Here is a 112,443-nt window from a genome sequence, read left to right as displayed (position 1 = left end):
ACACGAAGGGCACGTGCTGCTCGAACACGATCTCGCGCCGCGAGGAAAAGGGCCCCATCACCCGGGACGATGGTAGCTCAGCAGGCGATCGTACTCCTTCTTGACGACCGCATAGCACTCACAGACCCGCACCTCCAGGCCAGGCCTGTCCAGGATGCTGATGTGCCCGCGATGGTAGGAAATCAGCCCGGCCCTCTGCAGCTTGCCGGCCGACTCGGTGACGCCCTCTCGGCGGACACCCAGCATGTTGGCGATCAGCTCCTGGGTCATGACCAGCTCGTTGGTCGGCAAGCGATCCAGGCTCAGCAAGAGCCACCGACACAGCTGCTGATCCAGGCTGTGGTGCCGGTTGCATACCGCCGTCTGCGCCATCTGGGTGATCAGGGCCTGGGTGTAACGCAGCAAAAGGTACTGGAGCGTCGACGCGCGATCGAATTCATCCTTGATGAGTTGCCCCTTGAGGCGATAGGCGCTGCCGGCGCTCTGCACGATGGCACGGCTCGGCGTAGTTTCGCCGCCCATGAACAGCGAGATGCCGACGATACCCTCGGCACCGACGACGGCAATTTCCGTCGAATCCCCATCTTCCATCACGCAGAGGAGCGATACGATGCAGTCCACCGGGAAGTAGACATGGCGCATCACCTTTCCCGACTCGACCAGCGACTCCCCCAGGATCAACTCGACTCGCTCGAGGTGGGGTGCCAGGCGCTGGTATTCATCCCTCGGCAGGGCCGCCAGCAGGTGATTCTGACGAGGGTCATGTTGCTGGGCCATGACGAACACTCCCGTATCGGGCAAGCCGCCCTGGCAACAGGGGGAGAAGAGCGGGCTTGTCCGATGGTGGTTGACGAACCGAGGCAGCCGCTGGAACGCCTTGCCGGCCTCACCCCGGGTCACATCAAGAGACAGGCGACCGGCGGCCCAAGGGTACCAGCCATCCGCTAACAAATTGAAATATTTAGAAAAAAGACGAATCAAACAAGACTCACTGCACTCCCCCCAGCCGCCGAAACACGCTCAGGAAGTGAAGTCCATGCCATGTACGCTAACGCACGGAAGCGACGCCGTCACGCCACTACGCTCGCTGGATATCGGCCAGGCGCTCCAGGGCTCGGGCCAGGCAACGCCACCCCGGCGGAAATCGGACATCGGCAGAACAGGAAACCGGCTCATGGTAATGCACGCCCTTCTGATGACCAGGTCCCTTGTCTCACGCCATCGAGCGCACCAGCGGACCACGCCATCCTTGCCCACCGCATGGGCATCTGCGCCATGGGCCAGGCGCGTTCCCAGGCCGAGTCCATGAGGGACGATTCGATGCTTGAGGGCACCGCCTGGACACCACTCGGTTCCGCCGCCTTCCCTGCCGAGCAGCCGCTGCGGCAAGGTCACCCTCCGCGCACGGAGGTCCTCCCCGAGCGAACAGCGACCAGAACCTCGAGACGGTGCCTCGCAGCGGCCCTGGAGGCCGAGAAGCGATGGGCCCGGGCGGCCCTCGGCGCCATCGGCGATGCCGTCCTGACCATCGACCTCCGCGGGACGGTCACCTACATGAACCGGGTGGCGGAGACCCTGACAGGCTGGTCACAACGGGAGGCCATCGGAGCGCCACTCTCGCGTGTGTTTCCTCTCGTCGATGGCAAGACACACCGCACGGCCATCACCCCCGGGCGGCGCGCCATCGAGGAGAACAGAGCGGTGGGCCTCGCCCTGGATGGCGTGCTGGTCCGCCAGGATGGCAGCAAGCTTGCGATCGAGGATTCCGCGGCGCCCATCCATGACCGGGAGGGTCGCGTCACCGGCGCCGTGATCGTGTTCCACGACGCCTCCCAGTCGCAGGTCATGCTGGAGCGGATGGCCCACCTCGCGCAGCATGATGCACTCACCGGCCTGCCCAACCGTGCCCTGCTGACCGAACGGCTCTCCCGCGCCCTAGGCCTGGCCCGACGTCACCGCCACCTGGTCGCCCTGCTCTATCTCGACCTTGACGCCTTCAAGCCCATCAATGATTCGTTCGGCCATGCCGTGGGGGACAGCCTGCTCCAGGCGGTGGCGAGTCGTGTTCAGGAGTGCATGCGCGACATCGACACCGTCTGCCGCCAGGGTGGCGACGAATTCGTGATCCTGCTCGCCGAGATCAGGCGACCCGAGGATGCCACCCGAGTCGCGGAAAAGCTGCTCGCCGTCCTCGGCAGGCCCTACTGCATCCATGGCAATCAACTCCTTGTCACGCTCAGCATCGGCATCAGCCTCTACCCGGATGATGCCGACGATGCCGATGCCCTCATGCACAACGCCGACACGGCCATGTACCACGCCAAGCGAAATGGTCGAAATGGGCATCACTGCTTCACGGCCGAGATGAATACCCGCTTCCTGCAACGCAGGCGGACTGAACCAGGCCTGCACCACCCCCTCCAGCCCTCGCAACTCGTTCTCGACTTCTAGTGGAGGACAGGGCGTTTTGCCAAGCTTCGGATGCGAAGCGCACTGTACGCCAACGAACAGATGGCGGGGGGCCAGTCGCCTATCATCAAGGTGGGTGAGGCAAGGGAACTGCTTGTACAGGGAGTTGCACCACGCGTCGCACGGACGGCGACGCCATCATGACACGAGCCATCCCGCAGCATCCTGGCACAGGATCATGCGCCAAACAGGAATACTTCTTAATGAACAACATCGTCTATATCGTCGGTGCCGTCGTGATCGTTCTGGTGGTCCTTTCCGTTCTCGGGCTTCGTTGAGGCAAGCGACGAGCGAGTGGATCGGCAAGGCATCGGAAGCCGAGGGGCTGCCGGCCGGAGACATACCATCCCGCTGGAAACGCGCTCGTAACCATCCTCGAGGAATTCGTGTTCCTGCGCTTCCTGTTCGGTCACATCGCGCTGACCAGTGCCAATGACACCTACACCGACACTCTGGGGAACCATGAGCGGCAGGAGTACCGCCAGGCCTTGCCGATAGTCGTCCGCCTTGCCACCACCGGCGACGCTGACGCCCAGTCCATGTTGGGGCAAATGCACGGCCGGCCAAGGGCCGCTCCGGGTCTTCGTGGAGGCGCATAACATAAGGGGTACAACCTGGCCGCGGCTCTTGGCCAGCGAGATGCCGCCGCTGCGCGCGATGCCCGTCGACTTCACCGAGAAGCTGGTCAATGCCCAGATCGACGCGACCAAGGCCAAGAAATCTTTGAGCACGCGGGCCAGTTTACGCGAGATACCCAGGTCGCCGATCCCTGATCGGTGGCCTCTTGGTGTGAGCCAATCGACGACCGGGGCATCACCCCCGTTCGCTGCGCAAGAGCCTGCCGGCGTGCTTGGGCACCGAGTGAGTTCGTCGACACCCGTTCCGCATGGACCTGCCCATCTATGCTGTAGCCAGGCACTTGGCCTGAATCACTTTTTCGCTTTACTCCCATGGAGTTTGCACTGTGGCCGACGAGAACAGCGTGATTGTCTTCTACGACGAGCGAATGCTGGCCCATGAGCCGGATATCGAGGTGCCTTTCCTGCCGGGTCGCATGGACGATCGTATCCGTTCACTGTTGGTGGGACTGGGCGCTCCCTGGAAATATCCGGAACACCCCGCCAGGCTCACCGCTATCCGGCACCTTCTGGAACTCGAGCCGGTTCCCGGCGTGACCTTCGAATCGGGCATGGCGGCGACGCGGGAGCAGCTGGGGCGCGTGCACACCAGCTCCTACCTGGACCATATCTTCGCGCTTCGCGGCCAGAGTGCCTGGCTGGATGTGGACACCACGGCCGTGTCACCCGGCAGCGTCGACGCGGCCGAGGTGGCCGCCGGCACGGCGATCGCCGCCGTCGAGGCCGTCGTCGAGGGAAGAGCCGAGAGCAGTTTCGCACTGGTGAGACCACCCGGTCACCACGCCGAGCCGGTGCGCGCCCGCGGCTTCTGCCTGTTCAACAATGTGGCGGTGGCCGCCGCTCATGCCCGCATGGCACTGGGCTGTACGCGTGTGATGATCGTTGACTGGGATGCCCACCACGGCAATGGCACTCAGGATATCTTCTGGGCCGACCCTGATGTGCTGTTCTTCGACCTGCATCGCGCCGCCCCCTTCTATCCTGGTACGGGGAGTCTCGAGGAGGTCGGCATGGGCCGCGGGGACGGCACCAACGTCAATGTTCCCCTCCCCGCCGACGCCGGCGACGCCGCCTACCTCAAGGCCTTTCGCGAGATCCTGGTACCGGCGGTCGAGTGGTTCCAACCCGAGCTGATCCTGGTCTCGACCGGTTTCGATCCGCACACCCATGACCTGGCCCTGGAGGTCTCCTATGACGGCTTCGCCGCCATGACCGACATCCTCAAGGCCTTGGCACGCCAGCATTGCAAGGGACGCCTGGTCTTCGTGCTGGAGGGTGGCTACAACCTGATCTCGCTGTCACGCGGTGTCAGGACGGTGCTGCAGGTGCTGGCCGGCGATGTGCCGGCGGAACCCGGCCAGCGTGGCATCGCCGAAGTCGGGGCCGCGGCGGACTTTCACCGCGGTGCCTTCGCCGGGCCCCCCCCGGATTGACCAAGGGCCATCAGGGACGGGCACCAATGAGCGAAATCTTCTTATTTGCGCAAGCGCATCGAAGAACAGTTGATGGTTCGGGTAGTCCATCGTAAAGACGAGTGCCTTCGGTTTGCCAAGCGCCAGGCTTTGTCCGAAAAGTCGAATCTGCTAATTCTAATTATCACCACCAGCGAGTATTTTTAAAACCCAACCTGGGTTTATCGTTATCCCGCGAATTCGATAACAGCGAAACCTCTCCTGCCGATGGAATTTTACGGCGTTTTTTGATTGCTTTTGTGTCGTCATGCTGTGTGAAACGTCGGACAACACAGGCCCACCTCCTCACCGTCATACGCTACCCGCACATTGGCCGGCAAGGCGCATGCTCCCTCACATAGCTCCCTGTCAAGCTCGTGACCGATATGGGTCAGGTAGGCCATCGGCACCGACAGCCGCTCGATGATCTGCACGGCAAGCGTCGGTGTATTGTGATTGCGAGGCTCACTCACACGACTCGGGTAGCCACAGTCCAGCACCACCACGTCCGGCTGCCACTCGCGCAGGAAACGCTCGGTTGCCCCCGGCAGGCCGCAGGTATCGGTCAGGTAGGCCAGCCGCCCTCCCCCATCGTCCAGGCAATACCCCAGCGTCGGCTTGCTGTGGTTGAGCGGCACCGGCGTCACCGTCAGCGACGGAAGTGACAGGGGTCGGAACGGCTTTAGGGGTACCTGGAAGTCGAGCACGCCGGGGTGGCGAAAGAGGTCGGCACACCCTTGCGGATCCTTGGGGCCGTAGACCGGGATCGACTCGCCGCACCCCCAGCGCAGGTGCAGGAGCCCCTGCACATGGTCGGGATGGTAGTGCGTCAGCAGGATGGCACTGGGGCGATGTCGCTCACAGCGTTCGACCAAGTCCATCTGCCCGGCATCGAGCAGATAGCGATGTCCGTCGACCTCGACCTCGGCGCTGCAGGGCCCACGCCGGGCGCTGGCGATCACCCGCGCCCGGGCACAGACAAGGCAGTCACAGCCGAAACACGGCACCTGGGCACTATCGCCGGTGCCCGTGAAGCGAAACTTCACGCCATGACCTCCCCGTCGACCAGCCGTTCCAGGGCCGCCAGGGTAAGATCCAGTGGACCGCCGTTATCCAGGCGCGGCACCTCGGGCAGCGCATCACGCAGCTCACGATGACGCGCCAGGCGGGCCTCGATCTCTGCCTCATCTTCGCGCCCGCGACGCCTGAGCCGGGCGCGGAGCACCTCGTCCGAGGCGGTCATGACCACCGGCGTCAACGCAGCGCCGAAACGCGCTCTGGCCGAGGGCAGCGCTCGACGGCTGCCGTTGACCAACACCACGCGATCACGAGCCAGCCAGGCGTCGAGCTCGATCCCCAGGCCATAGTGGAGACCATGCGCCTCCCAGCTCAGGGCGAACAGGCCCGCGCGTCGGCGGGCCATGAACTCCTCGGTTGACAGGGCGACGCTGTTCTCCGAGGCACCACTGTCTCGGGTCACATAGCGGTGGGCGACGAGCCACTCCGGATAGTGCTGGCGCGCGGCAGCCAGCAGCGTGTCCTTGCCCACCCCGCTGGCCCCGACCAGATAGATCAGGCACCCCATCAGTGCACCTGCCGTCCGGCGCACCACACCCGCTGGACCAGCGGATGGTCGTCCACCACCCGCACGCGCAGCAGGTCGGCCCGCAAGCCTGTAACCAGGCGTCCGCGGTCCTCCAGGCCGACGGCCTGCGCCGGAGTATGGGTGGCCGTGGCCACGGCCTGGGGCAGCGAATAGCCTGCTTCCATGTCGGCGATGCGGAACACGGCATCGAGAAGCGCCGCCGGGTAGTAGTCCGATGAGAGCACATCGAGCACGCCCAGCGATACCAGCTCCGCCGCGGCGATATTGCCCGAGTGGGAGCCGCCGCGGACCACGTTGGGCGCGCCCATCATCACCGCCAGCCCGTGACGGTGGGAGGCCTCGGCCGCCTCGCGCGTGGTGGGGAACTCCGCCACGCGAGTGCCGTACTCCAGGCTCTCGGCCACATGCTCGATGGTGGCGTCATCGTGGCTGGCCAGGGCCAGGCCACGCCGGTGGCACGCCGCGGCGATGGCCTGACGGTTAGGACTGCTGTAGCGCGCGCTGTTGGCCAGTTGCTTCTCGATAAAGGCCTCCAGCGCCTCATCGCTCATGCGGTGCTTGCCCTGGTAGTAGGTCCGGTAGGCGTCGAGGCTCACGAACTGACGCTGCCCCGGGGCATGATCCATCAGCGACACCAGGCCGAGCAGCGGCGAACCGGCCAGGGACTCGAAGCGCTCCAGGGTCGCCGGCTGACAGACCTCGCAGCGCAGGTGGAGGCGATGGTCGATGCGGGCCATGCCGTCGTCCATGATCGCCTGCAGCGAGGCAACCATCTGCTTGAGCGCGCCTTCACGCATGCTCTGCTCATCGATATCGCCGATGGAGAGCGCGTCGAACACCGTGGTGATGCCGCTGGCGGCCATCTGGGCGTCGTGAGCCAGCGCCGCGGGACGGCCTGGCCAGGCCACCTTGGGGCGGGGCTGGAAGTACTTCTCCATATTGTCGGTGTGCAGCTCGACCATGCCCGGCATCAGGTAGTCGCCGTCGCAGTCCACGGCGGACGGCACGGAGGTTACGCCACCATCCACGGCCGCGATGCGTCCGTCGCGAATCACCAGGGAGCCTCGGCGTACCTCGTCGTCGAGGATCAGCCGGGCGTTGGTCAGCACCTGTTCGTCAAGAGACATCAGCCTCGCTCCTCTGAAATGGCTTCTACCGCATCAAGGAAAGCCAGGGCATCACCTTGAAAATCCTTGAGATGTTCTTGAAGCAACTCATGTGGCCAGTGCCACCAGCCCACCGCTTCCAGGCGCTCCGGAATGTCGGAATTCTCGAAGCGCGGCCGCAAGACGCGGGCGGGGTTGCCCACCACGATCATGTAAGGCGGCACATGTCGCGTGACCACGCTCCCGGCGCCGACGATGGCACCATTGCCGATGTGCACGCCCGGCAAGACTGTCACTCCGTGGCCAATCCAGACATCGTGACCCACAACGACACGGTCATTTTCGCGCCACGCGAACACATCCTGATCCAGCGCCTGACTATCTGATGTGAAACCGAATTTGCCGGGCCGATAGGTAAAGTGGTGCAGCGTGGGTCGCCACCACGGATGGTTGCTGGGATTGAGCCTCACGCTGGACGCGATGGAGGTAAAACGGCCCACCTGCGTAAACATCAGGTCGCCATCACGCTCGATATAGCTGTAGTCCCCGAGCTCAACGTGATTGAGCACACAGCGCTCACCCACCTCCGACCAGCTCCCCAGGCGGGTCGCATTCAGGGAGGCCGTGGGATGCACGCGGGGCTCGGGAGCGAGCGTTGTCATAGTCGGCTGATGATCCGACGCGGGTTGGCTCGCGCCTGGTTGCCGACCTACCTGCTGTTGGTTGGCGTGCATCAGCGCACCTCCTCAGCAGCAGGTGGTGTGGAAGCCATTGCGGCGCCCATGTGCGGCGTCAGGGGCAACAGGCGATCGGCAACGCGATCGCGCACGTCCTCGTCGTGGAAGATGCCCAGCAGTGCCGCGCCGCGCGTCTTGGCCTCCTGGATCAGTTCCACCACCACCTCGCGGTTGGCGGCATCCAGCGAGGCGGTGGGCTCATCCAGCAGCAGTAGAGGATGCTCGGCGATGAAGCCGCGGGCGATATTGACCCGCTGCTGCTCGCCGCCGGAGAAGGTGCCCGGGGGGAGGCTCCAAAGGCGCTCGGGCAGGTTGAGCCGTGCCAGCATCGCCTCAGCCCTCTGGCGAGCCTCGGCCTCGTCCACGCCACGGGCCAGCAGCGGTTCCATCACTACTTCCACCGCCGGCACCCGCGGCACCACGCGCAGGAACTGGCTGACGTAGCCGATCACGTCGCGACGCAGGGCATGCCAGGCGTGGGCGGGCAGCGTGTCGAGCGACAGGTCACCGTCTTCGAAGTGCAGGCGCAGCGTGCCGCCGGTGACGCGGTAGCTGCCGTGGAGCATCTTGAGCAGCGTGCTCTTGCCGATGCCACTGGGTCCGGATAGAACCAGGCACTCGCCGGGCGACAGGGTCAGCGTCAGGTCACGCATCACCTCAAGGGTCATGCCGCCCTGGCCGTGCAGCACGAAGGCCTTGTGCAGGGCGTCGACGCTGAGAAAGGGGTGCGTCAAGGATGTCATGGCAGGCCTCTTCACGGGGTCAGGACCGACGACACCAGCAGCTGTGTATAGGCGTGCTGGGGATCGTCGAGGATTTGGTCGGTCAGGCCGGTCTCCACCACCTGGCCACGGCGCATCACCATCAGGCGATGGGCCAGCAGGCGGGCCACCGCCAGGTCATGGGTGACCAGGATCACCGAAAGGCCGAGCTCGCGTACCAGGGTGCGCAGCATGTCGAGCAGCCGGGCCTGCACGGAGACATCCAGCCCCCCGGTGGGCTCGTCCATGAACACCAGGTTGGGGCGGGTGACCAGGGTGCGGGCGATCTGCAGGCGCTGTTGCATGCCGCCGGAGAAGGTCTTCGGGGCGTCATCGATGCGCCGCGGGTCGAGCTCGACACGCCCCATCCAGTCCTGGCCGGCGGCACGCAGCTGTCCATAGTGGCGCTCGCCCAGGGCCATCAGGCGCTCGCCGATGTTGGCCCCGGCCGAGACGCCCAGGCGCAGGCCATCGCGGGGGTTCTGGTGCACCAGGCCCCACTCCATGCGCAGCAGCGCGCGACGGCGGGCCTCGCCGATGGCGTAGAGGTCGAGCTCGCCCTCGTGGCCGGCTCCGTCGCGGCCCTGGGCGGCGACTGAGTGATAGACCACCTGGCCGGCATCGGGGCGCTCCATCCCGGCGAGCAGACGCAGCAGTGTCGACTTGCCGGAGCCGGACTCGCCGACGATCCCGAGCACCTCACCGCGGTGCAGGCGGATATCGATGGCCTCGCAGCCCTTGCCGGGGCCGTAGAGACGTGAGACGCCACGCGCTTCGAGCAGCGTGGCGCGATCAAGGTCGGGACGCTTCATGCCACCTCCTCAACACGTGACTGGCAGTAGTCGGTATCAGAGCAGACGAACATGCGCCCGCCCTGGTCGTCGGTGATCACCTCGTCGAGGAAGGTGTCGCGCGCCCCGCAGATGGCGCAGGGGGCATCCCACTGCTGGACCTCGAACGGGTGGTCCTCGAAGTCCAGGCTCTCCACCCGCGTGTAGGGCGGGATGGCGTAGAGGCGCTTCTCGCGCCCGGCCCCGAACAGCATCAGCGCCTCATTCATGTGCAGCTTGGGGTTGTCGAACTTGGGGATCGGCGAGGGGTCGGTGACGTAGCGCCCGTCCACCTTGACCGGGTAGGCGTAGGTGGTGGCGATATGGCCGTGGCGGGCGATGTCCTCGTAGAGCTTGACGTGCATGACCCCGTACTCCTCCAGGGCATGCATCAGCCGGGTCTCCTCTTCGCTGGGTTCGATGAAGCGCAGCGGCTCGGGGATCGGCACCTGGAAGATCAGCAGCTGCCCCTGGCGAAGGGGCTGTTCGGGGACGCGGTGGCGGGTCTGGATCACGTCGGCCTCACCGGTGGCGGTGGTGGTGGTGACACCGGCCACGCGCTCGAAGAAGGCGCGGATGCTCACCGCATTGGTGGTGTCGTCGGCGCCCTGGTCGATCACCTTGAGCACGTCGTCCTGGCCCAGCACGCTGGCGGTCAGCTGCATGCCGCCGGTGCCCCAGCCATAGGGCATCGGCATCTCGCGCCCGCCAAAGGGCACCTGGTAGCCGGGGATCGCCACCGCCTTGAGCAGGCCGCGACGGATCATGCGCTTGGTCTGTTCGTCCAGGTAGGCGAAGTTGTAGCCGCTGGCGGTGCATTCGCTCGCCGTCATGCTTGCTGCTCCTTGACCGGGTCGCTGTGGGTGGCATTCGAGGTGGCGGTATTGGTCTCCGTGTCGACACCGGAGCCGATATCGGCACGCGTGGCGTGCTCGCAGCGCAGCCGTCGCAGCAATTCAAGCTCCGACTGGAAGTCGACGTAGTGCGGCAGCTTGAGGTGGGAGACGAAGCCCGCGGCCTCGACGCTGTCGGCATGGGCCAGCACGAACTCCGCCTGCTGGGCGGGGCCGGCGGCCGTCTCGCCCAGCTCCTCGGCACGCAGGGCACGGTCGACCAGCGCCATGGCCATGGTCTTGCGCTCGTTGTGGCCGAAGGCCAGGCCGTAGCCGCGGGTGAACTGGGGCGCGGTCTCCCGCGAGCCGCCGAACTGGTTGATCATCTGGCACTCGCTGATCTCGATCTCGCCGATGCACAGCGGCTCGTCGCCCTCCTCGACCGCGATCTCCACCTCCACGGTGCCGAGGCGAATCTCGCCGGCGAAGGGGTGTTTGCGGCCGTAGCCGCGCTGGGTGGAGTAGCCCAGTGCCAGCAGGTAGCCTTCGTCGCCCCGGGCCAGCATCTGCAGGCGGGTGGCGCGGTCCACCGGGAAGTCGGGGGGATCGCGGGTGATGTCGTAGGGCTCGGCGCCGTCATCCTCCTCGCGCTCGATCAGCCCCTCGGCGTCGAGCAGTTCAAGCACCTGGGGGCAGTCGGCCAGAGTCTCCTCGGCCGCGGCCGGCGCCGCCACTTCGGCGTTGGCCAGCTGCAGGAAGTCCAGCAGACGGTGGGTGTAGTCGTAGGTCGGGCCCAGCACCTGGCCACCTGGAATGTCCTTGTAGGTGGCGCTGATTCGACGTTCGATGCGCATCGCGGACGTGTCCAGCGGCAACGTCTCGGCCAGGCGCGGCAGCGTGGTGCGGTAAGCGCGCAGCAGGAAGACCGCCTCGACCATGTCGCCACTGGCCTGCTTGATGGCCAGGGCGGCAAGCTCGGGGTCGTAGAGCGAGGCCTCGGCCATCACCCGGGAGACGGCCAGGCGCAGCTGTCCCTCGACCTGGGAGACAGCAAGCTCCGGCGTCTCGCGCGGGCCACGGCGGCGGTCGGCCAGCCAGCGGTGGGCATTGGCGATGGCCTGCTCGCCCCCCTTCACGGCGACATACATGTGTCGACCTCCTCGGAAGCAGAACGGGTGATACGGGTGCTGCGGGGCACGGCGGCGAGCCGGGTGCCGCAGGTGAGGATGGCGTCAAGCCCGCGGGGAAAGCGGGCACGATTGGCGGCGAGCCGCGTCATCAGCGCCTCTCCGCCCTGCCCCACGACCAGGTGCCGCTGGCCGGGAATGCCAGGGCCGCTCAGAGCCCAGGGACCAGCGGTATCCAGGCGGTCGAGCATCACCACCAGGGTGGTGCTGCGGTCGGGGTAAGTGTCACTGCCTTCCTGGAAGGCGGGTGCCTCAGCCTCGCCCTTTGCGGCCAGGGTGGCAGGCGTGACGAGGGCGAGGTCGGCCTCGTCAGGACGCTCGGCCTGACGAGCCCCGGTGTGGAAGGCCAGGGCCTCGCCGAGGCCGACGGCATCGAGCTCGGGGGCCAGCCAGACGCGGGTGTCGAGGTCGCACAGGGTCAGCAGTGTCGCCCAGCAGGCGGTGCCGATAGCGGCCCCGGGTGGCGGCAGCGGGGCCCCGCCCACCTCGGCGAAGGTGCCGGGCTCGGCCATCGCCGAGAGCAGCTGGCGATAGACCCGCTGGCTGTCGTGCACGGGGTTGTCGAAGGCGTTCCAGCGCATGGTTACTCTCCCCTGACCAGGGTGAAGAAATCGACCCGGGTCGCCGCGGCGCGCCGGGCATTCTCGTCGCGCTTGGCGTCGAGCGCTTGCTCCAGCGGAGCCACCAGTCCTTCCTCGATGGCGGCTTGCCAGTGGTGGCGCCTCGCACAGGCGTCCACCAGGGCGATCAGCTCGGCATGGCGAGGGTCGCGTCCCTTCACCCAGCCATGGCCCAGCGGCGATCTGGCATCGGCAGCCGCGCCGTCATCGTCGGTCAGCTGGACGCTGGCCCGGGTGAGAGTCATCTCGCCCAGGTTGAAGGCGTTGCCGGTGCCGCCCATGCGGCCGCGCACCATGGCCATGCCCACCTCGGGGCCGCGCACGCAGCGGTAGTCGGGGGTGATCCCCAGTCGAGCCCAGTGCTCGGCCAGGCGGTCACGGGGAGTCAGCGCGAGGATGCGCTGACGTCGTACAGAGGTCATGAAGACACCTCGTCAGTCGGTGAGTCGGGGAAATCGATGTGGTAGGCGAGCCGGTCGGCCCGGGCACGGCTGATCGAGACCTCGACCAGGGCGCCGTCGGCATCCACGTTGTCGCTGGTCAGCTGGAGCAGCGGTGCCTGGTCGGCACAGCACAGCAGGCGCTGGTCGTCGCGATCGGCGCCGGCGGCCTCGATGCGCACGCGCAGGCGGTGCAGGCGCAGGCCGTAGTGCTGATCCAGCAGCGCCCGGGTCGAGCCGCCGCGATAGCGCTCCAGCCAGCCGGGAAGGCGCTCGGGGTCGAACCAGTGACGCAGGCGCATCAGCGGGGCCTCGTCCACCCAGCGCAGGGTGTCCACGGCGATCAGGGGGGTCTCGGCGGCAACACCGAAGCGCATGGCCACGCCCTCCGGGGCGGGCGTCATGGCCTGGTGCAGGCACTCCGTGCGCGAGGCGATGCCGCGCTCGGCCAGGTGATGGGTGACCTTGCTGGCGGCACTCACCGCGTAGTCCAGGCGGCGGTCGACGACCAGGGTACCGAGGCCCTGGTGGCGCGTGACCAGACCGGCGCGAACCAGCTCGTCGAGCGCCCGGCGCACGGTGTGGCGGTTGACGCCGAAACGCCTGGCCAGGTGGGTCTCACCCGGCAGCCATTCGCCGGGCTGGAAGTGCGTACGCACCTCCTGGGCCAGGGTGTCGGCCAGTGCCTGGTAGCGGGGTTCGCGAAGCGCTTGTCTAGACATGTCGGCTCCTGAAAAAGAGCGCTTCAGATGAAGCGCTTGCGAACCTGTTGCGAGACCATGTCGAGCAGCGTCACGGCGACAATGATCACCAGCAGAATGGTGGCGGTCTCGGTGTACTGGAATCCGCGCATGGTTTCCCACAACGCGACGCCGATGCCGCCACCGCCGACCATGCCCAGCACGGTGGCCGAGCGAATATTGGACTCGAAGCGGTAGAGGCTGACCGAGATCCATAGCGGCAGCACCTGGGGAATCAGCCCGAAGACGATCTCCTCGATACGCCCGGCCCCGGTGACCCGCACGCCCTCCATGGGGCCGGCGTCGCTGGCCTCCACGGCCTCGGAGAAGAGCTTGGCGAGCACCCCGGTGGTATGGACAAAGAGCGCCAGGGTGCCGGCGAAGGGCCCCAAGCCCACGGCGACCACGAAGAGCATGGCGAAGACCAGCTCGTTGATGGCGCGACAGGCATCCATCAGGCGACGCATGGGCTGGTGGATCCACCAGGGGGCGAGGTTCTCGGAGGAGAGCAGGCTGCAGGGCACCGCACAGATCACCGCGAGCAGCGTGCCCCAGATGGCGATCTGGATGGTGACCAGCATCTGATCGATGTAGTGACCCAGGTTGCCCAGGCTCGGCGGCATGAAGTCGCCGGCAAGCTCGGCCATGTTGTCGGCATTGGCGACCAGTTGGCCCGGCTGCATCTCGGCGCCCTGCCAGGCCCAGCCGAGGACCGCCAGGGTGACGCCCCAGCCGATCAACGTGCTCCAGCGGCGCCGCGGCAGCTGGGCATTCAGGGTGGCGTGTTGCATGTTCATGGAGACTCCCGAAGAGGGGCCATCACGGCCCCTCGTGATGACGCTAGGCGGTCAGGGTTACTGGCTGGCCATGGCGGTGGTCGGCGCGTCGCCGGCACTGGCCTGCAGCTCGTCCATGCGCTGGTTGAGGGCGTCGAGCTTCTCATCGAGCTCGGCCAGCTGGGCCTCGCGCTCCTCGGCGGAGAGGCTGTCGTCCTTGGCGACCTGGGCACGCTCCTTGAAGAGTTCGAGCTGGCGGATCGGCAGCAGCTGGTCGTTGTCCGATTCGTCGAAGCCCGACCACTGCAGCGGTTCAAGGATCTCGCGCTGGGCGTCGGTCTCGCCGTAGGAGTAGAAGAACTCACTCAAGTCGGCCTTGAGCTCCTCGGGCAGGTTCTTGCGCCATACCAGCGGGTCGGACGGGATCAGCGGCGACTTCCAGATCACCTTGAGCTGCTCGGCCTTCTCCGGGTGGTTGATCTCCAGGCGCTCCATGCTCTCGGTGTTGAAGGTGGCCACGTCGACCTGGCCGTTGGCCACGGTCAGCGCGTTGGTCTCGTGGTTGGCGTTAAGGGTGCGCTTGAAGGCGGTGGAAGCATCGACGCCGTTCTTGGCGAAGACGTAGTAGCCCGGCACCAGGTAGCCGGAGGTGGAGTTGGGATCGCCGTTGCCGAACACCAGCTCGTCGGCGCGCTCCAGCACCTCCTCGACGTTGTCGAGGTCGCTGTCACGGTGGGTGATCATCAGGCTCCAGTAGCCCGGGGCCCCGTTGTAGGCGACGGTCTGGGCGAAGATCTCGCCGCCGGCGCGGTCGACGGCCTCCATGGCGGACTTGTTGCCGTACCAGGCCAGGTCGACCTTGTCGAAGCGCATGGCCTGGATGACGGCGGCATAGTCAGTGGCGAAGAAGGGCTTCACCTCACGGCCCAGCTCGCGGGACATGTCGTCCAGGAAGGGCTGCCACTGGTCCGCCTGGTTCTGGCTGGATTCGGTGGAGATGATGCCGAAGTTGAGGGCCTCGGCGGCCAGGGTCAGCTGGCTGGCGAAGAGGCCGGCACCGGCGATCAGGGGCAGTGCGAAACGACGAAGCGTGAAGCGGGACATGGAGAGGTCTCCTTGAGGGTGTCGTGTGAGCGTTCAGTGGTTGGGATGGGGCGGGTGTCGCATTTCGGGTCTGCTGGTGCGCGGGGTGTTACCCCAGCGCTCCGACGGCGCTGCCGATGTCGTTGGCCGCCGGTCGGGCATGCAGCTCATCCAGGCCGGCGTTGGCATAGAGCGCTTCGAGGCGGGCATCGGTGAGATCGCTGGTGGGGCCATCGAAGTAGAGCCGGCCCTCCTTCAGCGCGATGGTGCGCGGGCAGAAGCGGCGCGCCACCTCCACCTGATGCAGGGTGACCAGCACCGTGCGGCCGTCCTCGGCGTTGATGCGGGCCAGGATCTCCATCACCTCGCGGGAACTGCGCGGGTCCAGCGAGGCAATCGGTTCATCGGCGAGAATGATGTCGGCGTCCTGCATGAGGACCCGGGCGATGGCCACGCGCTGCATCTGGCCGCCGGAGAGGGTGTTCGCGCGCTGGTGGGCCAGGGAGTCGATGCCGACCCGGGCCAGGGCACGCAGCGCCTGCTGGGTTTCCTCGGCCGTGAAGCGGCCCAGCAGGGAACGGCCGCGAGGCATGCTGCCCAGCCGGCCGATCAGCACGTTGGTGAGCACGCTCAGGCGGCCGACGAGGTTGAACTGCTGGAAGATGTAGCCGGTGCGGCAGCGTTCGGTGCGGGTGCGGCGAGACAGGCGGCCGGCGCTCTGGATGTCGCGGCCCAGCACCTCGATGCGGCTGTGGCTGTCGCGGTTGGCGCGGGTGAGACCGGCCATATGGCGCATCAGAGTGGACTTGCCGGAACCGGAGGGTCCCACCAGGGCGACCATCTCGCCGGGGGAGACGGAAAAGCCAACCTCGCGAAGGACCGGATGCTGACCGAAGGTCTTGCTGACCCGATCGACCAGGATGCTATGAATCGACATGACGCCTCTCCTCTTGGGAATGGCATCAGTGTCGTGGCATCAGGTTAACGGCAGTTGTCTAGACAATGATGATCTCGTGACACGAGAACCGAATTGGCACTAGGGGAGATTGGCCAAGCAGGAATACTCCCATTAAGAATCAGAGACATGAGGAGCACCTGACATTTCATCGTCATCAGAATGACCGTGAAATGTCATATATGAACCACCCGGGTATTCTAGACAGCCGTCAGGCTATGGGGATAACGCCGTTCGTACTCGATGGGTGACAGGTCATCGCTCGTGCCGTGACGACGCCTCAGGCTATAGAACATCTCGGTATAATCGAGCACACCGCTCCTGGCGGCTTCCCGGTTCGAATAGGTTCGGCGCGTGATACGTTCTTGCTGTCGGAGGACACCATGACAACCCCCTGGGCTTGCGGCGCCAGACGGCTGTCAGCAAGGCATCCAAGGCCAGGTCGGTAGCCATGCGCGGCTTCATCGACAAGTCCATGACTTGGCACGAGGATAAGTCGGTGACACCGACAAATAGGGCCAGCCCTCGTGGGTGCAGATATGGGTGATGCCGGTGACCCAGGCGACATTGGGTGCCGGCACGTCAAGTCGGCGACCCAGACGATTGGGCGACACCATCGCCGGCTTGCCTCCATAGGCGCCGGGACCCTACCCCACTGTAAGCCCTATACTCGAAGTGGTCAGAGACCGGCTGCGATAATGTAAGCGACACGACGAGTACCGAGCCGGATTCGATGACGACCTCCTGCTTGCTGCAGGAGGTCGACGCGGAGGAGCACGAGGATGCATGACGCCCTGAAGGCCCTCTCCGAGAATGCCCGCGCGAAGATGAAGAAGGCTTCGCAGCCCGGTTTCGTCGAGCCGATGAAGGCGACGCTGGTGGACGAGCCCTTTTCCGACCCCGACTGGATCTACGAGCGCAAGCTCGACGGCGAGCGCTGCCTGCTGCACAAGAAGGGGCGCACGGTGGCGCTCTACTCGCGGAACGAGAAGCGGAAAAACCACACCTACCCCGAGATCGCGGAAGCGGTAAGCAAGCTCGACGGGGACTTTATCCTCGATTCGGAGATCGTGACCTTCGACGGGAAGGTGACCAGTTTCAAACGACTGCAGAAGCGCATCCACCGTAAGGCGCCCGATGCAGACATCCTCAGGGAATTTCCGGTCTACGCCTACGCCTTCGACATCCTCTACCTCGAGGGTTACGACCTGACCGACCTCCCCCTACGGGAGCGAAAGAAGGTCCTGCGAAGGGCGTTCGAGTGGGCGTCGCCCCTGCGCCTTCTGCCGCACCGCAACGAGCAGGGAGAGGCCTATCTCAAGGAGGCGTCGAAGAAGGGCTGGGAAGGCCTGATCGCGAAGGATGCCCGGTCCCCTTACGTGCACGGGCGCTCCAGGAGCTGGTTGAAGTTCAAGTGCGGCCACCGCCAGGAAATGGTGATCGCCGGCTATACGGAGCCGAAAGGCGAGCGGGTCGGCTTCGGCGCGCTGCTGCTCGGTTACTACGAGGACGGCGCGCTTCGCTATGCGGGCCGCGTGGGTACCGGCTTCGACGAGGCATTCCTGACATCCTTCCACAAGACCATGCAGCGCGAGGAGCGCGATACGTCGCCCTACGCCGATGACATGGAGGAGGACGCGGACATCCACTGGATCGAACCAAGGTTCGTCGGCGAGGTGGGATTCACGGAATGGACGCAGGATGGCCGTCTGCGACATCCGCGCTTCCTTGGCCTGCGCAACGACAAGGATCCCCAGGAGGTCAGGAGGGAGACCGCCCAATGAAACCCAACCAGGTCGAGATTTCACACCCCGACAAGGTGCTGTTCCCGGATACGGGCATCACCAAGGGTGAGCTCGCCGATTACTACGCGCGAATCGCCGAGCGCTTGCTGCCTTACGCGGAGGGCCGCCCGCTGACCCTTCGCGCCTTTCCGGAAGGCATCGGCGAGGCGGGGTTCTTCAACAAGCATGCGCCCGACCATTTTCCCGACTTCATCAGGCGTATCGAGGTGCCCACCCGCGACGCCGGCAGAAAGGCCGCTCTCATGTCCAGCGCCGACGAGGCGGCCGACCTGGTGTACTTCGCCGGGCAAAACGTGATCGAGATCCACGCGGCACTCTCCACGGAGGCGGACCTCGAGAAGCCGGACCAGCTCATTGTCGATTTCGATCCCTCCGACGACGATTTCGACAAGGTGCGAAGGGTGGCCCTGGGGTTGTGCGATTTGCTTGATTCCTTGGCACTTAACGCCTTCTGGAAGACGACGGGCTCGAGGGGGCTGCACGCCCACATTCCGATTCGCCCCGAACGGGATTTCAGCACGGTCAAGGAGTGGGCGAAGGCGCTCGCCCGCAAGCTGCACGAGGAGATGCCCGCGGAAACCACGCTGGAGCAGCGCAAGGAGAAGCGAGGCGACAAGGTCTACATCGACGTGCTGCGTAACGACTATGGGCAGACGGCGGTCCTGCCCTACTCGGTGCGCGCCAGGGAAGGCGCCCCGGTCGCGATGCCGATCCGCGCGGACGAACTGGAAGACAGCGATCTCCTGCCGGACCGTTATACCCTGAAGAACGTCTTCCAGCGCCTCGGCCAGGTCGAGGATCCCTGGCACCACTTCAAGCGTCGACGCATCGGGGCGAAGCGCCTGGCGGAGGCCGTCAGCTGAGGAGCATCACGCCTCCCCGCTGCCCAGGCACGCCCGCCAGCCACGTCACCCTGTCGAGCTAGAAGGTATAGTCGACGCCCACCCAGAGGCTGCGGCCCGGCTCGTTCAGGGGCAGGGCCAGGCTCTCCGGATCTTCGGCAAGGAAGGGGTCGCTGGCGCTGCGGTTGCGGTTGAGGAAGTCGCTGTAGGTCTTGTCGAGCAGGTTGCTGACCCCGGCACGCAGGGTCATGGCCTGCCAGCGCCAGGCCGCCTCGGCATCCAGCACCACATAGCCCGACGTGGCCACCTCGTCCGGCCCCAGGCGGTCCTGGGCGTCGGAGAAGCGGGCCGTGATGCCGGCTTCCCAGGCCTCGCGAACATGGAACTGAGAGAGCTGGCCACGCAGCGGGGCGATATCCGCCAGGGCCCCGCCGTCATCCAGGTTGTCACCGCGCACCCAGCTCAGCTGGCCGCGGGTCTCCCAATGATGCGCCCAGCGCAGATCGCCGGAGAGCTCCACGCCGTAGAGGGTGGCGTCGATATTGCGGTAGACGCTGACGCCATCCCGCGTGTCGCGGAAGATATAGTCGTCGACGCGGTCGGCGAAGGCCGCCACCTCGACGCCGCCCCTGGCCAGTCGCCGCTCCAGCCCCACGTCCAGCTGGTGGTGCACCTCGGGGTCGAGGCCGGGGTTGCCCACCCAGTCCTCCTTGGCGAAGTAGCGCTCGGTGGCGTCGGCGTCGCGCTCGGCACGGCTCAGGCTGGCGTAGAGGGTGTCGGTGTCGCTCAGGCGCTGCTCGCCGCGCAGGAAGGCCCCCACCAGCCAGGCGTCGTGGTCCAGGTCGCCCGCCGCGCCATACTCGCGGCGGTAGAGATCGGCCGCCACCACGCCGGTGTCGCTGGCCTGGTCGGCGGCATCGGCGCTGGCCTCGGAGTAGTCCAGTCGCAGGCCGCCGCTAACGGTGGTGCGCTCGCCCAGGTAATGGTCCAGTTCGGCGAACACGCCGGACTGGCGGGTGGTCACGTCGGGCCAGGAGAGGAAGGCCACCTTGTCCGCGGTGTCGTTGATGATCCGCGCGTCGCGCACGTTCTGCAGCACGTTGACCCCGAAGCGAAGGTCGCTGTCAGCCAGCTGCCGCACAACCATGCTCTTCCAGGTGAGGGTGTCGGACTCGGTGGGCGAGCGCATCTTCATCATCGGCGCTTCACGCAGAGAATAATTGTCCATCACGTGGTCGATGGTGGTGAACTGCAGGCGATTTTCCATCCGCAGGGTGTCGGAGAAGGCGTGGTCGAGGCGTACCCGCAGGGTGTCGTTGTCGCTCTCCGGGGAGTCCATGCCGGCGCCGGCGAACTTGACGTCGCGTTCCCGCACGCCCTCGTAGCCGAACGCCACCTCAGTGTCGGCTGTAGGCGTGAACCCGAGGGTCAGGCCACCGCTGGTGGTCTCGAAGCCACTGTGGATGCGCCGGCCATCGCCATCCTCGTAGTCGTTGGCCTCCTGGTGCTCGCCGAACAGCCGCCAGTAGCCGTTCTCGTTGCCGGCGACCAGGTTGGCATAGAGGCCGGCGCGCTCGCCGTTGTCGTCGTAGCTCGCCCCCACGCTGCCCTGCTGCTGGACGTCGCCACCGTCGAAGTCCGGCGTGGTGCGCTCGAAGAGCACGGTGCCCCCGCTGCCGCCGGCACCGTGCTGCAGGGTAGTCACGCCCTTGCTCACCGTCACCCGGTCGAAGCTGTGCAGCGGCGCATAGGCGGTGGGCGGGTCCATGCGGTTGGGACAACCGCCGAAGACGTAGCCCCCATCCATCAGGATATTCAGCGCATTGCCCTGCTGGCCACGGATCACCGGGTCGAGGCCGTGCCCGCCCATGCGCACCGCCTCGATGCCATTGATCCGGCGCAGCCATTCGCCGGCATCCGCCGCCGGCGCGGGGGACTGGCGGGGCGCGATCGAGAGCTCACCGGGCACGCCGGCGCTCCCCTCGATGATCATGGTGGCGAGGGTCTCGGTCTCGGCCTGGGCAACACCGGCCCAGCCAGCGGCGATGCAGGCCACCAACGGCAGGCGGCGAAGGATTGGCGTAGTCATGGTCCCGTGCTCTTTCGAATCAGTTTATAAGGCACGGGAATATTAAGTCGGGATGAAATGACCCGAAATGGGTCAGGATGCCGCATGGGCATATCGCGGACGTAGCGTGCGACCCAGCGGGGATACACCTCGGGTTCGGGATGGGTCACGAATGTCCCCGAGGCGTTCACCCTCGTTCAGCGGCGGTTCTCGGCCTCCTCGGCCAGGGCCTCCAGGGCCGTCAGGTCCAACAGGGTCACCTCTCGTCCCCTCAGCTCGAGCAGGCCATGCCGCTGGAAGCGGCTCATCAGGCGGCTGACGGTCTCCAGCGCCAGCCCCAGGAAGCTGCCGATGTCGGCCCGCGACATGGCCAACTGGAAGCCATAGGGCGAGTAGCCCCGCGCGGCATGACGCTCTGACATATCCATCAGGAAGCTTGCCAGGCGTCGCTCTGCGGTGGCGAAGGCAAGCAGGCAATGCAGGCGCTGGTCGCGGTGGAGTTCCTGGCTCATGCAGCGGTAGAACGCCCCGCGCAGCGCCGGCAGCCGGTTACCCAGCGCCTCCAGTGAGGCGAACGGCAGTTCGCAGACGAAGCTGCTCTCCAGCGCCACCACGCTGGTCGGGTGGATCGCCTCGCCGACCGCGTCCAGCCCTGCCATTTCACTGGGAAGCAGGAAATGGGTCACATTCTCGCGATACCCGACGTCGCCCACCACCTGCTTGAAGCTTCCCGAGCGCACCACGTAGAGGCTGGTGAAGGGCTGCCCCTGGCGCATCAGCAGCGCCCCACGTTTGAGTGGCCGAGGACGGCGGATGATGGCATCAAACTGCTCCAGGTCCTCAGCGGCCAGCCCCAGCGGCAGGCAATGCGTACAGAGGCTGCAGCCCTGACAGCGCGACACCTGGCCCGACGGCATCGCCGCCTGGCCGGTGGGAAGATGGGTCATGGTGAACTCCCTGTTCCTTGACGACCGGATCGTTCAAGGCCCGGCCCGACTCCACGGCACCGAAGTTGCCTTGACAGTCATCAAGCGTAGTTCAGGAAGCAGCGATACAAAATGACAGTGCCACGTTACCGCCTGCCTTCAGGAGCGCGATGGCAAGAGCAGCGTCGCCTGTGTGCCGGAGAACATGCCCCTCACAGCCTTACAGAAAGGTTCCTCATCCTTTTGTCGTAAAAATGACATGTCCGATTGTCAGTCCGATTCTAGGTCGATATGTTGAGTTCTGACGCCGAACGTATCTTCGCTATGCGCACAAGTTACGTTGACGTCAAGGTCAATACAATAAACGATCTGCCTCCTGCAGGGGCAGCCACGCATCGAAAGGAACCGCAAGTGACAATTCAAAAACGCGTCAAGCACGCCGCCATCTTCTCCGCCAGCGCCCTGGCCCTCGCCGTGGCCAGCGCTTCCCATGCCGTCGATTTCGAGGTGGGCGACACCACCGCCAGCGTCTATGGCTACGCCAAGCTGGATATCATCTACGACGTGGATGCCGACCTGGGCAACTCCATCGGCCACAGCAATATTGCCCTGGACGACGAGCCCAGCCAGGATGGCCACTTCAATATGCATGCCTACCAGAGCCGCATCGGCTTCCAGACCAGCACGCCGGTCTCGGGCAGCGACCTGGTGACCCGCATCGAGGGTGACTTCTATGGCAGCGGCGGCGGCTCCTTCCGCCTGCGTCACGCATACGGCTCATGGGACGGCATCCTGGCCGGCCAGACCTGGACCAACTTCTACGGCTTTGTGGCCGGCACCCCGACCGTCGACTTCACCGGCCCTCCCGGCGTAGCCAATCAGGCCCGCCAGCCTCAGCTGCGCTACACAGCCGGCAACTTCTCCATGGCCATCGAGGACCCGGACACTCTGGGTGGCTCCGAAACAGCCTTGGTCGACACGGTTGAAGGTGAAGAAGATGTTGCCAAGAGCAGCATGCCTGACCTGACCGCGCGCTATACCGACACCTCCGGCCCCTTCAAGTACTCCGCCTCCGCCGTACTGCGCCGACTCGAATACGATGCCGAAGCCTATCCGGCTGCTGACGTAGACGATGACTCGGCCTTTGGCTGGGGCATGGCCCTGGAAGCCGCTATGGACGTCTCCGAGGCGCTGACCCTGCGTGCTGGCGTGACCCATGGCGACGGCATGGGCGGCTACCTGAACGTCAGCCCACAGTCTTCCCCGGCCTACCTGGCCAGCAATGGCGAACTCGAAACCCTCGAGAGCACCGGCGGTACCATCGGCGTCAGCCTCAAGGCCGGTCCCGGTGCCATCAACGCCTCCTATAACGTCGCCACCGTCGATCTGGACGACGAGGAAATCTCTGGCACTGACACACACGAGACAGCCTATCTGAACTACATCTGGTCGCCGGCCGAGCGCATCAGCTACGGCATCGAGACCAGCTGGGCCAGCCGCGAGACCAAGGATGATCGCGACGGCGATGCCACTCGCATCCAGGGCATGGTGATGTACAGCTTCTAAGCCGAGCCGATGGCGGGGCCCGCCCCGCCATCATTGCGATAGCGCTTTACGACACAAGCAGCCGCATATTCGATCCTTTCACCCCGGCCAGCTGGCCGGGGTTTTTTGTGCGCATGTGCCAATCAGCTGATATAGAACAAGGCATTAATGGCTGCTTAATCGCATTAATCCAGTGATTGTCCTGCAATACAGGCTCTATAAAACAGATCATGCTGTTTTTTGATCGATATCAAGCTTTTCCTTCCATTCCCCCATGGGCCGGGAGTGCCGAGATGGTTAGCATGGCATCCATTGGCGGCACCGGGATCATCAGGGGAACCAGGGACGCCGCCGCACCTCCTCCGCCACGGAGGCGAACCCGCAGAAGGAAGATGCCTGATGAAACACCACTCCGACCTCAAGTCCGCCGCGCTGCTTGCTACCGGCACCCTGGCGCTCGTCTTCGCCTCGGCCTCCCATGCCATCGATTTCGAGGCGGGAGACACCACCGCCAGCCTTTATGGCTACGCCAAGCTGGACATGATCCATGACATCGACAATGAACTCGGCGACCTGGTAGCCCGGCCGCGGATCCTGATCGATGGCCAGTCCGGCAGCGATGGCCACACCACCCTGCACGCCTACCAGAGCCGCATCGGCTTCATGACCACCACCCCCATGGGTGGAAGCCAGCTCAAGACCCAGGTGGAGGTGGACTGGTTCGACAATGCCCCTGAGGGCGGCGACCTGCGCCTGCGCCATGCCTACGGCAGTTGGAACGGCGTGCTGGCGGGCAAGACCTGGACCAACTTCGGCAGCCTGCTGGGCAAGACCCCCACCATCGACTTCGCCCCCCAGCCGGGCCAGAGCAAGGCGGGTCGAAAGGCGCAGCTGCGTTTCTCCCGGGCCAACTGGCACATCGCCCTGGAGAATCCTGACCCCGAGGACTACAAGGACGGCGTCGCCACGAGCTTCAACCCCAAGCGGGGCATCTACAACGAACATGACGACGCCAAGAGCGGCCTGCCCGACCTGACCCTGCGCTACCAGAACCAGGCCGGCGGCCTGCACTACTCCGCCTCGGCCATGGCGCGCCAGCTGGAGGTCGAAGGGCAAGGCGTGGACGACAGCGCCACCGGCTGGGGGCTCAACCTGGCCGCCCGCTATCCAGCCACGGAGCGCCTGACCCTGCGTGGCGCCGTGACCTGGGGTGACGGCATCGGTGAATACCTGCAGAACAACCCCTCGGCACCCGGCTACCTGGAGGATGGCAGCATCGAGATCCTCGAGGCCTGGGGCGCCAACGTCGGCATGAGCCTGGCCGCCGGCCCGGGGGCCATCAACCTGGGCTACGGCATCTCCAGGACCGACCTGGACGACGCCCGGGAGGCCGGCATCGCTGGCGTGGAGGGCGCCAACGAGCAGTTTGAGGCGGTGCACCTGAACTATATCTGGTCACCCATCGAGCGCGTCAGCTACGGCGTGGAAGCGGGCTACCACACTCGTGAGGTGGTCGACGGCCGCGACGGCGATGCCCTGCGCCTGCAGGGCATGGTGATGTATCGCTTCTAGCGGTGAGAACACCGATGCCATGCAGCGATACCCTTACCCCGGCCGGGCGGCCGGGGCTTCCTCATGACAACGGCTCAATGGCAAACACGCATCGCCATGTAAGCCTGGCCAAGGCGGTGACACCAAGCAGCAAGACCTGACGACAGGTCTCTTCCTCTCACCGCAAGACCATGAGGTGTCACCATGAAGATGAAGCTGCTGTTTGCCGGCCTGCTTACCAGCCTGATGATGGCCGGTTCCGCCCTGGCCATGGACTCCGAAACCATCGAGGAGCATATGGCCAAGATCAACGACCAATACATCCAGACAAGCGAAGAGGAGGGCAAGGTCGAGGCACTCGAGGAAAAAGTCGAGGCGCTCGAGGAGATGCTCCAGATGATCATAGACGACCAGGATGCCTGACGACCTCAGAACCCTGAGGCATTACAACGAGGCCCCCGACGCAAAATGCGCCGGGGGCCCGTCATGTCGTGGCGCTGGAAAGGGTTACCGGCGATCCAGCTGCTGCACCTTGAGCTCGTAGTTATTCACCCCGGTCATGGATGATCCGAACTTCTGGCCCTGCACGCGAATGCGATAGCGACCGGGTGCCAGGTCGGTGGTCATGTCGACATCACCATCGAAGCCCTGACCGGCGCCTTCGGCTACCACGCGACCGGCCTCGTCGAGCACCTCCAGCTCGATGCGGTAGGTGTCCTCGTAGCCGCTGGGGTAGGTCGAGGTGGTGATCGCGACGGTGCCGCGCTCGGCCACCTCGAAAGTCAACACTTCGCCACTCGCCCGGATCTTGACGTCGGTGACAATGGTCTCGAAGCTGCGTGCCGACGCTTCGGCTTCTTGCCTCGCTGGCTCTTGCGCTGTCTGGGCAGCGGCTTCCGCTACTTCGGGTGCATCAGCGGTAGCGGCCGCTGTCCCAGCCGCCGCGCCGGCAGCTGCCTCCTGGCTCGGCGCAGCAATGGTCGCCACGTCGTCCCGGTTACGCACGAAGACGCTGCGACTGCCCTCACGGCCGTTTCCGGTAAAGGCGAACCCCTGGCCATCGCTGACGCCATCCTCCAGTCGACGGCCCTGGCTATCCAGTCCCGAGACGGTGATATAGAAACTGTTACCCGCCTTGCTGCGAGTGCCGAACTTTCGGCCTTCCACGCGTAGTGTGTAGTCACCGGGCTGCAGGCGCTGCCTCATGGCCAGGCCGCCGTTCTGGCCCAGCGCCTCGCCGCGCGCGATCTCCTGCCCTTGATCGTCCAGCAGTACGGCCGCCACACGATAGTCCTCGGAGAACCCGCCTGGAACTCGGCTCTCGAAAAGATACTGGCCGGCCTCGTTGACCGTGAAGTCATGCTCGTGCGGGCTGCCGTAAAGGAAGCTTCGACTACGGGCGTCGTTGTCGGCCTGCAGGAAGCCGGTAAGATCGAGCTGCCGGCCCTCCTCGCGGAAACGCTCTTCCATCTCGCTGGCCAGCGCCGCAGCACTCCCGAGGGACAGACCCAGTGTCAGCAGGCTGGCGGTGATAATCGGCTGTTTCATGGGACCTCGCATCAGGCAATGAAAAAAGCCGATCCATTGAGGATCGGCTTTCGATGTTCCACTCATCAAGCAGGGTTAACCTGCCAGAGGATTTAGAACAGGTAGGTCACGCCGACACCGAGGGCGTCTTTCTCGTCGAATTCACGATCGTACATCGCGTACTCAGACCAGACATACATGGCGTCGGAAATGTTGTAGTTGGCACCGAGGATGACCTCGTTATAGGTCTCGTCACGATCCTGCTCATCCTGGAGTGACTCATCCAGTTCGGAGAGGAAGGTACCGGCGCCCACGTCGACGTACTGGTAGGCAGCGTAGATATCGCCGTTACCGTAGCCGTAACGCGCGCCCAGCGCATAGAAGTTGGTGTCGTCACCGTCTTCAATGTCTGAATCGAAGCGCTCAACCTTGGCAGACAGGCGCAGGGTATCAACGGTGTACTGGGCGGTGATACCGTACTGGTTACCTACGCTGTCGACTTCGCCGGTGTCGGTATCAGTGTACTGGAGATTTTCCAGGTTATCGTACACAGCGGCGATGGAGAAGGCTCCAGCGGTATACTTCACGCCGCCAAAGGCAGAGGCGCTGCTGGAGTCGTCGATGTTTTCTTGCTCAGCGTCGCCCTTGTACTGGGTACCCACGGCAAACTGGAAGCCGCTGAAGGAGGGCGAGGTGTAGGTAACTTTGTCGGTTTCCTGATTGGCGCCGCCACCGTGGGCGGTGGTGGAATCAGAAACGTCAAAACCTTCGTTGTTGGTGATCGGGTCCTGGATCCAGTCGTCGATCAGCTGGTCGTAGGAACCGAGACGAACGTCACCGAAGTTGCCCTTCAGGCCGACATAGGCCTGGTCGCCGGAATCGTTGGCATCAGTAGCCGTCTTCATTTCGTCGGCCTTGATGTCGTCGAACTCGAGCTTCAGGTAGCCGGTGAGGCCCTCGCTGATGACGTGCTCGGCGGCGAAACCGAAGGTAGTGCCGTTGTCGGCGATCTGGTCCCTGGACTCGGCGCCAACCACTTCACCGGCATCATTTTCAACAGCGGTTTCGATGTCGAAGTAGGCAATCTGGATGTTGCCGTAGATGTCGAGCTTGGTGCCGTCTTGGTTGTAGACGGTGGCGGCCTGGGCGCCGGAAGCGGCCAGGGCACCGGCGATAGCAGTCGCTAACAGTGTCTTTTTCATTGCGATAGTTCCTTATTGACTAGCTTGCTGTTTCGATCGTGGCTGCCCGTTCTTGGTGAGCGGGTCAGCGGGCTTGGCCGGTCTTGGTGCCGGTTCTCGTGCCTGCGGGCTCCCTCCCGGGAGGTGGCAGGTCGCGAGCCAGACCTCGGCAAAGCCTTAGTTATAGTCCAATGCTCGCAAGAGGAACTCTATACCGGGATATACGGGAACGCAACAAGAAAAAAACACTGTTTTCCTTCGCTGCGAACACCGTTCTCCGATGTCTCCTCCAGCCTTGCGGTTCGGGCGCCATCCCGGCGAGCCCGGTACCCCTTCCGCCAGCCACGGCGATCCGGCAAGCGAATCAGGTACCTGGCGCGATGAGCAGGTTTATCATGCCCCGCGAATATGACGAGAGCAAGTCAGCGCATCAACGCTGGTTGTGCTTGGCGAGCAGCGCGGAGAGCTTCTCTTCCAGGGTGGCGGGCTCCTGGCGCGGCGTGGCGCCATGCCCGGCACCCTCGGCCGCGGCGGGAGCCCGGTTCGAGGAGGGAGCGGCGGTCCTGGCCGCGTCAGGCCGGGGTGCCTCGGCGGAGGGCTTGCCGCCCTTGGCGGTATCCGCCTTCCTGCCGCGCTGCCGGGCCGGGCGGCCCTTCTGGCGGCGGTCGGCCTGCAGCCGCTCGAGTTTCTTGTGGGCATGTTCGGCGGCCGCGGCATCCACCCGCCCCGCCGGCTCGCCGGCCAGGTCGAGGCGCTCGGCGCCCTCGCGCACGGACTTGAGGTAGCGCGGCAGGTTGACATAGCAGGCCAGCGCCCGGCGCACCAGCTTCTCGGGCCAGGGCTCGCGCGCGGTCAGCTCCTCGTGGATGCCGACCTTGAGCGGTCGGGTGTGGCCCTTGAAGAAGGTCGAGGAGTAGCGCTGGTACCACTGGTCGAGCAGCGCCTGGGGGGAAGGCGCCTCATCGGAGGACGCCTCGCCCGCGGGCTTCGCTTCAACGGCGGGCTCGGGGTCAGCCTGTGGCGGCTCCGGCGCCGGCGGAGCGGTCTTCTCGGGAGTGGCCGGGGGTTCGCCAGCGGCCTCGCCGATATCGGGCTGCCGGGGGCGATGGCCGATCAGCGCGGAGAGCCCCTGGGCGCGGCGCGCCTGGCGATGGAAGAGCGACGCCGGGGCCTCGGCGGGCTCGCGTTCCAGCAACCGTCGGTTGTGCGCCTCGAGTTCGCGATTCTGCTCGTCGAGCTCGCGGTTCTCCTCGGCGAGCTCCAGGCGGGTGGCCTCCAGCTCGGCAAGACGCGCTTCCAGCTCGCCGCAACGTGTCGCCAGGGCCTCCCGACCGGCCTGCTCCTCGCGGACCTCGGCGGCCAGTTCGGCATTGCTCGCCTCCAGCTCGACGCGACGGCGTTCCAGCTCGGCCAGCCGAGACTGCAGGGCATCCTGCTGGACGCGGGATTCCCGCAATACGCCCAGCAAGGCCGCAGCGCGGCTCTCCAGCTGTTCCAGCAGGCGGGTTGAGCGTTCCTCGATCAAGTCCTGGCCCTCCAGTGCGCCTTCCCGGTGATTATTCGGGCCACGGCCGAAGGCTATGGCACCTGCTGCTCAGTCTGTGCCAGGCGTGGCGCGGTGACAAATGTCGCCGGCCGGCGACGGCGTCAACGTCGCTACCCTTCACACCGACGGTACTGCACGAAGTGGTAGGCCGGCTGGCCCTCGGCGGGCTCGCCGGGCACGCGCTGCACCTCCTCCCATTCGGTCGTGTCGAGCTCGGGGAAACGGGCATCGCCCTCCACCTCGATATCAACCTCGGTGAGATAGAGCCGGCTGGCGAAGGGCAGCGCCTGGGCGTAGATCTGCGCGCCGCCCATCACCATGATCTCCTCGACGCCATCGATGGTGGCCTGCTGGTCGGCGAGGCGCAACGCGGAGGCGAGGTCATGGCAGACCCGCACGCCCTCGGGCTGGAAGTCGGGGTCGCGGGTCACCACGATGTTGAGCCGCCCGGGCAGCGGCCGGCCGATGGACTCATACGTCTTGCGCCCCATCACCAGCGGCTTGGCCTGGGTCATGCGCTTGAAGAACCGGAGGTCCTCCGGCAGGTACCAGGGCAGCGCGTTGTCCACCCCGATCACCCGGTTGCGGGAGAGCGCGGCGATCATCGCCACGGGGATGAGGGTCTCGTCGGTCATGCCAGGGGTCTCGCTCATACGGCCACCTCGGCCTTGATATGGGGATGGGGGTCGTAGCCCTCGATGGCGATATGCTCGAAGCGGAAATCGAAGAGGTCGGTGACGCCCGGGTCAAGCACCAGCCGCGGTGCCTCGCGCGGCGTGCGCGAGAGCTGGTCCTCGGCCTGCTCGAGGTGATTCAGGTAGAGGTGGGCATCACCCAGGGTGTGCACGAAGTCGCCGGGCTCGAGCCCCGAGACCCGGGCGATCATCTGGGTGAGCAGCGCGTAGCTGGCGATATTGAAGGGCACGCCCAGGAAGATGTCCGCGCTGCGCTGGTAGAGCTGGCAGGAGAGCCGCCCCTCGGCCACGTAGAACTGGAACAGGCAGTGGCACGGCGGCAGGGCCATCTCGTCCACCAGCGCCGGGTTCCAGGCCGAGACGATCAGCCGCCTTGAGCGCGGGTTCTCGCGGATCTGCTCGAGAAGCTTCGCGATCTGGTCGACATGGCCGCCGCGGGGGTCGGGCCAGCTGCGCCACTGGTAGCCGTAGACCGGGCCGAGGTCGCCGTTCTCGTCGGCCCACTCGTCCCAGATGCGCACCCCGTTCGCCTTGAGGTAGGCGATGTTGGTGTCGCCGGCCAGGAACCACAGCAGCTCGTGGATGATCGAGCGCAGGTGCAGCTTCTTGGTAGTGACCAGCGGGAAGCCGCGCGCGAGGTCGAAACGCATCTGGTGGCCGAACAGCGAGCGGGTGCCGACGCCGGTGCGGTCGTCGCGCTCCACGCCGCGGTCGAGCACCTGGCGCATCAGGTCGAGATAGGGCTGTTCGAGAGCGGGGAGCTTCTGGTCGGTCACGGCGTTCATCTGGGTAGGGTGTGTAGGAGCAAGGATTCTACACACCCGGCGACACTCCCTGAAGGCATAGAGGGCCAACCCTCCAGATTATCACGAAAGCACTCCGTCGCTCGTTCTTGCTCCTTGCTCCTTGCTCCTTGCTCCTTGCTCCTTGCTCCTTGCTCCTTGCTCCTTGCTCCTTGCTCCTTGCTCCTTGCTCCTTGCTCCTTGCTCCTTGCTCCTTGCTCCTTGCTCCTTGCTCTTTGCTCCCTTGTCCCTGCCCCTCATTCTTTCACATCCACCGGCTGCCGGCGCGACCAGGCGATCAGCGCCAGTCCGGCGGCGATCATCGGCAGCGTCAGCAGCATGCCCATGGTCACCCAGCCGAAGGCCAGGTAGCCGATATGGGCATCCGGCAGGCGCACGAACTCCACCAGGAAGCGGAAGGCGCCGTAGAGCACGAGGAAGAGCCCGGAAACCAGCCCGCGGCGCTGCGGCCGGGCCGAGACCCACCACAGCACCACGAAGAGCACGGCCCCCTCCAGCAGCGCCTCGTAGAGGGACGAGGGGTGGCGCGGCTCGGGCCCCATGCCGGGAAAGGGCATGCCCCAGGGCAGCCCGGTCACGCGGCCGGGAAGCTCGTGGTTGATGAAGTTGCCGATGCGCCCCGCCCCCAGGCCGATGGGCACCAGGGGGGCAACGAAATCGGTCAGGGTGAAGAAGGCCAGTCGCTTCTTCCTGGCGAACCACAGGGCGGCGAGCAGCACCCCCACCAGGCCGCCGTGGAAGCTCATACCACCATCCCAGACGCGGAAGATCCACAGCGGGTCGGCGAGCCACTGGGCGAGGCCATAGAAGAGCGCGTAGCCGAGCCGGCCGCCGACCACCACGCCGATAGCGGCATAGAACAGCAGGTCGCCCACGTCGTCGCGGGTCAGGCCGATGCGCTCGGCCCGCCGGCGCCCCAGGAACCAGGCGGCGACGAAGCCGACGACGTACATCAGGCCATACCAGTGGACCTGAAAGGGACCGAGGGAGATGGCCACGGGGTCGATATCGGGATAGTTCAGCATGCAAGGCCCTTGGGTAACGGAAGTGTCAGAGGAGGAACTTGAGGCCCACCGCCGTCAACAGGGCGGCGAAGGAGAGGCGCAGCGTGCGGGGCGAGAGGCGGTGGGCCAGCAGGACGCCGAGGCGCGCGAAGGGCACGCTGGCGAGCACGATGCCCAGCAAGGCCGGCAGCATCACGAAGCCGGCGGCCCCGGCGGGCAGCAGCGGGTTGCCCCACCCCACGGCCACGAAGGTGGTCGCGCCGAACAGCGCAATGGGCAGCCCGCACGCCGAGGAGGTGCCCACAGCCTGGGTCATGGTGGCCCCGCAGCGCGACAGCCAGGGCACGCTGAGGGTGCCGCCGCCGATGCCGAAGAGCGCCGAGACGCCACCGATCACTGCACCCGCCACGCCCATCACGGCACGCCCCGGGGCCACGCTGCCGGGCCGGGGGCCGCGCCCCAGCGCCATCTTCAGGGCGACCAGGATCACGAACAGCCCGAACAGGGTCCCCAGCCGCCCGCCGGAAAGGCTGCCGGCGACGAAGACCCCGGCGATCGCACCGAGCATCAGCCCCGGCAGCAGGGCCAGGAACCAGTCGCGGCGGATGCTGCCGCGACGGAAGTGTCCCCAGGCCGAGGAGGCCCCGGTGACCACGATGGTGGCCAGCGAGGTGCCTACCGCCAGGTGCATGGTCACGTCCGGGGCCACGCCCTGGAGCCCGAAGGCCAGCGTCAGGGCCGGCACGATGATCAGACCACCGCCCACGCCATAGAGGCCAGCCATGGTGCCGGCCAGCATGCCCAGGACCAGGTAGCCGGCCAGGCTTGCCAGCAGGCTCATGCTGGACCGGGCGCCATCGCGCCGGGCAGCCAGCGCCGCACCAGGTCGACCAGCGACTGGGGACGATAGGGCTTGGCAAGGAAGTCGTCCATGCCGGCCTGGCGAAAGCGCCGGCGATCCTCGTCGCTGGCGTTGGCGGTCAGCGCCACCAGGATGCTTCTCTGGCGGGCAGCCCCTTCGGCCTCACGGTCGCGCCAGTGCCGGCTGGTCTCCACGCCGTCCATGCCGGGCATGAAGATATCCATCAGCACCAGGTCGAAGGGGGCCCCTTCCAGCCGGGACAGGGCCTCCTCGCCGCTGGTGGCCGTCTCGACGTCGAGCCCCTGACGCTCCAGCACCTGGCGTGCCAGGGTCAGGTTCACCGGGCCATCATCGACGATCAGCACCCGCCCCTTGCCGTAGGGGAGCGGTCGGGAAGGCGCCGCAGACGTGCCGGCGGTCTCGCCGAGGTTCTCCAGCAACACCACGGCATCGGCCAGCCGCTCGCGCAGAGCCAGCAGCGCGGCATGGTCCCGGTCGCCGCCGCACTGGCGCAGGGCATCGCTCTCGAGCACCTCCGAGAGCGAGCCCATCAGCGGGGCCAGCGACTGCTGCAGGTGGGAGAGATAGCCGGACTTGAGGCGCGACTCCTCGCGGGCCCGCACCCGGCCGGCCTCCAGCCGCTCGAGCTGGCCATTGCGGGCCTGGAGATCACCAGCCAGGCGCCGCTCGGCGGCCCGGCTCTCCTCGAGGTCGCGCTGCCAGCCCTCGACCAGCGCCTGGCAGGCCTCCGCCAGGGCCGACAGGCGCCTGGGGAGGGGCAGCTTGTCGCCGGGCTGAGGTCGCTGGTGGCGGGCCAGCCAGGCCTCGATGCCGGCCAGGGCGTCGTTGACATCGCGCTGGATGCCGCGCAGGCGTTGTCGCAGCAGCGTCAGGAAGACCGCCACGTTGAGGCTGCTGCCCAGCAGCAGCGCCAGCAGCAACCAGAAGGTGGCGCCCCAGGAGGCGTGGGCGGGCATCATCGACCACAGCATGCCCCCGACTACCAGGCAGAGCACCACCAGAATGGCCTGGGCGAACAGCACCGGCCAGAGGATCGGCCAGACCAGGCGCGACCAGAGGCGGTCCAGGCGAATGTCGTCCTGCATTGTCATCCCTGTGCAAGCACGATGGAGGAAAAGAGTGTACGCGGCCGGGGGAAGACTGTCATGACGGCGCCTTCCCCCCGGCCGGCCGGCCGGATAAGCTGGCGCCATGTGCCTGATCGCCTTCGACCATCGCCCCGGCAGCGCCTGCCCGCTGCGCCTGGTGGCCAACCGTGACGAGTTCCATGCCCGCCCGGCCGCCCCACTGGGCGCCTGGGAGGATGCCCCAAGGATCCTCGGCGGTCGCGACCTGGAGGCCGGCGGCACCTGGCTGGCGGTGCACCGCCGCGGCCGCTTCGCCGCCGTCACCAATGTGCGCGACCCGCGCCTCAAGGTACCGCCGGGAGCCCCCAGCCGCGGCGCCCTGGTGCGCGAGGCCCTGGAACACGACGACCTGACGGCCTGGCTGGATCGGCTATCCGACGGGGCCGCTCGCCACTATGCGGGCTTCAACCTGCTGGTCGGTGACGGCGAGACGCTCTGGCACCTCCACCGGGGCCTCGACGGCATCCGGCTGAGGCGCGTCCCGCCGGGACTGCACGGGCTTTCCAACGCCAGCCTGGACACTCCCTGGCCCAAGCTGATCGCCGCCCGCCAGGGGCTGGCCGCCAGCCTGCGCCGTGGCCGCTGGCCCGAGGACGCCCTGGCCGTGCTCGGCGACCCCCACCCCGCCGATGACGACCAGCTGCCGGAAACCGGCGTGGGGCTCGAGATGGAACGCCGACTCTCGCCTCCCTTCATCATCGGCCGGGACTACGGCACCCGCGCCTCCACCTGGCTGGCCTGGCACGGCGACGGGCGGGTAGAGATCGGCGAGCGGCGCTTCGGGCCGGAAGGGGTCAGGCTGGGAGAGACCCAGCTTCGCTTGGAGCTGAAAGCTGAAAGTAGCCTGACCTTACCGCCCAAGGCATAAGGCCATTTCTTTCACCTTCGGGCTTCCAGGCGCGAAGCGCCGCTCTTTCCGCTCCCGGCGAAGCCGGGTCAGTCGCGAGGTGGCAGCAGGTGGGCGAGGTCCCAGCCGCCGAGGCGCTCGGCGAGGTGATGGCGCACGTCACCGGGCGAATCGAGCCTGAGGGTCTCGGCGACCAGCTCGCGGGCGCTGTCGAGGGGCACCCGACGGATCGCCGCCCTCACCCGCGGCAGGCTGGGGGCGTTCATCGACAGGGCATCGAAGCCCATGCCCATCAGCAGCAGGGCCCCGGCGGGATCGCCGGCCATCTCGCCGCACACCGAGGTAGGCATCTTCAGGCGCCGGGCATCCTCGGCGAGCCGGGCCATGGCCGAGAGCACGGCGGGATGGCAGGCGTCGTAGAGGTCAGCGACCCGCGGGTTATTGCGATCCACCGCCAGCAGGTACTGGGTCAGGTCGTTGCTGCCCACCGAGAAGAAGTCGACCCGCCGGGCCAGGGCATCGAGCTGGTAGAGGGTCGCCGGCACCTCCAGCATCACCCCCACCGGAGGCCGGCTCACCGCCACCCCCTCCTCGCCGAGCTCGAGGATCGCGCGGTCGAGCAGGCGCAGCGCATCGTCGACCTCGTCGACGTTGGTGATCATCGGCAGCAGCACCTGCAGGTTATCGAGCCCCTGGGAGGCGCGCAGCATGGCGCGCAGCTGCACCATCAGCACCTCGGGATGGTCGAGGGTGACCCGGATGCCGCGCCAGCCGAGGAAGGGGTTGGCCTCCTCGATGGGAAAGTAGGGAAGGTCCTTGTCGCCGCCGATGTCCAGGGTGCGCATCACCACCGGCAGAGGTGCGAAGCTCTCGAGCTGCTCACGATAGAGGCGGGTCTGCTCCTGCTCGCCGGGGAAGCGCTCGGTGATCATGAAGGGCACTTCGGTGCGGTAGAGCCCCACCCCGCCGATCCGCGACTTGAGCGAGGCCACGGCATCCACCGCCAGGCCGGTGTTGACCATCAGCGGCATGTCGTGGCCGTCCGGGGTGCGGCTGGGCAGGTCCTGCTCATGCTCCAGCACCGCCATCAGCGCCCGCTCCTCGTCGATCAGGCTCTGGTAGTGGCTCTCGAGCTCCGGCGTGGGTCGCACGAAGAGGCGCCCGCGGTGGCCATCCAGCACCACCCGGTTGCCGCCGAGGCGCGGCAGCGGCAGGTCGACCATCCCCGAGACCGTGGGAATCCCCATGGCCCGGGCGACGATGGCCACGTGGGACGTACTGGAGCCGCGCACCGAGACCAGCCCGGCGAGCTTCTCGCGGGGCACCTCGCCGAGCATCGCCACGCTGATTTCGTCGCCCACCAGGATGGTACTGTCGGGGTAGACGTCCGGGGTCTGGGGGGTCTCCTCCTGCAGGTGGGCCAGCACCCGCCGCCCCAGGTCGCGGACGTCGGCGGCGCGCTCGCGCAGGTAGTTGTCGTCGACCCGTTCCAGGTACTGGACGTGGCGGCGCACCACGTCGGCCAGGGCACCGGGCGCCCACTGGCCTTCGCGGATACGCTTCTCGACCTCCTGGGAGAGCGCCGCCTCGCTGAGCATCTGCTGGTAGACATCGAACAGCGCCAGCTCCTGGGCGGAGATGCGGCTGGCCAGGCGTTCGCCGGCGGCGCGGATCTCGTCGCGCACCCGGCCGATGGCCTCCTTGAGCCGGGCGATCTCGTACTCCACGTCGGTGGGGATCAGGTCCGGCACGCTGTTGAGGTCCGCCGGGGCGGCGATCACCACCGCCTCGCCGATGGCCATGCCCGGCGAGGCCGCCACCCCGGTGAAGCGCGCCTGCCCGCCCGGGATGCTCGGCCGGTTGAGGCCGCCCGTCGCCAGGGCATGGGCCAGCACGCCCGCCAGCTGGGCGGCCATGGTGACCAGGAAGGCCTCGTCCTCCTCGTCGAAGCGGCGCTTCTCGGACTGCTGCACCACCAGTACCCCCAGCATGCGGCGCTGGTGGATGATCGGCACGCCGAGAAAGCTCGAGTAGCGCTCCTCGCCGGTGGCCTCGAAGTAGAGGAACTGGGGGTGGGCCTGGGCGTCTTCCAGGTTCAGCGGTTCTTCGCGCTTGGCCACCAGGCCCACCAGCCCCTCGCCCACCTGCAGGCTGACCCGACCCACGGCCTGGGCGCGCAGGCCGATGGTCTCCATCAGCACCAGCCGGTCGATGGTCCTGTCGAAGAGGTAGAAGGAGCACACGTCGGTGCGCATCGCCTTGCGGATGCGCCGCACCATGGTGGCCAGGGCCGCTTCCAGGTTGCGGGCCCCGTTGACCTCCTGGATGATGCGTCGCAACACCTCGAGCATCGGCGTCTTCTTTTCCATTGTGGTTGTCTCTCGCCTCGCTGAGGAATGGCGCGGCCGTCAGGCCTTCGGCTTATCCATGGCCAAGGGCCAGCCGCTGGGCCCGGGGGGAGAGCTCGCGCAGGGCGCGGCGGTAGACCTCCCGCTTGAAGGGCACGACCTGTCCCAGGGGATACCAGTAACTGACCCATCGCCAGCCGTCGAATTCCGGCTTGCCGGACATGTCCATGCAGATCCGGCTCTCCTGGCAGCGAATCCTCAGCAGGAACCACTTCTGTTTCTGGCCGATACACACCGGCCTCGAGTGGGTACGAACCATGCGTCGCGGCAGGCGGTAGCGCAGCCAGCCCCGGGTGCAGGCAAGGATCTCGACGTCGTCGGCGGTCAGGCCGATCTCCTCGTGCAGCTCACGAAAAAGTGCCTGTTGCGGAGTCTCGTTAGCCTTGATGCCTCCCTGGGGAAACTGCCACGCATTCTGTCCTACCCGACGCGCCCAAAGCAGCTGCCCCTGCTCGTTGGCGATGATGATGCCAACATTGGGGCGAAAGCCGTCAGCGTCGATCACGGACTTCACCTTATGAATCCAGTATTGACGCCATTCTTCCACAAGGCCGCAAAGGGCATCAATACGACCAAGCTGTAAGCCGTGAATGCGTCCTCATCCGCGCCGGCCCGGCGCTCGAAGCGCGACGGCGCTTCTGCCATAATCGCCGACCTTGTCACGACCTAGAAACGCTTTCGAGACCACCAGAGGGGAATGCAGTGAGCCTGGCCATCTTCGACCTGGACAACACCCTGCTGTCGACCGACAGCGACCATGCCTGGGGCGAGTTCCTGCTGGAGCAGGGCGCCGTGGACCCGGTGGCCTACCGCGAGGCCAACGACCGCTTCCTGGCCGACTACGAGGCCGGCACCCTGGACATCCAGGCCTTCCTGGCGGTGGCGCTGCGCCCGCTCGCCGAGCACAGCCCCGAGCAACTCGCCGCCTGGCACCAGCAGTTCATGGCCAGCAAGATCGAGCCGCATATCCTGCCCCGGGGCGAGGAGCTGGTGGCCCGCCACCGCGCCCGCGGCGACACCCTGCTGATCGTCACCGCCACCAACCGCTTCATCACCGGCCCCATTGCCGAGCGCCTGGGCATCGACGAGCTGATCGCCGTGGAGCCCGAGGTGGTCGACGGCCGCTACACCGGACGCTCCACCGGCATCCCCAGCTACCGGGAGGGCAAGGTCAAGCGCCTCGAGGCGTGGCTCGCCGACAGGGACCTGACCCTGGACGGCAGCTGGTTCTACAGCGACTCCCACAACGACCTGGCACTGCTGGAGCGGGTCGACCACCCGGTGGCGGTGGACCCCGACCCCAGCCTGCGCGAGGTCGCCGAGGCGCGGGGCTGGAAGATCATCAGCCTGAGGGACTGACAGCGCCAAGCAGCCAAGCAGCCAAGCGGCCAAGCAATGGGATGGACTCCTCCTCACCCTACTCCCGGCGTCAATGCGCCACACTGGAGGGGTTAGCTACTTCCACCAGCCTGTGGATGAGGAGGAGCCCAAATGAACATTAGTCGGGTAGGTGTCGATCTCGCAAAATCCGTCTTCCATGTGCATGGCGTGGACCGCCATGGCCAAGTGCAATGGCGTGGCCAGTATCCCCGTCACCGGTGGCTGAAGGCCCTGCTCACGCGAGTCCCCAAGGGAACCCCGATCGGCATGGAGGCCTGTGCCTCCGCCCATTACTGGGCCCGAGCCCTTCAGCAATACGGCTATCCTGTCAGACTGATCGCTGCCCAGTTCGTCAAACCCTACGTGAAGAGCCACAAGAACGATCGTGTCGATGCCGAAGCGATCTGTGAAGCCATGAGCCGACCACAAATGCGCTTCGTGCCGGTCAAGACGGTCGCCCAACAGGATACCCAAGCCAGCCACCGTATCCGCGAGGAACTGGTCGGCCAGCGCACGGCCAAGGCCAATCAGATCCGTGGATTGGTCGGTGAGTACGGCCTGGTCGCGCCCACCGGCCTGGCCCAGCTACGCGCCGCCCTGCCACAGTGGCTGGAAGACGCCGACAACGGTCTGACCGAGGCCTTCCGGGGACTGCTCGCCGGTCTGGCTGAGGACCTGCGCCATCTCGATGCACGGATTGCCGCGCTCGATGCCCACATCACCCAGCACCTTCAGCACGATCCGGTCGCGCGACGCCTGCTGGCGGTGTGCGGTATCGGGCCGCTCACCGCCAGTGCCCTGGCCAGTGCCCTCGGCGATGGCCAAGCCTTCTCGCGGGGGCGCGACTTTGCCGCCTCCCTGGGGCTGGTCCCCCGGCAGCACAGCACCGGGGGCCGTCAGCGATTGCTAGGGATCACCAAGCGCGGGGATGGGTACCTGCGCAAGCTGTTGGTACATGGTGCCCGCGCGGTACTGCAGCATGCCGCCAAGAAGAGCGACCCGCTCAGCCAGTGGCTCAATACGCTGGCGTTACGCAAGCATCCCAACGTGGTCATCGTGGCCTTGGCGAACAAGATGGCACGATTGGCCTGGGCCATGACGCGCCACCAGACGCCCTATAATCCGGCTCTGGCGGCTGGCTAACGCCGCCTGCTCCTGGCCAGCGGACCGTCACACCGCCGTGGCCACTCGTCCCACCTGCCACGATTGCAAGACACGCTGAGAGATGGCGAACAGGTCGAACCGACGTGGGGTCATTCCGTGCTTGGCCCAGAGCCAGCAAAGCTCGTCCAAGCGTCATGGAACCCAACGTGCGCATAGCCCATCAAGGTCCGGTGCCGGACGGCACCATCAACGAGACCGGATATACGCTGGCAGTCGTACCTTCTCGCCACCGACCATCGTGTTTGCAAACGAGGAGGAGTCCATATACGGCCAAGCGGCCAAGCGGCCAAGCGGCCAAGCGGCCAAGCGGCCATCAGTGTGTGTTGCTCCCGAACAAAAACGAACCCCGAGGCGATGGCCTCGGGGTTCGCTTGTAGCTCGGCGCTTCGCCCGAAGGGCGATCAGCCCAGCAGGTGCTCGACGGCGGCGCGCTCCTCGCGCAGCTCGTCCTCGGTGGCCTTCATGCGGCCACGGCTGAACTCGTTGACCTCGAGGCCCTGGACGATCTCGTACTTGCCGTTCTTGCAGACGACCGGGTAGGAATACATGATGCCGGGCTCGACGCCGTAGCTGCCGTCGGCGGGAATGCCCATGCTGACCACCTCGTCGGTGCCCAGTGCCCAGTCGCGCATGTGGTCGATGGCCGCGGAGGCCGCGGAGGCCGCGGAGGAGGCACCGCGCGCCTTGATGATCGCGGCACCGCGCTGCTGCACGGTGGGAATGAAGTCGTTCTCGTACCAGTCACGCTCGACCAGATCGAAGGCCGAGGTGCCGTCCACCTTGCAGTGCGCCAGGTCGGGATACTGGGTCGCGCTGTGGTTGCCCCAGACGATCATCTGCTCGACGTCGGTGACGTGCTTGCCGGTCTTCTGGGCCAGCTGGGTCTTGGCGCGGTTGTGGTCCAGACGCATCATCGCGGTGAACTGGCCCGCGTCCAGGTCCGGCGCGTTGCAGGAGGCGATCAGGGCGTTGGTGTTGGCCGGGTTGCCCACCACCAGCACGCGCACGTCACGGCTGGCGTTGTCGTTGAGCGCCTTGCCCTGCACGGAGAAGATCGCCGCATTGGCTTCCAGCAGGTCCTTGCGCTCCATGCCCGGGCCGCGCGGACGGGCACCGACCAGCAGGGCGAAGTCGGCATCCTTGAAGGCGACATTGGCATCGTCGGTGGCGACGATGTCCTGGAGCAGCGGGAAGGCGCAGTCGTTGAGCTCCATCACCACGCCGTTGAGGGCGTCCATGGCCGGCGGGATCTCCAGCAGCTGCAGGATGACCGGCTGGTCCTTGCCCAGCATGTCGCCGGAGGCGATACGGAAGGCGAGCGAGTAGCTGATCTGGCCGGCAGCACCGGTGATGGCAATACGGACGGGGTCTTTCATGGTGGCTCCTTGGGTTTTCAACGCGCGGTTGTCGCCGTGAGGATAAGCCGGGCCGGCATGCCGCCTGCCCTGGCCGGAATTCGAACCGCAAAGATGGTATGCCTGCACTGCACAAAACTCAATTCGACCTGCGGCTAGGTCCGGCACCCCCGGCGACACCCCGCCATCCGCTGCGCTATGCTGGCGGCCTGCCGACCCGGGCCGAAAGGCCCCGCTCTTGAACGTCGCGCCGCACCAGGGAAGGTCCGAATGCCTCGTCGTCTCCCCCCGCTCTCCGTCCTGCTCGCCATCGGGCTGGCCTGCCTGCTGCTGGTCTGGCTGGCACTCGGTGACATCGAGGGCTTCCGCGATACCCCGCCCGAGGGGGACGAGGCCGCCCCCCCCGCGCTGACCCGCGTCGAGGTGACGGAGCGCCAGGCGCAGGCCCACTCGCCTAGACTGGTGCTGCAGGGCCAGCTCGAGGCCCACCGCGAGGTGGCGCTGCGCGCCCGCCAGGCGGGCCGGGTGGAGGCGCTGCCCGCGCCCCTCGGGGAACGGGTGAGCCAGGGCGAGACGCTGCTGGCCCTGGCCCGCGAGGAACTCCCCGCCCGGCTCGCACAGGCCGAGGCCGAACTGGCCCTGGCACGGGCCGAACTGGCCGGCGCCGATTCCCTGCGCCGCCGCGAGCTGATCTCCAACCCCGACTACCTGCGCCTGCAGAGCGGCGTCAGTCAGGCCCTGGCGGAGGTCGCCACCCTGCGTCGCCAGCTCGACGACACCCGACCCGAGGCGCCCTTCGACGGGGTGCTCGACCGCCTCGACGTGGAGCTCGGCGACCTGGTGCAGGTCGGCGAGGCCTGGGGCCGGCTGGTCGATGACTCGCGGCTCAAGGCCCTCGCCGCGGCCCCCCAGCGGGATGCCCTGTCGCTTTCCCCCGGGCTGCCCGTCGAGATCCAGCTGCTCGACGGCACGCACCTCCCCGGCGAGCTGAGCCACGTCGCCAGCCGCGCCGAGGAGAGCACCCGCAGCTTCCCCGTCGAGGCGACACTGGCCAATCCCGACGGACGCCGCCTGGCCGGTGCCAGCGCCACCCTGGTCATCCGCCTGCCCGAGCGCCGGGTGCATCGCCTCTCCCCTGCCCTGCTCGAGCTCGATGGCGACGGCCGGCTGGCGGTGAAGCACCTGGACGACAATGACCGGGTGCGCCTCACCCCGGTCGAGCTGGTCAGCGCCGATGCCGAGACCGCCCGGGTGGCCGGGCTGCCCGAGCGGGTCCGCCTGATCACCCTGGGGGGCGGCTTCGTCGAGGCCGGCGAGCGGGTAGAGGCCGTCCCCGCCGAGACGGTCAGCCCGCAGGCCGGCACGGACGCGTCCGGGGACGTGCCCTGACATGCGCTCCCTGATCGAGGCGGCGCTGGATCGCTCGCGCACTACCCTGCTGCTGCTGGTCGCACTGCTGCTGGCGGGGCTCGCCGCCTGGCAGGCGATCCCCAAGGAGGCCAACCCCGACGTCACCATCCCCATCATCTATGTCTCGATGTCGCTGGAGGGCGTCAGCCCGGAGGACGGCGAGCGGCTGCTGGTGCGTCCCATGGAGCAGGAGCTGCGCAGCATCGAGGGGCTGCGCAAGATGACCGCCCAGGCAAGTGAAGGCCACGCCGCGGTCACCCTGGAGTTCGATGCCGGTTTCGACCCCGACCAGGCGCTGACCGACGTGCGCGAGAAGGTCGACATCGCCCGCGCCGAGCTGCCCGCCGAGGCCGACGAGCCGAGGGTCACGGAGGTCAACGTGGCGCTCTTCCCGGTGCTCTCCATCGGCCTGGCCGGCCCGCTGGAGGAGCGCCAGCGGCTGGCCGTGGCACGCCGCCTCCAGGAGGAGATCGAGGGTATCCCCGAGGTGCTCGAGGTGGAGATCGGTGGCGACCGCGAGGACCTGCTGGAGATCGTCGTCGACCCCCTGGTACTCGACAGCTACGGGGTCGACTTCGGCACCCTGTTCGACCTGGTCAGCCGCAACAATCGCCTGGTGGCGGCGGGCAGCCTGGACACCGGCACCGGACGCCAGGCGCTCAAGGTGCCGGGGATCATCGAGCGCCTCGAGGATGTCATGGCGATGCCGGTGAAGATCGACGGCAACCGGGTGGTGACCTTCGGTGACGTGGCCTGGATCCGTCCCACCTTCAAGGACCCCGAGGGCTTCGCCCGCATCGACGACCAGCCGGCCCTGGTGCTGGAGATCTCCAAGCGGGCCGGCGCCAACATCATCGCCACCGTTGCCCAGGTGCAGGGGCTGCTCGACGAGGCGGCCGGTCTGATCCCCGACGAACTGGAGATCACCACCATCCTCGACCAGTCCGAGACCGTGCGCGACATCCTCTCGGAACTGCTCAACAACGTGGTCACCGCGGTGGTGCTGGTGTTGGTGCTGATCCTGGCCGCCATGGGCCTGCGCTCGGCGCTGATGGTGGGCCTGACCATTCCCGGGGCCTTCCTCACCGGCATCCTGCTGATCTGGGCCCTCGGCTATACCCTCAACATCGTGGTGATGTTCGCGCTGATCCTGGTCGCCGGGATGCTGGTGGACGGCGCCATCGTGGTCAGCGAGCTGGCCGACCGCCACCTTCGCCAGGGGCAGCCGCCGCGGGAGGCCTGGATCCGGGCCGCCACGCGCATGAGCTGGCCGGTGATCGCCTCCACCGCCACCACCCTGGCGGTCTTCGTGCCGCTGCTCTTCTGGCCCGGCGTGGTGGGCCAGTTCATGAAGTACCTGCCGATCACGGTGATCCTCTGCCTGCTGGCGTCGCTGGCCATGGCGCTGGTGTTCCTGCCCACCCTGGGCGGCGTGTTCGGCGTGCGCAGCGCCGGCGCCAGCCGCGATGCCGAACTGGTCACCGCCGGCGGGCGGCTCTACCGGAGCCTGCTGGCCCGCCTGCTCGCCTGGCCGGGCCTCACCCTGCTGGTTGCCCTGCTGCTGATGGCGCTGATCTACACCGGCTACGCCCGCTTCAACCACGGTGTCGAGTTCTTCCCCAGCGTCGAGCCCGATACCGCCCAGGTGCTGGTGCGCTCGCGAGGCGACTTCTCCGCCGCGGAGACCGATGCTGTGGTGCGGCGGGTCGAGGCGCGGCTCGCCGGCATGAGCGAGGTCCAGGCGCTCTATGCGCGCTCCTTCGCCGTGCCCGACCAGCAGCTCGGCGGCGATGTCGTGGGGGTGCTGCAGTTCCAGCTGATCGACTGGCAGCGGCGCCGCCCGGCCAGCGCGATCCTGGCCGAGATGGCCGAGCGCACCCGCGACCTGCCGGGCATCCAGCTGGAGTTCCGCGAACAGGAGATGGGGCCGGCCGGCGGCAAGCCCATCGTGCTGGAGATCAGCGCCGAGGAGCCGGCCCTGGCCGACCGGGCCGTTGCCGAACTGCGCCGGACCATGGGCGAGCTGGGCGGCTTCCGCGACATCGAGGACAACCGCAGCCTGCCGGGCGTGGAGTGGCGGGTGAAGGTGGACCGCGAGGCCGCCGCCCGCTTCGGCACCGACGTGGCAAGCGTCGGCAGTGCCGTGCAGCTGATCACCACCGGGCTGCAGGTGGCGAGCTACCGCCCCGCCGGCGTCAACGACGAGGTGGATATCCGGGTGCGCCTGCCGCAGGGGGCCCGCTCGCTGGACCAGCTGGGTCGCCTGAGCATCAATACCCGCCGCGGCCAGGTACCGATATCGCACTTCGTCTCGCTGGAACCCGCGCCCAAGGTAGGCACCCTGCACCGCATCGACGGGCGCCGGGCCATTACGCTGGAGGCCGACGTGCAACCGGACCGGAGCGCCGACGAACGATTGCGAGCGCTGCTCGAGGCAGCCAAGGCGCCTCCCGAGGGGGTGATGGTGAACGTGGCCGGCGAGCAGGAGGACCAGCAGCAGGCGATGCGCTTCCTGGCCACCGCCTTCCTGGTGGCGATCTGCCTGATGGCGCTGATCCTGGTCACGCAGTTCAACAGCCTCTACCAGGCGGCGCTGGTGCTCTCCGCCATCGTCTTCTCCACCGCCGGCGTGCTGCTCGGCCTGCTCGCCAATGCCCAGCCCTTCGGCATCGTCATGGTGGGCATGGGCATCATCGCCCTGGCGGGCATCGTGGTGAACAACAACATCGTGCTGATCGACACCTACAACCAGCTGCGCGGCGAGGGGCTGGCCCCCGGGGAGGCGGCCCTCGAGGCCGGTGGCCTGCGCCTGCGCCCGGTGCTGCTCACCGCCGTGACCACGGTGCTGGGCCTCGCGCCCATGGTGCTGGGTGTCAACGTCGACCTGATCACGCCGAGCCTGGGGCTGGGCGCCCCCTCGACCCAGTGGTGGACCCAGCTCTCCAGCGCCATCGCCGGCGGCCTGACTTTCGCCACCGGCCTGACCCTGCTGCTCACCCCTTGCATGCTGGTGCTCGGGTCACGGCTGGACCGCCGGCTCTAGGCAGCGCCGTCATCCGTGCGGATGGCGGATACGACCCCCGACACGACAACGCCCCATCGCCCTCGGGAGGCGATGGGGCGTTGCCTTGCGGGAGGGCGTTGCGCTCAGGCGCGGGTATCGGCCTCGGCGCGAGCGGCATCCGGCGCATGGGCCGCATGCAGGCGGGCGATCAGCTGGTCCTCGAGGGTGAAGCGCTCGCTGAGCCCTCGGCTCAGGCGGTCGAGCCAGGCGGGGAGGCGACGCATGTGGTGCTGGGCGCGGGCGGGACTGTCGTAGTCGCGATCGAAGGAGAGCACCAGCTCGGTGGACATCTCCAGGCGCTCGAGCAGGCGGTCGGCGAGTTCCAGGGCCTGGTGGTCGTCGAAGGCCTTGGCCTCCTCCCGCAGCTGTGGGTAGACCTCGAAGTGGCCGGCGCTGATGTAGTCCATCAGCAGCTCGCCGAAGGTATCGACGCGCTGCGCACTCACCGCCTCGAGCTCGGCGTCACAGGCCTGCTTCAGCGCGGCGAAATGGATCAGCAGCTCACGGCGCTCGTGGAGCCAGCGATCGATCAGCTCGTGCACGCCGCCCCAGCGCTCCAGGGCATTCTTGCAGTCTTCCAGCATGGGTGCCTCCCTTGCCCGATGCGGCCAGCCACTCGGGGCATTCGACCCGCGAGTTGACAGACTCGCGCCTGCCGGGCCCGCTGTCAATCCCGTTGCCGCCTCGGCGCGACGCGTCGCTTGAGTCGTCGTGGCTTGCCCGCGAGGATGGGCAGGAGGAACGGGCGTCGGGTAGCGCGAGGGGAGCGTGGAGAGGCCATCCCGGCATTCGTAGTACCGTATGCGATACCTTGTAGCGCAGCCAGCCGCCGCGCTGCCGCCATCACACCGCCACGACACCAGGACTCTGGAGGGATTCCCATGAACACGCTGACCCGCGCCGGCCTCGGCCTGCTGATGACGACCGCCGTGGCCACGGCCCAGGCCGAGGAGGTCAGGATCGGCATGATCACCACCCTCTCGGGCGGTGGCTCCCATCTGGGCGTCGATGTCCGCGACGGCTTCATGCTCGCCATCGACCAGGCAGACCGCGACGACATCGAGGTCCTGATCCAGGACGACGCCCGCCGCCCCGACCTCGCCAAGACGCTCTCCAACGAGTTCATGCAGCGCGACGAGGTCGACATCATGACCGGCATCATCTGGTCCAACCTGGCCATGGCCGTGGTGCCCTCCGTGGTCCGCCAGGGGACCTTCTACCTCTCGCCCAATGCCGGACCCTCGGCGCTGGCCGGGAAGATGTGCCACGAGAATTACTTCAACGTGGCCTACCAGAATGACAATCTGCACGGCGCGATGGGTGCCTGGATGCGCGAGCAGGGCTATGAGGCCCCCATCCTGATGGCACCCAACTACCCCGCCGGCACCGATGCCCTGGCCGGCTTCAAGCACCTCTTCGAGGACGAGGTCGTCGACGAGATCTACACCCAGCTGGGCCAGACCGACTACGCCGCCGAGATCGCCAGGATCCGCGCCAGCGACGCCGACAGCCTGTTCTTCTTCCTGCCCGGCGGCATGGGCATCTCCTTCATGAAGCAGTGGGAGAACTCGGGGGTGGAGATGCCGGTGTTCGGGGCGGCCTTCTCGTTCGACGAGACGATCATCAAGGCGGTGGGCAGCGCCGCGATCGGCGCCATGAACACCTCGCAGTGGGCCTACGACCTGGAGAACGCGGCCAACCAGGCCTTCGTCGAGGGCTTCCGCGAGGCCTACGAGCGGACCCCGACCCTCTATGCCGCCCAGGGCTATGACACGGCCCGCCTGATCCTCTCCGCCCTGGAAAAGGCCCACCCCGACGACCAGGACGCCTTCCGTGAGGCCCTGCGCGAGGCCGACTTCGACTCGGTACGCGGCAAGTTCCGCTTCGGCCCGAACCACCACCCGATCCAGGACATCCATGTCCGCGAGGTGGTCGAGGGCGAGGACGGTGAGCCGACCAACCGCCTGGTCGGCCTGGCCGTCGAGGACATCCAGGACGTCTATGCCGAGCAGTGCCGGATGTGATCGTCGCGGCGCCGGGCCGGGCGTGGTCCCGGCGTCGCCTCCCCCCTCGTTTCCCCAAGGATGCCCGACGTGTCCGTCACCCTGCTGATCGAGCAACTGATCAACGGCCTGCAGCTCGGCACCATGCTCTTCCTGATGGCCAGCGGCCTGACCCTGGTGTTCGGGGTCATGGGGCTGATCAACCTGGCCCATGGCTCCTTCTACATGGTCGGGGCCTATGTCACCGCCCTGGCCACCGCCTCGACCGGCTCCTTCCTGGTGGGGCTGGTGGCCGGCGTGCTGGCGGCCGCTGCGGCGGGCGCCATCGTCGAGCTGCTGGTGATACGCCGCCTCTACCGGCGCCAGCACCTCGACCAGGTGCTCGCCACCTTCGCGCTGATCCTGATCTTCTCCGAGGGCACCCGCTGGCTCTTCGGCTCCTCGCCGCTGTGGCTCAGCCCGCCAGAGGCGCTGGCCGGGTCGGTGGCCCTGCCCGGCGGTTCCCGCTACCCCGTCTACCGGCTGGTGATCATCGCCGTAGGCGTGGTCGTGGCCGCCGGCCTCTACCTGCTGATCGCGCATACCCGGCTGGGCATGCGCATCCGCGCCGGCGAGAGCGACCGGGAGATGATCGGCGCCCTGGGGGTCAACATCCGCCGGCTCTATACCCTGGTGTTCGCCCTGGGTGCCGCCCTGGCGGGCCTGGCCGGCTCACTGGTGGGCGCCCTGCAGTCGGTACAGGTGGGCATGGGCGAGCCGGTGCTGATCCTCGCCTTCGTGGTGATCGTGATCGGCGGCATCGGCTCGATCAAGGGCGCCCTGCTCGGTGCCCTGCTGGTCGGCCTGGTGGATACCCTGGGCCGGGTCTTCCTTCCCGCCCTGTTCGGGCAGTTCATGGCGCCGTCGGACGCCGCCGGCGCGGGGACCGCCCTAGCCGCCATGCTGATCTACATCCTCATGGCGGTGATACTGGCCTTCAAGCCGAAGGGACTCTTTGCCGCCCATGACTAGGCTCCATCCCACGACCACCTCCGCAGCCCAGCGCCCGTCCGGCACGGGCCGCTGGCTGGACCGCCAAAGCCTGGTGCACGGCACGCTGCTGGCGCTGATGCTGCTGGCCCCGGTCGCCGCCCACCTGCTGGGCGAGGTCTACTATGTCAACCTCGCCTCGCGCATCGCCCTGGTGGCCATGGCCGCCGTGGGGCTGAACCTGGCCATCGGCTTCGGCGGCATGGTCAGCTTCGGCCATGCCGCCTACTTCGGCCTGGGCGGCTACGTGAGCGGCATCAGCGCCTACCACGCCTTCGACGGCAGCCTGGTGATGGGGCTGCCCGGCAGCGACGACATGCTGGTGATCTGGCTGTCGGCCGTGCTGCTCTGCGGCCTTCTCGCCCTGGTGATCGGCGCCATCTCGCTGCGCACCACCGGGGTCTACTTCATCATGATCACCCTGGCCTTCGCCCAGATGGCCTACTACTTCGCCAACTCCTGGCCCGACTATGGCGGCGAGGATGGCCTGCCGATCTACCTGCGCAATACCCTGCCCGGGCTCGACACCAACCACGCCCTGACTTTCTTCCTGGTCTGCTTCACGGGCCTGGTGCTCTCCCTGGCGCTGACCTCGCGACTGATGAAGTCCCGCTTCGGGGCCGCCCTGACCATGGCGCGGCTCAACGAGACCCGCCTGGCCACCGCCGGTATCTCGCCCTTCCCCATCCGCCTGGTGGCCTTCGTCATCTCGGCGATGATCACCGGCCTGGCCGGTGCCCTCTATGCGGACCTCAACGGCTTCGTCAGCCCCTCCATGCTGAGCTGGCACCTCTCCGGCGAACTGATGGTGATCGTCATCCTGGGTGGGGTCGGCCGCCTCTACGGGCCGCTCGCCGGGGCCATCCTCTTCGTGATGATGGAGACCCTGCTGGGGGGGCTGACCGAATACTGGCAGTTCTTCCTCGGCCTGGTGCTGCTGGGTGTGGTGCTGTTCGCCCGGCAGGGCGTGATCGGCTGGCTGGCCGGGAGCGAGCGCCATGTGTGAGCCCGTGCTGTCGATGACCAGCCTGCACAAGCGCTTCGGTGCCCTGCAGGCCACCCAGGACGTATCGCTGGACCTCAGGGCCGGCGAGATCCATGCCCTGATCGGGCCCAACGGCGCCGGCAAGTCGACGCTGATCGCCCAGATCGCCGGCAGCCTGAGGCCCGATGCCGGGCAGATCCGCCTGGGGGAGCGCGACATCACCGCCCTGGGGGTCGCCCGCCGGGCCCGCCTCGGCCTGGGGCGCAGCTTCCAGGTCTCGTGCCTGGCCGAACCCCTCAGCGTGCTGCGCAACGTGATGATTGGCGCCCAGGCGCTGCAGGGGCACAGTTTCCGCTTCTGGCGACCGGTGGCCAGCGACCCGAGCCTGCTGGCCCCCGCCCACGCGGCCCTTGAGCGCATGCACCTCACCCACCACGCCGATACGCCGGTGGCGGCACTCTCCCACGGCGAGCGCCGCCAAGTGGAGATGGCCTGTGCGCTGGCCCTCGAGCCCCGGGTCCTGCTGCTGGACGAGCCCATGGCCGGGCTCGGCCCCGAGGGGTCGGCACGGCTCACCGAACTGCTCGAGACCCTGAAGGAGGAGGTCCCCATCCTGCTGATCGAACATGACATGGACGCGGTGTTCCGGCTGGCGGATCGCATCTCCGTGCTGGTGGCGGGCAGCATCATCGCCCATGGCGACGGCGAGGCCATCCGCCGGGACCCGCGGGTCCGCGACGCCTACCTGGGAGATTGAGATGCTCGAGATCACCGACATCGAGACCTTCTACGGGCCGTCCCAGGCGCTGTTCGGCGTCAGCCTGCAGGTCGAGGCAGGCGAGATGGTGGCGCTCATGGGACGCAACGGCATGGGCAAGACCACCACCATCCGCTCGCTGTTCGGGCTGACGCCGGCGCGGCGCGGACGCATCACCTTCGAGTCCCGGGACCTGCGGCGCCTGCCGGCCTACCGCATCGCCCAATGCGGCCTGGGGCTGGTACCGGAGGGCCGGCGCTGCTTTCCCAACCTCTCGGTGCGCGAGAACCTGGTGGTCACCGCCCGCCCCGGCCCCTGGAACCGGGCGCGGGTCGAGACCCTCTTTCCCCGGCTCGCCGAGCGGCGCCGCCAGATGGCGGCCACCCTCTCCGGCGGCGAGCAGCAGATGCTCGCCATCGGCCGTGCCCTGATGACCAACCCGCGCCTGCTGGTGCTCGACGAGGCGACCGAGGGGCTGGCACCGGTGATCCGCCAGGAGATCTGGTCGGCGCTGAGGGTGATCAAGTCGCAGGGGCAGTCGACCCTGATCGTCGACAAGTCGCTGGGCGAGTTGCTGCCGGTCGTCGACCGCTGCACCATCCTCGAGAAGGGACGCACGGCCTGGACGGGACCGCCCGAGGCGCTGGACGCCAGCGTCCGCGACCGCTATCTGGGGGTATAGGCCCGTGCGCCGGAGGCTCAGGGATGGAAGGCGGTGATCCCCTCGACGAAGCGCCCGCCGGGGCGATAGTGCTCGAGAAGTGAGAAGTGGTCATCGCCGTCCAGCATGGCCGACGCAACGCCGATGCCCTGCCCGCGCAAGTGCTCGGCGTAGGCCTGCATCTGGCGCGCGAACTCGCTGGACTCCTCGCCGCCGGCGACCAGCTGCACCCCCACCGGTACGCGGCAGGGCAGCCGCACCGGGCTGTAGTCGCTCACGTCGCGGCCGCTGAGCTGCAGCTTGGGCTGCAGCCATGACCAGGGAAAGGGCCCGAGGTCATAGAGGCCACTGACGCACAGCGCCCCCTTGATCAGGTCGTCAGGCAGGCCATAGTCGCCTTCCCAGTCGGTGGCCAGCAGCATGGCGCAGAGGTGCCCGCCGGCGGAGTGGCCCGAGACGCTGATCTGGCGCGGGTTGACACCCAGTGCCCCCGCGTGGCGATAGACCCACGCCAGCGCCGCCCGGGCCTGGCGCACCACCTCGCCGAACGCCACCGCGGGGCAGAGGGCGTAGTTGACCACCGCCACGGTGATGCCCGACGCCACCAGGCCGTCGACGACGAAGCCGAATTCCTTGTGGCCGAGCGAGCGCCAGTAGCCGCCATGGAAGAAGAGGTGGCAGGGGACAGGCTTGCCCTCCTCTCCCCCCGCCGCTCTCTCCTCCCCCCTGCCCTCGGCGTGGTAGACGTCCAGGCACTCGGCAAGCGTCGGTCCATAGGGCAGATCGAGCGTCACCCGGTGGCGCTGGCGGGACGCCGCACTCCGATCATGCCAGTCGGCGAGCAGTACGGCGGGGTCCCGACCCCGCATGGGATCGTAGGCGCGGTCGATCGCCTCCTGGGTAGCCAGGTCGCGATAGAGCATGGTGCCCTAGCCCTGCCAGCGATAGCCGCGGCGCGGACGATTGGCCGCCAGCAGCAGGCCCAGCGGGGCCAGGGCGAGCACCAGGAAGCCGGCCAGGGTCCAGCCGGGCAGCGAGATGCCGAGCAGCAGGAAGTCGATCTCGGCGCACTCTCCCGAGCCCGAGAGCACCTGGGCCAGCACCTGCTGCAGGGGCAGGATCTCCATCATGTAGTCGAGCCCCGGGCCGCAGCTCGGCACCTGGTCGGCCGGCAGCGACTGCAGCCACAGGTGGCGCCCCGCCACGGCGATGCCGCCGCCCACGGCGGCCAGCGACAGCAGGCCGTAGGTCACCGCCCCCGCGCGGCCCACGGGGTCGTGGATCGCGGCGACGAGGAAGACCGCGGCGGCGGCCAGTACGGCCACCCGCTGGAAGATGCACAGCGGGCAGGGCTCCAGCCCGACGATATGCTCGAGCCCCAGGGCCACGGCCATCATCAGCACGCAGAAGGCGAGGCCCGCGAGGCTCCACTCGCGGACCGAGAGGCGCCTAAGGTCGTCGATCATGACGTCTCTCCCGTCTGCAGTGGCGTGACGGCCCGCACCTCGCGGGCACGCTCGAAGTAGCGGGCCAGGAAGGCGTCGAAGCCCTCGGTCTCAGCCGCCTCGAGGTCATGCTGCTGCGCCAGGGAGGTCGCCACCAGCTCGTCGAACAGCGCCTCCCGAGACGGGTCCATGGGGGTGTCACGGAAGGCGTTCGCCTGTTCCCGGGCGAGGCCCAGCATGGCCTCGACGAAGGACTCCCCGCTCGACTCGAGGCGCGCCAGCAGGCGCGCGGAGGGCGTCAGGGCGGGGTCGTCGAGGCGCGGCGACAGGGCCGCCAGCGCCTCGCCATGGGGCTCGCCCTCTTCCAGGCGATCGAGCAGCTCGGCCACCGCCACCATCTCGGTGAAGATCTCGCCGCCCCAGTCGGCGATGGAGCGATGCCTGCCATCCTGCAGCAGGCGCAGCTCGGGGTCCCGGCCACGCTCGACCACCAGGCGCCGGTTGTCATCCAGCCGGTCGCACTCGTCGTCGGGGATCCAGGGGCTCTCGCTGAGCAGGCACCACATCAGGAAGGTGTCGATGAAGCGGATCTGGGACTCGTCCACCCCCAGCGGCAGGAAGGGGTTGAGGTCCAGGCAGCGCACCTCGATGTACTCCACGCCGCGGGCCTCCAGCGCCTGGCTGGGGGTCTCGTCATGGCGTGCCACCCGCTTGGGGCGGATGTCGCTGTAGTACTCGTTCTCGATCTGCAGGATGTTGGCGTTGAGCTGGCGCCACTCGTCGCCCTCCTTCACGCCCAGCTTCTGGTAGTCCTGCCAGGGCGTGGCGATGGCGTGGCGCAGGGTGTTGACGTAGTTGGAGAGCGAGTTGAAGCAGATCTTCAGCTGCTCCTGGACCTTGTTCTGGTAGCCCAGGTCCGACATGCGCAGGCTGGTGGCGTGGCGCGACACGAGGGTCTCCTCGCCATGCCGCTGGAGCTTCTCGGGCAGCTCGCCGCTCGGCAGGAAGCTGCGGTCCAGCGCCGGCGAGGCGCCGAACAGGTAGAGCAGCAGCCAGCTGTGGCGGCGGAAGTTGCGGATCAGGCCGAAGTAGCGCGACGAGCGGTAGTCGCGCAGGGGGGTGTCGAGGTCACCCTCGAGCTCGCGCAGCAGCTGCCAGAGGTCATCGGGCAGCGAGACGTTGTAGTGCACCCCGGCGATGGACTGCATGATCCGCCCGTAGCGCAGGTCCAGGCCCTTGCGGTAGACCTGCTTCATGGTGCCCACGTTGGAACGGCCGTAGTCGGCGATGGGCACGCTGTCGTTGCCGTCCAGGCGCGCCGGCATGCTCGCCGGCCAGATCAGCTCGTCGCCCAGGTGCCGATAGCTGAAGCGGTGCAGGTCGGCGAGGAACTCCATGGCATCGACCGGCCGACAATAGACCGGGGTGATGTACTCCAGCAGCGCCTCGGAATAGTCGGTGGTGATATGCGGGTGGGTCAGCTTGGAGCCCAGCGCGGCGGGATGGGGGGTGGCGGCGATGCGCCCCTCGCCGTCGACTCGCAGCCCCTCCTTCTCGATGCCGCGGCGCAGGCGCCCGACCCGCCCCTCGTCGGCCAGGGACTTGAGTCGATCGACGCGGCTGGTGAACGATTCGGACAAGATGGTCACCCCATGTGTGAAAAGGCGGGCGCCATCGCGCCCGGCAAACATCAGATTATGGTGCCGTCAGGCGACGCTTCAAGGTCAGCGCCCCTTCTTGGCCTGCAGCAGGGCCGCCCCCAGGGCGCCCATCTGGCTGGCCGGCTCGGCCGCCTTGCCGCCGCGACCGGCCTTGCCGGCGCCCTGGCCCCGGGCGTTGCCACGTCCGCGGCGCGGCGGGTCGGAGGCCTTGTCGTCACCCCGGTCGTCCGGCTGGTCATCGAGGCGCATGGTGAGGCCAATGCGCGAGCGCGCGAGGTCCACGCTCATCACCTTGACCCGCACGATGTCGCCGGCCTTGACGACGGTGCGCGGGTCCTCGATGAACTTCTCGGAGAGCGCCGAGATGTGCACCAGGCCATCCTGGTGGACGCCGATGTCGACGAAGGCCCCGAAGTGGGTGACGTTGGTCACGCTGCCCTCGAGGATCATGCCGGGCTCGAGGTCCCTCAGGGTCTCGACCCCCTCGCGGAACTCGGCTGCCTTGAACTCGGGGCGTGGGTCACGCCCCGGCTTGTCGAGCTCGGCGAGGATGTCGGTGACGGTGGGCACGCCGAAGCGCTCGTCGGCGAACTCGGTGGGCTTCAGCGACTTGAGGGTGGCACTGTCGCCGATCAGCCCGGCCAGCGGGCGCCCGCTGCGCTGGGCGATGCGCTCCACCAGCGGATAGGCCTCGGGGTGCACGGCGCTGGCATCCAGTGGGTTGTCGCCGTTCATGATGCGCAAAAAGCCGGCGCACTGCTCGAAGGTCTTGGGCCCGAGGCGGCTGACGTCGAGCAGCGCGCGACGGCTGGTGAAGGCGCCCTCGGCGTTGCGACGCGCGACGATATTGTCGGCCAGGGCCGCATTGAGGCCGGCGACCCGCGACAGCAGCGCGCTCGACGCCGTGTTGAGGTCCACCCCCACGGCGTTGACGCAGTCCTCGATCACCGCCTCCAGGCTCCGGGAGAGCTGCAGCTGCGAGACGTCATGCTGGTACTGGCCCACGCCGATGGACTTGGGCTCGATCTTGACCAGCTCGGCCAGCGGGTCCTGCAGCCGCCGGGCGATGGAGACCGCGCCGCGGATGGTGACGTCGAGGTCCGGCAGCTCCCTGGACGCATACTCCGAGGCGGAGTAGACCGAGGCGCCCGCCTCGCTGACCATCACCTTGGAGAGCGCGCGCTTCCCCGCGAACCGTTTCACCAGCTCGCCGGCGAGCCTGTCGGTCTCGCGGCTGGCGGTGCCGTTGCCCACGGCGACCAGCGCCACGTCGTGCGCCTCCACCAGCCTGGCCAGCTCGGACAGCGACGCGTCCCAGGCATTGCGGGGCGCGTGGGGGTAGATGGTGGCGTGCTCGAGAAACTGGCCGGTGGCATCCACCACCGCCACCTTGCAGCCGGTACGCAGGCCCGGGTCGATGGCCAGGGTCGCCTTCTGGCCCGCCGGCGCGGCCAGCAGCAGGTCCTTGAGGTTGGCGGCGAACACCTCGATGGCCTCGAGCTCCGCGCGCTCGCGCAGCCGACCCATCAGCTCGGTCTCCAGGTGGGTGTAGAGCTTGACCCGCCAGGTCCAGCGCACCACCTCGGCGAGCCAACGGTCGGCGGGCCGGCCCTGGTCGCCGCTCCCGTGGAAGATATCGAAGTGCCGGGCGATGGCCACCTGGGCCGGATGGAGCGGGGCCTCCTCCTCGCCGGGCAGTCGCAGGGCCAGCGCCAGCGCGCCCTCGTTGCGCCCACGGAACATCGCCAGCGCGCGGTGCGAAGGCACCTTCGCGAGCCGCTCGTCGTGCTCGAAGTAGTCGGAGAACTTGGCGCCCTCCTGCTCCTTGCCGGCAATCACCCGGGAGGAGAGCTCGCCCTCGCGCCACAGCCGTTCGCGCAACTGGCCGACCAGCTCCGGGTCCTCGGCGAAACGCTCCATGAGGATCTGCTTGGCGCCGTCCAGGGCCGCCTTGGCGTCCTCGACGGCGGGGATGTCGCCCTCGGCGGCGCGAAGGTACTCGGCCGCCTCGGCCTCGGGGACCAGGGTCGGGTCGGCCAGCAGGGCATCGGCCAGCGGCTCGAGCCCCGCCTCCCGGGCGATCTGCGCCTTGGTGCGCCGCTTCTTCTTGTAGGGCAGGTAGAGGTCTTCCAGGCGCTGCTTGGTCTCCGCCGCGCGGATGCTGGCGGCGAGGTCGTCCGTGAGCTTGCCCTGCTCGTCGATGGCGGCCAGCACCGCCTCGCGCCGCTCCTCCAGCTCGCGCAGGTAGGACAGGCGCTCGTGGAGCGCTCGCAGCTGGATGTCATCGAGCCCGCCGGTGACTTCCTTGCGATAGCGGGCGATGAAGGGCACGGTGGCCCCGCCGTCAAGCAGCTCCACCGTGGCCTTGACCTGCGGCGGGCGAACGGCGAGTTCCTCGGCGAGGCGGCTGATGATCTTGTCGTGTGCGTCCATGAAATCCTTGGCAATCAAACGTCCAGACGATCGCGACAAGGTACCACAATCGGGATTCAGGCGGGGACGAATCGCAGCGCCAGGCCGTTGTTGCACCAGCGCAGGCCGGTGGGCTCGGGGCCGTCGTCGAAGACGTGGCCCTGGTGGCCGCCGCACCGCGCGCAGTGGTATTCGGTGCGCGGGAAGACCAGGAAGTAGTCGACGCTGGTCAGCAGGTGCCCCTCGACGTGCTCGAAGAAGCTCGGCCAGCCGGTCCCCGAGTCGTACTTCATGGCACTGGTGAACAGCCGCAGGTCACAGCCGGCACAGCGGTACTCGCCCTCGCGGGTCTCCTTGTCCAGCGGGCTCGAGAAAGCCGGCTCGGTGCCCTCCTCGCGCAGGATCTCGAACTGCTCGTCGCTGAGCCGCTCCCGCCACTCGGCCTCGGAGAGCTCCAGCACCTCGAGCCCCTCGGCACGCGTCAGGTCCGGCTTGGGTCGGGCCGCGGCGAGCCCCGGCAGCAGGCCGGCGAGGCTGCCGGCCCCCAGCACGCCAAGAAAATGCCGTCGTTTCATGGTCGTTCTCCCATCAACGGGGTGTGATCTGTGTCGTGCTCTCCCCGATTTCCTTACACCAAAAAAAGAGGGGGAAGCCTCGGCTTCCCCCTCTCGGACAGGTCTAGGGCGTTCGGGTTCTCTCCGACCGCCTCAGGTCAGGCTGGGGCCCGCCTTGACGATTGCCTCGTTGACGCCCTCGAACTTCTTGAAGTTGTCGACGAACTTGGCGGCGAGCTCCTGGCGCTTGCGGTCGTAGGCGGTCGTGTCCTCCCAGGTCTCGCGCGGGTCGAGCAGGCGGGAGTCGACACCCGGCACGGCGGTGGGCACCGCCAGGTTCAGGCCCTCGACCTGGCGCGTCTCGACGTCGCGCAGCACGCCGGACTGGATGGCGCTGATGATGGCGCGGGTGGTAGGGATCGAGAAGCGTGCGCCCCCCTCCCCGTAGGCGCCACCGGTCCAGCCGGTATTGACCAGGTAGACCTGGGCATCCTTCTCGGCCACGCGCTTGACCAGCAGCTCGGCATACTCGCGTGCCGGGCGCGGGAAGAAGGGCGCGCCGAAGCAGGTGGAGAAGGTCGCCTCGAGCCCGGCGGTGGAGCCCACCTCGGTAGAGCCAACCTTGGCCGTGTAGCCGGAGAGGAAGTGGTAGGCGGCCGCTTCCTTGGAGAGCAGGGAGACCGGGGGCAGCACACCGGACATGTCGCAGGTGAGGAAGACGATGGCATTGGGCTCGCCGGCGCGGTTCTCAGGCACGCGCTTCTCGACGTGCTCCAGCGGGTAGGCGGCACGGGAGTTCTGGGTCAGGCTGTCATCGGCGTAGTCCGGCTCGCGGCGGTCGTCGAGGACCACGTTCTCCAGCACGGTGCCGAACTTGATGGCCTGCCAGATGATCGGCTCGTTCTTCTCGGAGAGGTCGATGCACTTGGCGTAGCAGCCACCCTCGATGTTGAAGACGGTGCCCAGCCCCCAGCCATGCTCGTCGTCACCGATCAGGTAGCGGGCCGGGTCGGCGGAGAGGGTGGTCTTGCCGGTGCCGGAGAGGCCAAAGAAGAGCGTGGTCTCGCCATCCTCGCCGACGTTCGCGGAACAGTGCATGGGCAGCACGTCGGCGGCCGGCAGCAGGAAGTTCTGCACCGAGAACATCGCCTTCTTCATCTCGCCGGCATAGCGCATGCCGGCGATCAGCACCTTCTTCTGGGCGAAGTTGAGGATCACGCAGCCGTCGGAGTTGGTGCCATCGCGGGCCGGGTCGCACTCGAAGAAGGGGGCGTTGAGGATGGTCCACTCGTCCTTCACGGACGGGTTGTAGGCCTCGGGGCGCACGAACATGGTGCGGCCGAAGAGGTTGTGCCAGGCGGTCTCGGTGGTGACGCGCACCGGCAGGTAGTGGACCGGGTCACTGCCCACGTGGAGCTCGGACACATAGTGCTCGCCGCCGGCCAGATAGGCATCGACGCGGGCCCAGAGGGCATCGAACTTCTCGGCGTCGAACGGGCGGTTGACGCTGCCCCAGTCGATCTGGCCGCTGGTGCTCGCCTCGTCGACGATGAAGCGATCCTTGGGGGAACGGCCGGTGCGCTCGCCGGTGTTCACCACCAGGGCGCCATTGGCGGCCAGGCGCCCTTCCCCGTTGGCCACTGCCCGCTCGATCAGCTCGGCGCTGCAGAGGTTGACGTGGGAAATGGCGGCTTGCTGGGGGGCGGCTTGAGTCGTGGTCATGTCGTGTCCTGGGCCTTGCGGCCGCTTCTCTCTCGTGTGCCGGGCGTCGGTGACGCAACGTGGGTCATGCCATGATCGCCGTGCGCGGGTCATTGCCGTCTTGTGCTGGGCGATCGACCGGAAAAAACGGCGCCATTATGGCAAAAACCCGGCCGCCGGGAAACGCCGTTCTTGGGCGAAGTTCATGTAGTTTTACTACTACATCGACGCCGTTCACTACCGCTCACCCGAAGACGCATGCTGCAATGCAGCGCCTGGGCATCACACGTCTCAGTGCAGGGTCGGCGGCTCCCCCTCGGGGCCCTCGAGCATCGCCTCGACCTCGGACGCCGGGAAGTGGTAGCGGGAATGGCAGAAGTGACACTGGGTGTCGATGCCCCCCTGCTCGGCCAGCACCTCGCGAAGCTCCTGGGCGCCCAGGGTCATCAGCGCGGAGGCGATGCGCTCGCGCGAGCAGGTGCAGCCGAAGCGCAGTGCCTTGGGGTCGAAGACCCGCACCGTCTCCTCGTGGTAGAGCCGGCGCAGCACCTCGAGCGGCTCGAGGCCGAGCAGCTCCTCCTCCTTGACGGTGTCGGCCAGGTGCACGGTGCGCTCCCAGGCGTCCACGTCCTGGTTCTGCGACTCGTCCGGCATGCGCTGCAGCAGCAGGCCGCCGGCCCGGCGGCCATCGGCGGCCAGCCACAGCCGCGTCGGCAGCTGCTCGGACTGGGCGAAGTAGGCGGCGAGGCAGCCGGCCAGGCTGTCGTGCTCGAGGGCCACGACACCCTGATAGCGGTGGCCGTCGGTGGGGTCCAGGGTGATCATGATCTGCCCCTCCCCCACCAGCTCACGGAAGTCGGCGTTCTCACCGGGAATCGCCGCGTCCTCGGCCAGGCGGGCAATGGCGCGCAGCTCGCCGCCGGGGTTGGATTCGGCCATCAGCAGGGCGAGCGCGCCCTGGCCACGCACCTCGATGCTCAGGGTGCCGTCGAGCTTGACGGTGTCGGTGAGCAGCGCCACCGCGGCGAGCAGCTCGCCGAGCAGGTGGTTCACCGCCGGCGGGTAGTCGTGGCGCTCGAGCACCTCGCCGTAGGCGCGCTCGAGGGTGACGATCTCGCCACGCACGTTGGTCTTGTCGAAGAGGAAACGCTGGATCTGGTCGGTCATGAGGCTCTCTGTCTAGTCATCCTGCTGGCGCTGGAAGCGTTGGATCTCCCGGCGCTGCTTCTTGTCGGGGCGCTTGAGCGGGTGCTGCATGACCTGGTTGGTGAGGCGCCGGGCCTCGGCCTCGCGCTCGCGGCGCGCGATGCTCTCCTCGGTCTCGCGGTAGAGCGCGCGGGCCTCGGGGGCACCACGGCGCTGGTCGGAGAGCGCCAGCACCTCCACCTCCAGGATATCCCAGCCCTGGGGCACACGGATCAGGGCGCCGACCTCGACGGCCTTGCTGGTCTTGGCGCGCCCGCCCTCGTAGTGGACCTTGCCGCCCTCGATGGCCTTCTTGGCCAGGGCACGGGTCTTGAAGAAGCGCGCCGCCCACAGCCACTTGTCGAGCCTGACGCTATCCATGGACACCTCCCTCGCCCGCCGCAGGCGGCAGGTTGTCGGGCAGGATGCTGGCGAAGCGGTCCAGGGCGATGAACTCCTCGAGCTCCCGCTCCGGCCGGCGACTGTCGGGCTGCTTGATGCCCAGCAGGTGGCGGATGCCGAACTCCCGTGCGCTCTCCAGCACCGAGGCGTTGTCGTCGATGAACAGGGTACGCTGCGGGTCGAAGGGCTCGACCTCCTGCAGGGCAAACCAGAAGGCCTGCTCCTCCTTGGGGACCCCGAAGTCCGCCGAGGAGACGATGGCATCCAGGTAATCCTCTAGCCCGGTCAGCGGAAGCTTGAGCTCCAGGCTAGCCCGGTCGGCATTGGTGGCCAGCACCACCCGGGGATGGGCCGCCTTCAGCCAGCGGAGGAAGTCCAGGGCGTCGCTGCGCAGGCCGATCAGGTGCTGCACCTCCCGCTTGAGCGCCACCACGTCGACCCCCAGCTCGCGGCTCCAGTAGGCCAGGCTGTACCAGTTGAGGGTGCCCTGCTCACGGATGATCCGTGCGCGCAGCTCCTCCTGGGTCGCCTCGTCGAGGCGGTGCAGCTCCACGTAGCGCCGCGGCAGGTGCTCGAGCCAGAAGTGGCTGTCGAAATGCAGGTCCAGCAGGGTGCCGTCCATGTCCAGCAGGACGGTGTCGATGGCGCGCCAGTCGATCATCGCTACTCCGGGGGTGAGTCGGGGGCCGTTGGGACGTAGTATTGTATCGAATCGCCATCCGGGGCGCACAGCGCCTGCCTGGCATCCACCACATGCCCCTTTCGCCCGCCCCTGTCGCTCTCCAACAAGGAAGTCCGCCCATGTCCGACCCGCACGACGCCTCCCGGCCCTGGCCCGTCAAGCCGCACATCCTCGACCGGCGCAGCGTGGCACGCAGTCGCCTGTTCCACGTCGAGGAGCTGGACCTGCGCTTCTCCAACGGCGCCGAGCGCACCTTCGAGCGGCTCACCGGCACCGGCCAGGGCATCGGCGCGGTAATGATCGTGGCCATGCCCGACCCGGAGCACGTGCTGCTCATCCGCGAGTATGCCGCCGGCTTCGAGGACTACGTGCTGACCCTGCCCAAGGGGCTCGTGGACCCCGGCGAGGACATCGTCACCGCGGCAAACCGCGAGCTGATGGAGGAGTGCGGCTTCGGTGCCAACCGCATCGAGCCCCTGGTGGAGCTGTCGCTGGCCCCCAACTACATGCGCCATCGCATGCAGGTGCTGCTGGCCAGCGACCTCTATCCCAGGCGCCTGCCCGGCGACGAGCCGGAGCCGCTGATCGTGGAGACCCACGCCATCGACGAGCTCTCGGCCCTGCTGGCCCGGGAGGACTTCCACGAGGCCCGCGCCATCGCCGCGCTGTTCATCGCCCGGGACAAGCTGCGCAGCGAGGCGCCCGTGGATGCCGGGCTCTGGTGAGCCCTCTAGCGTGAGTGCAGCCGGCGCAGCGCGCTGTTGCTGTCCTTGAGCTTGACCCAGCGGCCCTGGCGGTAGCTGTCGAGCCCGGTCTCCAGCAGGGTCATCACGTCCAGCGCCGATTCGCTGGTCACCGGCGGCGGCGTGCCCTCGAGCAGGGACCTCGCGATGCCGGCGTAGAAGGCGGGGTAGTCCCCCGGCACGGCCGGTGCCTCGCGGCTCGCCAGGGAGGTCGCTTCGCCCTCCCCCTCGTCGAGGGTCAGGGTGCCGGGCGAGGGATCCACCCCCCAGCCCGGCGACGGGACCTGCCCTTCCTTGAGCCAGGCCTCCTGGGGGTCGAGCCCGTACTTCACGAAGCTGCCCCGGGTGCCATGGACCCGGAAGCGTGGGGTCGGCTCGGCCACCAGGGAGCTGGCCTGCAGGCTGACCCGCAGGCGGTCGTACTCCAGCAGCGCCAGGAAGTCGTCGTCCACCTCGGCCCCCTCGCGAGAGGTGGCGAGCTCCAGCAGGATCGCCTTGGGCATGCCGAAGAGCTGCCGGGCCTGGTCGAGCAGGTGCGGGCCGAGGTCGTACCAGATGCCACCGCCCGGCTTGTGGTGGTCGCGCCAGCGGTCGGTGACCCGGGGGCGGAAGCGGTCGAAGCGCGACTCCAGCGCCACCACCCGCCCCAGGGTCCCCTCGTCGAGCAGCGCCTTGAGGGTCAGGAAGTCGCTGTCCCAGCGGCGGTTGTGGAAAACGCTCAGCAGGCGCTCGGCGCCATCGGCCTGGGCCTTGAGCAGGCGGGCCTCGGAGGCGCTGACGCTGAAGGGCTTGTCGATCACCACGTGCTTGCCGGCCGCCAGCGCCGCCTTGGCCAGCGGGAAGTGGGTGTCGTTGGGGGTGGCGATCACCACCAGGTCGATGTCGCGGCGGGCGAACAGCGGCGCCGCCTTGGGCAGCACCTCCACCTCGGGGTGGTCGGCCTGAACGCGCTCGGCATTGCCGCTGACCACGGCGGTCAGCTCCAGGCCGGGGGCGGCCTGGATCAGCGGGGCGTGGAAGGTGCGCCCGGCCATGCCATAGCCGACCAGGCCGACGTTGAGAGTCTGTGTCTTCATCGTGCGGGCTTCCCTGCAGGGGTCATGGGGCCCGGCCCTCGGCAAAGGCTCGCGTGGCCTGGCGTCCGGCCGGGTCTCGGGCTCAGTCTAGCCGGGTCAGGTCGCGTACCGCGCCCTTGTCGGCGGACGTCGCCAGCAGCGCATAGGCCTTGAGCGCCGCCGAGACCTTGCGGTCGCGCTGGATGCTCGGCTTCCAGGCCTCGCCGCCCTTCGCCTCCTCCGCCTGGCGACGGCGGGCGAGCTCCTCGTCGGGGAGCTTCACGTCGATGCGCCGATTGGGGATGTCGATGCGGATGAGGTCGCCGCTCTCCACCAGGCCGATGGCGCCACCGGCGGCGGCCTCCGGCGAGGCGTGACCGATGGAGAGCCCCGAGGTGCCCCCCGAGAAGCGCCCGTCGGTGAGCAGCGCGCAGGCCTTGCCCAGCCCCTTGGACTTCAGGTAGCTGGTCGGGTAGAGCATCTCCTGCATGCCGGGGCCGCCGCGCGGGCCCTCGTAGCGGATGACGACCACCTCGCCCTCCTTCACCTGGCCACCCAGGATATGCTCCACCGCCTGGTCCTGGGACTCCACCACATGGGCCGGGCCCTCGAAGACCAGGATCGCGTCATCGACGCCGGCGGTCTTCACCACGCAGCCGTCCTCGGCGATGTTGCCCTTGAGCACCGCCAGCCCGCCCTCGCGGGAGAAGGCATGCGCAAGGTCACGGATGCAGCCGCCGGCCCGGTCGCCGTCGAGGCTCGGCCAGCGGGCGGCCTGGGAGAAGGCCTCCTGGGTGGGGATGCCGCCGGGGCCGGCCTTGTAGAACTCCACCACCTCGGGGCTCGGCGAGCGCATGACGTCCCAGGCGTCCAGGGCCTCCTTGAGGGTATCGCCGTAGACGGTGGGCACCCGAGTATCCAGCACCCCGGCACGGTCCAGCTCGCCGAGGATCGCCATGATGCCGCCGGCGCGGTGGCAGTCCTCGATATGGTACTGCTGGGTGTTGGGCGCCAGCTTGCAGAGCTGCGGTACCTCCCGGGAGAGACGGTCGATGTCGGCCATGGTGAAGTCCACCTCGCCCTCCTGGGCGGCAGCCAGCAGGTGCAGGATGGTGTTGGTGGAGCCGCCCATGGCGATGTCCAGGGTCATGGCGTTCCCGAACGCCGCCTTCGAGCCGATGGCCCGCGGCAGCAGGTGCGCCTCGTTGCCCTCGTAGTAGCGCTTGGCCAGTTCGACGATGCGGTGGCCCGCCTCCTCGAACAGCCGGCGGCGATCGGCGTGGGTAGCCAGCACCGTGCCATTGCCCGGCAGCGCCAGGCCCAGCGCCTCCATCAGGCAGTTCATGGAGTTGGCGGTGAACATGCCCGAGCAGCTGCCGCAGGTGGGGCAGGCGCTGCGCTCGATCTCCTCGATCTCCTCGTCGCTGTATTGGTCGTCGGCGGCGGAGATCATCGCATCGATCAGGTCGATATTGTGGTCGAGCAGCTTGGTCTTGCCCGCCTCCATGGGCCCGCCGGAGACGAAGATCACCGGGATGTTGAGGCGCATGGCAGCGTTGAGCATCCCGGGGGTGATCTTGTCGCAGTTGGAGATGCACACCAGCGCATCGGCGCAGTGGGCGTTGACCATGTACTCGACGCTGTCGGCGATCAGGTCGCGGCTCGGCAGCGAGTAGAGCATGCCGTCGTGGCCCATGGCGATGCCGTCGTCCACGGCGATGGTGTTGAACTCCTTGGCCACGCCGCCCGCCTTCTCGATCTCGCGCGCCACCAGCTGCCCCATGTCCTTCAGGTGCACGTGGCCCGGCACGAACTGGGTGAAGGAGTTGGCCACGGCGATGATCGGCTTGTGGAAGTCGTCATCCTTCATGCCGGTGGCACGCCACAGGGCGCGGGCGCCGGCCATGTTGCGGCCGGCGGTGGTGGTGCGGGAACGATACTCGGGCATGGTGTCCTCTTCTCATCGTGCAGCCGCCTTGTGCCGGCGGCTCGGGTGTCCAGTCGGCTTCAGATTCTGTCACGCGGCCGGCCGTCAGGCCAGTCGCATGGGGCGCAGCCGGCCGCCCTCCAGGCGGCAGCGCCGGTCGGCCAGGGCCTCGATGTCGTCGCGGTCGTGGCTGACCAGCACCACCGCCGCCCCCGCGGCCTTCTGGCGACGCACCAGGGTCCAGAGCCCGTCGCGGGTCGCCTCGTCCAGGCCGGAGAAGGGCTCGTCGAGCAGCAGGACCCGGGAGCCGCGCAGCAGGGCGCGCAGCAGCGCCACACGCTGGCGCTGGCCGCCGGAGAGCTCCCCGGGCAGGCGGTCGTGCAGCCCCTCGAGCCCCACCTCGGCCAGCCCCTCATGGATGCGGGCCCGCTGCTCGCGGGTTAGCTTCATGTCCGGCGCCAGCCCCAGCCCCACGTTGAGCCAGACCGGCAACTGGTCGAAGAGGTTGTGTTCCTGGAAGACGGTGGTGATGCCGCGCTCCCAGGGCGGCAGCGCCAGCAGGTCCTGGCCCTGCCAGGCGAGCGTGCCGCCGGCGGGCTCGAGGAACCCCGCCAGCAGCCCCAGCAGGGTGCTCTTGCCGGAGCCCGACGGCCCCTCCACCGACAGGCACTCGCCCGGGGCGAGCCGGAAGCTGAAGTGGAAGTCCGGCGTCTCCCCGGGCTCAAAGCGGTCGTAGTGGAAGCTCAGGTCACGACACTCGAGCATGGCGCTCCTCGCGGGTGTGGCGGTTCCAGGGGTAACGGGGCGGACGACGGGTTAGCCAGCCCAGCAGCACGAAGACCAGCACCACCAGCACCAGCAGCACCAGTGCCGTGGCGGCGGCGCCCTGCCAGCGATAGCCGCCCAGCTGCTGGTAGAGCAGCATCGGCAGGGTCGGCGCCGAGGGACTGCCGAATAGCGCGATGACGCTGAAGTCACCCAGCGACAGGGTCATGGCATAGGCCAGCGCCAGGGCCAGGGGGCGGCGCAGCCGCGGCCAGACCAGCCAGCGCAGCCGGGCCCGTCCGCGGATGCCGAACTGGTCGGCCAGGCGTTCCTCGGGCGCCGAGAGCCCCGGCAGGGCCCCGCGCACCACCTGCATGGCGAAGGGCAGCGCCATGAAGGCATTGACCAGCACCACCAGGGCGTAGCCCTGCCAGCCGCTGCCCAGGGTCGGACGCAGCAGCAGGAAGAGCCCAGTCCCCAGCACCAGGGAGGGGATCACCAGGATCAGCTGACCGCCCCCCTCCATCAGCAGCGCCGCCCCGGCATGCCGACGGGCCCGCAGCCAGCGGCTGCCCACCAGCAGGGCCACCGCCAGCGACAGGGCCCCGGCCCCCGCCCCCAGGGCCATCACCAGGCTGCGCGCCGCCGCCGGCCACAGGCTCGCGCTGCGCGGCAGCTCGGGCAGCCCGGCGAGTCCCGCCAGCACCACCGCGGCGAGCGGCGGCAGCAGGAGTGCCGCCAGGGCGGTGAGCCAGGCCGCATCGGTGAGCCGCGAGACGCCGACGCCGTCGCGCCGGTGCCAGCGCCCGCCGGCCGGCAGGGCGGCGCTGCCGACCACCAGCGAGGGCGCCCCGCCTCGGGAGAGGGCCATCAGCCACAGCGACAGGCAGATGACCAGCTGGGTCAGGGCCAGCAGGGCCGCCAGGGCCAGGTCATGGTCGAACTTGAGCGCCTGGTAGAGCGCCACCTCCAGGGTCGAGGAGCGCGGCCCGCCGCCCAGCGTCATGACGATGGCGAAGCTGGTGAAGCAGAGGGTGAAGACCAGCGCCGCCAGGCGCGGCAGCAGCGGTGCGAGGCGCGGCCACTCCAGGGTGCGCCAGAGGGTCGCCCGCGTCAGCCCCAGTTGGGAGGCCAGCCGCCAGTGCGCCGCGGGGGCCGTCTCCAAGGCCTGAAGCATCAGCCGGGCCGAGAGCGGCAGGTTGTAGAAGACATGGGCCAGCACGATGCCGGAGAGCCCGTAGAGATAGCCCGACTCCGCGCCGGTCAGCCACTCCCAGAGCGGCGCCGCCCAGCCCCGCCGGCCATGCACCGCCACCAGGCCGAACAGGCCGATCAGCGTGGGCAGCACCAGCGAGAGCTCCATGGCCCGCAGCAGCAGGGCACGCCCCGGGAAGCGCGGTCGCCGCGCCAGGGCCAGCGCCACCGGCACGGCGAGCCCCACCGCCAGCAGGGTCGAGACGGTCGCCTGCCAGAGGGTGAAGCGCAGCACGGCGGCCAGCCACGGCTCCTGCCACAGCGCGGCCGGGTGCAGGCCGCGGGCCTGCCACAGCAGCGCCCCGAGGCTGCCGAGCCCCAGCCCCACCACCGCCGTCAGGGCGGCGAGGCCGAGCCCCGGCGGCCAGCGCGAGAGCGTGGCCCAGCGTGAGGCTGTCGACACCTCGCTCAGCGCACGCTGGCGTTGAGCCACTCGCGGATCCAGGCACGACGGTTCTCGCGCACCTCCTCGGGGGTAAAGGTCAGGCTCTGCGGCTGGATCAGCCGCTCGAACACCTCGGGCAAGTCGTCACCCAGGTCGATGGCCGGGTTCATGACGTTGCCCAAGGGGATATGGCGCTGGAAGTCCGGCGTCAGCATGAAGGCCAGGAAGTCGCGGGCGAGCTCGGGCTGCTCGGTGGCGCGCAGCATGGCGGCAGTCTCCACCTGAAGGTAGTGGCCCTCCTCGAACTCGGCGGCCTGGTAGCGGTCGGTCTCCTCCACCGCCATGTGGTAGGCCGGCGAGGTGGCGTAGGAGAGCACCATGGGCGCCTCGCCGTTCATGAACAGCGAGAAGTAGGCCTGGCTCCAGCTGTTGGTGACGGTCAGCACCCGCTCGTTGAGCTTCGCCCAGACGGCCGGGGCCTCCTCCCCGTAGACGTGCTTGATCCACAGCAGCAGGCCCTGGCCGGTGACGCTGGTGCGCGGGTCCTGGAGGATCAGCTGGACCTCCTCAGGGGCCTCAAGGAGTTCACGGAAGCTGCCCGGCGGCTGGTCGAGCTGTTCGGTGTCGTACACGAAGGCGAAGTGGCCCCAGTCGTAGGGCAGGAAGGTGTCATCGGCCCAGTCGATGGGCAGCGCCAGCGGCGTGGTGTCGACCCGGTGGGGGGCCAGCAGCTCAAGCTCGCGGGCCTCGGCCATCAGGTTCATGTCCAGCCCCAGCACCAGGTCCGCCGCGGTGCCCTCCCCCTCCAGGCGCAGGCGCTGGAGGATGTCGACGCCGCCATCGAGGGCCACGAAGCGCAGGTCGCAGTCGCCGCAGCGCGCCTCGAAGGCGGCCTCGATGCCGGGCCCGGGTCCCCACTCGGAGACGAAGGAGTCGTAGGTGTAGACGGTAAGCGTTCGCTCGGCGGCGGATGCGGTGCCCGCCGCTACCAGTGTCAGGATCAGGGCTGCCGGTCTTGTCATGGGATGTCCCGTTGTCATGGATAACCCCGGCATCGGCTCGGCACCGACCCGGGGTTGTCTTGCCGCTTACCGCTGATGGCGTGCGGCGCAGGCGAAGCCGGCTTTGCCGGTCAACCGAACACCACCCTGGCCACGTCGCGGTAGCGGCCGGCGAAATGCACCGTCATGCCCTCCTTGAGGTAGCCGGGCAGCTCGTCGTAGTCGCGCCGGTTGGCCTCGGGCAGGATCAGCTCGAAGATGTCGCTGCGCCGGGCGGCGATCACCTTCTCGCGAATGCCGCCCACCGGCAGCACCTGGCCGGTCAGGGTCAGCTCGCCGGTCATCGCCAGCGGCCGGTCGATGGACCGGTGCCGGGCCAGCGACAGCAGCGCGGTGGCCATGGTGACCCCGGCGGAGGGGCCATCCTTGGGCGTGGCCCCCTCCGGCACGTGCAGGTGGACGAAGGCCGAGTCGAAGAAGTCCGCATCGGCGCCGTACTCGCCAAGGTGGCCGAGCACGAAGCTGTAGGCGATGTTGGCCGACTCCTTCATGACGTCGCCGAGCTGGCCGGTGAGCTTGAAGCCGCGGTCCAGGGCGTGCACCTTGCCCGCCTCGACGGAGAGCGTGGCGCCGCCCATGGCGGTCCAGGCCAGGCCGGTGACCACGCCCTCGCCCTTCATCACCTGCTCCTTGCGGAAGATCGGCGGCCCCAGGTAGTCCTCGAGATTGTTCACCGAGACTCGTACCGACTGCTGGTCATTCTCCAGCAGCTTCACTGCCGCCTTGCGCACGATGCGGTGCAGCTGCTTCTCGAGCTGGCGCACCCCCGCCTCGCGGGCGTAGCCCTCGATCACCTGGCGCAGCGCCGCCTCGGTGAGGTTGATGCGCTTCTTGGGCATGCGGTCCCGCTTGAGCAGCTTGGGCCACAGGTGGTGCCTGGCGATGGCCACCTTCTCCTCGGCGATGTAGCCGGAGAGGCGGATCTGCTCCATGCGGTCGAGCAGCGCCGGGGGGATCGCGTCCAGGGTGTTGGCGGTGCACACGAAGAGCACCTTGGAGAGGTCCAGGCGCACGTCGAGGTAGTGGTCGAGAAAGTCGACGTTCTGCTCCGGATCGAGCACCTCGAGCAAGGCCGAGGCGGGGTCGCCCTGGAAGGACTGCCCCATCTTGTCGATCTCGTCGAGCATGATCACCGGGTTCTCGACCTCGACCTCCTTGAGGGCCTGGGCAAGCTTGCCAGGCATGGCCCCGATGTAGGTACGGCGATGCCCCTTGATCTCGGCCTCGTCGCGCATGCCGCCCACCGAGAAGCGATAGAACTCGCGGCCCAGGGCGTCGGCGATGGAACGCCCCACCGAGGTCTTGCCGACCCCCGGGGGGCCGACCAGCAGCAGGATGGAGCCTCCCACGTCACCCTTGAAGGTGCCCTCGGCGAGGAACTCGACGATGCGCTCCTTGACGTCCTTCAGGCCGTCATGGTCGCGGTCGAGCACCGACCGGGCATGGGCCAGGTCGAGCTGGTCCTGGCTGCGCACCCCCCAGGGCATGGCGGTGAGCCAGTCCAGGTAGTTGCGGGTGGTGCCGTATTCCGGCGAGCCGGTCTCCAGCACCGAGAGCTTGTCGAGCTCGTCGTCGATGCGCTCCATGACCCGCTCCGGCACCACGCGCCCCTCGAGCCGTGCCCGGAAGGTGTCGACATCGTTCTCGCGGTCGTCCTTGGAGATGCCCAGCTCGCGCTGGATCACCTTGAGCTGCTCGCGCAGGAAGAACTCCCGCTGGCGCTCCTGCATCTGGGCATTGACCTGGTCGCTGATCTCGCTCTGCAGCTGGGCGACCTCGATCTCCTTGCGCAGCAGGGGCAGTACCTTCTGCATGCGGGCCATCACCGGCATGGTCTCCAGCACGTCCTGCAGCTCGGGGCCATTGGCCGAGGTGATGGCCGCGGCGAAGTCGGTCAGCGGGCCGGGCTCGTGGGGACTGAAGCGGTTCAGGTAGTGCTTGAGCTCCTCGCCGTAGAGCGGGTTGATCGGCAGCAGCTCCTTGATGCCGTTGATCAGCGCCATGGCATAGGCGCGGGTCTCGTCCTCCTCGACGTCCACCGGCTCGCGGGGATAGCTCACCTCCACCAGGTAGGGCGGCGTGCGGGAGAGCCAGCGCTGGATGCGGAAGCGGCGCACGCCCTGGGCGATGAACTGGATCTGCTGCTCCTCGCCCTGCAGCTTGTGCACCTTGACCGCGGTGCCGATCTCGGGGAAGTCCTCGTCACCGAGCTCCTCGACCCCCGTCTCGCCAACGAAGGCCAGGCCCACGGTATGGTGCGGCGTGTTACCGACGCGGCGGATGGTCTCCTCCCAGCGCTCGCGGTTGACCACCAGCGGCTGGACCTGGGCGGGAAAGAAGGGCCGGTTGTGGATCGGCAGCAGGTAGATGCGCTCGGGCAGCGAGTCGCTGGCGGGTACCACCGCGTGGTGGCCCTCCTCGCCCGGCCGCTCGTCGTAGGAGGCGTCGTCGCTGTTGGCCTGGATCCAGTCCAGGCCATCCTGCGCTTCGTGGTCGTCGCTCATGCGTTCCTCGTCCTGGATCGTCGGGATGGGTTCCCGGGGCTGCCCTCAGGAATGCGGGCACCGGCGCCCGACTTCAAGTCACTGCAGTCGCTCGAGGGCCGGCGGCAGCGGACGGCCGTTGATCCGCACCCGGCCTCGCACCACGTCGATCTCGAGGTCCTGGGTGTCCAGCGGCAGGCCGAGCCACAGGGCCACCACCTTGGGCACCTGGTGCCAGGTGAGGTCACCGTAGAGCCGCGTCCGCCAGCGGGCCTGCTCGCTGGCCTGGTCATCGGGATCTGCGAGTGCGACCAGGCTCAGCTCCTCGAGCCGGCGCGAATCGAAGAACAGCGCCCCGTCGCCCCGCGCGTCCAGCCCCAGCATCGGGCTGTCCAAGGCGATGGCATGAATGTCCAGGCGTGGCGAATCCTGGAGCATGGCCAGCAGCTGCGGCTCCAGGCGCGCGAGCAACTCGCGGCCGTCCTGGGCGGCATCGCCTCGGGCCGCCTCGTCGCGCAGCACGGCCAGCACGCTGCGCAGGGCGTCGGCGTTGACCCGCGACAGTTCCAGGGCAACGCGGCCGGAGAGCAGCACCTGCTCCGCCGTCACCAGTCGGTCCAGGGTCAGCTCGCTCTCGACGCGCAGCTCCTGCTCGTCGAGGACCGTGCGGCTGTGCAGGACCAGCCCATGGGCCTCCAGCTCGAGGTCCGGCTGATGCCAGCCCAGTCGCTCCACCTTGAGCAGATCCTGCTGGCTGAAGTGGTAAGCGCCCTCGGTATAGGCATAGCGGCTCTCCAGGGTGGTCGGCCCCGCTTCCAGAGTGACCGGGCCATCGCTGAGCCGCCAGGGCGCAAGCCGGGCCTGCAGTCGCCAGTCGCCGTAGACGCCGCCGAAGGTGATCCGCCCGCCGCGGAAGTCGAGCTCGCGCCCCGCCTGGCTGACGATGAAGGGCGCCAGCTCGAGGTGCCCCTCCAGGGTCGCGCCGAGGGTGCGATAGCGGGCCTGCCAGGTGGGCGGGGTCGAGGGAAGCGCATCGCCGAACAGGCGCCGGTCGCCCGGCCCGAAATGCAGTCTCAGTTCGCCGTCGATGCGGGTGCTGATCACCCCGTGACGCGCCACGTAGGGCAGCTCCAGGTGCCAGGCCTGGCCGAAGCGGGGGGTCAGGTGGAGGGTGCCGCGGGACTCGAGCCAGCCGCGGTCGACGTCGCTGCGCTTCACCGCGAGCTCCCCCCGGGCAGCGAGGTCATCCAGGGCCCGGGCGAGTTCGCGCTCGAAGAGCACGCCGGAGAGGTACTGGGCGATGCCCCAGAGCAGCGCCAGCCCCACCACCAGCGGGACGATCAGTCGTTCCTTGCGCATCATGGCATTCCTTACCCGCGCCTTGTGCGGACCACTCCTGTGTCGTCGGGACGCTGGAGAACGTTCGTTGCCGCCGGATCAGTGGAGCCAGAACCACAGGTGCATGGTACTCCATGCATAGGCGGCCGCGAGGACATCGTCGATCATGATGCCGAAGCCGCCGGCCACCCGCCGGTCCGCCCAACGGATCGGCCAGGGCTTGAAGACATCGAAGATGCGGAAGACCACGAACCCCCAGAGGGCAGCCTCCCAGGAGAAGGGCACCGCCGCCATGGTCAGCCAGTAGCCGACGAACTCGTCCCAGACGATGCCCGAGTGGTCGTGGACCCCCAGGTCGTGGGAGGTCTTGTCGCACAGCCAGATGCCCCAGAAGAAGGTCACCGCCACCAGGCCCAGGTACCAGCCCAGCGGCAGCTCGGACATCAACCAGTAGAAGGGGATCGCGGCCAGGGTACCAAAGGTACCGGGCGCGAAGGGCACGGTGCCGCTGCCCAGCCCGAAGGCCAGGAAATGCACGGGGCGTCGCCAGACGCTGGCGGGGGCCTGGTTCATGGAACACCCTCGCCCGGGAAGTGCTGCCAGCCCCGCTCGCCGGTGACGGTCACCCCCCGCAGGCCGGGCTGGTCGCTGACGCGACCGATCACCGTCAGGGGCAGGTCCAGGGCGGCCAGCCGGGCGCGGGCCTCGTCGAGGTGTTCGGGGGGCAGGCCGAGCAGCAGCTCGTAGTCGTCGCCGCCGTGGAGCCCCGCCTGCCGGGCCCCCTCTTCGCCCAGCGCCGCCACCAGGCCCTCGGCCAGGGGCAGCGTGTCGGGCATCAGCTCGGCCCCGACACCCGAGGCCTCGAGGACATGCCCGAGGTCGGCCAGCAGGCCGTCGGAGATGTCGATGGCGGCACTGGCCAGGCCGCGCAGGGCCAGGCCTGCCTCGAGGCGCGGTAGCGGATGGAGGTAGCGCCTGAGCAGCGGATGGCCGGTGTCCCGCTCGCCGCGGCGCCACAGGGCCAGCCCCCCGGCACCGCCTCCCAGCGCACCGGTGACCGCCAGCAGGTCGCCCGGCCGGGCCCCACTGCGGGTCAATGCCTGCTCGGCGGGCACCTCGCCCATCACCGTCACGCCGATGGAAAGCGTCCCGCGGGTCACGTCGCCGCCCACCAGGGCCGTGCCGGTGGCGTCGCAGAGGGCATGGAAGCCGCGGGCGAAATCCGCCAGCCAGGCATCGTCATCGGCCGCCGGCAGGGTCAGCGACATCAGGCACCAGCGGGCACGGGCACCCATGGCGGCGAGGTCGCTCAGGCTGACCGCCAGCGCCCGGTGGCCGACCGCCACGGCCGGCGCATCCTCGGGAAAGTGGATGCCGGCCACCGAGGTATCCACGCTGACCGCGAGCCGCTGTCCGGGGGTCGGGGCCAGCAGGGTGCAGTCGTCCCCCACGCCCAGGGTCACGCCGGCCTCCGCCCCCGGCGGGTCGGGCGTGAAGAAGCGGGTAATGAGCTCGAATTCGCTGTGCATCAGGGACGGACCTTCAGCGGCGGCGCGCGGAGACCTCGGCGGATCGCAGTCGCACGGCGAGCTTGTCGAGAATGCCGTTGACGTACTTGTGCCCGTCGGTGGCGCCGAAGGACTTGGCCAGCTCGACCCCCTCGTTGATCACTGCGCGATAGGGCACCTCGAGGCGACGCGAGAGCTCGTAGGCGCCCAGGCGCAGGATCGCCAGCTCGATGGGATCGAGGTCCTCCAGGCGCCGGTCGAGCAGCGGCGCGATGGCGGCGTCGAGCTCGCGGCGCTGGTCCGCCACGTTGTGCAGCAGCTCGTGGAAGAGCGCCAGGTCGGCGATCTCCATCACCTTGTGCCAGTTCTCGTGGTCCTCGAGATCGTCGTCGGCCACCTGGCTGCGGAACTCGGCCTCCACGGCGCTGATCGACTTGCCGGTCATCTGCCACTGGTAGAGGCCCTGCACCGCCAGCTCACGCGCCGCATGGCGGGACTGCTGGGTCTTCGACGGGGCCCGGGAGCGCTCGCCGCTCATGCCTCACCCCCGTCGTCGGCATCGTCGCCGAAGCAGCGCAGCAGCGAGACCATTTCCATGGCCGCCATGGCCGCCTCGGCGCCCTTGTTGCCGGCCTTGGTGCCGGCGCGCTCGATGGCCTGCTCGATGGACTCGACGGTCAGCACGCCATTGGCCACCGGGGTGTCGAACTCCAGCTGAAGGTTGCCCATGGCGGTGTTGCAGCCGCCGGCGACGTACTCGAAGTGCGGGGTGCCGCCGCGGATCACCGCCCCCAGGGCGATCACCGCATCGGGGCGGGCCACCTGCAGCACGCGCTTGATGGCCAGCGGCAGCTCCCAGGCGCCGGGCACGTGGACGATATCGATGCCCTGCGGGTCGACGCCATGGCGCACCAGGCTGTCCACGGCGCCCTCGACCAGGCTGTCCACCACATGATGATTGAAGCGGCCGACCACGATCACGTAGCGGCCATCGACGTCGACGAAGCTGCCTTCGACTTGGGAAATCGGTTGCATGGTTCTGTGTCCTGAGAGATCCGGGGCTTGAGGGTCCGGCAGGCATGACCGGGGGCCATGCCACGATATGAAAGGCGGCGCTAGTCGTCGCCCTGCCCGGCAGTCGCCTGCTCGCCGGGCTCCAGTCGTTCCACCACCTCGAGGTCGAAGCCGGAGAGGGCCGAGAACTTCCAGGGCGAGCTCAGCAGGCGCATCCTGCCCACCCCCAGGTGGCGCAGGATCTGCGAGCCGGTGCCGATGGTCAGGTAGTTGCCGGCGCCATCGGAGTCGCTGGTGCGCGGCGGCCGCCGGCGCTCGAGGAACACCTCGAGCATGGCATGGAGGTCCTGGCGCGGACGCCCGTCGTCGAGCAGCACGAAGACGCCGTGCTCGGCCTGCGCCACCTCGGCGACCGCCTGCTGAGCGGTCCAGCTCGGCTTGTCGCCCTTCTGCAGGGCGAGCAGGTCGCGCATCGGGTTGGCCAGGTGCACGCGCACCGTGGTCAGCGCCTCGGGGTGCGGATGGCCCTTGACCAGCGCCAGGTGATGGGCGCCCTGGATGCTGTCGCGGAAGACGTGCAGGTTGAGCTCGCCGAAGGCGGTCTGCACCGGGGTCGACTCCACCGGCTGCACGGTCTGCTCGTTGTGGATGCGGTAGTGGATCAGGTCGGCGATGGTGCCCATCTTCAGGCCATGCTCGACGGCGAAGCGCTCGAGCTCCGCCCGGCGGGCCATGCTGCCGTCCTCGTTCATGACCTCGCAGATCACGCCGCTGGGGTCGAGGCCGGCCAGGGCGGAGAGGTCGCAAGCCGCCTCGGTATGGCCGGCGCGACGCAGCACGCCGCCGGGCTCGGCCATCAGCGGGAAGATGTGGCCGGGCTGGACGATATCGGCGGCAACCGCGTCACGGGCGACCGCAGCGCGCACGGTGCGCGCCCGGTCGGCGGCGGAGATGCCGGTGGTCACGCCCTCGGCGGCCTCGATGGAGAGGGTGAACTTGGTCCCGAAGCCGGAGCCGTTGTCGCGCACCATCAGCGGCAGCTGGAGACGCTCGCAGCGCTCGCGGGTCATCGGCAGGCAGATCAGGCCCCTGGCGTGGCGCGCCATGAAGTTGATGTGCTCGGCCTCGACCTTCTCGGCGGCCATGATGATGTCGCCTTCGTTCTCGCGATCCTCGTCATCCATCAGGATCACCATCCGGCCCTGACGGATGTCCTCGACCAGTTCTTCGATGGGGGCCAGGCCCCCGGATGAGGAGTGCACCATGGAGTCTCCATTGATTCAGCGTGGTGGCTGTCGTCATCCGACGACGAGCGGGTCGCCATCGGGCGTCGCCACCTCGAAACCGCGTCAGGGTACCGTGGCGCGTCGTCGGGCGCCAGTAAACAGCCCTGTCGCTAGGAGTTCATACAGCTCGGAGCTGACCCGGCAACAGGTCCCGAAGTGTCGGACCATCGAGGAGGCGCTGTGAACCCATCCTTGGGCGCTACCGACGCCTTGCAGCGCTCTCGCATCCTGCTCCGCTTGCAAGACCGGTGCTGGCCATCCCTGGCCAGCCCGTTCGGAGGGGATCCTCCTCACCCATGGCGTAGGACCTCCTCTGCGACCTCCCCGGCGCTCCTCGCGCAAGGTCACTGCGATGTCTGCGTAAGCCGCCGGGGCCGGGCGGTGATGCGCCAGTCTCCTCCCACGGCGCGGATATCGAGGACCTCCAGCCCCTTCTGCTGGGCCATCAGGGTCAGGCCCGGCAGTTCGAAGAGCGGACGCGCCTCACCGCCGAGCAGGGTCGGCGCCACGAACAGCTGCATCTCGTCGATCAGGCCGGCCTCGAGCATGGCACCGGCCAGCGTCGCCCCGGTCTCCAGCAGCACCTCGTTGGCCTGCTCGGCCTCTGCCAGGTGGCGCAGCAGGGCGTCGAGGTCGACGCGGCCGTCGGGGCCCGCGTCCATCGCCAACACTTCGGCGCCGGCGGCCTGGAGCCGCTCGCGCCGCTCGGGGTCGTGGTCGCCCAGGGTGGCCACCAGGGTGCGGCCGGGTTCGCGCAGGCAGGCCGCGGCCAGGGGCAGGCGCAGCCGGGAGTCCACCACCACGCGCAGCGGCTGGCGGGCAGCGAGCGCCTCGCCCTCGGGCAGCTCGAGCTGCTCGGGGCGCACGGTGAGCCGCGCGTTGTCGAAGATGATCGACTCGACCCCGGTGAGGATGGCGCTGGAGCGGGCACGCAGGCGCTGCACCTCGCGGCGGGCCTGGGGCCCGGTGATCCACTGGGACTCACCGGAGCGCATGGCGGTGCGGCCGTCGAGGCTCATGGCCATCTTCAGGCGCACGAAGGGCCGGCCGTGGGACATGCGCATCACGAAACCGGGATTGAGCGCCAGCGCCTCCTCCTCGAGCAGGCCCACCGCCACCTCGATGCCGGCGGCACGCAGCCGGGAGATGCCCCGGCCGGCAACCCGAGGGTTGGGGTCCTGCATGGCCACCACCACCCGCGTCACGCCGGCCTCGACCAGCGCCAGGGCACAGGGGCCAGTGCGCCCCTGATGGGAGCAGGGCTCCAGGGTCACGTAGGCGGTGGCGCCGCGGGCCTGCTCCCCCGCCGCTCGCAGGGCGTGGATCTCGGCATGGGGCTCGCCGGCCCGCTCATGCCAGCCCTCGCCGACCACCCGGCCATCCTTGACCAGCACGCAGCCCACCCGGGGGTTGGGGTCGGTGGTATAGCGCCCGCGGCGCGCCAGCGTCAGGGCGCGCGCCATCCAGGTCTCGGGGAAGGCATGCTGCGCCATCAGGAGGCTCCCGACGGGTCCGTGGGGAAGCCGGGTTCCTGGGCCAGACGGTCGATCTCGGCGCGGAACTCGTCGATGTCCTGGAAGCTGCGATAGACCGAGGCGAAGCGGATGTAGGCCACCTGGTCGAGGCGCTTGAGGGCCTGCATCACCTCCTCGCCGATGTCTCGGGCATGGATCTCGCGCTCGCCACGGGCGCGCAGGTTCTGGCGTATGCGCTCCACCGCCGCCTCGATGGACTCGGCGCTGACCGGTCGCTTCTCCAGCGCCCGCAGCATGCCGGCGCGCAGCTTGGCCTCGCCGAACACCTCCCGCGTGCCATCGGACTTGATCACTCGCGGCATCACCAGCTCGGCGGTCTCGTAGGTGGTGAAGCGCTCGCCGCAGGCCGCGCACTGGCGCCGCCGCCGTACCTGGTCGCCATCCGCCACCAGCCGAGAGTCGGTCACGCGCGTGTCGTTGGCGCCACAGAAGGGGCAATGCATAGGGATAACCCGAGGTCGTTGGAAAGGCTGTCGCCGCATTGTAACGGTTCGCGAGGAGAGCGCCCAGCGACGCAGCGCCGCCCCGAGATGGCACGCGACATGCAAGGGAGTGGCATTCCCTGGCCGACCACCGGAGCCCACCATGCCCCTGCCCCGCTCCCTCGCCCACCCCCTGGACGAAGCCGCCTTCGGCGCCCGCGCCCGCGAGCACCTCGACCTGCTCTACGGGCCCCGCCGGGAGGAGGTGCTGCGCCGCCTGATGACGCTGCTCTCGCACCATCGCGGTGCCATGCCCTCCGCAGGGACGCCAGGCGACGCCCCCTTGTGGAGCGAGCGGGATCAGTGGCTGATCGCCTACGGCGACAGCCTGCTCGACGGCGACACCCCGCCCCTGGCGGTGCTCCATGACTTCCTCGCGGCACGCCTGCCCGACAGCTTCAGCGGCGTGCATGTGCTGCCCTTCTTTCCCTGGAGCAGCGACGACGGTTTCTCGGTGATCCACTACCGGGAAGTGGACCCGGCCCTGGGCGACTGGCGCCACCTGCGCCGGCTGGCCGAGCATGGGGACCTGATCGTCGACCTGGTGCTGAACCACGTGTCCCGGGAGTCGCTGTGGTTCGTCGACTACCTGTCGGGCAGCCTGCCGGGGCGGGACTACTTCATCGAGATGGACCCGGCCACCGACCTCTCCGCGGTGGTGCGGCCGCGCAGCTCTCCGCTGCTGGTGCCGGTGCCTACCCGCCGCGGCACGCGCCACCTCTGGGCGACCTTCTCCGAGGACCAGATCGACCTGAACTTCGCCAATCCCGACGTGCTGCTGGAATTCATCGGCATTCTGCTCTTCTACCTGGCGCAGGGCGCAAGGGTGATCCGCCTGGACGCCATCGCCTTCCTGTGGAAGGTGCCCGGCACGCCCTGCATTCACCTGCCCGAGACCCATGAGGTGGTGCGCCTGCTGCGGGCCGTGGTCGACCACATGGCGCCGGGCACCCTGCTGCTGACCGAGACCAACGTGCCCCACCGGGAGAACCTCAGCTACCTTGGTCTGCATCGCCTTTCAGGCGGGGGTCTGGAGCGTCTTTCAGACGGGGGACTCGATCGGCGCTCAGACGGTCAGGAAGAGGGTCCGGAAGTCCCGGACGAGGCGCACCTGGTCTACCAGTTCCCCCTCCCGCCGCTGCTGCTGCATGCCCTCACCAGCGGCGAGGCGGCCACCCTCGCCCGCTGGCTGGAGAGCCTGCCCGACCTGCCGCCAGGGTGCAGCTACGTCAACTTCACCGCCAGCCATGACGGCATCGGCGTCCGCCCGCTGGAGGGCTGGCTGCCGGACCACGAGGTCGAGGCCCTGCTGGAGCTGATGCACCGCTTCGGCGGGTTCGTCAGCATGCGCACCGACTCCCGGGGCCAGGACATCCCCTACGAGATCAACATCACCTGGTTCGAGGCCATGAAGGGCACCCGCCGGGGGGCCGACCCCTGGCAGGTGGAGCGCTTCCTGTGCAGCCAGCACCTGATGCTGGCCCTGCAGGGCATTCCCGCCCTCTACGTGCATTCGCTGACCGCCACCCTCAACGACCTGGAGGGGGTCGAGCGCAGCGGCCGCCTGCGGGCGATCAACCGCCGCCGCTGGCAGCGCCGCGAGCTCGAGGAGCTGCTCGACAGCCGCAACACGCCGACCCGCGAGGTGTTCCAGGCCCTGACGCGTCGCCTGGCGGTGCGCCGCCGGGAGCCCTGCTTCCATCCGGACGCGCCCCAGCGCGTGGTGCCCACCCCGCCGGCACTGCTGGTGGTGGAGCGAGGGCCACTGCCCGATGGCCGACGCCTGCTGGCGATCCACAACGTCAGCGACCGGCGCCAGCCACTCGAGCTGGACCGGCTCGACCATCCCGGCTGGATCGACCTGCTGGAGGATGTTCCCTGGACGCGGGAAGCAAGCCTGGCCCCCTACCGCAGCCTGTGGCTGCTGGCCCCGGGCTGATCAGTGGCTACCGTGCTGGCCATCATCCTGCATCTCCATGGGCTGCACCCGCTTGACCGGGGCCTCGACGGTCAGGGTCTCGCCGTTGTCGAGGGTCAGGGTGAGCTCGACGCTCTCGCCCTCGACCGGGATCCTGGCCAGTTCGAAGAGCATCAGGTGCCAGCCGCCGGGCGCCAGCCGCACGGTCTCGCCGGCAGGCACCGGGATCGTCTCGACCTGGCGCATCTGCATCACGCCATCCACCATCACGTGGTTGTGAAGCTCCAGGCTGCCGGCCAGGGGCGAGCTGCCCCCGACTAGCGCCAGGTCCGTCTCGCCCGGGTTGGTCAGCGCCATGAAGGCGGCGGTGGTCGGCGACCCCGGCGGCACCGCCCGCACCCGGGCCTCCTCGACGGTGAGGGACTGGGCCAGGGCAGTGGCGCTGAACAGCGAGAACAGGACCAGCGGCAGGGCTGCGATGCGCATGTCGGTCGACTCCATGGGCTCAAGGGAACGCGTTGAGCTTACCCTGCCTCGCCGTTGACGGGGAGCGGGCTGCGACATCGCGTCCCGCCTGGGGGTGCCAGCATTAATCCACGGCTAATGGACGCGTGGCAGGATGGGAACTCCCGGGCCCCCGACGGGTCCCCACGACACGCCCTGGCGACACCCCTTCATGACATCTCTTCATAACATCTCTTTATAACAGGACATCGCGATGCGAACTTTATTCCTCTCCCTGACAGCCGGCCTGGTCACGCTCTCGCTGACCTCGGCGCTCGCCGCCGAGGAGCACTGGCCGGCCCCGGTCCAGGCCCTGGTGGACCAGGGCCTGGAGATCCACGGCGAGTTCGCGGCCCCGGGCGGCCTCAGCGGCTACGCCGCCAGCCACCGGGGTCGCGAGATGGCCGTCTACCTCACGCCGGACGGCGACCATGCCGTGGTCGGCACCCTGCTCGACGCCGAGGGCAACGACCTCTCCGCCGCGCCCCTGGACAAGCACGTGCGCAGCGTCCAGGAGGCCGAGGTGTGGCAGCAGCTCGAGGAGAGCCACTGGATCCAGGACGGCGACCCACAGGCAGGGCGCGTGATCTACACCTTCACCGACCCCAACTGCCCCTACTGCGCCCGCTTCCACGACCAGAGCCGCCCCTGGGTCGAGGCCGGCGAGGTGCAGCTGCGCCACATCATGGTCGGCATCCTGAAGAGCGACAGCCCGGCCAAGGCGGCTGCCCTGCTCGGCGCCGAGGATCCCGCCGCGGCGCTGCAGGCACACCAGGAGAGTGACAGCGGCATCGACGGTTCCGCCCAGCCCCGCGAGGTCGAGGAGCAGGTCTATGCCAACAACCAGCTCTTCGAGGGCCTGGGACTGATGGCCACACCCACCACCTACTACCGCAACGAGGCCGGGCGCCTGGAGAAGGTCGAAGGAGCCCCCGACGCGGCGCGCCTCGAGGCGATGATGGGCTCGCCGCGTCCCTGAGGCGGCGCGACGCGCCACCAGGATGCAAGTGGGCCCCGCTGCCGATGGCAGCGGGGCCCGTCGCGTCTCCCCGTCACGGATCAGCCGTCGAGGGGCGTCGGGTTCTCGCCGAAGTCGGCATGGTCGCCCAGGCGACGGCCGTCGATCTCGTCCCCGTAGAACCCATGGTGGTTGTGGAAGATCTCGTCGGTCTCGTCCACGGACTCCAGGGTGCGGCGCCGCGGATCCTGGGGCCGCTCATGGCTGTTGATGAAGGCCGCCACGTCCCAGGCCTCCTGGTCGGAGAGGGAGTAGGGCTTGCCCAGCGGCATGTTGGCCTTGATGAAGTTGGCGGCGGTATTCACCCGGTGCATGCCGGCGCCCCAGTTGTAGGCCCCGTCGCCCCACAGCGGCGGGAAGACCTGTCGCTCGTCGACCTTCTGGCCCTGGCCCTCGTCACCGTGGCAGACCGCGCACTGCTGGGCATACACCTCGGCACCGCGCTCGCGGTCGGCGCCCTGCTCGGTCTCCTCGAGCTTGGGATAGCCGCGACCCGGCATCGACTCGTTGATCGGCGCGCCGGTGGCCATCCAGTGCAGGTAGGTCTGCATGGCGACCAGCGGCTCGCTGCCGTACTCCGGCGGCTTGCCGTTCATGGAGTAGGTGAAGCAGCCCTGGATGCGCTCGGCCAGGGTATTGACCTTGTCGTTCTTGCCCCGATAGGCCGGGTAGACGCCGAAGGAGGCCCACATCGGCGCCGAGTTGGCGAGCCGGCCGGCATCGAGGTGGCAGTTCGCGCAGTTCTGGTCGTTGAAGACGTACTCGCCGCGCAGTGCCTGGGTGTTGACGAAGAGGTCGCGGCCCTTGCGCACCATCTCCCCGTACTGGTTGTCGGGAAGGTCGCGCTCATGGGGCGGCTGGAAGGTGATCTCGCCCTCGGGGGCCTCGGGCAACGGGACCTGGTAGTCGCGCTCGGTCGCGTCGTCCTGGGCAACCGCGGCCAGGGAGAGGCTCAGCGCCGAAACCAGAGTGCCGGCGATCAGCAGGTGGGATGTGCGCTGGTTCATTGACCGTCCTCCTCTTGCGCCCGGGTCTCTCGCTCGGCGATGCGCTCCGGCAGCGTGGCGTAGTAGTCGGCGATCATCGCGACCTGCTCCTCGTCGAGCCGCTCGGCGATGCCCACCATCAGGTCGTTGGGGTCGTTGTGGCGCTTGCCGTCGCGCCAGGCCTCGAGCTGGCTGACGATATAGCCCGCGTGCTGGCCCGCCAGCGGCGGGAAGGTGGCGCCGACGCCCTGGCCATTGGGGCCGTGGCACTGGCTGCAGGCCGGGATCATCTTGCCCTCGGCCCAGTCACCGCGGTCGGCCAGCCACTCGGCCTCGTCGGTCGGATCGGCGGCACGGTAGGCAGTGGGCAGTTCCGGCCAGGGCTCCATCTCGGCGTAGTAGACCGCCACATCGGCGATCTGCTGGTCGTCCAGCATGTTGGCAAAGGCCATCATGGTGGCACTCTCGCGCCGTCCTTCCTTGATGTCATGCAGCTGCTTGGCGATGTACTCCGCCGGCAGCCCCGCCAGGCGCGGCCAGGACTCGCCCTGGGGGTTGTTCATGCCCATGCCGTCGGCCTGGTGGCAGGCCACGCAGGCACCGGCCGCCTGCTGGCCGCGCTCGGCATCGCCCTCCAGGGCCTGGGCCTGACCGGCAGCCAGGCCAAGGCCCAGCAGCAGGCCGAGCCCGCTCGCGATCCTCATGCTCGTCATTTCGGGTCACCCTCGTCGTTGTCATTGATCCCTTGCGGGGTTGCTTCCCGGGCCGGCCGTACCGGGCCCGTCGACCTCGGCGTCAGCGGCAGCGTCAGCCGGGCCTCCAGCCCACCCCCCTCGGGGCGGGAAAATGCCAGCCCTCCGCCGAAGCGCTCGGCGATGGCGGCGACGATCGCCAGCCCCAGGCCACTGCCCTGCCGGCGGCTGGCCCGCCAGAAGCGGCGCGGCAGCTGCTCGAGCTGGGCATCGTCGACCCCGGGGCCATGGTCCCTGACCCCGTAGGTCAGCGTCTGGCCATCCGCGTCGATGCGGGCGGCGACCTCCACGGGGCTCTCCCCGGGGCCGTGGCGGAGGGCGTTGTCCACCAGGTTGCGCAGCGCGGTGATCGCCAGTTCCCGAGGCACCGCCAGCTCCACCTCGGGCCAGGCCTCGGGCAGCGCGAAGCGTTGCCGGTCGCTTGCCGAAGCGTCGCGCAGCGCCAGCTCCACCACGTCGGCGGCACGGCTGGCCTCGCCGTCCTCGAAGTGTAGCCGCCCTTCCACCCGCGCCAGCATCAGCAGCTGGTCCAGGGTCCGCGACAGGCGCGCCACGCCCTCCTCGGCATGGTCCAGCGACTGGCGCGCCGCCTCGCCCTCGACCCGGCTGGCCACCTGCAGGTGGGTCTTGATGGCCGTCAGCGGGGTGCGCAGCTCGTGGGCGGCATCGTTGGTGAAGCGCTGCTCGCGCACGATGGTCTGCTGGATGCGCGCCAGCAGGCCATTGAGGGTCTCCACCAGTGGACGGATCTCCACCGGTACGCCATGGGTCGCCACCGGTGCCAGGGCATCCGGGTGGCGGCGAGCCAGCGCATCGCGCAGCCGGCCCAGCGGCCGCAGCCCCCTCACCACGCCGAACCACAGCGCCAGCAGGCTGCCGGAAAGCGCCACCACGAAGGGCACCACCGCCACCTGCAGCACGTTGCGCATCAGCAGGTCGCGCTCGTCCATGCGGTCGGCGGTGGTGATGGTCAGCCCGCCCCGCTCGTAGGTGAACACCCGCCAGGTCACGCCGCCCTCCTCGCGGTAGGCATGCCCCGGCTCGCGCGCCTGCAGGATGTCCTCCATGTCGGTATGGGTGCGCGCGATGATCTCGCCGCGCGGCGAATGCACCTGGCAGGCCAGCCCCTCGATGGGCGGGATCGAGAGGGCACGCTGGTCGGCCTGCTCCCACACCTCCAGCGGCAGCTGGGCCATCAGCCCGGCCACCATGCGGGCCGACTGGGCGAGCCGCTGGTCCAGGGTCTTCTCAACCTGCTGGTGGAGGTCGCGCATCAGCCAGGCGGCGGCCAGGCCCCAGAGCAGCAGCAGGGTCAGCCCCAGGGTCAGCACCAGGCGCGTGCGCAGGCTCATGCCCGGCCGGCCCCATGGCGGCGCGGCACCTCCACCGCGGAGGGCTTGCCCAGCCGGTACCCCAGGCCGCGCACCGTCTCGATCACCCGGCTGCCGAGCTTGCGGCGCAGGTGGTGGATATGCACGTTGAGCGCATTGCTCTCCACCTCCTCGTTCATGCCGTAGAGGCTGTCCTTGAGCTGGCCGGCGGTCAGCACGCTGCGCGGCGCCTGGAGGAAGGCCTCCAGCAGCACCAGCTCGCGGCGCGAGAGGCTCACCGCCCGCCCCGCCACGCTGACCTCGCGGGAGACCGGATCCAGGCACAGCGGGCCATGCTCGACCAGCGCCCGGGAGCGCCCGGCGGCCCGGCGCAGCAGGGCCTGAAGGCGCGCCACCAGCTCGTCCAGGTCGAAGGGCTTCACCAGGTAGTCATCGGCACCCACATGCAGCCCCTCGATGCGATCGCTCACCGCGTCGCGGGCGGTGAGGATCAGCACCGGGGTATCCACGCCGGCCCTGCGCCACTCCTCGAGAAGCAGCATGCCGTCACCGTCGGGCAGGCCCCGGTCGAGGATGACCACATCGCTCGACACGGTTTCCATGGCCGAGCGTGCCTCGGCCATGGAGCCCACATGGTCGATGACGAAGTCATAGACGGCCAGGCCGGCCTGGATGCCCGACGCCACCAGGGCATCGTCCTCGATGAGCAGTACGTGCATGACTGGGAATCCTCGTGATGTGCGACATCGTGTCACCCGACCATTAAGAAGGCGTTAAGCCGTCATAAGGCTAGAACGATTCGCGCTCGTCCATTGGTCGCAAGCTCAGGGTCGCAACTTCCGGGTCGCAGAAAAGCCCCCGCCGGCAGGCCGGCGGGGGAGCGTGGCGGGTGTTCAGGCAGTGTCATCCCCTGGCAGGGATCGCCCGGGCCAGGAACCAGCCCGCCACCATGGCCACCAGCATAGCGAGCAGCGGGCCGGTGAGCCCGGCGATGGAGGCGAAGGCCGGTCCCGGGCAGTAGCCGGAGAGGCCCCAGCCGATGCCGAACAGCGCGGCTCCGCCGATCAGGCGGCCGTCGATGTCCTGACGGGTGGGCAGCTGGAAGCGCTCGCCGAACACCGGGTTGGGGCGACGCAGCACCAGCCGGTAGCCGATGAAGTTGGTGATCACGGCGCCGCCCAGCACGAACATCAGCGTCGGGTCCCAGGCCCCGGCGACATCCAGGAAGCCGAGCACCCGGGCCGGGTCGGTCATGCCGGAGATGGCCAGGCCGAGACCGAAGATCAGCCCCGCGACATAGCCCATGATCGTCTTCAGGGTCTCGGTCTTCATGCACCACCTCCGATCACGTGCCGGACCACGAACACGGTGGCGATCGCCGCCACCAGAAAGGTCACGGTCGCCACCATCGAGCGCACCGAGAGTCGGGAGAGGCCGCAGACGCCATGGCCGCTGGTGCAACCGCTACCCAGGCCCGTGCCCAGGCCCACCAGCAGGCCGGCCAGCAGCATCAGCGGCACACCCACCGCGGGCTCGCCGATCACCTCACCCGGGGCGCCGGCCACGTTGCCGAGCCCGCCACCGGCGAGCAGCACCACCACGGGACCGCTGACCAGCCCCAGCACGAAGGCCAGGCGCCAGGCGCTGTCCCCCCTGGGCCGCGCGGTGACCAGGGTGCCGATTATCCCGCTGATGCCGGCGATGCGGCCCAGGGTGGCCATCAGCCAGGTGGCCGATAGGCCGATCAGCACACCGCCGATCAGCCCCTGAAGGCTTGCTGTCCAATCCACGTCATATCTCCTCTAGTGTCAGGGTACCGCTCGTCCACCCGGTTCAGCAGCCCGCGCCGAAGCGCCCTGCCCCGCCTGTCGTCGGCAGGAACGGCGCGATGCACGCGCCGGCCCTACTTGCTGGCGACCAGCCCGGCCTCGCCGCAGACCCGGTCCGAGACCGCGTCGACATTGTCGTGCAAGGCCCGCCAGGCGTCATAGGTGCTCAGGAACACCCTGCCGGTCAGCTCATGGCAGAATTCCGTATGCTGCAGCCGATCCATCACCGGCCCCTTGACCTCGGCCAGGTGCAGGGTGACGGCGGAGTCCTTGAGCCGCGCATTGATCGCCTCCAGGCTCTCCAGCGCCGAGGCATCGATGACGTTCACCGCCTGGCAGGCCAGCACGATGTGCTCGAGGCCCGGCTGGCGGGCCGCCAGCGCCATCACGGTGTCCTCCAGATAGCGGGCGTTGGCGAAGTAGAGGCTCTCGTCGACCCGCAGGATGGCGATCCGCTCGTCGGTCTCGACCTCGTGGCGCCGCACGTTGCGAAAGTGCTCGCTGCCGGGCACCCGCCCCACCACCGCGCTGTGCGGGCGGCTGGTGCGATACAGGTGAAGGCCGAGCGACAGACCCACGCCGACCAGGATCCCGCTCTCCACGCCATGGGCCAGGGTCAGCACCAGGGTGGCCAGCATGGCCACGCCATCGGCCCGGGAATAGGCCCAGGTGCGCCGGATGGCGGGCAGGTCGATCAGGGTGCCCACCGCGACGATGATCGTGGCGGCAAGTGTCGCCTTGGGCAGGAAGGCCAGGGGCGCGGTCAGCGCCAGGGTGGCCACGGCGATGCCCAGGGCGGTGAAGGCGCCGGCGAGAGGCGTGGCGGCACCGGCCTCGAAGTTGACCACCGACCGGGAGAAACCGCCGGATACAGGCGAGCCGCCGCTCGTGCCTGCCCCGATATTGGCGAGCCCCATGGCGATCAGCTCCTGGTTGGGATCGATCCGCTGGCGCCGCTTGGCGGCCAGGGTCTGGGCCACCGAGACCGACTCCACGAAACCCACCAGGCTGATCAGCACCGCCGCCGGCAGCAGGTTCGACCACAGCTCGGGATCCAGGCTGGGCAGGGCCAGTGACGGCAGGCCGCTGGGCACCTCGCCGACCAGGGCCACCCCCTGCTGACCGAGGCCCAGCCCCCAGGCCAACAGGGTGGTGGCGACCACCGCCGAGACCGGCGCGGCCTTGGCCACCAGGTCGGCGACCGTTGCCGACAGCCCCAGGCGCCTCAGGCCGCCCTTCAGATGGCGTCGGCACAGCAGCAGGTAGCCCCAGACACCGAGCCCGATCACCAGGGTAATGACATTGGTGTCCGGAAGCCCCGCGACCAGCGCCGACCCCATCTCCACCAGGTTGTGGCCGGACGCCTCCACGCCCAGCACGTGACGCAACTGGCTGGCGGCGATCAGGATGCCCGAGGCGGTGACAAAGCCCGAGATCACCGGGTGACTCAGGAAATTGGCGAGGAACCCCAGGCGCAGCACCCCCATGGTCACCAGGACCAGGCCGGAGAGGGCCGCCAGCACCAGGGCCGCCCCGACGTACTCCGCGCTACCGGGAGTGGCGATGCCGGAGAGCGCCGAGGCGGTCATCAGCGAGGCCACCGCCACCGGCCCCACCGCCAGGGTGGCGCTGGTGCCGAAGAGGGCATAGAGCACCAGCGGCAGCATGCTGGCGTAGAGCCCCACTTCCGGCGGCAGGCCGGCCAGCAGGGCATAGGCCAGCGCCTGGGGCACCAGCATCAGGGTGACGATCACCGCCGCCACCAGGTCACGCGCCAGCACATCGCGCCGGTAGCCGTGCAGCCAGCCGATCAGGGGAATCCAGCGTGAAGGGATCATGAAGGTCTCGTCATCTGCGGTGAATCCTGCTCAGTGACGTCGCGCCGGTCGGGCCAGCCACTCGTGTCCCTTGAGCATGCCGTTCCAGTAGAGCCAGGGCAGCTGCTTGGCCTTGAGCCACCAGGCCCGGCGAGTCGCCCGGGTGCCCTCGTTGACCCAGCGCGGGAAGGTCGGCTGCAGGGCGCCACCATAGCCGAACTCGGCCAGCACGATGCGTCCCCGCTCCACGGTCAGCGGGCAGGAACCATAGCCCAGGTAGGCCGCCGACAACGGTGTCGCGTCCAGGGAGGCCAGCAGGTTCTCGGCCACCACCGGCGCCTGCTTGCGCACCGCCGCCGCGGTCTTGGCATTGGCCGTACCGCTGGCGTCGCCCAGGCCGAACACCGCCGGGTAATGGGCGTGCTGCAGCGTCTCGGGATCGAGGTCCAGCCAGCCCCCGGCATTGGCGAGCCCCGATTCAGCAATGAAGGCCGGGGCCTTCTGGGGCGGCACCACATGCAGCATGTCGAAGGGGCGCTCCACGGTGCGCTCCCCGTCCTCGCCGGATACGACGAACCGTGCCGTGCGCGATGGGCCATCCACGGCCACCAGGCGATGACCGAAGGCCTTCTCGATGCCGTAGCGCGCGATGTAGCCCTCGAGGGCCGGCACATAGTCCGCCACACCGAACAGCGCTTCCCCGGCGTTGCAGAAGCTCACTTCTATCCCGTCCAGGCGCCCCCGGCGATGCCAGTGGTCGCAGGAGAGGTACATGGCCTTCTGCGGGGCACCGGCGCACTTGATCGGCATCGGCGGCTGAGTGAACAGCGCCCGGCCCTTCTCCAGCGACTGCACCAGCGACCAGGTGTAGGGCGCCAGGTCGAAACGGTAGTTGGAGGTCACGCCGTTCTGGCCCAGCGTCTGCTCCAGCCCCTCGATCGCGCCCCAGTCGATGACCAGTCCGGGCGCCACCACCAGCCGGGAATAGCCGAGGCGCCGGCCATCGACCAGCACCACCTCGCCGCATTGCGGGTCGACGCGTTCGGCGCCGGCCGCATACCAGCTGGCCCTGTCGGGAATCACATCGCCCATGGGACGGCGAGTAATGGCGGCCGGGAATACCCCGCCGCCCACCAGGGTCCAGCCAGGCTGGTAGCTGTGCGTCTCGGCAGGGTCGACGATAGCGATGTCCAGGTCGCCGCGGCGCTTCAGCAGGCTCGCGGTGACTGCGATGCCCGCCGCGCCGCCGCCGATGACGACGACATCATGATGACGGGACGAACTCTCGGGGGTCGGGTGGTGCATGGCATGGCTCCAGGGCGTCGTTATCGTTGTCGTGGGGGGCGCCTGTCAGGTCTCGAGCATCTCGCGGATCGGCTGCGGATCATGGCCGGCATCGTGGGCGGCGGCCAGCAGCGCCGGGATATCGCAGCCGGCCTCCCGGGAGCGGGCGTGGGCCCAGAGGTGCACGGCCCGCTTGCCGGTCCTGCAGAAGGCGAGGATGGGAGTGGGCAAGCCGTCGAGGGCCTGGCCGAAGGCCGTGATGTCGGCCTCCGAGTATTCGCCCGGGGTGACCGGGATACAGCGCCATTCGAGGCCCAGCTCGGCGGCTCGGGCACTCAGGGCGCGGTCGTCGGGGTGGTCCTCGGCCTCGCCGGGACGGCGGTTGCAGATCACCGAGCGGAAGCCGCGGCGAGCGACCTCGTCGAGATCGGCGGGCGTCACGGCATCGGTGATGGCGAAGCCGGGTTCGAGCTGATGAATCTGCATATCGACTGACTCCTGAGCCATTCAGAACTTGTTGATCGGCACCTTGAGGTAGACCTGGCCGTTATCCTCGGCCGGCGGCATGTGGCCGGCGCGCATGTTGACCTGCACCGAGGGCAGGATCAGCCGAGGCATATCCAGGGTGGCGTCGCGCTCGGTGCGCATCTTGACGAACGCCTCCTCGCTGACGCCTTCGTGGACATGGACGTTGTGGGCACGCTGCTCCGCCACGCTGGTCTCGTGCTGGTACTCCTCGCGCTCCGGCGCCTTGTAGTCATGGCACAGGAAGAGGCGCGTCTCGCCCGGCAGCGCCAGCACCTTCTGGATGGAGCGATAGAGGGTGCGGGCGTCACCGCCCGGGAAGTCGCAGCGGGCGGTGCCGTAATCGGGCATGAACAGGGTATCGCCGACGAAGGCAGCATCGCCGATCACGTAGGTCAGGCAGGCCGGGGTGTGGCCCGGGGTGTGCAGCACCCGCCCCTCCAGGTTGCCGATGGTGAAGGTGTCACCCTCCTCGAAGAGGCGGTCGAACTGGCTGCCGTCGCGGGCGAACTCGGTGCCAGCGTTGAAGGCCTTGCCGAAGACGTCCTGCACCACGGTGATGTTGGCGCCGATGCCGGTCAGCCCGCCCAGACTCTCGTGCAGGTAGGGCGCGGCGGAGAGGTGGTCGGCGTGGACGTGGGTCTCGAGGATCCACTCCACCTCGAGGCCGTTGTCGCGCACGAAGGCGATGATCTCGTCGGCGGAGCGCACGTCGGTGCGGCCGGCGGCGTAGTCGAAGTCGAGCACCGAATCGAGGATCGCACACGCCTTGCTGTCGGGATCCTGCACCACGTAGCTGAAGGTGTTGGTGGGCTCGTCGAAGAAATGGGTCACGCTTGGCTGCTGGGACATGGGGAACGACCTCCATCGAATGTCACTGGCCGGGGTATGAGGTCAGCTTAGCGCAATTAAAGTTCTAAGAATAGATTATTTTGCTATATGCAACCGGCGATGGATGACATTCCTGCCATCCGGGAGGCCCGTCGCCGCGGCGACGGGCCTGTTGCAGGCCGTCATTCCCAGGCGGCGCCTTCCAGGGCGTCCAGCGGGATCTTCAGGTAGCGCTTGCCATTGGCCTCGGGCTCCGGCAGGCGACCGCCCCGGGTATTCACCTGCAGGGAGTGCAGGATCAGCTTGGGCATCGGCAGCTCGCTGTCGCGCTCGTCGCGCATTGCCGTGTAGTCATCCTCGGTGACGCCGCCGGCCAGGTGCTTGTTGGTCTCGCGCTGCTCGCGCACCGTGCTCTCCCACTGCGGCTCGCGACCATCGGGCATGTAGTCGTGGCCGGTAAAGAGCCGGGTCTCGTCGGGCAGCGCCAGGATCGCCTGGATGGAGCGCCACAGCTGGTGGGCATCGCCGCCGGGGAAGTCAGCCCGGGCGGTGCCGAAGTCCGGCTGGAAGAGGGTGTCATGGACGAAGGCGGCATCGCCGATCACGTAGGTGATCGAGGCCAGGGTATGGCCCGGCGAGAACATCACCCGCGCCTCCAGCTCGCCAATGCGGAAGGAGTCGCCCTCGGCGAACAGCCGATCCCATTGCGAGCCGTCGGCGGGAAAGTCGGGCCAGTGGTAGAGCTCCTTCCAGAGCTTCTGTACCTCCACCACCTTCTCGCCGATGGCAGTGGGGGCGCCTGTCTTCTCACTCAGGTACTGCGCCGCGGAGAAGTGGTCGGCGTGGGGGTGGGTATCGAGGATCCACTGAACCTGGAGCCCCTGGTCCTTGACGTAGGCCAGCAGCTCGTCGGCGTGGTGGGTGGCGGTCGCTCCGGACTTCTCGTCGAAGTCGTGGACCGGGTCGATGATCGCGCACTGGCGGGTCGCCGGGTCACTCACAACGTACTGCACGCTGAAGGTCCGCGGGTCGAAGAAACCGGCCACGTCGGGAGTGCCGACACCACTGCTCGGGGAGAGGGCGAAGGTCTTCATGGGTCACCTCCTGATGGCGCCCGGCCTCGACCGGGCGGTGATTACCGAATTCGGAATAACCTTAGCATATTATGCTCTATACACCGATTGAGTCCGTGCATGGTCGCGATAGTTCCAGGCCGCCCCGGAAGCGGCCTGCTCGCCTCAACGCAAGGCGCCCGCAACCCGGAGGTCGCAGGCGCCTTGTGGAACACTACGGTCCCGAGCCGTGCTGCCTACTTGTTCGGCTTGCGGGTATTGATACCCAGCAGTTTCCAGGCCGGACAGAAGTTGAACAGGCCGGTGGCCAGCGGCACCACGCCGATCCAGCCCCAGACGCCGATGGTGCCGGTCAGGGCCAGCAGGATCAGCACGGCCCCGACCACGATACGGGCAATCTTGTCGATACCGCCCACATTGCTCTTCATGACGGACTCCTTGGGTTCGCTTCGGACGCTCAGAAGCTGTAAACGGGGATGGACGGGTCGCGCATCATCTCGGCCATCGGACCGGGAGCGGCCACGCCGACGCCCTCGAGCAGATCGCCCTCGCCGTGGTCACTGTTGGGCAGATAGATCGCGCAGACATCCACCTGGGCGCCATCCTTTATCAGCATCTTCAGGATCGCCTCCGGCGTCATCTGGTCCACCTCACTCATGGCCGGCGTCTTGAAGGGCTCGTCGCTCTCGTATCCCTCGATGGCCAGATCACCCGCCTGGTCGCAGAGCAAAATATGTGGGTCTGTGCCCTGCCCCTGCATATTCCGGGTCAGGATCATCGCCATGCCCTGGGTCTGCAGCGAGTCGCTGGTGAGGATCACCAGGGCCCGGTCCTGCGGCTCGTCGCCGCCGTGGTTATCGGCCAGGGCAGCGGTGCCCAGGCTCATGGCACCGGCGGCAATGGCTACGCCAAGGGTCGTCTTGAAGCTCATGGTGTTACCTCGATTCGTTGGGGTCGATCGTGGGAGCAAGCCTGCTCGGACGTGCCGAGCACGACCTGGTTAAAATCGCTTATTCGGCCGGGCGCCAGGCCACGTCGGGGTCGATCTCATAGCTCCAGGGCAGCCCGGAGTTGCGCCAGCCATTGACCGCACGCACGCCCCTGGAGTCGCCCTCCTCGAGCTTGCCGCCCTCGAAGCCATCGGTCACCGAATAGACCTGGCTGAAGCCCATCTCGGCGATCACGTCGGCGCCGGGGGCACTACGGGTAGAACCGGAGCGGCACATGACGATGATCGGGTCGTCCTCGGCCACCTCCAGGGCCTCCAGCTCGGCCCGCACCTGGGCCTCGAAGTCGGCATTCTTGACCATCGGCCAGCTCTTCGCCTCCTCATCGAAGTTCTCGCGATCGGCCAGCACCCAGGGCACATGGATGTCGGTGGGTTCGGCGAAGCCGGTGAACTTGATCTCGATGGGATCGCGCACGTCGACCAGCACGGCCCGATCGTTTTCCTGCATCAGCTCATAGGCCTCGCTCGCCGTGACGTAGAGCCCCAGCTGTGTTTCCCGATAGGCGGCGGCCTCCTCGGCCAGGGCCGGCCCGGCAGCCAGTGTCGCCGCCAGCAGTGAACTCGCCAGCAGATGTGTCATCTTCATAACTATATCCTCTAAGCAAATAACTTTTCCTGTATTGATTTGAGTCTAGTCCATTGCCGCATCATCTGCATGGGGCATCTGGACGCACCTTGATACAGGTCAATCCGCCGAGTGAAGGACGGCAATGGGGACAACGTGACGCACCTACCCGCCACTCACCGGAAGGCATCATGGCGGCTGTTCCCACACAGGCGGAGCGGCACATGTCCAGCGTCCGGCGATGGATCACCCTGCCCTATCGGCGCTACCCCATGCTCACCGGCATCCTGCTGCCGCTGGTGATGGTTGCCGCCTTCCTGCTGGGGCCTCGCCTGATGGCCCCTGAAGCGTCGGCCGTCGACCCGCTGGGCCGCACCGCGCTGACGCTGGCCGCCGAGCGCGGCGAGACGGATGCCGTGCTGGCAATGCTCGACGACGGCACCGCGGTGGATGCCAGCGACCGCTGCGGCTGGACGGCGCTGTTGAAGGCCGCCGCCAATGGCCACCTGGCGATGCTCGAGGCGCTGCTGGCCCGGGGTGCCGATACCGAGCACCGCGACCAGGCCGGCTATTCGGCGCTGCTGGTGGCGGTGATCAACGACCAGGAGGCCACCAGCCGAGCACTCCTCGATGCCGGTGCCGACGTGGATGCCGTGGATGACGAGGCGGGCTGGTCGAGCCTGACCTGGGCCGCCAAGGACGGCCGCACCGAGCTGGTGGAGCTGCTGCTGACATATGGCGCCGACCCCACTCACGAGGCCGACGACGGCACCACGCCGCTGCACTGGGCGAGGGAGAACGGCCATCGGGAGATCACCTCGCGCCTCGAGGCCGCCGTCGCCGGCGAGTAGCGCGGTCAGGCCGGCTCCGCCGGTGGACCGAACAGCCGATCCGAGAAACGCACGTACCAGGCCGCGGACTGCACCTGGATGATATAGGCCAGGGCGATCAGCAGGGCGGCGTCGGTCCCGGCCTCGCCGAAGGCGTTCATGGCCAGCGCCAGGGCGATGGAGAGGTTGCGCATCACCGTGCCGTAGACCAGGGCGATACCGTCGCCACGGGTCAGCCAGGCCCTGGCCACCAGGGTGCTGATCAGGTAGTTGACGCCATACAGCAGCAGCAGCGGTACGGCGATGTCCAGCAGCAGGCCGGGGCTTGCCAGCAGGTCATCGGCCTTGAGCGCCATGGCCACGAAGACGATCCCCAGTACCCCGAGGGTCGAGAACGGTGGAAAGCGTGGCGCCCACTGCTTGCGAAAGCCTTCCGCCCCGTGGCGCCTGATCAGGAAGTGTCGCGTCAGTTGGCCGGCCAGCATGGGGATGCCCACCACCAGGATGATCTGGCGGAATACCGCCAACAGGTCCACCGGGATGGCGGCGCCCATCAGCCACTTCACGTAGAGCGGCGTGGCCAGCGAGCCCAGGATCAGCCCGACCACGGTCATCTTTACCGCTGCCGGCAGGTTGCCCCGGGCAAAGCCGGTCCAGGAGATGGTCATGCCACTGGTGGGCAGCAGTGCGGCCAGCATCAGCCCCAGCGCCAGGTAGGGCTGATCGGCGAACCACCACAGGCCCAGCCCGAAGGCGATGAAGGGGATCACCGCGAAGTTGATCAACTGCGCCAGCCCCTGGGCACGGCCGTCGCCGCCCACCAGCAGCTCGCGAAGGCGCAGGTTGACCATCATCGGGTAGATCATCAGCAGCGTCAGCGGGATCACCAGCGCCGAGAGCCAGCCGACGGGGGCCAAGGCACCGAAGGCCAGCCCCAGCAGCAGGGTCACAGGTATTGCCACCACCAGTTTGCGCGTCAACGCCTGGATCACCCCCATCATGCTCCCCTCTCCTGCGGACTCCCAAGGCCATCACGGTGCGCCGGCGCCATTGCGCCGGCAAGACGACAGGTTGTCGCGGCGAGGCCTGCTCAGAGCTCGATACAGTCACCGTAGGCGGGAATCTCGGCCGCGATGTCGCTGCGGGCGAGAGCCGCCTGCAGCGCCTGCTGGGCCCCGGGCTCGCCATGCACCAGGTAGAAGCGGGGACGGTTGCGGAAGGCCCCGGCCCAGCCCAGAAGCTGGGTCTGGCCGGCATGGGCCGAGAAGCCGCCGATGGTGTGGACCTTCGCCTTGACCGCCAGGTCCCGGCCCATCACGCGGATCCGCTCGGCGCCGTCGACGATCTGGCGCCCCACCGTGCCCGCGGCCTGGAAGCCGACGATCACCAGGCGGGTATCGGGCTTCTCCAGGTTGTAGCGGAAGTGGTGGATGATGCGCCCGCCATTGCACATCCCGGCCCCGGCGATGATGATCGCCCCGCCGTGGATGCGATTGATGGCCATGGACTCCTCCACGGTACGGGTCATGCGCAGGATCGGCAGGTACTGGCTGGTATCGCCGCTGGCCGCCACGTTGAGCACCTTGAGGTCCTCGGGATCCAGCGACTTGCGTGCCCGGTGGTAGAGCTCGGTGACCTTGATCGCCATGGGGCTGTCCAGGAACACCATCTGCTGGCGCAGCCGCCCCTCATGGTAGAGCACGCTCAGATGGTAGAGGATCTCCTGGGTACGCCCCACGGCGAAGGCGGGAATCAGCACGTTGCCGCCCGCCTCATGGGCCTCTTCCAGCACGCGGGCGAACTCCTCGAGGGTCTCCTCCAGGGGCCGATGGTCGCGGTCGCCATAGGTGCTCTCCATCAGCACCAGATCGGCGTCATAGAGCTTCTCGGGATCCTTCATCAGCACCGAGCTGGGATTGCCCAGGTCGCCGGAAAATACCAGCCGCTTCGTCTGCCCTCCGGAGGGGATGGCCAGCTCGACGATGGCCGAACCGAGGATGTGACCGGCGTCGCGGAACACCAGGCTGGCCCCGCCCGGCAATTCGACCAGCTGGCCGTAGGGGTGGGACTCGCACAGTGCCAGGGTCTGTTCCACGTCCTCCAACTCGTAGAGCGGTTCGACCAGCGGCTTGCCGTTGCGCTTGCGCCACTTGTTCTCCCACTCGACGTCCTTGGCCATGATGAAGGCGGCGTCCTGGAGCATGATCTCCAGCAGGTCGCGGGTGCCCCGTGTGCAGTGGATCGGCCCACGATATCCCTCCCGCACCAGCTTGGGCAGCAGCCCCGAATGGTCGAGATGGCCATGGGAGAGCACGACCGCCTCCAGCTCCCGAGGCAGGCTTCCGAAGGACCTGGCGTTGGCCTCGTCGGCGTCGCTGCCGCCCTGATGCAGGCCACACTCCAGCAGCAGCTTGTGAGAGCGGCCATTGCCGTCCAGTTCGATGAGATAGCGCGACCCGGTGACCTCCTTGACCGCGCCCTGGAAGGTGAGTGTCGACATGGTCTCGCTCCTTGTAGCCGAAGAACTGCTGGTAGCCGAAGAACAGGGCGAGCCCCCGTCCCAGGCCGGCCCCTTGACCTCAGCATAACGGATTCACGTCCTGTCGGCGTCATTCGAGCCACTCCCCTTGACGAGGGTCATACCGATCGGGCAGGCCGCCCATCAGCTTCTCTCGATACCGGGAAAGGCATGACGACATGCCTGGCAAAGGCGCGAGATTCACTGGCCATTCCCGTCGTTCTTTCGCTATGATAAACGACATATATTCTACCCATACAATGGAAGAAGACAGATGAAATCCACGCCGACACTCGTACTAGTCATGGGGGTTTCAGGGTCCGGGAAGTCTCACGTCGGCAAGCGCCTTGCCGAGACCATCGGTGCCGACTTCATCGATGCCGATGACCACCACAGTGCCAGCAGCATCGCCAAGATGTCGCGTGGCGAACCCCTCAACGACGGCGACCGGGAGGGCTGGCTCGAGACCCTTGCCGGTTTCTTCCGTGACCATGCTCGCCAGGGGCGTTCGCTGGTGATCGTCTGCTCGGCGCTCAAGCGCCGCTACCGCGACCAGCTGCGCACGGGAGCGCCGGCATTGCGCATCCTCTATCTGCACGGTAGCCGGGAGCTCCTGCTGGCACGACTGCGCGCCCGTCAGGGGCATTTCTTCCAGGGCGATCACATGCTGGACAGCCAGCTTCGCGACCTGGAACCCCCGGGCGACGACGAGGCGATTCGCATGGATATCTCCCTCTCACCGGAGGAGATCGTGTCGGCCTTTATCGAGCAAATTGACGCCTGATCCCTGCCCTTTCCGGGTGAAAACGTCAGAGAAAATTATCGAAAAAGGGAGGCCATTCGGCCTCCCTCTTTTTACTCCTCACCCTGCTCGCTCCGCACCTATAACGGCCAGATGGCGAGCTGCGGCCAGATGAGAAGGGCCGCCAGCACGCACAGCTGGATCGCCATGAAGGGCAGCACCGAGACGTAGATGTCCTTCAAGCTGATCTCCGGCGGCGCCACGCTCTTCAGGTAGAAGGCCGCGGGGCCGAACGGCGGCGACAGGAACGACACCTGCATGTTCACGGCGAACAGGATGCCGAACCAGATCGGGTCATAGCCCAGCTGGGTGACGATGGGCAGGAAGATCGGCAGGGCCAGCATGGCGATGCCGATCCAGTCGAGGAACAGCCCCAGCACCAGCATGATCGCCATCATCACCAGGATGATCACGATCGGCGCCACCTCGAGCCCCAGGATCATCCCCGAGACGAAGCGGTTGCCGCCCATCAGGTTGTAGACCCCCACCAGCGCCGCGGCGCCGATGCCGATCCAGATGATCATGCCGCAGGTGAAGAGCGTCTGGCCCAAGCTGTGGTGCAGCATCGCCACGTTGAACTCGCCGCGCAGCACGATGGCCAGCATCACCCCGAACACCCCCATGGCCGCCGCCTCGGTCACCGAGGCGATGCCGCCGTAGATGGTGCCCAGCACCAGGAAGGCGATCATCCCCGGCAGCAGGATCGCCTTGATCGCCTCGAACTTGCTGGCGAAGGGGTTGTCCTGGGTCTCGGCAGTGAGCGGCGGGCCCATCGCCGGGTTCTTCAGGCAGCGCACCAGCACGTAGGCGATGTAGGAGCCCATCAGGATCACCGCCGGGGTGATCGCCGCGGTGAACAGCTCGGCGATGGAGACGCTGGCGATCAGGCCGTAGATGATCAGCACGATCGACGGCGGCATCATGGTGCCCAGTGCCCCGCCGGCGCACACCACGCCGATGGAGAGCCGCTTGTCATAGCCCAGGCGCAGCATCTGCGGCAGCGCCAGGATGCCCAGCAGCACGATCTCGCCGCCGATGATCCCCGACAGCGCGGCAAGGAAGAAGGCCACCACGATGGTCTGCACCGCCACGCCGCCGGGCAGCCGCCCGGCGAACACCCGCATGGCGTTGAACAAATCCTTGGCGATGCCCGAGCGGTCGAGCAGCGAGGCCATCAGCACGAACATCGGCACCGCCACCAGCGAGTACTCGGTGATGAAGCTGAACACCCGGCTGGTGACCAGCGGCAGCGCCGTCTCGCCGAACCAGCCGAAGGTGAAGACCATCGCCACCAGGCCGGTGATGAAGGCCAGCGGCAGGCCGGTGACCAGCAGGCCGAAGATGGCGGCGATCATCAGGATCGTGGCCGTCCCGATATCCATCAGCGTGTCTCCTTGTTGGCGGACTCATGGTCGGCGGGACAGGCGCGAATCGACTGCACCAGGTGCAGCAACGCCTGCAGGGTCATCAGCGCCAGGGCGAACAGGATCATGCCCTTGACCAGCGCCGGGAAGGGCGGATTCCAGGAGGTGCCGGAGCGCTCCAGCTGCCACTCGCCCAGCGGGTTGTGCGAGGCGCGCCAGAACATGTGGAAGGCGGCATAGCTCATGGCCAGGCAGAAGCCCAGGGTCACCAGGTCGTTGAAGCGGTCCATCCAGCACCTGAGCCGCGGGCCGGCGCTGTCATAGAGCACCTTGACGCGGATATGGCTGTTGCGGGCCAGCGCCGCGGGGCCGCCCAGGGCGAAGGTCACGGCGACCAGGAAGACCACGGACTCGTGCACCCAGGAGGTGGGGTTGTTGAAGCCGTAGCGCAGGAACACCTCGACCACGCTGATGCCCATGGCGATCAGCACCAGCCAGGCGGCGCCGCGGGCGCCCCGGGCCACCAGGCGGTCCAGGGCGGTGCGTTCGGGGCCGAGTTCCTCGGCCTGGTCGACCAGCTCGGCCGGGTCGCGGTTGTCGGGGGAAGGTTGGGTCATGACGGGTCTCTTCACGCATCGTCCGGGCGGGGCCCGGACGATGGTCGGCTTGCCAGGGGGTGGATGTCGGCCGGCTTACATCAGGTTGCGGGCCTGGAGGAACTCGACCACGGAGTCGTAGATCTTCTGGTTCATCTCGCTGCGCTCGGCCCACTCGGCCCACTCTTCCTTGGCGATGGTGCGGAACTTGGCGCGTTCCTCCGGGGCCATGTCGATCAGCTCGATCTCCGGGTTCTGGCGCGCCTCGGCCACCGCCTCGAGGTCCAGCTTCTTGAGCTCGAAGACCATCTCGTAGGCCAGCTTGTCCACCGAGGTCTCCAGTATCGCCTGGAGGTCCTCCGGCAGGCCGTCCCAGATCTCCTTGTTGAGCGACACGGCAACCATGGGCAGCGAGTGGAAGCCCGGGTAGTTGGGGTAGTTGGCGAAGCTGTGCAGCCCCTGGCTGTGGTTGGTGGAGAACACCGTGTAGTCGGCGGCGTCGATCACCCCCTTCTCCAGCGAGGTGTAGACCTCGGAGCCCGGCAGGTTCACCGGGGCGGCACCGGCCTTCTCGAAGATGTTGTAGACCATGCCCTCCGGGGCGCGGACCTTGAGCCCCTCGAGGTCCTCCACGGTGCGGATCGGGCGCTTGGAGGGGAAGGACTCCAGGCCGGTGGCGGCGGCGCCGATCAGCTGCACGCCGTAAGGGTTGACCAGCTCGTTGTAGAGCGCCTCGCCGCCGCCGTGGTTCATGTACTCGAGGAACTCCAGCGGGTCGCCCCAGGCGCCCACCAGGTTGCCGAGCATGCCGAAGGCCGGGTCGCGGCCGGAGAAGTAGCTGGGGTCGGTGAGATGGCCCTGCAGGATGCCGGACTGCACGGCATCCAGGGTCTGGTTGGCCTGGACCACGGCGTTGACCGGCAGGATCTCGATCTCGATGCGACCGTCGGACATGGTGTTGACGTTCTCGGCCCAGGCCTTCTTGAGCTCGAACTGCGGCTCGCCCGAGGTCTCCGAGGTCTGGAAGGTCCACTCGTACTCGGCGGCCTGGGCGGAGAAGGCCAGTGCGCCGAGCACGGCGGCGGTCAGGCCCTTGAGGGCAAAGGAGCGTGGCCTGGTCTGTTGCATGGTGCGTTTCCTTCTTCAGCGCATGAGGGTTGTTGTTGTCGGTGCGGGGCACCGGGTACGAGGCGAACCGGTCAGCCCGGTTCGGGAACGTCTACGCCCGGCAGGCGCAGGCGTGGCGGAGGATGGTCGAACAGGCTCTCGAACCCCAGGTCCAGCCCGGTGCGCTCGAGCACCGAGAGGGCCGCCTGCTCGGCCGCGTCCGGCTGGCGCAGGCGGATCGCCTCCATCAGTCGGCGGTGGCGCTCCATGCTGTCGCTCAGCTCGGCCGCGCTGTGGTTGGAGGTCTCCACCAGCAGGCCGATGGCCGGCTTGAGCATGTGGCTGAGCTGGGCCCACAGCAGGTTGTGGGTCGCCGCGAAGATCGCCTCGTGGAAGGCCACGTCGTGCTCGTCGTGGCTGCGCCCCTCGCAGCGGCGATCGGGCGCCTCCAGGGCACGGATCATGTTGCGCCAGGCGGTCTCGATGGCCAGCAGGTCGGCGGCGGTGGCATGTACCGCCGCCAGCCGCGCCATGAAGGGCTCGACGGCCACGCGGAAGGCGAAGATGTCGCGCTGGATGCGCGGATTGGGCTGGGCGAAGCGGGCCATCCAGTCGCTGACCCGGGGATCCAGCAGGTGCCAGTCGGTGAGCTCGCGCACCCGGCTGCCCTGCCCCGAGATGCGCGTCAGCATGCCGGCCGAGACCAGCTGCTGCAGGGCGCTGCGCACGGTGCTGCGGCTGACGCCGTAGCGCGCGCAGAGGTCCAGCTCCCGGGGCAGGAAGCGGCCCGGCGCGTGCTCGCCGGCGAAGATCGCCCGGGCCAGGTCCTCGGCGATATCGGGCTTGTGGGCGGGCGTGCGCCCGGTCGGGGGCTGGCGCGATGGCATGGGGCTCTCGACGACTCCTGTACGACTTGATGCAAGCTATGTCGGACATAGGGTCGCCCAGATGCCGCGGTCGCGCCTTTAGACTTTGGTCACAGACGACTCACCACGGTGGCGTTGTCATGCTCCACCGCCTGGACCATGCGCTCCGGCAGGTCGGGGATCGCCGCCCGCACCCGGTTCCAGCTGGGGATAAAGGGCCGCTCGCCGGGATTGTCGAGAAAGGCGCTGCCGGCCTCGAGCAGGTTGGCGGCGAACAGCTCCACCGCCTGCTCCTCGGCGTGGCGGTCGAGGCGCAGGCCGTTCATCACGGCATCGTGGTCATAGGCCTCGATCAGGTCCAGCGCCAGGCGATAGTAGGTCGCCTTCAGGGTACGAAAGCCCTCGGCGCTGAAGGTCACGCCCTGGGTGGCGAGCTTGCGGTAGAGCGCCTTGGCGATGTCCAGGCTCATGCGGTTGAGGCCGCCGGAGGCGTCCTCGGCGGAGACCGGCTGGTGCTTGTGGTCGTAGGCATCGGCCAGGTCCACCTGGCAGAGCCGCTTGGTGGAATAGTTGCGGTGTACCTCGGAGAGCACGCCGATCTCCAGCCCCCAGTCGGCGGGAATGCGGATGCCGTCGAGCACCTCGCTGCGCATGGAGAACTCGCCGGAGAGCGCATAGCGGTAGCTGTCCAGGTACTCCAGGTAGGGCAGCGGGCCATGCATCTGCTTGAGCGCGCGCAGCAGCGGGGTGACCATCAGCCGCGAGACCCGGCCGTTGAGCCGGCCCTCGGCGATACGCGGGTAGTAGCCCTTGCAGAATTCGTAGTGGAAGTGGGGATGGGCCACCGGATAGAAGAGCCGCGCCAGCAGGCCGCGGTCGTAGGTGAGGATATCGCAGTCGTGCAGCGCCACCACCCGGCCGCGTCCGGAGGCCTGGACGTAGCCGGCGCAGTACCAGACGTTGCGCCCCTTGCCGGGCTGCTGGGGCGCCAGGCCCTGCGCCTCGAGCTCGGCATCCAGCGCCCGCAGCCGGGGACCGTCGTTCCACAGGATGCGGTGGTGCTGGGGCAGGCGGGAGAAGAATTTCCGGGCCTGCAGGAACTGATCACGGTCGGCGCGATCGAGACCGATCACCACCTCGGCGAGATAGGGCACCCGGCGGAGCTCCTCGACGATATGGGCCAGCGCCGGCCCCTCCAGCTCGGCGTAGAGCGACGGCAGGATCAGGCTCATGGGGCGACGGGCGGAGAAGGCGACCAGCTCCTCCTCGAGGGCCGCCAGTGGCCGGCGGGTCAGGTTGTGGAAGTCGGTGATGATGCCGTTCTGGTGGAAGTCGCTCATGCCGTCGCCCTCCCAGCCCCGTCACGGCTGGCGTGGCTCACCGCCGGCCCTGGCCGGCGCTCGGCTCGCCCCCACCAGTGGGCCACCCCCTCGGCCCAGCCGGCGGGACCGGTGGCCTCGCTGCGATAGAGCGCCGGCTGCTTCGGCGACACCGCCAGGCCATGGCAGCCGCGGATCACCACCGCCTGGTCCACCATCTCGAGCATGGGAATATCGTTGGGACCGTCCCCCAGCGCCAGAGTCTGGGGACGGCTGCCACGCAGCGCCTGGAAGCGCTCGATCAGCCAGGCGACGGCACTGCCCTTGTGGCAATCCCCGGTGACGTGCCAGAAGCGCCCGCCGCGCACCAGGCGCAGGCCGTCGCCCTCGAGCCCCTCCCGGAAACGTGCGAGACCGTCGTCCGAGTCCTCCCAGAGCAGCGGCTCGCTGCCCTCGCGCAGCCGCGCCAGGCGCGCCTGTGGCTCCGACAGGCCGGTGAAGGCCACCAGGTCGTCGAGGGGCATCTCGCTCATGGTGGTGAAGCATACCCCCAGCCGCTCCCGCCAGACCCAGAGGCGCTGGCGGATGAGGCCGATATCGACGCCCAGGGTCCTGATCGCCAGGCCATCGGCGGCAACGCCGCGATCCAGCCGGGCATGGCACCAGGCTGGCGGCAGCCCGGCCAGGGCGCCGTTCTCGGCGATGAAGGGCGCCCCCTCGAGGCCGAGTTCTCGACGCAGCGGCACGACCTCGCTGCGGGTCTTGCTGGTCACCGGGATCACCGGCACCCCGAGTTCCTTCAGACGAGCCAGCCAGTCACGGGCCGGCGACCAGTCGTAGCCGTGGTGGTCGAGCAGCGAGCCATCCAGGTCGGTGAAGAGCAGGCGCGGGCGCCGGGTGGGGTCAGGGGGCGAGGCGGGTATCGAGGGCATGGCGTCTCGGGCTCCGGGTCGTGGACTCGCCATGCCCCATGCAGGGCGCGTGCCAGAGCGGGACAGAGCGCCCGTCCCTTGGGGCCTCACGGTGAGGCACGCCCGGGCGTCGACACGGCTGCACCCGTCGCAGGCAAGAAAACGCCCCGCCATGGTGCATCCTGGCGGGGCGCTCGGGCCCTGGCCTCAGCCGGGGTCAGTCAGCGACAGGGCGTCTCAGCGATAGACCGGCAGGCGGGCGCAGACCGCCTCGACCTTCGCTTTGACCTCGGCCTCGATGGCGGCGGTGTCGTCCCCCGCAGCCATGACGTCGAGGATGTCGCAGATCCAGCCGGCGAGTTCCTGGCACTCCGCCTCGCCGAAGCCACGGGTGGCCACCGCCGGGGTGCCGATGCGCAGGCCCGAGGTGACGAAGGGGCTCTGCGGGTCGCCGGGCACGGCGTTCTTGTTGACGGTGATGTGGGCCCGCCCCAGGGCGGCGTCCGCGTCCTTGCCGGTCAGGCCCTGCTTGATCAGCGAGAGCAGGAAGAGGTGGTCCTCGGTGCCGCCGGAGACCACCTCGAAGCCGCGCTCGATGAACACCCCGGCCATGGCCTGGGCGTTCTTGACCACCTGCTGCTGGTAGGTCTTGAACTCGGGCTCCATGGCCTCCTTGAAGCAGATCGCCTTGGCGGCGATGACGTGCTCCAGCGGGCCGCCCTGCCCGCCCGGGAAGACGGCGGACTGCAGCTTCTTCTCGATGGCCTCGTCGCCCTCGGCGGAGAGGATCAGGCCGCCACGCGGGCCGCGCAGGGTCTTGTGGGTGGTGGTGGTGACCACATGGGCGTGGGGCAGCGGGGTCGGATAGACGCCGGCGGCCACCAGGCCCGCCACATGGGCCATGTCGACCAGCAGGTAGGCGCCCACCTCGTCGGCGATCTCGCGGAACTTCGCCCAGTCGATGACCTGGGAGTAGGCGGAGAAGCCGGCGATGATCATCTTGGGCTGATGCTCGCGAGCCAGGGCCGCCACCTCGTCATAGTCGATCAGGCCGCCCTCGCCCAGGCCGTACTGCACGGCGTGGTAGTGCTTGCCGGAGAAGTTGGGCTTGGCGCCGTGGGTCAGGTGGCCGCCGGCATCGAGGCTCATGCCCAGGATGGTGTCGCCCGGCTTGACCAGTGCCTGGAAGACCGCACCGTTGGCCTGGGAGCCGGAGTGGGGCTGGACGTTGGCATAGCTCGCGCCGAACAGCTCCTTGGCGTAGTCGATGGCGAGCTGCTCGACGATGTCCACGTACTCGCAGCCGCCGTAGTAGCGCTTGCCGGGATAGCCTTCCGCGTACTTGTTGGTCAGCTGGCTGCCCTGGGCCTCCATCACCCTCGGGCTTGCGTAGTTCTCGGAGGCGATCAGCTCGATGTGCGCTTCCTGGCGTGCGACTTCCTTCTGCATCGCATCGAACAGGACGTCATCGAAACCGGCAATCTGCATGTCACGGCTGAACATCGGCGGGAAACCTCGCAAAACGGGGGAATCTGGGGAGCACATGATACCCCAGCCCCCGGCGGCTTTCATATGAAAGGCGGTCATGGCCAACCGCGACCCCCTCATGGGGACCGGCGATGCACCCGGCCCGCCGATCGCCTCAGCGACTCTCCACCTGCATCTCGAGCCGTTCGGGCAGTGCCAGGGGGTCGGCGGAGAGGGCCTCCAGCTCGCTGTCGGCGGGCAGGGTCAGCTGGACAGCGAGCTCGCGTGCCTCGCCCGCCATCATCGCCACCAGGCCGGTGAGGATGGCCTCGACCTCGGGGCCGAGCATCATGCCGAAGCCCTGCGCCTGGGTGCGCGCCTGCTCCAGGAAGACCGCCTCGCTGATGCCCTGGCTTGCCGCCATGACCACCGGCAGCCGACCGAAGAGCCCCAGGTCCGACAGGGTCGCGTCGACCCGCCCGCCCAGCAGGGTCACGCCCTCCAGGCTCTCCATCTCGGCCAGGAAGGCGGCCGGCGCCACCCCCTCGGGCAGGCGCACCGGCAGGTCGGCCTCCAGCACCCAGCCGAAGGCCTCCTCGGCAGTGACATCCAGCTCGCCGAGCAGCCGGGTGGCGTCGTCTTCCGTCTCCCAGCGCCCGGTGGAGACCGCATCGAGGCGCAGCGTTCCGCTGCCCCCGGTAAGCACGTTGCTGGCCATGCGCAGCTGGGTGCGCTCCTCCTCGGGGGCCAGGGCGATCATGCGGGCCAGGTCAAGCTCCAGCGCCTCGAGGCGTATGCCGCCCTCGCCGTCCTGCAGGTCGCCATCGACCTCGAGCCCCGCCAGGGCGGCCACCAAGCGGTCGGAGTCGATCGCCAGGTCACGCAGCTCCAGGCGGTCGAGCTCCCGCTCCTCCTCCGGCCCCTCGAGGCCACGCAGCCCCTCGACCCGGGCGAACGCCAGGGAGACGGTGCCGCTGCCGAATTCTCCCTCTCCCTCGGCCTGCCCCTCGACCCCGTTGAGCTCCAGGCTGTCGATGGCCTCGCGGGACAGGCCGGTGGCCTGAAGGCGCTCGACGCTGACCCGGCCATCTCCCTCGCCGAACCCCTCCCCCAGGTCCTGGCCGGCGAACTCGGCGGCCAGCGCCTCGATCTCGAGCCCGGCGATCCGCAGGCCCGCCGGCCAGCTCTCCTCGTGAAGAGGCAGCACCGCCCGGGTGGGGTCATCGAGGCGCAGGGTCGCGGCGCTCAGCTGCGTCCGTTCGCGGCCGGGGGTCTCCAGGCGGATGCCCTCGAGGCGCACCTCGTCGGGGCTGTCGTAGTCGCCACTGACCACATAGCGGTCGAGCCACAGCTGTTGTCCCTCGGGGCCGACGAAGTGCAGCTCCCGCGCGGTGACGCGGTCGCGAAGCAGCGCCGCCGAGACCTCGCCGATCTCGAGGCGTCCTTCGCTGGCGAACAGCGCCCGCAGGTCGGCCTCCAGGCGCTCGGCCGGGCCGGGCTCGGCAAGGGCGGGCTGGGAGACGGACAGCGTCAGGGCGGCAAGGATGGCCTTCCAGGGCATCGGGCGCATGGGCGCACCTCCGGTGTGGGCGTGGCGGGAACTGGTCAGCAGTCTAGCGTCATCGCGTCGCGGCAGGCCAGACTCAGTGCGGCGAGGCCAGGCGCATCTCCAGCCGACGATTGACCTCCTCGATCACGGCGAGGCGCGCCCGGCGCTTGTCGTCGCAGGCGATCAGCGCCCACTCGGCACCCGGCGCCTGGGTGCGGGCGAACATCTCGTCGATGGCCCGCTCGTAGTCCTTCCAGCGCTCGCGGTTGCGCCAGTCCTCGTCGGTGAGCTTGTGGCGCTTGTGGGGGGTGGCGGCGCGGGCCTCGAAGCGGCGCAGCTGCTCCTCCTGGCTGATGGCCAGGAACAGCTTGCCGAGCACGGCGCCATGGGCCAGCAGCTGGCGCTCGAACTCGCGGATCTCCGCATAGGCGCGCCGCCAGGCCGACTCCGGGGCCAGCCCCTCGACCCGCTCCACCAGCACCCTGCCGTACCAGCTGCGATCGAAGATGGCGATGCGCCCGTCGGCCGGCAGGCGGCGCCAGAAGCGCCAGGCCCAGGGCAGCGCCAGCTCCTCGTCGCTGGGGGCGGCGATGCGATGGACCCGGTACTGGCGGGCATCCAGTGACGCGGTGACCCGGTGGATGCTGCCCCCCTTCCCCGCCGCGTCGAGCCCCTCGAAGGCCAGTACCACCGGGATGCGCCGGCGGGCCATCTCCCGGGCATTGATGGCCAGGCGTCCCTGGGCCTCGACGAGCCGTTCGGCATAGTCCGACTTCTTCAACGGCGCCGCCACCCGGGGCTCGGCACGACGTATCGAGGGCGCCGGCGGCGCCTCGCCGGGCACCCCCTCCGGCACGCCGGAGGGCGCCACGGGGGGCGCGACCAGGGTCTCGTGCAGCAGGGCCCCCACCCGCCGGAGCTGTGCCGCCGGGTCGCGGAAGTCGAGCCGCCGCCAGGGCGCATGATCGGCCGCGGTGGCATCGCGCATCTCGCGGCCCAGGCCGGCGATGGCGGCATGCTGCAGGTGGCGCTGCCAGTCGGTGGCGCTCAGCTGCCAGGCACGGGCCGGGTCCGCCTGCAGCGCCTGGAGGTGACGACGCTGCGCGGGTCGGTCGATATCCATCCACAGCTTGAGCAGCACCACACCTTCGGCGGCCAGCTCGGCCTCGAAGGCGCGGATCTCCGCCAGCCTGTCGCGGAAGGCACCCGGCGAGAGACGCCGTTCGGCACGGGCGAAGAGCGCGTCGCCATACCAGCCATGGATGAAGATACCGATGCGGCCGCGATCGGGGACGCGCCGCCAGAAGCGCCACCAGTAGGGTCGCTCGCGCTCCTCGCTGCTGGGTCCCAGGGCATGCACCTCGGTGTGGCGGTTCTCCAGCCAGTGATTGAGCTCGTTGACCAGCCGTCCCTTGTGGGTGACGGCGTGGCCGGTGAGCAGCAGGATCACCCCCCGCTCCCGACGATGGACCAGCTCGAGCTGGGCCTCCAGCAGGCGGGCGCGCAGGGTCTCGGTCTTCATGGCTGCGCCTCAGGCCTCGCCCAGCAGGCCGAGGCTGGCCGCCGGGGCCTGCCGGCGCAGGCCCCGGGAAAGCAGGTGCCCGATGAGGCCGATCAGCAGCGCACCGACCGGCGGCAGGGTCAGCCACAGCAGCCAGTGGATCCGCGGGGCCAGGTCGAACCAGGCCAGGTAGATCCCCGCGGCCGCCAGCTCCGCCAGCAGGGCACCCATCAGCCCGCTGGCCAGCCCCAGCACGGCGAACTCCGCCGCCTGCATCCGCGACAGCAGCCGGTTGCTGGCGCCGAACACCCGCAGCAGGCCACTCTCGTGGGCCCGCACCGGCAGGCTGGCGATCAGCGCCGCATAGAGCACGCTGACGCCGGCCAGCAGCACGAAGCCCAGCACCAGTTCCACCGCCCGGGTGACCTGGGTCAGCACCTCGCGGACCTGGCCGAGGATGGCCTCCACGTCGAGCAGGGTGACGCCCGGGAACTCCCGCACCAGTTGGCGCAGCAGGTCGCGGTCGTCGTCGCCGAGATGGAAGGCGGTGATGTAGCTATGGCCGAAACGCTCCAGGGTTCCTGGCGGGAAGATCACGTAGAAGTTGGGCCGGAAGCTCTCCCAGTCGAGGCTGCGCAGACTGGTCACCTCGCCGGTGACCGCATCGCTGCCGATGGTGAAGGTCAGGCGATCGCCCAGGGCAATGCCCAGGCGCTCGGCCAGGCCGTCTTCCATGGAGATCGGCACCGCCGCCCCGCTGGCCGTGGGGGGCGGCTCGGCGGCCACCTCGTCCAGCCAGCCGCCCGTCTCGCTGTCGGGGCCCTCGGCGAACCACTCCCCCGCCACCACCCGGTTGCCCTCGGGCAGGGTCTCGCGCCAGGTCAGGTTGAGTTCGCGACGCAGGGCATTGTCGCCCCGTGACTCGGCGGGCACGGCCTCCTGCGGGACCTGGTCGTTGATGGCAGTGAGGCGCCCACGGACCATCGGATAGAGGGCGCTGCGGGCATCCGCGGCCCCCGCCAGGGCCGAGGCGAAGGCATCGCGCTCCTGGGGCTGGATATTGATGGCGAAGTGGTTGGGGGTGTCCTCCGGCAGCTGGGCCTGCCAGGTGGTCAGCAGGTCGCCGCGCACCAGGACGATCATTGCCACGGCGAAGAAGGTCACCGAGAAGGCCAGCAGCTGGCCGAGGCTCGCCTGGCGGCGCCGCGCCAGCTGCTGGCCGCCCAGCCGCACGGCCGTGACCAGGCCATCCGCCGGGCCGCGGGGCAGCCGGGCAGTGCCCTTCAGCACCAGCCCCAGCAGGACGCCGCCGAGCCCCCAGAGCACCACCAGCATCACCAGCCCGCCCAGCAGCAGGCCGGCGGCGAGCCCCGGATCGCCGGAGTAGAGCCACAGCAGCCCGCCGAAGACCAATGCCGCCACGCCCACCACCAGCCAGGCCGAGGGCGGCAGCGGGTCCAGCTCGCGGCGCAGTACCTTGAGGGCACTGACCCGCTTGAGGCGCAGCAGGGTCGGCCCGGCGAAACCGGCCAGCACCACCAGGGCGGTGAACACCCCGAGCCACAGCGGCAGCATGCCGGGCGCCGGCAGGCTGAACGGCAGGAAGGTCGACAGCAGCCGCACCAGCAGCGCCTGCCCGGCCAGCCCCAGCAGGGCGCCCAACGCCGAGGCCGCCAGCGCCAGCCACAGCAGCTGCAGCACGAACAGCCGCAGCAGCTCGCGCTGGGTGGCGCCGAAGCAGCGCAGCAGCGCCGCGGTATCCAGGTGGCGGTCGACGTAGCGCCGGGTCGACATGGCCACCGCGACCCCGGCCAACAGCACCGCGGCGAGTCCCGCCAGGCCGAGGTACTTCTCGGCGCGTGCCAGGGCATTGCCCAGCTGGGGGCGGTCCTGGCGCACGTCGCGTACCTCCACCCCCTCGCGGCGCAGCCGCTGCAGCAGCGGCTCGATGCGGGCCACCGCCTCGGCGCTGCCGGCGGCCAGCAGCTCGAACTCCACCCGCGAGCCCTCCTGGACCAGGCCGGTGGCATCCAGATCATCGCGGTGCATCATCAGTCGCGGGTTGAAGCTTCCGAAGCCCGCCGACTGGTCGGGCTCGCGCTCGATCACGCCGCCGACCTCGAGCTTGGTCTCGCCCAAGCGCACCCGATCCCCCACCTCGAGTTCCATCAGCAGGGCGAGACGCGGCGCCACCCAGGCCTCGCCCGGTGCCGGGCCATGGGCCAGAGACTCGACGCCGTTGCCGCGGTCCACCCGGGCCGTGCCGTAGTGCGGATAGACCGAGTCGACCACCTTGAGGCTGGCCGGCTGGAAGCGGTCGCCGCGGCTGACCATGGAGACCATGTCGACCTGGTCGGAGAGCGTCAGGCCGGCCTCCTCGAGGGCCCGGCGGACCGCCTCGTCGAAGGGCCGGCCCTGCTCCAGCACCACGTCGCCGCCCGCGAGCTGGCCCGCCTGGCGGGTCAGACCGCGATCCAGGCGGTCGAGGAAGAAGCCGATCATGGTCGAGGCGGCCACCGCCAGCGCCAGCGCCAGCGCCAGGGCGCGCACGTCGGCGGCACGCAGGTCACGGATCAGGCCCCGGGCCGAGAGGCGCAACAGGGCCGGCCAGGCGGTGCGGCTCATGCCATCACCTCGTCGCGGGCCATCTCGACCAGCCGGCCCCCCTCCAGGCGCAGGCAGCGATCGCAGCGTCGCGCCAGGGCATGGTCATGGGTGACCAGCACCAGGGTGGTGCCGGCCTCGCGGTTGAGCGAGAACAGCGCCTCGATGATGCGCTCCCCGGTGACCGGGTCCAGGTTGCCGGTGGGCTCGTCGGCGAACACCAGCTCGGCGCCGGTGACGAAGGCCCGGGCCAGGGCCACGCGCTGCTGCTCGCCCCCCGAGAGCTGCTTGGGCAGGTGATCCAGGCGCTCGCCGAGGCCGACGCGGGTCAGCCAGTCGCGGGCCCGGGCCTCGGCCCCGGTGCTCGGTGACAGCTCCAGCGGCAGCAGCACGTTCTCCAGGGCCGTCAGGGTGGGCAGCAGCTGGAAGTTCTGGAACACGAACCCCACCCGGCCCGCGCGCAGGGAGGCCCGGCCATCCTCGTCGAGGGCGCGCAGCGACTGGCCGAACAGCGACAGCTCCCCCCTGCTGGGCTTGTCCAGGCCGGCCAGCAGCCCCAGCAGGGTCGACTTGCCGGCCCCGCTCTGGCCGAGGATCGCCACGCTCTCCCCAGGGAACACCGAAAGCGACAGGTCACTCAGAATGCTCAGTCGCCGTTCGCCGCTCTCGACCTCCTTGGCGAGACGGTCGGCGTGTAGAATCAGCGAGGCATCCGTTCGAGAGGAGATGGACATGGCGAAGGGCTTCCCTGTAGGTGCGTTGGGCCGGCAGGCACCGCGCCGGCTCACGGGGCGCTGGCACACGGCGTTCTGGTTGACGCTGCTCTTGTTGGCGTCGCTGCTGGCCGGCGGGGCGGCGCAGGCGTCGACTCGACCGGTGCTGCTGGTGATGGGCGACAGCCTGAGTGCCGCCTACGGCATCGAGCAGCAGGCCGGCTGGGTCAGTCTGCTGCAGGCGCGTCTGGACGGGAAGGCGCAGGTGGTCAACGCCAGCATCAGCGGCGAGACCTCCAGCGGTGCCGCCGCCCGCCTGCCCGACCTTCTCGGACAGCACGAGCCCGATATCGTTGTGCTGGAGCTCGGCGGCAACGACGGCCTGCGCGGCCTGCCGCCGGGCCAGTTCGAGGCCAACATGGCCGCCATGGTCGAGGCCAGCCAGGCATCGGGCGCCGAGGTGCTGCTGCTGGGCATCGACATCCCGCCGAACTACGGCCGGGCCTACCGCGACGCCTTCACCGCGGTCTACACGCGGCTGGCCGAGGAGTACGAGCTGCCGCTGGTGCCCTTCCTGCTCGAGGGCGTGGCCCTGGAGGAAGATCTGATGCAGTCCGACGGCATCCACCCCACCGCGGCCGCCCAGCCGCGGATCCTGGAGAACGTCTGGCCACGACTCGCGCCGCTGCTGGAGGCGAACGGCGCCGTCGTGGCAGAGACGGCTCAGGACTGAGCCACCGGCGCGGGCGTCTTCTGCCACTGCTGCAGCGCCAGGCCCCCGAGGATCAGCACCAGGCCCACCAGGGTGGAGGGCAGGATCGGCTCGCCCACCACCAGGAAGAGCAGCAGCAGCGACACCGGCGGCGAGAGGAAAATCAGGTTGGAGACCTTCGCCGTGCGCGAGACCCGGTGCACGGCCAGCTGCCAGAGCACGAAGGCGATGCCCATCTCGAACAGCCCCACGTAGATACCGGCCCCCAGCGCCGTCCAGCCGTGCCATTGAAGGCCCGGCCCGGCCAGCAGGAGGACCGTGAGCACCGGCACGCCGACGCTGAAGTTCTGCCACTGGGCCACCAGCGGCGGACGGTGGTCGCGGGCGTTGAGCAGCCAGTAGAGCGCCCAGAGCAGCGTCGAGGCGAGCGCCAGGCCGACGCCGAGCGGGTCGGCGAAGGCCACGT

General features: G+C 68.5%; 105 protein-coding genes (1 of these 105 running past the window's edge). 23 read left to right on the top strand and 82 right to left on the bottom strand.

What is annotated here, in order from left to right; genetic code table 11:
• Positions 1-57 precede the first annotated feature (57 nt).
• A complete protein-coding gene (locus P8934_RS04545) occupies positions 58-777 on the bottom strand; it encodes a Crp/Fnr family transcriptional regulator (protein ID WP_278031734.1) in 720 nt (239 codons plus the stop codon).
• 543 nt (positions 778-1,320) lie between these two features.
• On the opposite strand from P8934_RS04545, the gene P8934_RS04540 reads away from it, so the two are divergent.
• Positions 1,321-2,451, top strand: coding sequence for a diguanylate cyclase (locus P8934_RS04540; RefSeq protein WP_278031735.1), 1,131 nt, complete (start codon positions 1,321-1,323; stop codon positions 2,449-2,451).
• Positions 2,452-2,669: 218 nt separating this feature from the next.
• On the opposite strand, the gene P8934_RS04535 is transcribed toward P8934_RS04540, so the two are convergent.
• Positions 2,670-3,200, bottom strand: coding sequence for a hypothetical protein (locus tag P8934_RS04535; protein WP_278033138.1), 531 nt, complete (start codon positions 3,198-3,200; stop codon positions 2,670-2,672).
• A 233-nt stretch (positions 3,201-3,433) separates the two neighbouring features.
• Here P8934_RS04535 and P8934_RS04530 point away from each other — a divergent pair, with 233 nt between their 5' ends.
• Entirely contained in the window at positions 3,434-4,540 is a 1,107-nt protein-coding gene (locus P8934_RS04530) for a histone deacetylase (RefSeq protein WP_278033137.1), read from the top strand.
• Between the two features lie 284 nt (positions 4,541-4,824).
• Here P8934_RS04530 and phnP read toward each other — a convergent pair whose 3' ends face one another.
• The 14 genes from phnP to phnC all read right to left on the bottom strand — a co-directional run bounded on the left by phnP (position 4,825) and on the right by phnC (position 16,214).
• Positions 4,825-5,604, bottom strand: a complete 780-nt coding sequence (gene phnP / locus P8934_RS04525) for a phosphonate metabolism protein PhnP (protein ID WP_278033136.1) — start codon at positions 5,602-5,604, stop codon at positions 4,825-4,827.
• Entirely contained in the window at positions 5,601-6,143 is a 543-nt protein-coding gene (phnN, locus tag P8934_RS04520) for a ribose 1,5-bisphosphokinase (RefSeq protein ID WP_278033135.1), read from the bottom strand. The genes phnP and phnN overlap by 4 nt, the downstream gene beginning before the upstream one ends.
• Entirely contained in the window at positions 6,143-7,291 is a 1,149-nt protein-coding gene (locus tag P8934_RS04515) for an alpha-D-ribose 1-methylphosphonate 5-triphosphate diphosphatase (RefSeq protein WP_278033134.1), read from the bottom strand. Before P8934_RS04515 ends, phnN begins: the two co-directional genes overlap by 1 nt.
• Positions 7,291-7,932: a DapH/DapD/GlmU-related protein gene (locus P8934_RS04510; RefSeq protein ID WP_278033995.1), complete on the bottom strand. Its 642-nt coding sequence runs from the start codon at positions 7,930-7,932 to the stop codon at positions 7,291-7,293. Before P8934_RS04510 ends, P8934_RS04515 begins: the two co-directional genes overlap by 1 nt.
• Positions 7,933-8,003: 71 nt before the next feature.
• Complete coding sequence (gene phnL / locus P8934_RS04505) at positions 8,004-8,750, bottom strand: phosphonate C-P lyase system protein PhnL (RefSeq protein ID WP_278033133.1); 747 nt, start codon at positions 8,748-8,750, stop codon at positions 8,004-8,006.
• An 11-nt stretch (positions 8,751-8,761) separates the two neighbouring features.
• Positions 8,762-9,580 carry a phosphonate C-P lyase system protein PhnK gene (phnK, locus tag P8934_RS04500; RefSeq protein ID WP_278033132.1) on the bottom strand — a complete coding sequence of 273 codons (819 nt, stop codon included), beginning with the start codon at positions 9,578-9,580 and terminating at the stop codon, positions 8,762-8,764.
• Positions 9,577-10,431 carry an alpha-D-ribose 1-methylphosphonate 5-phosphate C-P-lyase PhnJ gene (locus tag P8934_RS04495; protein WP_278033131.1) on the bottom strand — a complete coding sequence of 285 codons (855 nt, stop codon included), beginning with the start codon at positions 10,429-10,431 and terminating at the stop codon, positions 9,577-9,579. The genes phnK and P8934_RS04495 overlap by 4 nt, the downstream gene beginning before the upstream one ends.
• A complete protein-coding gene (locus P8934_RS04490; protein WP_278033130.1) occupies positions 10,428-11,579 on the bottom strand; it encodes a carbon-phosphorus lyase complex subunit PhnI in 1,152 nt (383 codons plus the stop codon). Before P8934_RS04490 ends, P8934_RS04495 begins: the two co-directional genes overlap by 4 nt.
• On the bottom strand, positions 11,564-12,199 hold the full coding sequence (gene phnH, locus P8934_RS04485) for a phosphonate C-P lyase system protein PhnH (protein WP_278033129.1): 636 nt from the start codon (positions 12,197-12,199) through the stop codon (positions 11,564-11,566). Before phnH ends, P8934_RS04490 begins: the two co-directional genes overlap by 16 nt.
• A gap of 2 nt (positions 12,200-12,201) precedes the next feature.
• A complete protein-coding gene (gene phnG, locus P8934_RS04480) occupies positions 12,202-12,660 on the bottom strand; it encodes a phosphonate C-P lyase system protein PhnG (protein WP_278033128.1) in 459 nt (152 codons plus the stop codon).
• Positions 12,657-13,400: a phosphonate metabolism transcriptional regulator PhnF gene (gene phnF, locus P8934_RS04475; protein WP_278033127.1), complete on the bottom strand. Its 744-nt coding sequence runs from the start codon at positions 13,398-13,400 to the stop codon at positions 12,657-12,659. The genes phnG and phnF overlap by 4 nt, the downstream gene beginning before the upstream one ends.
• A 23-nt stretch (positions 13,401-13,423) precedes the next feature.
• Positions 13,424-14,215, bottom strand: a complete 792-nt coding sequence (gene phnE / locus P8934_RS04470; protein WP_278033126.1) for a phosphonate ABC transporter, permease protein PhnE — start codon at positions 14,213-14,215, stop codon at positions 13,424-13,426.
• 57 nt (positions 14,216-14,272) lie between these two features.
• The gene (gene phnD, locus P8934_RS04465) at positions 14,273-15,298 is read right to left on the bottom strand and encodes a phosphonate ABC transporter substrate-binding protein (RefSeq protein WP_278033125.1); all 1,026 of its coding nucleotides are present in this window, start codon (positions 15,296-15,298) and stop codon (positions 14,273-14,275) included.
• Positions 15,299-15,386: 88 nt separating this feature from the next.
• Positions 15,387-16,214, bottom strand: a complete 828-nt coding sequence (gene phnC / locus P8934_RS04460) for a phosphonate ABC transporter ATP-binding protein (RefSeq protein ID WP_278033124.1) — start codon at positions 16,212-16,214, stop codon at positions 15,387-15,389.
• Positions 16,215-17,014: 800 nt separating this feature from the next.
• Here phnC and ligD (P8934_RS04455) point away from each other — a divergent pair.
• Entirely contained in the window at positions 17,015-18,016 is a 1,002-nt protein-coding gene (ligD, locus tag P8934_RS04455) for a non-homologous end-joining DNA ligase (protein ID WP_278033123.1), read from the top strand.
• Positions 18,013-18,900: a non-homologous end-joining DNA ligase gene (ligD, locus tag P8934_RS04450; RefSeq protein ID WP_278033122.1), complete on the top strand. Its 888-nt coding sequence runs from the start codon at positions 18,013-18,015 to the stop codon at positions 18,898-18,900. The genes ligD (P8934_RS04455) and ligD (P8934_RS04450) overlap by 4 nt, the downstream gene beginning before the upstream one ends.
• Before the next feature lie 58 nt (positions 18,901-18,958).
• On the opposite strand, the gene P8934_RS04445 is transcribed toward ligD (P8934_RS04450), so the two are convergent.
• The gene (locus tag P8934_RS04445) at positions 18,959-20,968 is read right to left on the bottom strand and encodes a TonB-dependent receptor (protein WP_278033121.1); all 2,010 of its coding nucleotides are present in this window, start codon (positions 20,966-20,968) and stop codon (positions 18,959-18,961) included.
• 176 nt (positions 20,969-21,144) lie between these two features.
• On the bottom strand, positions 21,145-21,894 hold the full coding sequence (fnr, locus tag P8934_RS04440) for a fumarate/nitrate reduction transcriptional regulator Fnr (protein ID WP_278033120.1): 750 nt from the start codon (positions 21,892-21,894) through the stop codon (positions 21,145-21,147).
• A 390-nt stretch (positions 21,895-22,284) separates the two neighbouring features.
• Here fnr and P8934_RS04435 point away from each other — a divergent pair, with 390 nt between their 5' ends.
• From P8934_RS04435 to P8934_RS04425, 3 genes are all read left to right on the top strand, one after another.
• Complete coding sequence (locus P8934_RS04435) at positions 22,285-23,439, top strand: DcaP family trimeric outer membrane transporter (RefSeq protein ID WP_278033119.1); 1,155 nt, start codon at positions 22,285-22,287, stop codon at positions 23,437-23,439.
• A 378-nt stretch (positions 23,440-23,817) separates the two neighbouring features.
• Positions 23,818-24,990, top strand: coding sequence for a hypothetical protein (locus P8934_RS04430; RefSeq protein WP_278033118.1), 1,173 nt, complete (start codon positions 23,818-23,820; stop codon positions 24,988-24,990).
• A 183-nt stretch (positions 24,991-25,173) separates the two neighbouring features.
• On the top strand, positions 25,174-25,392 hold the full coding sequence (locus P8934_RS04425) for a hypothetical protein (RefSeq protein WP_278033117.1): 219 nt from the start codon (positions 25,174-25,176) through the stop codon (positions 25,390-25,392).
• An 84-nt stretch (positions 25,393-25,476) separates the two neighbouring features.
• Here P8934_RS04425 and P8934_RS04420 read toward each other — a convergent pair whose 3' ends face one another.
• From P8934_RS04420 to P8934_RS04385, 8 genes are all read right to left on the bottom strand, one after another.
• Positions 25,477-26,517, bottom strand: a complete 1,041-nt coding sequence (locus P8934_RS04420) for a hypothetical protein (protein ID WP_278033116.1) — start codon at positions 26,515-26,517, stop codon at positions 25,477-25,479.
• A 92-nt stretch (positions 26,518-26,609) separates the two neighbouring features.
• Positions 26,610-27,698 carry a porin gene (locus P8934_RS04415; protein WP_278033115.1) on the bottom strand — a complete coding sequence of 363 codons (1,089 nt, stop codon included), beginning with the start codon at positions 27,696-27,698 and terminating at the stop codon, positions 26,610-26,612.
• A 409-nt stretch (positions 27,699-28,107) separates the two neighbouring features.
• Positions 28,108-29,202: a ProQ/FINO family protein gene (locus tag P8934_RS04410; protein ID WP_278033114.1), complete on the bottom strand. Its 1,095-nt coding sequence runs from the start codon at positions 29,200-29,202 to the stop codon at positions 28,108-28,110.
• A gap of 131 nt (positions 29,203-29,333) precedes the next feature.
• On the bottom strand, positions 29,334-29,858 hold the full coding sequence (locus P8934_RS04405; RefSeq protein WP_278033994.1) for a dihydrofolate reductase: 525 nt from the start codon (positions 29,856-29,858) through the stop codon (positions 29,334-29,336).
• A gap of 14 nt (positions 29,859-29,872) precedes the next feature.
• The gene (locus P8934_RS04400) at positions 29,873-30,703 is read right to left on the bottom strand and encodes a thymidylate synthase (RefSeq protein WP_278033113.1); all 831 of its coding nucleotides are present in this window, start codon (positions 30,701-30,703) and stop codon (positions 29,873-29,875) included.
• 254 nt (positions 30,704-30,957) lie between these two features.
• Complete coding sequence (gene lgt / locus P8934_RS04395) at positions 30,958-31,746, bottom strand: prolipoprotein diacylglyceryl transferase (protein WP_278033112.1); 789 nt, start codon at positions 31,744-31,746, stop codon at positions 30,958-30,960.
• 25 nt (positions 31,747-31,771) lie between these two features.
• Entirely contained in the window at positions 31,772-32,566 is a 795-nt protein-coding gene (locus P8934_RS04390) for a sulfite exporter TauE/SafE family protein (protein WP_278033111.1), read from the bottom strand.
• Positions 32,563-33,693, bottom strand: a complete 1,131-nt coding sequence (locus tag P8934_RS04385) for a response regulator (RefSeq protein ID WP_278033110.1) — start codon at positions 33,691-33,693, stop codon at positions 32,563-32,565. Before P8934_RS04385 ends, P8934_RS04390 begins: the two co-directional genes overlap by 4 nt.
• Positions 33,694-33,799: 106 nt before the next feature.
• Here P8934_RS04385 and P8934_RS04380 point away from each other — a divergent pair, with 106 nt between their 5' ends.
• Complete coding sequence (locus P8934_RS04380) at positions 33,800-34,603, top strand: NRDE family protein (protein ID WP_278033109.1); 804 nt, start codon at positions 33,800-33,802, stop codon at positions 34,601-34,603.
• Between the two features lie 68 nt (positions 34,604-34,671).
• Here P8934_RS04380 and ptsP read toward each other — a convergent pair whose 3' ends face one another.
• Positions 34,672-36,933, bottom strand: coding sequence for a phosphoenolpyruvate--protein phosphotransferase (gene ptsP, locus P8934_RS04375; protein WP_278033993.1), 2,262 nt, complete (start codon positions 36,931-36,933; stop codon positions 34,672-34,674).
• Positions 36,934-37,003: 70 nt separating this feature from the next.
• Entirely contained in the window at positions 37,004-37,495 is a 492-nt protein-coding gene (locus P8934_RS04370) for an RNA pyrophosphohydrolase (protein ID WP_106230003.1), read from the bottom strand.
• A gap of 197 nt (positions 37,496-37,692) precedes the next feature.
• Here P8934_RS04370 and P8934_RS04365 point away from each other — a divergent pair, with 197 nt between their 5' ends.
• Complete coding sequence (locus tag P8934_RS04365; protein WP_278033108.1) at positions 37,693-38,349, top strand: HAD family hydrolase; 657 nt, start codon at positions 37,693-37,695, stop codon at positions 38,347-38,349.
• A 132-nt stretch (positions 38,350-38,481) separates the two neighbouring features.
• Positions 38,482-39,513, top strand: a complete 1,032-nt coding sequence (locus P8934_RS04360) for an IS110 family transposase (RefSeq protein WP_278031189.1) — start codon at positions 38,482-38,484, stop codon at positions 39,511-39,513.
• Positions 39,514-39,935: 422 nt separating this feature from the next.
• Here P8934_RS04360 and P8934_RS04355 read toward each other — a convergent pair whose 3' ends face one another.
• Positions 39,936-40,910: a malate dehydrogenase gene (locus P8934_RS04355; protein ID WP_106229850.1), complete on the bottom strand. Its 975-nt coding sequence runs from the start codon at positions 40,908-40,910 to the stop codon at positions 39,936-39,938.
• Positions 40,911-41,159: 249 nt separating this feature from the next.
• On the opposite strand from P8934_RS04355, the gene P8934_RS04350 reads away from it, so the two are divergent.
• Together P8934_RS04350 and P8934_RS04345 are read left to right on the top strand one after the other, a co-directional pair.
• Positions 41,160-42,278 carry an efflux RND transporter periplasmic adaptor subunit gene (locus P8934_RS04350; protein ID WP_278033107.1) on the top strand — a complete coding sequence of 373 codons (1,119 nt, stop codon included), beginning with the start codon at positions 41,160-41,162 and terminating at the stop codon, positions 42,276-42,278.
• A gap of 1 nt (position 42,279) precedes the next feature.
• Positions 42,280-45,342, top strand: coding sequence for an efflux RND transporter permease subunit (locus tag P8934_RS04345; RefSeq protein WP_278033106.1), 3,063 nt, complete (start codon positions 42,280-42,282; stop codon positions 45,340-45,342).
• Positions 45,343-45,446: 104 nt separating this feature from the next.
• Here the strand turns inward: P8934_RS04345 and rsd are convergent, their stop codons facing one another.
• Entirely contained in the window at positions 45,447-45,947 is a 501-nt protein-coding gene (gene rsd / locus P8934_RS04340) for a sigma D regulator (RefSeq protein WP_133637901.1), read from the bottom strand.
• A 297-nt stretch (positions 45,948-46,244) separates the two neighbouring features.
• Here rsd and P8934_RS04335 point away from each other — a divergent pair, with 297 nt between their 5' ends.
• The 5 genes from P8934_RS04335 (at position 46,245) to P8934_RS04315 (ending at position 50,819) form a co-directional block, all read left to right on the top strand.
• A complete protein-coding gene (locus P8934_RS04335; RefSeq protein WP_278033105.1) occupies positions 46,245-47,387 on the top strand; it encodes an ABC transporter substrate-binding protein in 1,143 nt (380 codons plus the stop codon).
• 69 nt (positions 47,388-47,456) lie between these two features.
• On the top strand, positions 47,457-48,377 hold the full coding sequence (locus P8934_RS04330) for a branched-chain amino acid ABC transporter permease (RefSeq protein ID WP_278033104.1): 921 nt from the start codon (positions 47,457-47,459) through the stop codon (positions 48,375-48,377).
• Positions 48,370-49,401 carry a branched-chain amino acid ABC transporter permease gene (locus P8934_RS04325; RefSeq protein ID WP_278033103.1) on the top strand — a complete coding sequence of 344 codons (1,032 nt, stop codon included), beginning with the start codon at positions 48,370-48,372 and terminating at the stop codon, positions 49,399-49,401. Before P8934_RS04330 ends, P8934_RS04325 begins: the two co-directional genes overlap by 8 nt.
• Positions 49,394-50,137: an ABC transporter ATP-binding protein gene (locus P8934_RS04320; RefSeq protein ID WP_278033102.1), complete on the top strand. Its 744-nt coding sequence runs from the start codon at positions 49,394-49,396 to the stop codon at positions 50,135-50,137. Before P8934_RS04325 ends, P8934_RS04320 begins: the two co-directional genes overlap by 8 nt.
• A 1-nt stretch (position 50,138) precedes the next feature.
• Positions 50,139-50,819: an ABC transporter ATP-binding protein gene (locus P8934_RS04315; RefSeq protein ID WP_278033101.1), complete on the top strand. Its 681-nt coding sequence runs from the start codon at positions 50,139-50,141 to the stop codon at positions 50,817-50,819.
• A 17-nt stretch (positions 50,820-50,836) separates the two neighbouring features.
• Here P8934_RS04315 and P8934_RS04310 read toward each other — a convergent pair whose 3' ends face one another.
• The 9 genes from P8934_RS04310 to yrfG all read right to left on the bottom strand — a co-directional run bounded on the left by P8934_RS04310 (position 50,837) and on the right by yrfG (position 60,819).
• Entirely contained in the window at positions 50,837-51,721 is an 885-nt protein-coding gene (locus tag P8934_RS04310) for an alpha/beta hydrolase (protein WP_278033100.1), read from the bottom strand.
• 6 nt (positions 51,722-51,727) lie between these two features.
• Positions 51,728-52,264, bottom strand: coding sequence for a disulfide bond formation protein B (locus P8934_RS04305; RefSeq protein ID WP_278033099.1), 537 nt, complete (start codon positions 52,262-52,264; stop codon positions 51,728-51,730).
• Positions 52,261-53,934 carry a glutamate--cysteine ligase gene (gene gshA, locus P8934_RS04300; protein WP_278033098.1) on the bottom strand — a complete coding sequence of 558 codons (1,674 nt, stop codon included), beginning with the start codon at positions 53,932-53,934 and terminating at the stop codon, positions 52,261-52,263. Before gshA ends, P8934_RS04305 begins: the two co-directional genes overlap by 4 nt.
• 33 nt (positions 53,935-53,967) lie before the next feature.
• Positions 53,968-56,337 carry a Tex family protein gene (locus P8934_RS04295; RefSeq protein ID WP_278033097.1) on the bottom strand — a complete coding sequence of 790 codons (2,370 nt, stop codon included), beginning with the start codon at positions 56,335-56,337 and terminating at the stop codon, positions 53,968-53,970.
• 56 nt (positions 56,338-56,393) lie between these two features.
• Positions 56,394-56,891 (bottom strand): peptide-methionine (R)-S-oxide reductase MsrB, encoded by a 498-nt coding sequence (msrB, locus tag P8934_RS04290; protein WP_278033096.1) that lies wholly within the window; start codon positions 56,889-56,891, stop codon positions 56,394-56,396.
• 132 nt (positions 56,892-57,023) lie between these two features.
• Positions 57,024-58,592 carry a phosphoenolpyruvate carboxykinase gene (locus tag P8934_RS04285; protein ID WP_278033095.1) on the bottom strand — a complete coding sequence of 523 codons (1,569 nt, stop codon included), beginning with the start codon at positions 58,590-58,592 and terminating at the stop codon, positions 57,024-57,026.
• 270 nt (positions 58,593-58,862) lie between these two features.
• On the bottom strand, positions 58,863-59,738 hold the full coding sequence (gene hslO, locus P8934_RS04280; protein WP_278033094.1) for an Hsp33 family molecular chaperone HslO: 876 nt from the start codon (positions 59,736-59,738) through the stop codon (positions 58,863-58,865).
• 12 nt (positions 59,739-59,750) lie between these two features.
• On the bottom strand, positions 59,751-60,137 hold the full coding sequence (gene hslR, locus P8934_RS04275) for a ribosome-associated heat shock protein Hsp15 (RefSeq protein WP_278033093.1): 387 nt from the start codon (positions 60,135-60,137) through the stop codon (positions 59,751-59,753).
• Positions 60,130-60,819, bottom strand: coding sequence for a GMP/IMP nucleotidase (gene yrfG / locus P8934_RS04270; protein ID WP_278033092.1), 690 nt, complete (start codon positions 60,817-60,819; stop codon positions 60,130-60,132). The genes hslR and yrfG overlap by 8 nt, the downstream gene beginning before the upstream one ends.
• 140 nt (positions 60,820-60,959) lie before the next feature.
• On the opposite strand from yrfG, the gene nudE reads away from it, so the two are divergent.
• On the top strand, positions 60,960-61,565 hold the full coding sequence (nudE, locus tag P8934_RS04265) for an ADP compounds hydrolase NudE (RefSeq protein ID WP_106229833.1): 606 nt from the start codon (positions 60,960-60,962) through the stop codon (positions 61,563-61,565).
• Positions 61,566-61,570: 5 nt separating this feature from the next.
• Here the strand turns inward: nudE and P8934_RS04260 are convergent, their stop codons facing one another.
• The 14 genes from P8934_RS04260 to nrdR all read right to left on the bottom strand — a co-directional run bounded on the left by P8934_RS04260 (position 61,571) and on the right by nrdR (position 77,637).
• On the bottom strand, positions 61,571-62,659 hold the full coding sequence (locus P8934_RS04260; protein WP_278033091.1) for an oxidoreductase: 1,089 nt from the start codon (positions 62,657-62,659) through the stop codon (positions 61,571-61,573).
• Positions 62,660-62,741: 82 nt separating this feature from the next.
• Entirely contained in the window at positions 62,742-64,586 is a 1,845-nt protein-coding gene (gene ilvD / locus P8934_RS04255; protein WP_278033090.1) for a dihydroxy-acid dehydratase, read from the bottom strand.
• Positions 64,587-64,670: 84 nt separating this feature from the next.
• A complete protein-coding gene (locus P8934_RS04250; protein ID WP_278033089.1) occupies positions 64,671-65,330 on the bottom strand; it encodes an ATP-binding cassette domain-containing protein in 660 nt (219 codons plus the stop codon).
• A complete protein-coding gene (gene thiP / locus P8934_RS04245; RefSeq protein WP_278033088.1) occupies positions 65,314-67,017 on the bottom strand; it encodes a thiamine/thiamine pyrophosphate ABC transporter permease in 1,704 nt (567 codons plus the stop codon). The genes P8934_RS04250 and thiP overlap by 17 nt, the downstream gene beginning before the upstream one ends.
• Complete coding sequence (gene thiB, locus P8934_RS04240) at positions 66,993-67,991, bottom strand: thiamine ABC transporter substrate binding subunit (RefSeq protein ID WP_278033087.1); 999 nt, start codon at positions 67,989-67,991, stop codon at positions 66,993-66,995. Before thiB ends, thiP begins: the two co-directional genes overlap by 25 nt.
• 110 nt (positions 67,992-68,101) lie before the next feature.
• Entirely contained in the window at positions 68,102-70,534 is a 2,433-nt protein-coding gene (lon, locus tag P8934_RS04235) for an endopeptidase La (RefSeq protein WP_278033086.1), read from the bottom strand.
• Positions 70,535-70,612: 78 nt separating this feature from the next.
• A complete protein-coding gene (locus P8934_RS04230; RefSeq protein WP_278033085.1) occupies positions 70,613-71,872 on the bottom strand; it encodes a DUF945 family protein in 1,260 nt (419 codons plus the stop codon).
• A gap of 78 nt (positions 71,873-71,950) precedes the next feature.
• Positions 71,951-72,424: a phosphatidylglycerophosphatase A gene (locus tag P8934_RS04225; RefSeq protein WP_106229826.1), complete on the bottom strand. Its 474-nt coding sequence runs from the start codon at positions 72,422-72,424 to the stop codon at positions 71,951-71,953.
• Positions 72,421-73,380 carry a thiamine-phosphate kinase gene (thiL, locus tag P8934_RS04220; RefSeq protein WP_278033084.1) on the bottom strand — a complete coding sequence of 320 codons (960 nt, stop codon included), beginning with the start codon at positions 73,378-73,380 and terminating at the stop codon, positions 72,421-72,423. Before thiL ends, P8934_RS04225 begins: the two co-directional genes overlap by 4 nt.
• Positions 73,381-73,393: 13 nt before the next feature.
• Positions 73,394-73,897: a transcription antitermination factor NusB gene (gene nusB / locus P8934_RS04215; protein ID WP_278033083.1), complete on the bottom strand. Its 504-nt coding sequence runs from the start codon at positions 73,895-73,897 to the stop codon at positions 73,394-73,396.
• Complete coding sequence (ribE, locus tag P8934_RS04210; protein WP_133637703.1) at positions 73,894-74,394, bottom strand: 6,7-dimethyl-8-ribityllumazine synthase; 501 nt, start codon at positions 74,392-74,394, stop codon at positions 73,894-73,896. The genes nusB and ribE overlap by 4 nt, the downstream gene beginning before the upstream one ends.
• Before the next feature lie 80 nt (positions 74,395-74,474).
• Positions 74,475-75,638, bottom strand: a complete 1,164-nt coding sequence (ribBA, locus tag P8934_RS04205; protein ID WP_278033082.1) for a bifunctional 3,4-dihydroxy-2-butanone-4-phosphate synthase/GTP cyclohydrolase II — start codon at positions 75,636-75,638, stop codon at positions 74,475-74,477.
• Positions 75,639-76,003: 365 nt separating this feature from the next.
• Positions 76,004-77,152, bottom strand: coding sequence for a bifunctional diaminohydroxyphosphoribosylaminopyrimidine deaminase/5-amino-6-(5-phosphoribosylamino)uracil reductase RibD (gene ribD / locus P8934_RS04200; RefSeq protein ID WP_278033081.1), 1,149 nt, complete (start codon positions 77,150-77,152; stop codon positions 76,004-76,006).
• A complete protein-coding gene (nrdR, locus tag P8934_RS04195; RefSeq protein WP_278033080.1) occupies positions 77,152-77,637 on the bottom strand; it encodes a transcriptional regulator NrdR in 486 nt (161 codons plus the stop codon). The genes ribD and nrdR overlap by 1 nt, the downstream gene beginning before the upstream one ends.
• Positions 77,638-77,779: 142 nt before the next feature.
• On the opposite strand from nrdR, the gene P8934_RS04190 reads away from it, so the two are divergent.
• Complete coding sequence (locus P8934_RS04190; RefSeq protein WP_278033079.1) at positions 77,780-79,615, top strand: sugar phosphorylase; 1,836 nt, start codon at positions 77,780-77,782, stop codon at positions 79,613-79,615.
• On the opposite strand, the gene P8934_RS04185 is transcribed toward P8934_RS04190, so the two are convergent.
• Positions 79,616-80,080, bottom strand: a complete 465-nt coding sequence (locus P8934_RS04185) for a copper chaperone PCu(A)C (RefSeq protein ID WP_278033078.1) — start codon at positions 80,078-80,080, stop codon at positions 79,616-79,618.
• Positions 80,081-80,312: 232 nt separating this feature from the next.
• Between P8934_RS04185 and dsbG the strand changes: the two genes are divergently transcribed.
• Positions 80,313-81,077, top strand: coding sequence for a thiol:disulfide interchange protein DsbG (gene dsbG, locus P8934_RS04180; protein WP_278033077.1), 765 nt, complete (start codon positions 80,313-80,315; stop codon positions 81,075-81,077).
• 80 nt (positions 81,078-81,157) lie between these two features.
• Here the strand turns inward: dsbG and P8934_RS04175 are convergent, their stop codons facing one another.
• From P8934_RS04175 to P8934_RS04110, 14 genes are all read right to left on the bottom strand, one after another.
• Complete coding sequence (locus P8934_RS04175; protein WP_278033076.1) at positions 81,158-82,123, bottom strand: c-type cytochrome; 966 nt, start codon at positions 82,121-82,123, stop codon at positions 81,158-81,160.
• Positions 82,120-82,815, bottom strand: coding sequence for a cytochrome c (locus tag P8934_RS04170; protein WP_278033075.1), 696 nt, complete (start codon positions 82,813-82,815; stop codon positions 82,120-82,122). Before P8934_RS04170 ends, P8934_RS04175 begins: the two co-directional genes overlap by 4 nt.
• On the bottom strand, positions 82,812-84,206 hold the full coding sequence (locus P8934_RS04165) for an ATP-binding protein (RefSeq protein WP_278033074.1): 1,395 nt from the start codon (positions 84,204-84,206) through the stop codon (positions 82,812-82,814). Before P8934_RS04165 ends, P8934_RS04170 begins: the two co-directional genes overlap by 4 nt.
• Positions 84,203-84,904 (bottom strand): response regulator, encoded by a 702-nt coding sequence (locus tag P8934_RS04160; protein WP_278033073.1) that lies wholly within the window; start codon positions 84,902-84,904, stop codon positions 84,203-84,205. The genes P8934_RS04165 and P8934_RS04160 overlap by 4 nt, the downstream gene beginning before the upstream one ends.
• A gap of 184 nt (positions 84,905-85,088) precedes the next feature.
• Positions 85,089-85,517, bottom strand: coding sequence for a DUF6691 family protein (locus tag P8934_RS04155; RefSeq protein ID WP_133637714.1), 429 nt, complete (start codon positions 85,515-85,517; stop codon positions 85,089-85,091).
• Complete coding sequence (locus P8934_RS04150; RefSeq protein ID WP_278033072.1) at positions 85,514-85,975, bottom strand: YeeE/YedE family protein; 462 nt, start codon at positions 85,973-85,975, stop codon at positions 85,514-85,516. The genes P8934_RS04155 and P8934_RS04150 overlap by 4 nt, the downstream gene beginning before the upstream one ends.
• 113 nt (positions 85,976-86,088) lie before the next feature.
• Entirely contained in the window at positions 86,089-87,852 is a 1,764-nt protein-coding gene (gene sulP / locus P8934_RS04145; protein ID WP_278033071.1) for a sulfate permease, read from the bottom strand.
• A 30-nt stretch (positions 87,853-87,882) separates the two neighbouring features.
• Complete coding sequence (locus P8934_RS04140; RefSeq protein ID WP_278033070.1) at positions 87,883-89,136, bottom strand: FAD/NAD(P)-binding oxidoreductase; 1,254 nt, start codon at positions 89,134-89,136, stop codon at positions 87,883-87,885.
• Between the two features lie 45 nt (positions 89,137-89,181).
• Positions 89,182-89,601 carry a TIGR01244 family sulfur transferase gene (locus tag P8934_RS04135; RefSeq protein WP_278033069.1) on the bottom strand — a complete coding sequence of 140 codons (420 nt, stop codon included), beginning with the start codon at positions 89,599-89,601 and terminating at the stop codon, positions 89,182-89,184.
• Positions 89,602-89,622: 21 nt separating this feature from the next.
• On the bottom strand, positions 89,623-90,492 hold the full coding sequence (locus P8934_RS04130; protein ID WP_278033068.1) for an MBL fold metallo-hydrolase: 870 nt from the start codon (positions 90,490-90,492) through the stop codon (positions 89,623-89,625).
• Between the two features lie 161 nt (positions 90,493-90,653).
• Positions 90,654-91,565 (bottom strand): MBL fold metallo-hydrolase, encoded by a 912-nt coding sequence (locus tag P8934_RS04125; RefSeq protein WP_278033067.1) that lies wholly within the window; start codon positions 91,563-91,565, stop codon positions 90,654-90,656.
• A gap of 215 nt (positions 91,566-91,780) precedes the next feature.
• On the bottom strand, positions 91,781-91,972 hold the full coding sequence (locus P8934_RS04120) for a DUF2892 domain-containing protein (protein ID WP_106229806.1): 192 nt from the start codon (positions 91,970-91,972) through the stop codon (positions 91,781-91,783).
• A 29-nt stretch (positions 91,973-92,001) separates the two neighbouring features.
• The gene (locus P8934_RS04115; RefSeq protein WP_278033066.1) at positions 92,002-92,475 is read right to left on the bottom strand and encodes a hypothetical protein; all 474 of its coding nucleotides are present in this window, start codon (positions 92,473-92,475) and stop codon (positions 92,002-92,004) included.
• Positions 92,476-92,554: 79 nt separating this feature from the next.
• On the bottom strand, positions 92,555-93,139 hold the full coding sequence (locus tag P8934_RS04110) for a rhodanese-like domain-containing protein (protein ID WP_278033065.1): 585 nt from the start codon (positions 93,137-93,139) through the stop codon (positions 92,555-92,557).
• Positions 93,140-93,342: 203 nt separating this feature from the next.
• Between P8934_RS04110 and P8934_RS04105 the strand changes: the two genes are divergently transcribed.
• Positions 93,343-93,969, top strand: a complete 627-nt coding sequence (locus tag P8934_RS04105; protein ID WP_278033064.1) for an ankyrin repeat domain-containing protein — start codon at positions 93,343-93,345, stop codon at positions 93,967-93,969.
• Positions 93,970-93,974: 5 nt separating this feature from the next.
• On the opposite strand, the gene P8934_RS04100 is transcribed toward P8934_RS04105, so the two are convergent.
• Positions 93,975-94,949, bottom strand: coding sequence for a bile acid:sodium symporter (locus P8934_RS04100; protein ID WP_278033063.1), 975 nt, complete (start codon positions 94,947-94,949; stop codon positions 93,975-93,977).
• An 89-nt stretch (positions 94,950-95,038) separates the two neighbouring features.
• Positions 95,039-96,448, bottom strand: coding sequence for an MBL fold metallo-hydrolase (locus P8934_RS04095; RefSeq protein WP_278033062.1), 1,410 nt, complete (start codon positions 96,446-96,448; stop codon positions 95,039-95,041).
• Between the two features lie 322 nt (positions 96,449-96,770).
• Here P8934_RS04095 and P8934_RS04090 point away from each other — a divergent pair, with 322 nt between their 5' ends.
• On the top strand, positions 96,771-97,250 hold the full coding sequence (locus P8934_RS04090; RefSeq protein ID WP_278033061.1) for a gluconokinase: 480 nt from the start codon (positions 96,771-96,773) through the stop codon (positions 97,248-97,250).
• Between the two features lie 98 nt (positions 97,251-97,348).
• Here the strand turns inward: P8934_RS04090 and P8934_RS04085 are convergent, their stop codons facing one another.
• From P8934_RS04085 to P8934_RS04035, 11 genes are all read right to left on the bottom strand, one after another.
• Positions 97,349-98,650: a TRAP transporter large permease subunit gene (locus P8934_RS04085; RefSeq protein ID WP_278033060.1), complete on the bottom strand. Its 1,302-nt coding sequence runs from the start codon at positions 98,648-98,650 to the stop codon at positions 97,349-97,351.
• The gene (locus tag P8934_RS04080; protein WP_278033059.1) at positions 98,650-99,249 is read right to left on the bottom strand and encodes a TRAP transporter small permease; all 600 of its coding nucleotides are present in this window, start codon (positions 99,247-99,249) and stop codon (positions 98,650-98,652) included. Before P8934_RS04080 ends, P8934_RS04085 begins: the two co-directional genes overlap by 1 nt.
• A gap of 75 nt (positions 99,250-99,324) precedes the next feature.
• Positions 99,325-100,356: a TRAP transporter substrate-binding protein gene (locus P8934_RS04075; protein ID WP_278033058.1), complete on the bottom strand. Its 1,032-nt coding sequence runs from the start codon at positions 100,354-100,356 to the stop codon at positions 99,325-99,327.
• Between the two features lie 71 nt (positions 100,357-100,427).
• Complete coding sequence (locus P8934_RS04070) at positions 100,428-101,222, bottom strand: FadR/GntR family transcriptional regulator (RefSeq protein WP_278033057.1); 795 nt, start codon at positions 101,220-101,222, stop codon at positions 100,428-100,430.
• 89 nt (positions 101,223-101,311) lie between these two features.
• Positions 101,312-102,541, bottom strand: coding sequence for a glycosyl transferase (locus tag P8934_RS04065; RefSeq protein WP_278033056.1), 1,230 nt, complete (start codon positions 102,539-102,541; stop codon positions 101,312-101,314).
• Positions 102,538-103,452 (bottom strand): HAD-IIB family hydrolase, encoded by a 915-nt coding sequence (locus P8934_RS04060; RefSeq protein WP_278033055.1) that lies wholly within the window; start codon positions 103,450-103,452, stop codon positions 102,538-102,540. The genes P8934_RS04065 and P8934_RS04060 overlap by 4 nt, the downstream gene beginning before the upstream one ends.
• A 216-nt stretch (positions 103,453-103,668) precedes the next feature.
• Positions 103,669-104,934 (bottom strand): serine hydroxymethyltransferase, encoded by a 1,266-nt coding sequence (glyA, locus tag P8934_RS04055; protein ID WP_278033054.1) that lies wholly within the window; start codon positions 104,932-104,934, stop codon positions 103,669-103,671.
• A 139-nt stretch (positions 104,935-105,073) separates the two neighbouring features.
• A complete protein-coding gene (locus tag P8934_RS04050) occupies positions 105,074-106,468 on the bottom strand; it encodes a hypothetical protein (protein WP_278033053.1) in 1,395 nt (464 codons plus the stop codon).
• Positions 106,469-106,541: 73 nt separating this feature from the next.
• Positions 106,542-107,969, bottom strand: coding sequence for a polyphosphate kinase (locus P8934_RS04045; protein ID WP_278033052.1), 1,428 nt, complete (start codon positions 107,967-107,969; stop codon positions 106,542-106,544).
• 9 nt (positions 107,970-107,978) lie between these two features.
• A complete protein-coding gene (locus tag P8934_RS04040) occupies positions 107,979-110,573 on the bottom strand; it encodes an FtsX-like permease family protein (RefSeq protein WP_278033051.1) in 2,595 nt (864 codons plus the stop codon).
• Positions 110,570-111,286: an ATP-binding cassette domain-containing protein gene (locus P8934_RS04035; protein WP_278033050.1), complete on the bottom strand. Its 717-nt coding sequence runs from the start codon at positions 111,284-111,286 to the stop codon at positions 110,570-110,572. The genes P8934_RS04040 and P8934_RS04035 overlap by 4 nt, the downstream gene beginning before the upstream one ends.
• Between P8934_RS04035 and P8934_RS04030 the strand changes: the two genes are divergently transcribed.
• Positions 111,285-111,998 carry an arylesterase gene (locus tag P8934_RS04030; RefSeq protein WP_278033049.1) on the top strand — a complete coding sequence of 238 codons (714 nt, stop codon included), beginning with the start codon at positions 111,285-111,287 and terminating at the stop codon, positions 111,996-111,998. The two genes, P8934_RS04035 and P8934_RS04030, sit on opposite strands and share 2 nt — an antisense overlap.
• On the opposite strand, the gene P8934_RS04025 is transcribed toward P8934_RS04030, so the two are convergent.
• A protein-coding gene (locus P8934_RS04025) for a DMT family transporter (RefSeq protein ID WP_278033048.1) crosses the window boundary here: on the bottom strand, positions 111,989-112,443 show its 3' portion. Its footprint extends 436 nt past the window's final position; the window shows 455 of its 891 coding nt (coding positions 437-891); the start codon falls outside the window, past its right edge — the gene reads right to left on this strand; it ends in the stop codon at positions 111,989-111,991. The genes P8934_RS04030 and P8934_RS04025 overlap by 10 nt on opposite strands.

The sequence above is a fragment of the Halomonas sp. CKK8 genome (assembly GCF_029625235.1).
GTDB classification, from domain to species: domain Bacteria; phylum Pseudomonadota; class Gammaproteobacteria; order Pseudomonadales; family Halomonadaceae; genus Halomonas; species Halomonas ventosae.
This window is presented reverse-complemented; position numbering and strand designations above follow the sequence as displayed.

Excerpts from the sequence above, each read along its gene's own strand:
- ligD (WP_278033123.1), top strand. The coding sequence starts at position 17,015 with ATGCATGACGCCCTGAAGGCCCTCTCCGAGAATGCCCGCGCGAAGATG.
- P8934_RS04515 (WP_278033134.1), bottom strand. The coding sequence starts at position 7,291 with ATGTCTCTTGACGAACAGGTGCTGACCAACGCCCGGCTGATCCTCGAC.
- P8934_RS04355 (WP_106229850.1), bottom strand. The coding sequence starts at position 40,910 with ATGAAAGACCCCGTCCGTATTGCCATCACCGGTGCTGCCGGCCAGATC.
- ribBA (WP_278033082.1), bottom strand. The coding sequence starts at position 75,638 with ATGGTGCACTCCTCATCCGGGGGCCTGGCCCCCATCGAAGAACTGGTC.
- P8934_RS04415 (WP_278033115.1), bottom strand. The coding sequence starts at position 27,698 with ATGAAAAAGACACTGTTAGCGACTGCTATCGCCGGTGCCCTGGCCGCT.
- gshA (WP_278033098.1), bottom strand. The coding sequence starts at position 53,934 with ATGTTTGCCGGGCGCGATGGCGCCCGCCTTTTCACACATGGGGTGACC.
- phnD (WP_278033125.1), bottom strand. The coding sequence starts at position 15,298 with ATGTCCCGCTTCACGCTTCGTCGTTTCGCACTGCCCCTGATCGCCGGT.
- glyA (WP_278033054.1), bottom strand. The coding sequence starts at position 104,934 with ATGTTCAGCCGTGACATGCAGATTGCCGGTTTCGATGACGTCCTGTTC.
- msrB (WP_278033096.1), bottom strand. The coding sequence starts at position 56,891 with ATGAAACGACGGCATTTTCTTGGCGTGCTGGGGGCCGGCAGCCTCGCC.
- P8934_RS04155 (WP_133637714.1), bottom strand. The coding sequence starts at position 85,517 with ATGAAGACCGAGACCCTGAAGACGATCATGGGCTATGTCGCGGGGCTG.
- fnr (WP_278033120.1), bottom strand. The coding sequence starts at position 21,894 with ATGACCCATCTTCCCACCGGCCAGGCGGCGATGCCGTCGGGCCAGGTG.
- P8934_RS04185 (WP_278033078.1), bottom strand. The coding sequence starts at position 80,080 with ATGCGCATCGCAGCCCTGCCGCTGGTCCTGTTCTCGCTGTTCAGCGCC.
- sulP (WP_278033071.1), bottom strand. The coding sequence starts at position 87,852 with ATGATCCCTTCACGCTGGATTCCCCTGATCGGCTGGCTGCACGGCTAC.
- P8934_RS04345 (WP_278033106.1), top strand. The coding sequence starts at position 42,280 with ATGCGCTCCCTGATCGAGGCGGCGCTGGATCGCTCGCGCACTACCCTG.
- P8934_RS04080 (WP_278033059.1), bottom strand. The coding sequence starts at position 99,249 with ATGACCCAACCTTCCCCCGACAACCGCGACCCGGCCGAGCTGGTCGAC.
- P8934_RS04085 (WP_278033060.1), bottom strand. The coding sequence starts at position 98,650 with ATGGATATCGGGACGGCCACGATCCTGATGATCGCCGCCATCTTCGGC.
- thiL (WP_278033084.1), bottom strand. The coding sequence starts at position 73,380 with ATGCACAGCGAATTCGAGCTCATTACCCGCTTCTTCACGCCCGACCCG.
- P8934_RS04380 (WP_278033109.1), top strand. The coding sequence starts at position 33,800 with ATGTGCCTGATCGCCTTCGACCATCGCCCCGGCAGCGCCTGCCCGCTG.
- P8934_RS04170 (WP_278033075.1), bottom strand. The coding sequence starts at position 82,815 with ATGACGAGCATGAGGATCGCGAGCGGGCTCGGCCTGCTGCTGGGCCTT.
- P8934_RS04065 (WP_278033056.1), bottom strand. The coding sequence starts at position 102,541 with ATGAGCGACTTCCACCAGAACGGCATCATCACCGACTTCCACAACCTG.
- P8934_RS04350 (WP_278033107.1), top strand. The coding sequence starts at position 41,160 with ATGCCTCGTCGTCTCCCCCCGCTCTCCGTCCTGCTCGCCATCGGGCTG.
- P8934_RS04315 (WP_278033101.1), top strand. The coding sequence starts at position 50,139 with ATGCTCGAGATCACCGACATCGAGACCTTCTACGGGCCGTCCCAGGCG.
- P8934_RS04115 (WP_278033066.1), bottom strand. The coding sequence starts at position 92,475 with ATGAGCTTCAAGACGACCCTTGGCGTAGCCATTGCCGCCGGTGCCATG.
- P8934_RS04430 (WP_278033118.1), top strand. The coding sequence starts at position 23,818 with ATGAAACACCACTCCGACCTCAAGTCCGCCGCGCTGCTTGCTACCGGC.
- ilvD (WP_278033090.1), bottom strand. The coding sequence starts at position 64,586 with ATGCCCGAGTATCGTTCCCGCACCACCACCGCCGGCCGCAACATGGCC.
- phnG (WP_278033128.1), bottom strand. The coding sequence starts at position 12,660 with ATGACCTCTGTACGACGTCAGCGCATCCTCGCGCTGACTCCCCGTGAC.
- P8934_RS04045 (WP_278033052.1), bottom strand. The coding sequence starts at position 107,969 with ATGAAGACCGAGACCCTGCGCGCCCGCCTGCTGGAGGCCCAGCTCGAG.
- P8934_RS04305 (WP_278033099.1), bottom strand. The coding sequence starts at position 52,264 with ATGATCGACGACCTTAGGCGCCTCTCGGTCCGCGAGTGGAGCCTCGCG.
- P8934_RS04105 (WP_278033064.1), top strand. The coding sequence starts at position 93,343 with ATGTCCAGCGTCCGGCGATGGATCACCCTGCCCTATCGGCGCTACCCC.
- phnN (WP_278033135.1), bottom strand. The coding sequence starts at position 6,143 with ATGGGGTGCCTGATCTATCTGGTCGGGGCCAGCGGGGTGGGCAAGGAC.
- P8934_RS04320 (WP_278033102.1), top strand. The coding sequence starts at position 49,394 with ATGTGTGAGCCCGTGCTGTCGATGACCAGCCTGCACAAGCGCTTCGGT.
- P8934_RS04100 (WP_278033063.1), bottom strand. The coding sequence starts at position 94,949 with ATGATGGGGGTGATCCAGGCGTTGACGCGCAAACTGGTGGTGGCAATA.
- P8934_RS04130 (WP_278033068.1), bottom strand. The coding sequence starts at position 90,492 with ATGTCCCAGCAGCCAAGCGTGACCCATTTCTTCGACGAGCCCACCAAC.
- P8934_RS04140 (WP_278033070.1), bottom strand. The coding sequence starts at position 89,136 with ATGCACCACCCGACCCCCGAGAGTTCGTCCCGTCATCATGATGTCGTC.
- P8934_RS04285 (WP_278033095.1), bottom strand. The coding sequence starts at position 58,592 with ATGACCACGACTCAAGCCGCCCCCCAGCAAGCCGCCATTTCCCACGTC.
- P8934_RS04385 (WP_278033110.1), bottom strand. The coding sequence starts at position 33,693 with ATGCAGGACGACATTCGCCTGGACCGCCTCTGGTCGCGCCTGGTCTGG.
- rsd (WP_133637901.1), bottom strand. The coding sequence starts at position 45,947 with ATGCTGGAAGACTGCAAGAATGCCCTGGAGCGCTGGGGCGGCGTGCAC.
- P8934_RS04040 (WP_278033051.1), bottom strand. The coding sequence starts at position 110,573 with ATGAGCCGCACCGCCTGGCCGGCCCTGTTGCGCCTCTCGGCCCGGGGC.
- lon (WP_278033086.1), bottom strand. The coding sequence starts at position 70,534 with ATGAGCGACGACCACGAAGCGCAGGATGGCCTGGACTGGATCCAGGCC.
- P8934_RS04445 (WP_278033121.1), bottom strand. The coding sequence starts at position 20,968 with ATGACTACGCCAATCCTTCGCCGCCTGCCGTTGGTGGCCTGCATCGCC.
- ribD (WP_278033081.1), bottom strand. The coding sequence starts at position 77,152 with ATGGCGCAGCATGCCTTCCCCGAGACCTGGATGGCGCGCGCCCTGACG.
- P8934_RS04120 (WP_106229806.1), bottom strand. The coding sequence starts at position 91,972 with ATGAAGAGCAATGTGGGCGGTATCGACAAGATTGCCCGTATCGTGGTC.
- P8934_RS04125 (WP_278033067.1), bottom strand. The coding sequence starts at position 91,565 with ATGAAGACCTTCGCCCTCTCCCCGAGCAGTGGTGTCGGCACTCCCGAC.
- P8934_RS04405 (WP_278033994.1), bottom strand. The coding sequence starts at position 29,858 with ATGACCGACGAGACCCTCATCCCCGTGGCGATGATCGCCGCGCTCTCC.
- P8934_RS04310 (WP_278033100.1), bottom strand. The coding sequence starts at position 51,721 with ATGCTCTATCGCGACCTGGCTACCCAGGAGGCGATCGACCGCGCCTAC.
- P8934_RS04495 (WP_278033131.1), bottom strand. The coding sequence starts at position 10,431 with ATGACGGCGAGCGAATGCACCGCCAGCGGCTACAACTTCGCCTACCTG.
- nudE (WP_106229833.1), top strand. The coding sequence starts at position 60,960 with ATGTCCGACCCGCACGACGCCTCCCGGCCCTGGCCCGTCAAGCCGCAC.
- P8934_RS04030 (WP_278033049.1), top strand. The coding sequence starts at position 111,285 with ATGGCGAAGGGCTTCCCTGTAGGTGCGTTGGGCCGGCAGGCACCGCGC.
- P8934_RS04295 (WP_278033097.1), bottom strand. The coding sequence starts at position 56,337 with ATGGACGCACACGACAAGATCATCAGCCGCCTCGCCGAGGAACTCGCC.
- P8934_RS04190 (WP_278033079.1), top strand. The coding sequence starts at position 77,780 with ATGCCCCTGCCCCGCTCCCTCGCCCACCCCCTGGACGAAGCCGCCTTC.
- P8934_RS04060 (WP_278033055.1), bottom strand. The coding sequence starts at position 103,452 with ATGCCCTCGATACCCGCCTCGCCCCCTGACCCCACCCGGCGCCCGCGC.
- ligD (WP_278033122.1), top strand. The coding sequence starts at position 18,013 with ATGAAACCCAACCAGGTCGAGATTTCACACCCCGACAAGGTGCTGTTC.
- phnL (WP_278033133.1), bottom strand. The coding sequence starts at position 8,750 with ATGACATCCTTGACGCACCCCTTTCTCAGCGTCGACGCCCTGCACAAG.
- P8934_RS04545 (WP_278031734.1), bottom strand. The coding sequence starts at position 777 with ATGGCCCAGCAACATGACCCTCGTCAGAATCACCTGCTGGCGGCCCTG.
- P8934_RS04075 (WP_278033058.1), bottom strand. The coding sequence starts at position 100,356 with ATGCAACAGACCAGGCCACGCTCCTTTGCCCTCAAGGGCCTGACCGCC.
- hslO (WP_278033094.1), bottom strand. The coding sequence starts at position 59,738 with ATGACCGACCAGATCCAGCGTTTCCTCTTCGACAAGACCAACGTGCGT.
- P8934_RS04510 (WP_278033995.1), bottom strand. The coding sequence starts at position 7,932 with ATGACAACGCTCGCTCCCGAGCCCCGCGTGCATCCCACGGCCTCCCTG.
- P8934_RS04540 (WP_278031735.1), top strand. The coding sequence starts at position 1,321 with ATGCTTGAGGGCACCGCCTGGACACCACTCGGTTCCGCCGCCTTCCCT.
- thiB (WP_278033087.1), bottom strand. The coding sequence starts at position 67,991 with ATGACAAGACCGGCAGCCCTGATCCTGACACTGGTAGCGGCGGGCACC.
- P8934_RS04490 (WP_278033130.1), bottom strand. The coding sequence starts at position 11,579 with ATGTATGTCGCCGTGAAGGGGGGCGAGCAGGCCATCGCCAATGCCCAC.
- P8934_RS04390 (WP_278033111.1), bottom strand. The coding sequence starts at position 32,566 with ATGAGCCTGCTGGCAAGCCTGGCCGGCTACCTGGTCCTGGGCATGCTG.
- P8934_RS04325 (WP_278033103.1), top strand. The coding sequence starts at position 48,370 with ATGACTAGGCTCCATCCCACGACCACCTCCGCAGCCCAGCGCCCGTCC.
- P8934_RS04335 (WP_278033105.1), top strand. The coding sequence starts at position 46,245 with ATGAACACGCTGACCCGCGCCGGCCTCGGCCTGCTGATGACGACCGCC.
- lgt (WP_278033112.1), bottom strand. The coding sequence starts at position 31,746 with ATGCTGAACTATCCCGATATCGACCCCGTGGCCATCTCCCTCGGTCCC.
- phnC (WP_278033124.1), bottom strand. The coding sequence starts at position 16,214 with ATGTCGATTCATAGCATCCTGGTCGATCGGGTCAGCAAGACCTTCGGT.
- P8934_RS04175 (WP_278033076.1), bottom strand. The coding sequence starts at position 82,123 with ATGAACCAGCGCACATCCCACCTGCTGATCGCCGGCACTCTGGTTTCG.
- yrfG (WP_278033092.1), bottom strand. The coding sequence starts at position 60,819 with ATGATCGACTGGCGCGCCATCGACACCGTCCTGCTGGACATGGACGGC.
- nrdR (WP_278033080.1), bottom strand. The coding sequence starts at position 77,637 with ATGCATTGCCCCTTCTGTGGCGCCAACGACACGCGCGTGACCGACTCT.
- P8934_RS04425 (WP_278033117.1), top strand. The coding sequence starts at position 25,174 with ATGAAGATGAAGCTGCTGTTTGCCGGCCTGCTTACCAGCCTGATGATG.
- P8934_RS04230 (WP_278033085.1), bottom strand. The coding sequence starts at position 71,872 with ATGCGCAAGGAACGACTGATCGTCCCGCTGGTGGTGGGGCTGGCGCTG.
- nusB (WP_278033083.1), bottom strand. The coding sequence starts at position 73,897 with ATGAGCGGCGAGCGCTCCCGGGCCCCGTCGAAGACCCAGCAGTCCCGC.
- phnF (WP_278033127.1), bottom strand. The coding sequence starts at position 13,400 with ATGTCTAGACAAGCGCTTCGCGAACCCCGCTACCAGGCACTGGCCGAC.
- phnH (WP_278033129.1), bottom strand. The coding sequence starts at position 12,199 with ATGCGCTGGAACGCCTTCGACAACCCCGTGCACGACAGCCAGCGGGTC.
- P8934_RS04360 (WP_278031189.1), top strand. The coding sequence starts at position 38,482 with ATGAACATTAGTCGGGTAGGTGTCGATCTCGCAAAATCCGTCTTCCAT.
- P8934_RS04110 (WP_278033065.1), bottom strand. The coding sequence starts at position 93,139 with ATGAAGATGACACATCTGCTGGCGAGTTCACTGCTGGCGGCGACACTG.
- P8934_RS04095 (WP_278033062.1), bottom strand. The coding sequence starts at position 96,448 with ATGTCGACACTCACCTTCCAGGGCGCGGTCAAGGAGGTCACCGGGTCG.
- P8934_RS04050 (WP_278033053.1), bottom strand. The coding sequence starts at position 106,468 with ATGCGCCCGATGCCCTGGAAGGCCATCCTTGCCGCCCTGACGCTGTCC.
- P8934_RS04165 (WP_278033074.1), bottom strand. The coding sequence starts at position 84,206 with ATGAGCCTGCGCACGCGCCTGGTGCTGACCCTGGGGCTGACCCTGCTG.
- phnK (WP_278033132.1), bottom strand. The coding sequence starts at position 9,580 with ATGAAGCGTCCCGACCTTGATCGCGCCACGCTGCTCGAAGCGCGTGGC.
- P8934_RS04135 (WP_278033069.1), bottom strand. The coding sequence starts at position 89,601 with ATGCAGATTCATCAGCTCGAACCCGGCTTCGCCATCACCGATGCCGTG.
- hslR (WP_278033093.1), bottom strand. The coding sequence starts at position 60,137 with ATGGATAGCGTCAGGCTCGACAAGTGGCTGTGGGCGGCGCGCTTCTTC.
- P8934_RS04250 (WP_278033089.1), bottom strand. The coding sequence starts at position 65,330 with ATGCTCGAGTGTCGTGACCTGAGCTTCCACTACGACCGCTTTGAGCCC.
- P8934_RS04035 (WP_278033050.1), bottom strand. The coding sequence starts at position 111,286 with ATGTCCATCTCCTCTCGAACGGATGCCTCGCTGATTCTACACGCCGAC.
- ptsP (WP_278033993.1), bottom strand. The coding sequence starts at position 36,933 with ATGCTCGAGGTGTTGCGACGCATCATCCAGGAGGTCAACGGGGCCCGC.
- P8934_RS04090 (WP_278033061.1), top strand. The coding sequence starts at position 96,771 with ATGGGGGTTTCAGGGTCCGGGAAGTCTCACGTCGGCAAGCGCCTTGCC.
- P8934_RS04225 (WP_106229826.1), bottom strand. The coding sequence starts at position 72,424 with ATGAACCAGGCCCCCGCCAGCGTCTGGCGACGCCCCGTGCATTTCCTG.
- dsbG (WP_278033077.1), top strand. The coding sequence starts at position 80,313 with ATGCGAACTTTATTCCTCTCCCTGACAGCCGGCCTGGTCACGCTCTCG.
- P8934_RS04260 (WP_278033091.1), bottom strand. The coding sequence starts at position 62,659 with ATGAAGACACAGACTCTCAACGTCGGCCTGGTCGGCTATGGCATGGCC.
- P8934_RS04070 (WP_278033057.1), bottom strand. The coding sequence starts at position 101,222 with ATGCCATCGCGCCAGCCCCCGACCGGGCGCACGCCCGCCCACAAGCCC.
- P8934_RS04160 (WP_278033073.1), bottom strand. The coding sequence starts at position 84,904 with ATGCACGTACTGCTCATCGAGGACGATGCCCTGGTGGCGTCGGGCATC.
- phnE (WP_278033126.1), bottom strand. The coding sequence starts at position 14,215 with ATGAACATGCAACACGCCACCCTGAATGCCCAGCTGCCGCGGCGCCGC.
- P8934_RS04400 (WP_278033113.1), bottom strand. The coding sequence starts at position 30,703 with ATGAACGCCGTGACCGACCAGAAGCTCCCCGCTCTCGAACAGCCCTAT.
- ribE (WP_133637703.1), bottom strand. The coding sequence starts at position 74,394 with ATGCAACCGATTTCCCAAGTCGAAGGCAGCTTCGTCGACGTCGATGGC.
- P8934_RS04420 (WP_278033116.1), bottom strand. The coding sequence starts at position 26,517 with ATGAAACAGCCGATTATCACCGCCAGCCTGCTGACACTGGGTCTGTCC.